At 57.2% G+C, this 115,343-nt stretch carries 105 protein-coding genes and 2 pseudogenes (1 of these 107 running past the window's edge); 65 read left to right on the plus strand and 42 right to left on the minus strand.

The features are described 5' to 3' along the window. The first annotated feature begins 352 nt into the window (after positions 1-352). On the plus strand, positions 353-1,651 hold the full coding sequence (locus tag SOM48_RS03700) for an MFS transporter (protein WP_320511463.1): 1,299 nt from the start codon (positions 353-355) through the stop codon (positions 1,649-1,651). Here the strand turns inward: SOM48_RS03700 and SOM48_RS03705 are convergent. From SOM48_RS03705 to trxC, 5 genes are all read right to left on the minus strand, one after another. Then, positions 1,648-1,971, minus strand: a complete 324-nt coding sequence (locus SOM48_RS03705; protein WP_128482334.1) for a YfiM family lipoprotein — start codon at positions 1,969-1,971, stop codon at positions 1,648-1,650. The two genes, SOM48_RS03700 and SOM48_RS03705, sit on opposite strands and share 4 nt — an antisense overlap. 47 nt (positions 1,972-2,018) lie before the next feature. Continuing rightward, positions 2,019-3,374: a CDP-diacylglycerol--serine O-phosphatidyltransferase gene (pssA, locus tag SOM48_RS03710; RefSeq protein WP_042714812.1), complete on the minus strand. Its 1,356-nt coding sequence runs from the start codon at positions 3,372-3,374 to the stop codon at positions 2,019-2,021. A gap of 113 nt (positions 3,375-3,487) precedes the next feature. Then, complete coding sequence (locus SOM48_RS03715) at positions 3,488-6,148, minus strand: bifunctional acetate--CoA ligase family protein/GNAT family N-acetyltransferase (RefSeq protein WP_320511464.1); 2,661 nt, start codon at positions 6,146-6,148, stop codon at positions 3,488-3,490. 32 nt (positions 6,149-6,180) lie between these two features. Beyond that, positions 6,181-6,879, minus strand: coding sequence for a tRNA-uridine aminocarboxypropyltransferase (locus SOM48_RS03720; RefSeq protein WP_128482336.1), 699 nt, complete (start codon positions 6,877-6,879; stop codon positions 6,181-6,183). A 69-nt stretch (positions 6,880-6,948) separates the two neighbouring features. Further along, the gene (gene trxC, locus SOM48_RS03725) at positions 6,949-7,368 is read right to left on the minus strand and encodes a thioredoxin TrxC (protein WP_054804439.1); all 420 of its coding nucleotides are present in this window, start codon (positions 7,366-7,368) and stop codon (positions 6,949-6,951) included. A gap of 204 nt (positions 7,369-7,572) precedes the next feature. On the opposite strand from trxC, the gene SOM48_RS03730 reads away from it, so the two are divergent. Beyond that, positions 7,573-8,667, plus strand: coding sequence for a tRNA/rRNA methyltransferase (locus tag SOM48_RS03730; RefSeq protein ID WP_042714816.1), 1,095 nt, complete (start codon positions 7,573-7,575; stop codon positions 8,665-8,667). A 248-nt stretch (positions 8,668-8,915) separates the two neighbouring features. On the opposite strand, the gene ung is transcribed toward SOM48_RS03730, so the two are convergent. Then, the gene (gene ung / locus SOM48_RS03735) at positions 8,916-9,605 is read right to left on the minus strand and encodes a uracil-DNA glycosylase (protein WP_320511465.1); all 690 of its coding nucleotides are present in this window, start codon (positions 9,603-9,605) and stop codon (positions 8,916-8,918) included. A gap of 315 nt (positions 9,606-9,920) precedes the next feature. On the opposite strand from ung, the gene grcA reads away from it, so the two are divergent. After that, complete coding sequence (gene grcA, locus SOM48_RS03740) at positions 9,921-10,304, plus strand: autonomous glycyl radical cofactor GrcA (RefSeq protein ID WP_023481164.1); 384 nt, start codon at positions 9,921-9,923, stop codon at positions 10,302-10,304. A gap of 42 nt (positions 10,305-10,346) precedes the next feature. Here the strand turns inward: grcA and srmB are convergent, their stop codons facing one another. Further along, entirely contained in the window at positions 10,347-11,681 is a 1,335-nt protein-coding gene (srmB, locus tag SOM48_RS03745) for an ATP-dependent RNA helicase SrmB (RefSeq protein WP_042716759.1), read from the minus strand. Positions 11,682-11,811: 130 nt separating this feature from the next. On the opposite strand from srmB, the gene trmN reads away from it, so the two are divergent. Then, positions 11,812-12,549 carry a tRNA(1)(Val) (adenine(37)-N(6))-methyltransferase TrmN gene (gene trmN / locus SOM48_RS03750; RefSeq protein WP_320511466.1) on the plus strand — a complete coding sequence of 246 codons (738 nt, stop codon included), beginning with the start codon at positions 11,812-11,814 and terminating at the stop codon, positions 12,547-12,549. Here the strand turns inward: trmN and nadB are convergent. Continuing rightward, positions 12,534-14,153 (minus strand): L-aspartate oxidase, encoded by a 1,620-nt coding sequence (gene nadB, locus SOM48_RS03755; RefSeq protein WP_128482339.1) that lies wholly within the window; start codon positions 14,151-14,153, stop codon positions 12,534-12,536. The two genes, trmN and nadB, sit on opposite strands and share 16 nt — an antisense overlap. 417 nt (positions 14,154-14,570) lie before the next feature. Between nadB and rpoE the strand changes: the two genes are divergently transcribed. The 11 genes from rpoE to acpS all read left to right on the plus strand — a co-directional run bounded on the left by rpoE (position 14,571) and on the right by acpS (position 23,883). Then, the gene (gene rpoE / locus SOM48_RS03760; protein ID WP_042716751.1) at positions 14,571-15,146 is read left to right on the plus strand and encodes an RNA polymerase sigma factor RpoE; all 576 of its coding nucleotides are present in this window, start codon (positions 14,571-14,573) and stop codon (positions 15,144-15,146) included. 31 nt (positions 15,147-15,177) lie between these two features. Further along, positions 15,178-15,828, plus strand: coding sequence for an anti-sigma-E factor RseA (rseA, locus tag SOM48_RS03765; RefSeq protein ID WP_320511467.1), 651 nt, complete (start codon positions 15,178-15,180; stop codon positions 15,826-15,828). Next, complete coding sequence (gene rseB, locus SOM48_RS03770) at positions 15,828-16,781, plus strand: sigma-E factor regulatory protein RseB (RefSeq protein WP_023481233.1); 954 nt, start codon at positions 15,828-15,830, stop codon at positions 16,779-16,781. The genes rseA and rseB overlap by 1 nt, the downstream gene beginning before the upstream one ends. Then, the gene (gene rseC / locus SOM48_RS03775; RefSeq protein WP_023481219.1) at positions 16,778-17,257 is read left to right on the plus strand and encodes a SoxR-reducing system protein RseC; all 480 of its coding nucleotides are present in this window, start codon (positions 16,778-16,780) and stop codon (positions 17,255-17,257) included. The genes rseB and rseC overlap by 4 nt, the downstream gene beginning before the upstream one ends. A gap of 144 nt (positions 17,258-17,401) precedes the next feature. Next, positions 17,402-19,201 carry a translation elongation factor 4 gene (gene lepA, locus SOM48_RS03780; protein ID WP_023481268.1) on the plus strand — a complete coding sequence of 600 codons (1,800 nt, stop codon included), beginning with the start codon at positions 17,402-17,404 and terminating at the stop codon, positions 19,199-19,201. A 15-nt stretch (positions 19,202-19,216) separates the two neighbouring features. Next, the gene (gene lepB, locus SOM48_RS03785) at positions 19,217-20,191 is read left to right on the plus strand and encodes a signal peptidase I (protein WP_023481224.1); all 975 of its coding nucleotides are present in this window, start codon (positions 19,217-19,219) and stop codon (positions 20,189-20,191) included. A 208-nt stretch (positions 20,192-20,399) separates the two neighbouring features. Next, complete coding sequence (rnc, locus tag SOM48_RS03790) at positions 20,400-21,080, plus strand: ribonuclease III (protein WP_076768826.1); 681 nt, start codon at positions 20,400-20,402, stop codon at positions 21,078-21,080. Further along, positions 21,077-21,988 (plus strand): GTPase Era, encoded by a 912-nt coding sequence (gene era / locus SOM48_RS03795; protein ID WP_054804444.1) that lies wholly within the window; start codon positions 21,077-21,079, stop codon positions 21,986-21,988. Before rnc ends, era begins: the two co-directional genes overlap by 4 nt. A 10-nt stretch (positions 21,989-21,998) precedes the next feature. Continuing rightward, on the plus strand, positions 21,999-22,706 hold the full coding sequence (gene recO / locus SOM48_RS03800; RefSeq protein WP_023481189.1) for a DNA repair protein RecO: 708 nt from the start codon (positions 21,999-22,001) through the stop codon (positions 22,704-22,706). 65 nt (positions 22,707-22,771) lie between these two features. Further along, positions 22,772-23,503 carry a pyridoxine 5'-phosphate synthase gene (gene pdxJ / locus SOM48_RS03805; protein WP_023481260.1) on the plus strand — a complete coding sequence of 244 codons (732 nt, stop codon included), beginning with the start codon at positions 22,772-22,774 and terminating at the stop codon, positions 23,501-23,503. Beyond that, positions 23,503-23,883, plus strand: coding sequence for a holo-ACP synthase (gene acpS, locus SOM48_RS03810; RefSeq protein WP_054804448.1), 381 nt, complete (start codon positions 23,503-23,505; stop codon positions 23,881-23,883). Before pdxJ ends, acpS begins: the two co-directional genes overlap by 1 nt. Here the strand turns inward: acpS and SOM48_RS03815 are convergent. The 3 genes from SOM48_RS03815 to SOM48_RS03825 form a co-directional block, all read right to left on the minus strand. After that, on the minus strand, positions 23,880-24,140 hold the full coding sequence (locus tag SOM48_RS03815) for a YfhL family 4Fe-4S dicluster ferredoxin (RefSeq protein ID WP_320511468.1): 261 nt from the start codon (positions 24,138-24,140) through the stop codon (positions 23,880-23,882). The genes acpS and SOM48_RS03815 overlap by 4 nt on opposite strands. A gap of 56 nt (positions 24,141-24,196) precedes the next feature. Beyond that, positions 24,197-25,045, minus strand: coding sequence for a MurR/RpiR family transcriptional regulator (locus tag SOM48_RS03820; RefSeq protein WP_023481181.1), 849 nt, complete (start codon positions 25,043-25,045; stop codon positions 24,197-24,199). Positions 25,046-25,180: 135 nt separating this feature from the next. After that, positions 25,181-26,437 (minus strand): MFS transporter, encoded by a 1,257-nt coding sequence (locus SOM48_RS03825; RefSeq protein ID WP_320511469.1) that lies wholly within the window; start codon positions 26,435-26,437, stop codon positions 25,181-25,183. A gap of 166 nt (positions 26,438-26,603) precedes the next feature. Here SOM48_RS03825 and yfhb point away from each other — a divergent pair, with 166 nt between their 5' ends. Beyond that, positions 26,604-27,239 (plus strand): phosphatidylglycerophosphatase C, encoded by a 636-nt coding sequence (gene yfhb, locus SOM48_RS03830; protein WP_034813854.1) that lies wholly within the window; start codon positions 26,604-26,606, stop codon positions 27,237-27,239. A 60-nt stretch (positions 27,240-27,299) separates the two neighbouring features. Beyond that, a complete protein-coding gene (tadA, locus tag SOM48_RS03835; protein ID WP_128482342.1) occupies positions 27,300-27,794 on the plus strand; it encodes a tRNA adenosine(34) deaminase TadA in 495 nt (164 codons plus the stop codon). Positions 27,795-28,147: 353 nt separating this feature from the next. On the opposite strand, the gene mltF is transcribed toward tadA, so the two are convergent. Beyond that, positions 28,148-29,698 (minus strand): membrane-bound lytic murein transglycosylase MltF, encoded by a 1,551-nt coding sequence (gene mltF, locus SOM48_RS03840; protein WP_320511471.1) that lies wholly within the window; start codon positions 29,696-29,698, stop codon positions 28,148-28,150. 328 nt (positions 29,699-30,026) lie between these two features. On the opposite strand from mltF, the gene purL reads away from it, so the two are divergent. From purL to glnB, 6 genes are all read left to right on the plus strand, one after another. After that, positions 30,027-33,857 (plus strand): phosphoribosylformylglycinamidine synthase, encoded by a 3,831-nt coding sequence (gene purL / locus SOM48_RS03845; RefSeq protein WP_414672788.1) that lies wholly within the window; start codon positions 30,027-30,029, stop codon positions 33,855-33,857. 69 nt (positions 33,858-33,926) lie between these two features. Further along, complete coding sequence (locus SOM48_RS03850; RefSeq protein ID WP_320511473.1) at positions 33,927-34,136, plus strand: hypothetical protein; 210 nt, start codon at positions 33,927-33,929, stop codon at positions 34,134-34,136. A gap of 263 nt (positions 34,137-34,399) precedes the next feature. Next, positions 34,400-35,836, plus strand: a complete 1,437-nt coding sequence (gene qseE / locus SOM48_RS03855) for a two component system sensor histidine kinase QseE/GlrK (RefSeq protein WP_320511475.1) — start codon at positions 34,400-34,402, stop codon at positions 35,834-35,836. Beyond that, on the plus strand, positions 35,833-36,567 hold the full coding sequence (qseG, locus tag SOM48_RS03860; RefSeq protein ID WP_289744993.1) for a two-component system QseEF-associated lipoprotein QseG: 735 nt from the start codon (positions 35,833-35,835) through the stop codon (positions 36,565-36,567). The genes qseE and qseG overlap by 4 nt, the downstream gene beginning before the upstream one ends. Next, entirely contained in the window at positions 36,564-37,901 is a 1,338-nt protein-coding gene (gene glrR / locus SOM48_RS03865) for a two-component system response regulator GlrR (protein WP_023481176.1), read from the plus strand. Before qseG ends, glrR begins: the two co-directional genes overlap by 4 nt. Positions 37,902-37,975: 74 nt before the next feature. Beyond that, positions 37,976-38,314 carry a nitrogen regulatory protein P-II gene (gene glnB / locus SOM48_RS03870; protein WP_320511476.1) on the plus strand — a complete coding sequence of 113 codons (339 nt, stop codon included), beginning with the start codon at positions 37,976-37,978 and terminating at the stop codon, positions 38,312-38,314. A gap of 37 nt (positions 38,315-38,351) precedes the next feature. On the opposite strand, the gene hmpA is transcribed toward glnB, so the two are convergent. Next, positions 38,352-39,542 (minus strand): NO-inducible flavohemoprotein, encoded by a 1,191-nt coding sequence (gene hmpA / locus SOM48_RS03875; protein WP_128482345.1) that lies wholly within the window; start codon positions 39,540-39,542, stop codon positions 38,352-38,354. A 316-nt stretch (positions 39,543-39,858) separates the two neighbouring features. Here hmpA and glyA point away from each other — a divergent pair, with 316 nt between their 5' ends. Next, entirely contained in the window at positions 39,859-41,112 is a 1,254-nt protein-coding gene (glyA, locus tag SOM48_RS03880) for a serine hydroxymethyltransferase (RefSeq protein WP_023481167.1), read from the plus strand. Positions 41,113-41,298: 186 nt separating this feature from the next. Further along, positions 41,299-42,453 carry a 3-phenylpropionate MFS transporter gene (locus SOM48_RS03885; protein WP_320511477.1) on the plus strand — a complete coding sequence of 385 codons (1,155 nt, stop codon included), beginning with the start codon at positions 41,299-41,301 and terminating at the stop codon, positions 42,451-42,453. Here SOM48_RS03885 and csiE read toward each other — a convergent pair. After that, positions 42,443-43,714, minus strand: a pseudogene (csiE, locus tag SOM48_RS03890) (stationary phase inducible protein CsiE); the annotation flags it as partial. The gene SOM48_RS03885 and the pseudogene csiE overlap by 11 nt on opposite strands. Positions 43,715-43,851: 137 nt before the next feature. Here csiE and SOM48_RS03895 point away from each other — a divergent pair. Both SOM48_RS03895 and SOM48_RS03900 read left to right on the plus strand, forming a co-directional pair. Further along, a complete protein-coding gene (locus SOM48_RS03895) occupies positions 43,852-44,490 on the plus strand; it encodes a DUF1007 family protein (RefSeq protein WP_320511478.1) in 639 nt (212 codons plus the stop codon). Next, a complete protein-coding gene (locus SOM48_RS03900; protein ID WP_313354719.1) occupies positions 44,481-45,461 on the plus strand; it encodes a nickel/cobalt transporter in 981 nt (326 codons plus the stop codon). The genes SOM48_RS03895 and SOM48_RS03900 overlap by 10 nt, the downstream gene beginning before the upstream one ends. 254 nt (positions 45,462-45,715) lie before the next feature. On the opposite strand, the gene suhB is transcribed toward SOM48_RS03900, so the two are convergent. Continuing rightward, on the minus strand, positions 45,716-46,519 hold the full coding sequence (gene suhB, locus SOM48_RS03905; RefSeq protein WP_054803483.1) for an inositol-1-monophosphatase: 804 nt from the start codon (positions 46,517-46,519) through the stop codon (positions 45,716-45,718). A 117-nt stretch (positions 46,520-46,636) separates the two neighbouring features. Here suhB and trmJ point away from each other — a divergent pair, with 117 nt between their 5' ends. From trmJ to SOM48_RS03965, 12 genes are all read left to right on the plus strand, one after another. Next, positions 46,637-47,368, plus strand: coding sequence for a tRNA (cytosine(32)/uridine(32)-2'-O)-methyltransferase TrmJ (gene trmJ / locus SOM48_RS03910; RefSeq protein ID WP_042711559.1), 732 nt, complete (start codon positions 46,637-46,639; stop codon positions 47,366-47,368). 176 nt (positions 47,369-47,544) lie between these two features. After that, on the plus strand, positions 47,545-48,036 hold the full coding sequence (iscR, locus tag SOM48_RS03915) for a Fe-S cluster assembly transcriptional regulator IscR (protein WP_054803485.1): 492 nt from the start codon (positions 47,545-47,547) through the stop codon (positions 48,034-48,036). Between the two features lie 119 nt (positions 48,037-48,155). Further along, entirely contained in the window at positions 48,156-49,370 is a 1,215-nt protein-coding gene (gene iscS / locus SOM48_RS03920; RefSeq protein ID WP_023481252.1) for a cysteine desulfurase, read from the plus strand. A gap of 30 nt (positions 49,371-49,400) precedes the next feature. Continuing rightward, positions 49,401-49,787, plus strand: coding sequence for a Fe-S cluster assembly scaffold IscU (gene iscU / locus SOM48_RS03925; protein ID WP_023481244.1), 387 nt, complete (start codon positions 49,401-49,403; stop codon positions 49,785-49,787). A 17-nt stretch (positions 49,788-49,804) separates the two neighbouring features. Further along, positions 49,805-50,128: an iron-sulfur cluster assembly protein IscA gene (gene iscA, locus SOM48_RS03930; protein ID WP_023481184.1), complete on the plus strand. Its 324-nt coding sequence runs from the start codon at positions 49,805-49,807 to the stop codon at positions 50,126-50,128. Between the two features lie 72 nt (positions 50,129-50,200). Continuing rightward, entirely contained in the window at positions 50,201-50,716 is a 516-nt protein-coding gene (gene hscB, locus SOM48_RS03935; RefSeq protein WP_054803486.1) for a co-chaperone HscB, read from the plus strand. Positions 50,717-50,733: 17 nt separating this feature from the next. After that, positions 50,734-52,584: a Fe-S protein assembly chaperone HscA gene (hscA, locus tag SOM48_RS03940; RefSeq protein ID WP_139965114.1), complete on the plus strand. Its 1,851-nt coding sequence runs from the start codon at positions 50,734-50,736 to the stop codon at positions 52,582-52,584. Position 52,585: 1 nt separating this feature from the next. After that, positions 52,586-52,921, plus strand: coding sequence for an ISC system 2Fe-2S type ferredoxin (gene fdx, locus SOM48_RS03945; RefSeq protein WP_023481163.1), 336 nt, complete (start codon positions 52,586-52,588; stop codon positions 52,919-52,921). A gap of 1 nt (position 52,922) precedes the next feature. Further along, positions 52,923-53,123, plus strand: a complete 201-nt coding sequence (iscX, locus tag SOM48_RS03950; RefSeq protein WP_023481246.1) for a Fe-S cluster assembly protein IscX — start codon at positions 52,923-52,925, stop codon at positions 53,121-53,123. A 99-nt stretch (positions 53,124-53,222) separates the two neighbouring features. Beyond that, positions 53,223-54,509 carry an aminopeptidase PepB gene (gene pepB / locus SOM48_RS03955; protein WP_076768820.1) on the plus strand — a complete coding sequence of 429 codons (1,287 nt, stop codon included), beginning with the start codon at positions 53,223-53,225 and terminating at the stop codon, positions 54,507-54,509. Between the two features lie 203 nt (positions 54,510-54,712). Then, a complete protein-coding gene (sseB, locus tag SOM48_RS03960) occupies positions 54,713-55,489 on the plus strand; it encodes an enhanced serine sensitivity protein SseB (RefSeq protein ID WP_128482351.1) in 777 nt (258 codons plus the stop codon). Between the two features lie 110 nt (positions 55,490-55,599). Further along, positions 55,600-57,597 carry a M48 family metallopeptidase gene (locus SOM48_RS03965; protein ID WP_320511479.1) on the plus strand — a complete coding sequence of 666 codons (1,998 nt, stop codon included), beginning with the start codon at positions 55,600-55,602 and terminating at the stop codon, positions 57,595-57,597. 400 nt (positions 57,598-57,997) lie between these two features. Here the strand turns inward: SOM48_RS03965 and SOM48_RS22655 are convergent. From SOM48_RS22655 to SOM48_RS03985, 5 genes and pseudogenes are all read right to left on the minus strand, one after another. Then, positions 57,998-58,108: pseudogene (locus tag SOM48_RS22655) on the minus strand (hypothetical protein); the annotation flags it as partial. Positions 58,109-58,120: 12 nt separating this feature from the next. Continuing rightward, positions 58,121-58,900 carry a MurR/RpiR family transcriptional regulator gene (locus SOM48_RS03970; protein WP_023481216.1) on the minus strand — a complete coding sequence of 260 codons (780 nt, stop codon included), beginning with the start codon at positions 58,898-58,900 and terminating at the stop codon, positions 58,121-58,123. After that, complete coding sequence (gene sseA, locus SOM48_RS03975; RefSeq protein WP_139965118.1) at positions 58,901-59,743, minus strand: 3-mercaptopyruvate sulfurtransferase; 843 nt, start codon at positions 59,741-59,743, stop codon at positions 58,901-58,903. 95 nt (positions 59,744-59,838) lie between these two features. Next, positions 59,839-61,200: a 6-phospho-alpha-glucosidase gene (locus SOM48_RS03980; RefSeq protein ID WP_320511480.1), complete on the minus strand. Its 1,362-nt coding sequence runs from the start codon at positions 61,198-61,200 to the stop codon at positions 59,839-59,841. A gap of 12 nt (positions 61,201-61,212) precedes the next feature. Beyond that, positions 61,213-62,757, minus strand: a complete 1,545-nt coding sequence (locus tag SOM48_RS03985; RefSeq protein WP_054803491.1) for a PTS transporter subunit EIIC — start codon at positions 62,755-62,757, stop codon at positions 61,213-61,215. A gap of 282 nt (positions 62,758-63,039) precedes the next feature. Here SOM48_RS03985 and SOM48_RS03990 point away from each other — a divergent pair, with 282 nt between their 5' ends. From SOM48_RS03990 to SOM48_RS04040, 11 genes are all read left to right on the plus strand, one after another. Beyond that, positions 63,040-68,004 (plus strand): alpha-2-macroglobulin family protein, encoded by a 4,965-nt coding sequence (locus SOM48_RS03990; RefSeq protein WP_320511481.1) that lies wholly within the window; start codon positions 63,040-63,042, stop codon positions 68,002-68,004. A gap of 1 nt (position 68,005) precedes the next feature. Beyond that, on the plus strand, positions 68,006-70,330 hold the full coding sequence (gene pbpC / locus SOM48_RS03995; protein WP_054803492.1) for a peptidoglycan glycosyltransferase PbpC: 2,325 nt from the start codon (positions 68,006-68,008) through the stop codon (positions 70,328-70,330). Positions 70,331-70,480: 150 nt separating this feature from the next. After that, positions 70,481-70,912: a nucleoside-diphosphate kinase gene (ndk, locus tag SOM48_RS04000; RefSeq protein WP_023481239.1), complete on the plus strand. Its 432-nt coding sequence runs from the start codon at positions 70,481-70,483 to the stop codon at positions 70,910-70,912. A 180-nt stretch (positions 70,913-71,092) separates the two neighbouring features. After that, positions 71,093-72,259 carry a dual-specificity RNA methyltransferase RlmN gene (gene rlmN, locus SOM48_RS04005; RefSeq protein ID WP_023481226.1) on the plus strand — a complete coding sequence of 389 codons (1,167 nt, stop codon included), beginning with the start codon at positions 71,093-71,095 and terminating at the stop codon, positions 72,257-72,259. A gap of 291 nt (positions 72,260-72,550) precedes the next feature. Next, complete coding sequence (gene rodZ, locus SOM48_RS04010; protein ID WP_320511482.1) at positions 72,551-73,522, plus strand: cytoskeleton protein RodZ; 972 nt, start codon at positions 72,551-72,553, stop codon at positions 73,520-73,522. A 26-nt stretch (positions 73,523-73,548) separates the two neighbouring features. After that, on the plus strand, positions 73,549-74,667 hold the full coding sequence (gene ispG, locus SOM48_RS04015; RefSeq protein WP_023481201.1) for a flavodoxin-dependent (E)-4-hydroxy-3-methylbut-2-enyl-diphosphate synthase: 1,119 nt from the start codon (positions 73,549-73,551) through the stop codon (positions 74,665-74,667). A 105-nt stretch (positions 74,668-74,772) separates the two neighbouring features. Then, a complete protein-coding gene (gene hisS, locus SOM48_RS04020; protein ID WP_320511483.1) occupies positions 74,773-76,047 on the plus strand; it encodes a histidine--tRNA ligase in 1,275 nt (424 codons plus the stop codon). A 36-nt stretch (positions 76,048-76,083) separates the two neighbouring features. Then, complete coding sequence (locus SOM48_RS04025) at positions 76,084-76,704, plus strand: YfgM family protein (RefSeq protein WP_128482360.1); 621 nt, start codon at positions 76,084-76,086, stop codon at positions 76,702-76,704. 10 nt (positions 76,705-76,714) lie between these two features. Then, positions 76,715-77,893 carry an outer membrane protein assembly factor BamB gene (bamB, locus tag SOM48_RS04030; RefSeq protein WP_042713913.1) on the plus strand — a complete coding sequence of 393 codons (1,179 nt, stop codon included), beginning with the start codon at positions 76,715-76,717 and terminating at the stop codon, positions 77,891-77,893. Between the two features lie 121 nt (positions 77,894-78,014). Then, a complete protein-coding gene (gene der / locus SOM48_RS04035) occupies positions 78,015-79,490 on the plus strand; it encodes a ribosome biogenesis GTPase Der (protein WP_023481267.1) in 1,476 nt (491 codons plus the stop codon). 86 nt (positions 79,491-79,576) lie between these two features. Continuing rightward, positions 79,577-79,792, plus strand: a complete 216-nt coding sequence (locus SOM48_RS04040) for a zinc ribbon domain-containing protein (RefSeq protein ID WP_076768816.1) — start codon at positions 79,577-79,579, stop codon at positions 79,790-79,792. Here SOM48_RS04040 and SOM48_RS04045 read toward each other — a convergent pair. From SOM48_RS04045 to xseA, 3 genes are all read right to left on the minus strand, one after another. After that, positions 79,789-80,130, minus strand: coding sequence for a protealysin inhibitor emfourin (locus SOM48_RS04045; RefSeq protein ID WP_042713916.1), 342 nt, complete (start codon positions 80,128-80,130; stop codon positions 79,789-79,791). The genes SOM48_RS04040 and SOM48_RS04045 overlap by 4 nt on opposite strands. Then, complete coding sequence (locus SOM48_RS04050) at positions 80,130-81,155, minus strand: M4 family metallopeptidase (RefSeq protein WP_023481193.1); 1,026 nt, start codon at positions 81,153-81,155, stop codon at positions 80,130-80,132. Before SOM48_RS04050 ends, SOM48_RS04045 begins: the two co-directional genes overlap by 1 nt. 69 nt (positions 81,156-81,224) lie before the next feature. Then, entirely contained in the window at positions 81,225-82,598 is a 1,374-nt protein-coding gene (gene xseA, locus SOM48_RS04055; RefSeq protein ID WP_320511484.1) for an exodeoxyribonuclease VII large subunit, read from the minus strand. Positions 82,599-82,756: 158 nt separating this feature from the next. Between xseA and guaB the strand changes: the two genes are divergently transcribed. Both guaB and guaA read left to right on the plus strand, forming a co-directional pair. After that, positions 82,757-84,223 (plus strand): IMP dehydrogenase, encoded by a 1,467-nt coding sequence (gene guaB / locus SOM48_RS04060; RefSeq protein ID WP_023481215.1) that lies wholly within the window; start codon positions 82,757-82,759, stop codon positions 84,221-84,223. A gap of 70 nt (positions 84,224-84,293) precedes the next feature. Then, positions 84,294-85,871, plus strand: a complete 1,578-nt coding sequence (guaA, locus tag SOM48_RS04065) for a glutamine-hydrolyzing GMP synthase (protein ID WP_279792799.1) — start codon at positions 84,294-84,296, stop codon at positions 85,869-85,871. Between the two features lie 243 nt (positions 85,872-86,114). On the opposite strand, the gene SOM48_RS04070 is transcribed toward guaA, so the two are convergent. The 4 genes from SOM48_RS04070 to SOM48_RS04085 form a co-directional block, all read right to left on the minus strand. Further along, positions 86,115-86,450, minus strand: a complete 336-nt coding sequence (locus tag SOM48_RS04070) for a hypothetical protein (RefSeq protein WP_076768814.1) — start codon at positions 86,448-86,450, stop codon at positions 86,115-86,117. A 1-nt stretch (position 86,451) separates the two neighbouring features. Then, positions 86,452-86,640: a hypothetical protein gene (locus tag SOM48_RS04075; RefSeq protein WP_320511485.1), complete on the minus strand. Its 189-nt coding sequence runs from the start codon at positions 86,638-86,640 to the stop codon at positions 86,452-86,454. A gap of 104 nt (positions 86,641-86,744) precedes the next feature. Beyond that, positions 86,745-87,359 carry an SMI1/KNR4 family protein gene (locus SOM48_RS04080; protein ID WP_139965125.1) on the minus strand — a complete coding sequence of 205 codons (615 nt, stop codon included), beginning with the start codon at positions 87,357-87,359 and terminating at the stop codon, positions 86,745-86,747. A 16-nt stretch (positions 87,360-87,375) separates the two neighbouring features. Beyond that, positions 87,376-87,945, minus strand: a complete 570-nt coding sequence (locus tag SOM48_RS04085) for a hypothetical protein (protein ID WP_320511486.1) — start codon at positions 87,943-87,945, stop codon at positions 87,376-87,378. A 179-nt stretch (positions 87,946-88,124) separates the two neighbouring features. Between SOM48_RS04085 and SOM48_RS04090 the strand changes: the two genes are divergently transcribed. The 3 genes from SOM48_RS04090 to SOM48_RS04100 all read left to right on the plus strand — a co-directional run bounded on the left by SOM48_RS04090 (position 88,125) and on the right by SOM48_RS04100 (position 91,067). Continuing rightward, positions 88,125-89,744, plus strand: a complete 1,620-nt coding sequence (locus tag SOM48_RS04090) for a hypothetical protein (RefSeq protein WP_128482369.1) — start codon at positions 88,125-88,127, stop codon at positions 89,742-89,744. A gap of 233 nt (positions 89,745-89,977) precedes the next feature. Next, positions 89,978-90,574 (plus strand): hypothetical protein, encoded by a 597-nt coding sequence (locus SOM48_RS04095; protein WP_320511487.1) that lies wholly within the window; start codon positions 89,978-89,980, stop codon positions 90,572-90,574. 97 nt (positions 90,575-90,671) lie between these two features. Next, on the plus strand, positions 90,672-91,067 hold the full coding sequence (locus SOM48_RS04100; RefSeq protein WP_320511488.1) for a VOC family protein: 396 nt from the start codon (positions 90,672-90,674) through the stop codon (positions 91,065-91,067). Between the two features lie 11 nt (positions 91,068-91,078). Here SOM48_RS04100 and iraP read toward each other — a convergent pair whose 3' ends face one another. Both iraP and SOM48_RS04110 read right to left on the minus strand, forming a co-directional pair. Then, positions 91,079-91,420 carry an anti-adapter protein IraP gene (gene iraP, locus SOM48_RS04105; RefSeq protein ID WP_054803501.1) on the minus strand — a complete coding sequence of 114 codons (342 nt, stop codon included), beginning with the start codon at positions 91,418-91,420 and terminating at the stop codon, positions 91,079-91,081. A 219-nt stretch (positions 91,421-91,639) separates the two neighbouring features. Next, positions 91,640-93,415, minus strand: a complete 1,776-nt coding sequence (locus SOM48_RS04110; protein ID WP_054803502.1) for an EAL domain-containing protein — start codon at positions 93,413-93,415, stop codon at positions 91,640-91,642. Between the two features lie 161 nt (positions 93,416-93,576). Here SOM48_RS04110 and SOM48_RS04115 point away from each other — a divergent pair, with 161 nt between their 5' ends. Next, positions 93,577-93,783, plus strand: a complete 207-nt coding sequence (locus tag SOM48_RS04115; RefSeq protein ID WP_320511489.1) for a hypothetical protein — start codon at positions 93,577-93,579, stop codon at positions 93,781-93,783. 97 nt (positions 93,784-93,880) lie between these two features. Here the strand turns inward: SOM48_RS04115 and SOM48_RS04120 are convergent, their stop codons facing one another. From SOM48_RS04120 to SOM48_RS04130, 3 genes are all read right to left on the minus strand, one after another. After that, positions 93,881-95,245, minus strand: coding sequence for a methyl-accepting chemotaxis protein (locus tag SOM48_RS04120; RefSeq protein ID WP_320511490.1), 1,365 nt, complete (start codon positions 95,243-95,245; stop codon positions 93,881-93,883). Positions 95,246-95,646: 401 nt separating this feature from the next. Beyond that, entirely contained in the window at positions 95,647-96,951 is a 1,305-nt protein-coding gene (locus SOM48_RS04125) for a methyl-accepting chemotaxis protein (RefSeq protein WP_414672789.1), read from the minus strand. A 240-nt stretch (positions 96,952-97,191) separates the two neighbouring features. Further along, positions 97,192-97,758 (minus strand): DUF4142 domain-containing protein, encoded by a 567-nt coding sequence (locus tag SOM48_RS04130; protein WP_054803503.1) that lies wholly within the window; start codon positions 97,756-97,758, stop codon positions 97,192-97,194. A gap of 346 nt (positions 97,759-98,104) precedes the next feature. On the opposite strand from SOM48_RS04130, the gene SOM48_RS04135 reads away from it, so the two are divergent. The 3 genes from SOM48_RS04135 to psrA all read left to right on the plus strand — a co-directional run bounded on the left by SOM48_RS04135 (position 98,105) and on the right by psrA (position 100,708). Then, entirely contained in the window at positions 98,105-99,184 is a 1,080-nt protein-coding gene (locus SOM48_RS04135; protein ID WP_076768810.1) for a mechanosensitive ion channel family protein, read from the plus strand. Between the two features lie 151 nt (positions 99,185-99,335). After that, positions 99,336-99,701, plus strand: coding sequence for a DUF1304 domain-containing protein (locus tag SOM48_RS04140; RefSeq protein ID WP_054803504.1), 366 nt, complete (start codon positions 99,336-99,338; stop codon positions 99,699-99,701). Positions 99,702-99,784: 83 nt separating this feature from the next. After that, positions 99,785-100,708 carry an L-proline-binding transcription factor PsrA gene (gene psrA / locus SOM48_RS04145; RefSeq protein WP_023481259.1) on the plus strand — a complete coding sequence of 308 codons (924 nt, stop codon included), beginning with the start codon at positions 99,785-99,787 and terminating at the stop codon, positions 100,706-100,708. Here the strand turns inward: psrA and SOM48_RS04150 are convergent. After that, positions 100,659-101,453, minus strand: coding sequence for a substrate-binding domain-containing protein (locus SOM48_RS04150; protein WP_054803505.1), 795 nt, complete (start codon positions 101,451-101,453; stop codon positions 100,659-100,661). The genes psrA and SOM48_RS04150 overlap by 50 nt on opposite strands. Before the next feature lie 12 nt (positions 101,454-101,465). Continuing rightward, positions 101,466-102,749 carry an MFS transporter gene (gene tcuC, locus SOM48_RS04155; protein WP_034813838.1) on the minus strand — a complete coding sequence of 428 codons (1,284 nt, stop codon included), beginning with the start codon at positions 102,747-102,749 and terminating at the stop codon, positions 101,466-101,468. A gap of 373 nt (positions 102,750-103,122) precedes the next feature. Between tcuC and SOM48_RS04160 the strand changes: the two genes are divergently transcribed. Further along, the gene (locus SOM48_RS04160; RefSeq protein WP_320511492.1) at positions 103,123-103,725 is read left to right on the plus strand and encodes a hypothetical protein; all 603 of its coding nucleotides are present in this window, start codon (positions 103,123-103,125) and stop codon (positions 103,723-103,725) included. 32 nt (positions 103,726-103,757) lie between these two features. Here the strand turns inward: SOM48_RS04160 and SOM48_RS04165 are convergent, their stop codons facing one another. From SOM48_RS04165 to SOM48_RS04175, 3 genes are read right to left on the minus strand one after another with little or no spacing between them, the layout of a single operon-like run. After that, on the minus strand, positions 103,758-104,306 hold the full coding sequence (locus SOM48_RS04165; RefSeq protein ID WP_320511493.1) for a GNAT family N-acetyltransferase: 549 nt from the start codon (positions 104,304-104,306) through the stop codon (positions 103,758-103,760). A gap of 9 nt (positions 104,307-104,315) precedes the next feature. Continuing rightward, positions 104,316-104,771, minus strand: a complete 456-nt coding sequence (locus SOM48_RS04170) for a GNAT family N-acetyltransferase (RefSeq protein ID WP_320511494.1) — start codon at positions 104,769-104,771, stop codon at positions 104,316-104,318. A 7-nt stretch (positions 104,772-104,778) separates the two neighbouring features. Then, positions 104,779-105,210 carry a GNAT family N-acetyltransferase gene (locus tag SOM48_RS04175; protein ID WP_128482379.1) on the minus strand — a complete coding sequence of 144 codons (432 nt, stop codon included), beginning with the start codon at positions 105,208-105,210 and terminating at the stop codon, positions 104,779-104,781. 301 nt (positions 105,211-105,511) lie between these two features. Between SOM48_RS04175 and SOM48_RS04180 the strand changes: the two genes are divergently transcribed. Further along, positions 105,512-106,411: an ATP-grasp fold amidoligase family protein gene (locus SOM48_RS04180; protein WP_128482380.1), complete on the plus strand. Its 900-nt coding sequence runs from the start codon at positions 105,512-105,514 to the stop codon at positions 106,409-106,411. Here the strand turns inward: SOM48_RS04180 and SOM48_RS04185 are convergent. Together SOM48_RS04185 and SOM48_RS04190 are read right to left on the minus strand one after the other, a co-directional pair. Further along, complete coding sequence (locus SOM48_RS04185) at positions 106,408-107,481, minus strand: ATP-binding protein (protein WP_320511495.1); 1,074 nt, start codon at positions 107,479-107,481, stop codon at positions 106,408-106,410. The two genes, SOM48_RS04180 and SOM48_RS04185, sit on opposite strands and share 4 nt — an antisense overlap. Continuing rightward, the gene (locus tag SOM48_RS04190) at positions 107,478-108,182 is read right to left on the minus strand and encodes a response regulator (protein ID WP_054803511.1); all 705 of its coding nucleotides are present in this window, start codon (positions 108,180-108,182) and stop codon (positions 107,478-107,480) included. Before SOM48_RS04190 ends, SOM48_RS04185 begins: the two co-directional genes overlap by 4 nt. A 321-nt stretch (positions 108,183-108,503) precedes the next feature. On the opposite strand from SOM48_RS04190, the gene SOM48_RS04195 reads away from it, so the two are divergent. The 3 genes from SOM48_RS04195 (at position 108,504) to SOM48_RS04205 (ending at position 113,155) form a co-directional block, all read left to right on the plus strand. Beyond that, positions 108,504-108,893 (plus strand): transporter, encoded by a 390-nt coding sequence (locus SOM48_RS04195; RefSeq protein WP_320511496.1) that lies wholly within the window; start codon positions 108,504-108,506, stop codon positions 108,891-108,893. 149 nt (positions 108,894-109,042) lie between these two features. Beyond that, a complete protein-coding gene (locus tag SOM48_RS04200; RefSeq protein ID WP_320511497.1) occupies positions 109,043-112,141 on the plus strand; it encodes a multidrug efflux RND transporter permease subunit in 3,099 nt (1,032 codons plus the stop codon). Positions 112,142-112,264: 123 nt separating this feature from the next. Further along, positions 112,265-113,155, plus strand: coding sequence for an oxidoreductase (locus SOM48_RS04205; RefSeq protein ID WP_320511498.1), 891 nt, complete (start codon positions 112,265-112,267; stop codon positions 113,153-113,155). Positions 113,156-113,160: 5 nt separating this feature from the next. Here the strand turns inward: SOM48_RS04205 and SOM48_RS04210 are convergent, their stop codons facing one another. Next, positions 113,161-113,952 (minus strand): MBL fold metallo-hydrolase, encoded by a 792-nt coding sequence (locus tag SOM48_RS04210; RefSeq protein ID WP_320511662.1) that lies wholly within the window; start codon positions 113,950-113,952, stop codon positions 113,161-113,163. An 82-nt stretch (positions 113,953-114,034) separates the two neighbouring features. Beyond that, positions 114,035-114,436 carry a RidA family protein gene (locus SOM48_RS04215; protein ID WP_320511499.1) on the minus strand — a complete coding sequence of 134 codons (402 nt, stop codon included), beginning with the start codon at positions 114,434-114,436 and terminating at the stop codon, positions 114,035-114,037. Between the two features lie 141 nt (positions 114,437-114,577). Between SOM48_RS04215 and SOM48_RS04220 the strand changes: the two genes are divergently transcribed. After that, positions 114,578-115,183: a TetR/AcrR family transcriptional regulator gene (locus tag SOM48_RS04220; RefSeq protein ID WP_279793169.1), complete on the plus strand. Its 606-nt coding sequence runs from the start codon at positions 114,578-114,580 to the stop codon at positions 115,181-115,183. A 48-nt stretch (positions 115,184-115,231) separates the two neighbouring features. Here SOM48_RS04220 and SOM48_RS04225 read toward each other — a convergent pair whose 3' ends face one another. Then, on the minus strand, positions 115,232-115,343 hold the 3' portion of the coding sequence (locus SOM48_RS04225; protein WP_071789562.1) for a YfgG family protein. Its footprint extends 80 nt past the window's final position; the window shows 112 of its 192 coding nt (coding positions 81-192); the start codon falls outside the window, past its right edge; it ends in the stop codon at positions 115,232-115,234.

The following is a 115,343-nucleotide window of genomic DNA, read 5'->3' on the forward strand; positions in this document are numbered from 1 at the left end:
CGCCGATGGTAGTGTGGGGTCTCCCCATGCGAGAGTAGGGAACTGCCAGGCATCAAATAAAGCCGAAAGCCTCATGCGAAAGCATGAGGCTTTTTGCTATTCTTTTTCCACGCTAGCCTGCCTTGCTGGAAAAGATCATTTAACCTCAACACGTACAATCCTGCTGCCGTTACCAGGCATGACAAACGTACCCGCCGGGTCATAATCTTAATTACTAACCTACCTAAGTCGAAATGGGATCTTCATCACCTTTTAACCATAACAAACATGTAACATCTCCCTCTTTTGTCCACATTGAGCAGGGACGTTCGCTCTAAAAATAATACCTATTGTAAGCAGGAGTTACATACGAATGGCTGAAAACAGCATGAAAAATAGAGAATCTCTCACCAGCAGCGATACGCGTCGCCGGGTATGGGCCATCGTTGGCGCCTCATCGGGTAACCTGGTAGAGTGGTTCGATTTTTACGTCTACTCTTTTTGCTCCCTCTATTTTGCGCACATCTTTTTCCCGCAAGGTAACCCCACTACTCAACTGCTTCAGACTGCCGGTGTTTTTGCCGCAGGTTTCCTGATGCGCCCCATCGGCGGGTGGTTATTTGGTCGTATTGCCGATCGTCATGGGCGTAAAAGATCGATGCTGATCTCGGTCTGCATGATGTGTTTAGGCTCGTTAGTGATCGCGTGCTTACCGGGGTATGAAACCATCGGTACCTGGGCTCCGGCATTACTGCTATTGGCACGTCTCTTCCAGGGGCTGTCGGTCGGCGGGGAGTATGGTACAAGTGCGACCTATATGAGCGAAGTGGCAGTTGAGGGACGCAAAGGGTTTTATGCCTCATTCCAGTATGTCACCCTGATCGGCGGACAATTGCTGGCATTGCTGGTTGTGGTGATCCTACAGCAAGTGATGGAAGACTCAGAACTCAGGGCCTGGGGATGGCGTATACCTTTCGCGCTGGGCGCAGCGCTGGCCATTGTCGCGCTCTGGCTACGTCGCCAATTGGATGAAACCTCCCAGCAGGAAGTGCGATCCCTGAAAGAAGCTGGCTCTATGAAAGGGCTGTGGCGCAACCGCAAAGCATTTTTGATGGTGCTTGGCTTTACCGCGGGCGGCTCGCTCACCTTCTACACCTTTACCACCTATATGCAGAAATACCTGGTCAATACTGCCGGTATGCATGCGAATGTTGCCAGTGTCATCATGACCGCGGCGCTATTCCTCTTTATGGTGATCCAGCCGGTTATCGGTGCGTTATCCGATCGCATCGGGCGGCGCACCTCCATGCTGCTGTTTGGCGGGCTGGCGACCGTTTGTACGGTGCCAATCCTCACGGCGCTGCACAGCGTAACTTCACCCTATGCCGCTTTCGCACTCGTCATGCTGGCGCTGGTAATCGCCAGTTTCTACACCTCAATCAGTGGGATATTAAAAGCGGAGATGTTCCCGGCGCAGGTGCGTGCCCTGGGCGTTGGCTTATCTTACGCCGTGGCGAATGCCGTGTTTGGCGGATCGGCTGAATACGTGGCGCTGTCGTTAAAATCAATCGGTTTCGAAACGGCTTTCTTCTGGTACGTCACCGCAATGGGCGCAGTGGCATTTCTGGTATCGCTGACGCTGCACCGCAAAGGGAAGGGCATACGCCTTTAATGTTCAGCCAGCTGCCACACGGCATAGCCCGTTGTGGCACCGGCGACATCCCAGGCGAAATCTTTCCAGCTCCAGCCGCTCCCCGCCGGGCGGCTGTCCCACAACTCCTTCGACGCACCAAGACTTACTGAAAACATCACACCGATAAGGGCGCTGCGATCGCGGCTGATACCCTGATGCTGCGCATACTCATTGCCTGCGGCAGAGAGCATGGCCGAGGCCAGAAAGTGCTGCGCTTTATCCTGGCCGCTCCAGCTATCGTTCGCCATGTGGCTGCAGCCGGTTAATAAAAGGGTGCTTAACAGATAAGCTTTGTTCATACGCAGAGACCTGAAAAAAAGCCCCGTCATAAGACAGGGCTTCAATATTAGAGGATCCGGCTGATCAGTTTATCGATACGGATACGGCGCAAGCGACGAATAAGCTTACGCACTTTCACCGGGTACTCGGCGATGCTTTGCAGATCGCGATAGTGGTTCACCACTGTCGTATGGGTGCGGATAAGTTCCAGCTCTTTATCGCGCTGCGCCGCCAGCTGCTGTTTCGGATCGTGGATCAACACCGCGTTTTCCAGATCCAGACGCCAGGCGCGCGGGTTGAGATTATTACCCGTCAGCAACATCCACTCATCGTCGACCCACATCCCTTTCAGGTGATAACTGTTATCGCCATCTTTCCACAGGCGAACCACAAGCTGGTCGGTATTAACGTAGTACTGCAGGCGGCTCAGGAAGCGGCGCAGGTTAATCTCATAAAGATAGGGCAGCGCGCCGATGATTTTGAACGGCTCATCTTCCGGGATAAAAAAGTCATTCGCCGTTTTATCGCCAACGATAATCTCCACCTTTTTCCCATCGCGCAGCAGCTGAATAATGTTGCGAACCAGCACTGCTGGCAGGTTGAAGTATGGAGTACAGATAGTCAGTTTCTGTTCCGCACACGGCATCAGATGAAAGATGGTTTTATTCAGCAGGCTCGATTTTCCGAGGCCAACCAGCGGCGTAACCGCCAGCTCATCATTACTGGCGTTGCCCTCAAAATGGAACGAGGCATCGCGCAACGCCTGGCGGAACTGGCGAATATCATTTTTAATTTCCGGGCTTTTTGGCCGCGCTGGATCGTCAAGACGATTAACACCGCGCCCGTGAATCAGGTTTGACTCCAGCCAGCCGCGCATCACTTCCGCCATCTGCGGATTGCGGATCAGCTGATAGCGGTCATAGCGGTATTTATCATGCTGATGGAGGTAAACATCATTGAGGCTCGCGCCGCTGTAAAGCACCGCGTCATCGATAATAAAGCCTTTGAAATGGAGAACGCCGAGAGCTTCGCGCGTATTGACCGGCACGCCATAAACAGGAACATCAACGCCTGGATTCTCCTGCGCTAAACGGCAGTACCAGTCAGCGTTAGTGTTCGACGCCGCCGCACCAATGCGGCCACGCTGGGCGCGATGCCAGTCAACCAGCACGCGCACGTCCAGCTCCGGACGCTGACGTTTTGCTTCATACAGCGCGTTCATCACGCCTTTGCCGCCATCGTCCTGTTCCAGATACAGAGCGATGATATAGATTTGGCGCGTCGCGCTCGCTATCCGGGCAAGCAACGTCTCCCTGAAATCGGCCGGTGAGTAGAAGAACTCTACCTCATCAACTGACTGAGAAAGCTTGGGGAGTTGGGCAAGGTGTTGTTGATGTTTATTACGCTTAAATTTTGACAACATCACAGTGCGTTTCTTCTCTGTTTATTGAAGGGTCTTCTGTACCATGCAGACGACATAAGCGGGCAATAATAACACCGTGTCCACTAAAGTGGTCAACATTTCCAGTACCTTACTCAGGATTGCGCCGTCTGTGCCAGAGGAAGCGAAAGCCCTACAATCCCGTCTTCCATCTGGATATCGACATCAAATCCCAGTTTACGCGCCAGCGTTACCATACCGCGATTGTTGGGCATAGTAATACCATTCAAACGCTTAAGTCCGTGATCCCGGGTATAGGCAATAAGTTTTTCCAGCAGACGCCGCCCAAGCCCAAGACCTTTTAAATCAGAACGCACTAACACGGAAAATTCGGCATCCACGTTATCCGGGTCGGATATCGCACGGGTTACGCCGAGGATCTCTTCACCCTGCTCCGTGCGGCGTACTGCGACAAATGCCATTTCCCGATCGTAGTCGATTTGCGTCATATTCGCTAAATCATCATGGGTAAATTCGTTGATCTCGCTAAAGTAACGGTAATAGAGATCCTCTTTTGTTACCTGCGAGATAAATTGCTGCAGCAGAGGCTCATCTTCCGGAAGGATCGGACGGAACAGGCAGTGCTCGCCGTTTTTCATCGTCACCTGCTCTTCGAGATATTGCGGGTAGGGGCGGATCGCCAGCCGCGCTTCGCCATTTTCGCTGGCTGCCGCTAACGTCATTGAGACATCCAGCGCCGTAAATTCGCTACCGGACGCCAGAAGAGGGTGAATATCGAGCCGCGCGATCTCCGGGCAATCAATAATCAGATTGGAGACCTGCACCAGAAACTGGCTTAGCCCGGCAATATCCAGCGAGCGCAAGGCGCTGCGGCCACGGATCTTTTTACGCTTAATTGCCTGAATCACCAGATAGCGGGCGAGGTTCATATTGAGCGGCGGTAATGCCACCGCAGCCTGATCCTCAGCACGCCACTCGACGCCGCCTTCGCCGAGCATAATCAGCGGGCCAAACACCGGATCGTGCTCTACCACCACCCGCAACTCCTGCGCGCCTGCGCGGTTCGCCATGCTCTGCACCTGCAAACCCTGAATACGCGCCTGCGGCCAGTTGAGCTTAACGCGCTCAATAATGGCATCCGCCGCCTGCTGCACCTCTTTGGCGGTACGCAGATAGAGCATCACCCCCTGCACCTCAGATTTATGCGGAATATCGGGCGAGCGCAGCTTCAGCGCGACGGGGTAGCCAATCTGCTCAGCAATATGTACCGCTTCGGCACTGTCGCCCGCAATCCAGGTTGGCAGCGTTTGCAGCCCCCAGGCGCGCAAAATTGGCTGCACTTCATGGGTGTCGAGCGTCGTTGCGCCCTCGGCCAGTGCCTGTTGCAGCAGTTTCCGCGCATCGGCGGTGTCCGCCGTCAGGCGTTGGGAGAGCGCCGGGGTTTCACGCAGCTGCTTCTGGTTACGGCGATACTCAACCATATGCATAAAGGCGGTAATGGTCCCTTCCGGTGTACGGTAAGTCGGCAGACCCGCTTCGCTAAAGAGCCGACGCGCCTCCTGCGACGAGAACTCGCCACACCAGTTAGTCAGCACGGTGACATATTTGCCGCGTGGATGTTTTTTCAACACATCGATCAATGACAGCGCGCTTTCGCTGCCCGGTGCCGCGGCGCTCGGCGCGTGGATCACCATCAGCGCATCATAATCGTGGCTGTCGAGCAGGATGTTGAGCGCGGCGGCGTAGCGTTCGCTACTGGCATCATCGCGCAGATCGAGCGGGTTACCGGCGGCGACAGACTCCGGCAGTACAGCAGAGAGTTGCGCCAGCGTCTCTTCGCTTAGCGTCGCCAGCTTGCCATTGCGTAACCAGAGCTGATCCAGCGCCAGCGCTGCGGGTGCCGCACCGTTGCTGATGATCATTAGCCGCTCGCCGCGCAGCGGGCGCATATGGCTTAGCGTCTCAACGGCGGAGAAGAGTTCATGGGTATCCTGTACGCGCAGTAAACCGGCGCGCTGGATTGCCGCGTCCCAGGCGGGATCGAGCCCTGAATGGGCATGCAGCAAGCGCTGCGCTTCGGGGCTGCGGCCGCTCTTGATCACCAGGATCGGTTTATTGCGCGACGCGCTGCGGGCGGCGGAGACAAAACGGCGCGCATCGCTGAGATGTTCAAGGTAGAGCAGGATGGCGCTGGTCTTGCTGTCGCGGGCCAGGAAATCGAGCAGCTCATCAACGTCGATATCCAGGCTGTCGCCAAGCGCAATAAAGTAGGAGAAACCCATCTCGCGCTGCTGCGCCCAGTCAAGAATGGTATTAGAGACGGCAGCAGACTGGGAAATAAACGCCAGCTTGCCGCGCGTAATCGGCACCGGTGAGAAACTGGCGTTCAGACCCTGCCACGGCGCGAGCAGCCCTAAGCTGTTTGGCCCGAGCAGGCGCATCTGATAGCGGCCTGCGCAGGCGAGTAATTCAGCATGCTGTTCCGGCGGGGCAGAGAGAATAATGCAGGTTTTACACCCTTTTTCGCCAAGCGCCTCCAGCAGCGCCAGATTGCGTTTCGCATGGGTGCAGAGCACCGCGAGATCGGGGGTAAAGGGGAGGCTGGCGATATCTGGCCAGGCGAGCACGCCCTGCACAGCTTTGTAGGCGGGCGTGACCGGCAGCACCGGCCCGGCAAAGCCGCCGGCGAGAAGATTGCGCATCATCAGAAAACCGGCGCGATCCGGTTTCATGGATGCGCCAATAACCGCAATCGAACGGGGACGTAATAACGCTTCCAACCCTCGCTGGCTCATACCGGTCTCCACAAATAAGTGACCCGATGATTTTAAACGCTTTCTTCCGCTTTTGCTGTGACGGTGGACGAATGATGCGGTTTCCCGGCCAGATAGCGCTCACGAAACAGCGTGAAATGATCGCCCAACGCCTGTGCCGCGGCGTTATCACCGGCCAGATCGAGCAGGGCAATGGCCACTTCCGCCGTGCAGTATTGATCCTCGGCGTGCGCTTCCCGCAGGCGATAGGCCGAAACCCGCGACAGATCGACGGAGATAATCGGCAGGGCATCAAGATAGGGGCTTTTGCGGAACATCTTGCGCGCTTCGGTCCAGGTACCGTCGAGCATAATAAACAACGGCGGTTTTCCTGCGGGCGGCGCGCTCAGTACTTGTCGTTCACTGCCAGCATAAGAAGCGGGGAACACCACCATCGGTTGATAGGTATCGCTGGTGCATAAATCGATGAGCTCCTGCGGCGGTTCGGTGCGCGACCACTGAAACGCCAGCGTATCAGGCAGCACATCGGCAATTAAACGCCCGGTATTGCTCGGCTTCATCGGCTCGGTATCGAACATTACCAGGCAGAAGCGGCTGGCGGCAGCGGTTGGCTTTAAGGTGTCGCACAGGCAGTTACGCAGCGGCAGCAGACAGCGCTGACAGCGACGGATGCGATTACCGCGCGCAAGAAAAGGGCGGGTCGAGCGGGCAAGGCGCTCAGCGCGGAGTTTGAGAACGGCGTTATCAGTCATGGCGGTCGCACAGGAAAAACGCCATTGTCGCAGAGGTAAAAACGGGGCACAAGATGCGCCCCGACAGGATCAAAGCGATTCGTTCAGCCAGCTGTCGAACGGGGCTTTCGGTACCGCGCCGCTCAGCATGTCCACCACTTCGCCATTTTTGAACAGCATGATGGTCGGAATGCTGCGAATGCGAAAACGCGCGCTCAGTTCACGCTCTGCTTCGGTGTTCACTTTCACAAAGCGTACCTGGCCACTGCGCTCTTCCGCCACATCTTCAAAGATCGGCGCAAAGCTACGGCATGGGCCGCACCACGGCGCCCAGAAATCGACGACCACCGGCAGATCGTCTTTCAGGAGTTTATCGAGCGTGTCGCCGGTGGCGTTGATCACGTCGCCGTCGAACAGCTCGTGCCCGCAACGCCCACATTTCGCTGTATCTTGCATGCGTTCTTGTGGGATACGGTTCAACGCCTGGCAGCTTGCACATACGGTATTCATAACTAACCTCAGGGAAGCGGTGGTACACAGCGGCATGATGCCGTTATGTTTCTACAATGTTACGTATTATTGATGTACAGGTTTTAAACAACAACGTGGTTTATTCAATGAGTACAATAGTCGCTGGCTTTTGAATGAATTAATGGCGAAGCGTCGGCACATCAGGTAATCTGCGCGCTTCGCGCAGCGCTGGTGGAGAAAAGCATGAACGATGAGTTAAAGAACAAGAGCGGCAAGGTCAAAGTGATGTATGTCCGCAGTGATGATGATTCCGATAAACGAGGTCATAACCCGCGTACCGGGAAAGGGCCTGCACGTACCGGAAACGCTTCCCGCAATGACAGAAGTCGCCCGGGCCGTGACGACAAAGGTCGTTCTGCACGTGATGACAGAGGTGGTCGTCCGCAACGCGATGAGAGAAGTCGCGCACCGCGTGATGATTACAGCGCGCGGGGTGATTCACCGTGGCGCACCGTGTCACGCGCACCCGGTGAGGAAACGCCGGAGAAGCCGGACCACGGCGGTATTAGCGGTAAAAGCTATATCGATCCTGAAGTATTGCGCCGTCAGCGCGCAGAAGAGACGCGCGTGTATGGCGAAAACGCCTGCCAGGCGCTGTTCAGCAGCCGCCCGGATTGCATCGTGCGCGCCTGGTTTGTGCAGAGCGTCACGCCGCGCTTTAAAGAAGCGCTGCGCTGGATGGCGGCCAACCGCAAAGCGTATCACGTGGTCGATGAGCAGGAGCTGGCAAAAGCGTCCGGCACCGAGCACCACGGCGGCGTCTGCTTCCTGATCAAAAAACGTAACGGTCTGAGCGTTGAGAAGTGGGTGGCGAGCGCAGGCGAAGAAGATTGCGTACTGGCGCTGGAAGATGTGGGTAACCCGCACAACCTCGGCGCGATTATGCGTAGCTGCGCGCACTTTGGCGTGAAAGGTGTGGTGTTGCAGGATGCGGGCGTGATCGAATCCGGCGCTGCGGTACGCACCGCAGAGGGCGGGGCGGAACACGTTCAGGCGATCACAGGCGAAAGCTTTGTTGGCGCGCTGGAAGCATTCCGTCAGGCGGGTTACGCGCTGGTGACAACATCCAGCCATAACGGCACGCCGCTGTTCAAAGCCGAACTGCCGAAGAAGATGGTGCTGGTGTTAGGCCAGGAGCGTGATGGTATTTCCGATGAAACGCTGTCGCGCGCCGATCTGAGCGTCTCCATTGAAGGCACCGGCAACGTTGAAAGCCTCAACGTTTCGGTCGCAACCGGCGTATTGCTCGCCGAGTGGTGGCGTCAGAACAAGGCGTAAAGTATCAAGGTCGGGCGGCGCGTGCGTCTACCCGACCTTACCTGCAGCACTTCTGTAAGCCGGATAAGGCAACGCCGCTATCCGGCATATTTCCCGCATATCCTGTTCGCGTTCCGCTGGCTATTTCGTAGGCTGGATAAGGCAACGCCGCCATCCGGCACATCACCCGCATACCCTGTTCGCGTTCCGCTGGCTGTTTCGTAGGCCGGATAAGGCAACGCCGCCATCCGGCACATCACCCGCATACCCTATTCGCTTTCCGCCGGCAGTTCCGGTATCCAATTAATCGGCTTTTCGCCATGCTGCTCCAGCCACTCATTCGCCAGCACAAAATGGTTACAGCCAAAAAAGCCCCGATGAGCCGAAAGCGGCGACGGGTGCGGCGCGGTCAGCACATGATGGCGTTTCCTGTCGATAATCGCCCCCTTCTTCTGCGCATGCGAGCCCCACAGTAAAAAGACTACGCCTTCACGATGCTCATTAATCAGGCCGATCACTTTATCGGTAAAGGTTTCCCAGCCGAGGCTGGCGTGGGAATGCGCCTGCCCGGCGCGCACGGTAAGCACCGTATTAAGCAGCAACACGCCCTGACGCGCCCAGCTCTCAAGATAACCATGAGTAGGGCGGGTAAAGCCCGGCACGGTTTTCTCTAACTCTTTGTACATATTCAATAAAGAGGGTGGAACGGCGACGCCGGGCCGCACGGAAAAGGCCAGCCCATGCGCCTGGCCGGGGCCATGATAGGGATCCTGCCCCAGGATCACGACTTTCACATCGCCAAGCTCGGTAAAACGAAAGGCGTTGAAGACATCTTTCTGCGGCGGATAGATCGTCGCGCCGGACTGGCGTTCAGCGGCCACGGTATTCAGGGTGTTCACAAAGTAGGGCTGCTGTTTCTCTTCTGCCAGTACGTCATGCCATGTCAATGAAGTCGTCATCCCGATCTCCTGCAAAGTTGGTTTGCCGTAGCTTAACTGCTTCTTTCTCCAGAACAAAATCAGCCGCTCTCAAAAGCGCACACCTCCTAAAAAATAGTTGAAAATTTACGTAAATTTTTAGTGCACCTGAGAAGCATAAATTGATATAAAACAAGAACAAACCCTAATAGCCATTTTTGCTGTATGGTTTTTATTGACTAAAATCAAAGAATGGCCCGGTACAGGCTGGTATACAGACAAACAGATAACAATGGTTTTACCAATTGGCCGGTATACGTCCGGTCAATCACCTAATCTGCCTAAGGGAGGCTATTTATGATTACGGGTATCCAGATTACAAAAGCGGCTAATGACGATCTGTTGAACTCATTCTGGCTGCTTGATAGTGAAAAGGGCGAAGCACGCTGCGTCTGCGCGAAAGCTGGTTTCGCTGAAGATGATGTTGTTGCAGTAAGCAAACTGGGCGATATCGAATACCGCGAAATTCCGATGGAAGTACAGCCGGAAGTACGCGTTGAAGGGGGCCAGCATCTGAACGTTAACGTGCTGCGTCGTGAAACGCTGATGGACGCCGTTGAGCATCCGGAAAAATACCCGCAGCTGACGATTCGTGTTTCCGGTTACGCTGTGCGTTTCAACTCGCTGACACCGGAACAGCAGCGCGACGTTATTGCTCGTACCTTTACTGAAAGCCTGTAATCGCAGGCACTCATAAAAACGCCGGGTCTCCCCGGCGTTTTTTTACTTTTCGCTCTTCTGCTGTTCGCTGCCCGCCGTGCTCGGCTTGCGGCGCTTACCAATATTCTTGGTATCGCGATGGCGCTGCTTAACGCGCGGCTTCTCTTTATCTTTCTCTTTTTTCTTCTCATCGCGCTTCGCTAAGGCTTTTTTCGACGGTTTGCCGTTCAGTTTTTCACTTGGCGGACGGCTTGTCGGGCGCAGCTCATCAATGACGCGCGCTTTCAGCGGCTCTTCAACGTAACGGCCAACTTTGCCCAGCAGCAGGTGATCGTGCGCTTCAACCAGTGAAATGGCGATGCCCTTACGTCCCGCGCGACCAGTACGGCCGATACGGTGCAGGTAAGTATCACCGCTGCGCGGCATATCGAAGTTAATTACGTGGCTGACATCGGGAATATCAATCCCGCGCGCGGCAACGTCGGTTGCGACCAGCACATTGACGCGGCCTTCGGTCAGGCGCTTGATCGCTTCGTTACGCTTGATCTGTACCATCTCGCCTTCGAGATAGCAGTTGTTAATGCCCGCTTCACGCAGCCAGGTCGCCAGCTCATGCACACGCTCGCGCTTACGTACAAAGACGATGGTACGGGTGGCGTCCGGCTGTTTCAGCAGGTGCACCAGCAGCGCGGTTTTGTGCTGCACATCATCGGCACGGTAGTACCACTGATGAATTTTTTTACGCTCGCGGGTCGATGGCGTGGCAGAGACCTCAACCGGCTCTTCCAGCAGGCGCTCGGCAAAATCTTTGATCGCATCGCCTTCCAGCGTGGCGGAGAAGAGCATGGTCTGCTTGCGCCAGCGCGTTTCAGCAGCAATGGTCTCGATATCCTGCGCGAAGCCCATGTCCAGCATGCGGTCCGCTTCATCAAGGATCAGCGTCTCGACCGCGCGGCAGTCGAAGTTCTCTTCTTTTATATACTGCAGCAGGCGGCCGGTGGTGGCGACCACGATATCCTGGTTTTCGCTGAACACTTCGGCGTGGTTCATATACGCCACGCCGCCGGTAATGGTGGCGATATCAAGATGAGTGTTTGCCGCCAGTTCACGCGCGTGGTCGGCAACCTGCATCGCCAGTTCACGGGTTGGTGTCAGGATCAGGATACGCGGCGGGCCGGATTTCTTACGCGGAAAGTCCAGAAGGTGTTGCAACGCCGGCAGCAAGAAGGCTGCGGTTTTACCTGTCCCGGTGGGCGCGGAACCGAGGACATCACGCCCTTCAAGCGCAGGCGGAATGACAGCAGCCTGGATAGCGGTTGGGCGTGTAAAGCCTTTATTCTGGAGCGCGTCCAGAAGGCTGTCGTCAAGTTCGAGTTCGGAAAAAGTCGTTACAGTCATGTTCTACCTCTGTGTGGGGCGCTGATTATAGACGTTACGGCTGCAATCTTCATCTGTTGTCTGCTTATCACTTTTCTGACGCTACGCTTTCCCCTATGCTACAGCGGTTTTCCGTTTTGAGGTTGTAAAGATGTCCCAGCCAAAGGCTCAGCTTCGCCGCGATGGCTTCACGTTTAAATCATTTTTCGTCGCGCATGACCGCTGTGCCATGAAAGTCGGTACCGATGGTGTGATGCTAGGCGCCTGGGCACCGGTCTCCCGCGCCCGTCATATTCTTGATATTGGTAGCGGCAGCGGCTTACTGGCGCTAATGCTGGCGCAGCGTACCGCAGATGATGTAACCCTCGATGCGGTTGAGCTTGATGAGCAGGCGGCAGGGCAGGCGCAGGAGAACGTGCAGGCTTCTCCTTGGGCCGATCGCATTCGCGTCCATTGCGCCGATATTCTCGCCTGGAGCCAGCAGAACACCGCGCGTTTTGATCTCATCGTCAGTAATCCGCCCTACTTTGAAGAGGGCGTTAAGTGCGCCACGCCTGAGCGCGACCGCGCGCGCTACACCACTACCCTCGATCACCAGACGCTGCTGGAGATCGCCGCGACGCTTATCACCGAAGAGGGGTTTTTCTGTGTGGTACTGCCGGTTGAAACCTGCGAAGGCTTTAGTGAGAAAGCGCGACAGCTCGGCTGGCATTTGCGTCTGCGTACCGATGTCGCGGAGACAGAAGGGCGCCTGCCGCACCGCGTGCTGCTGGCCTTCTCGCCGCGACAGGGCGAGCTGTTTGCCGACAGGCTGGTGATCCGCGGCGCGGATCAGCGCTATTCAGAAAGCTATAGCGCGCTGACCCAGACCTTCTATCTCTTTATGTAACTTTGCGGCGAGAGCACCGTTGGCCCGGATTCCGGCAGCTGATGCGGGTAATCCAGCGTGTAGTGCAGGCCTCGGCTCTCTTTGCGCATCATTGCGCAGCGCACAATCAGCTCCGCCACCTGTACCAGGTTGCGCACTTCAAGCAGGTTATTTGACACGCGGAAGTGCGCGTAATACTCGTCAATTTCCTGCTGCAACAAGTTAATGCGGCGCAACGCCCGCTCAAGGCGTTTGGTGGTCCGCACAATCCCGACGTAATCCCACATAAATAGGCGCAGCTCATGCCAGTTATGTTGCAGGATTACCCGCTCGTCGGCATCGTCGACACGGCTCTCATCCCACGCCGGTAACGCAGGCACGTTTTCGATGTCCGGCATACGGTGCGCAATATCTTCAGCGGCCGACCAGCCATAGACCAGACACTCCAGCAGTGAATTAGAGGCCATGCGATTAGCGCCATGCAGCCCGCTATAGCTCACTTCGCCAACCGCATAGAGACCATCAACATCGGTACGGCCGCAATCGTCAATCATCACCCCGCCACAAGTGTAGTGTGCCGCTGGTACAATCGGCACCGGCTCTTTAGTCAGATCGATACCGAGGCCAAGCAGTTTCTCGTAAATCATCGGGAAGTGGTGGCGCACAAACTCAGGCGGTTTGTGGCTGATATCCAGGTACATGCACTCGACGCCGAGGCGTTTCATTTCATGGTCGATGGCGCGCGCCACCACATCACGCGGAGCGAGTTCGCCGCGCGGGTCGAAGTCGGGCATAAAACGCGTGCCGTCCGGGCGTTTCAGATGCGCGCCTTCGCCGCGTAACGCTTCCGTCAGCAGGAAATTGCGCGCCTGCGGGTGAAACAGTGCGGTGGGGTGAAACTGATTAAACTCCAGATTCGCCACCCGGCAACCCGCGCGCCAGGCCATGGCGATACCATCGCCGGAGGCGATATCGGGATTGGTAGTGTACTGATAGACCTTTGATGCGCCGCCGGTGGCCAGCACCACCGCTTTTGCGCGACAGGTCTCAACCTGCTCTTTATTACGATTCCACACCCATGCGCCAACTATCCGGCGCGCACCGGGCAGGCCAATCTTGTCGGAGATAATCAAGTCAACCGCATTGGTGCGCTCAAGCAGGCGAATATTGGGGTGGCTCATCGCCTGGCTCACCAGCGTGTTCTCCACCGCTTTGCCAGTGGCATCAGCGGCATGAAGGATCCGGCGATGGCTGTGCCCGCCTTCGCGGGTAAGGTGATAGCTGGCATCGCCGCTTTCACTCAGCTCGGTATCAAACATCACGCCCTGATCGATAAGCCACTGCACGCAGTGACGCGCATGGCTGGCGACAAACTCCGCCGCATGGCGATCGACAATACCGGCACCGGCAATCAGGGTATCTTCGACATGAGAGGCGATGCTGTCAGTTTTATCAAACACCGCCGCAATACCGCCCTGAGCGTAGAGTGTTGACCCTTCGCTGACCGGCCCTTTGCTTAAAACGATAACGGAATGGTGCTCAGCCAGACGTAACGCAACGGAGAGGCCCGCCGCACCGCTGCCAATCACCAGCACATCACAGGAGAGTTCTGGAGTTGTTTGCATAGTGTGTTTAATTTACTAAACAAGTGTTGCCCGAGAATAGCACCACCCGCACAGCAAATGCACATTTTTTTGTTTTGTGTATTAAGCACTAAACATGGTGGGTCTCACAGCCTGGAGAGAGAGGATAAAATCTAAGAAAAGGCTGTTTGTTTACTAAGGTGTATTAAGGATGAAAAAAAAGCATTAGTGCGGTAATCTCTGGCGATCTTAAGGTCTTTTCTTTGAGAACAGGGTGCAGTTGGTCGGCAGACTTATAATGAGTGATAACGAAAGTTCTGCGTAACTCTGCACAAAAACAAAGGCGTGACGGAACTTTCTTACCGGTCTGCTCTCTAATTGGCTGCTTGCTCATAATGCAGTTTTGGAGTGGCGTTCTGGCTACGCGTGGAAATGGGTTTTGGGGAGACTTTACCTCGGATGAGCGAGCAGTTAACGGATCAGATTCTTGTTGAAAGGGTCCAGAAGGGAGATCAGAAAGCCTTTAACTTACTGGTGGTGCGCTATCAGCATAAAGTGGCGAGTCTGGTCTCTCGTTATGTCCCTTCAGGCGATGTGCCTGACGTAGCACAAGAGTCCTTTATTAAAGCCTATCGCGCGCTTGATTCTTTCAGGGGTGATAGCGCTTTTTATACCTGGCTCTACCGTATTGCTGTGAATACAGCGAAAAATTACCTGGTTGCTCAGGGGCGCAGGCCGCCATCCAGCGATGTGGATGCGAATGAAGCGGAAAACTTCGAAAGCGGCGGCGCGCTGAAAGAAATTTCGAACCCTGAGAACTTAATGTTGTCAGAAGAACTGCGACAAATCGTTTTCCGCACTATTGAGTCTCTCCCGGAAGATTTACGTATGGCAATTACGTTACGGGAGCTGGATGGCCTAAGCTATGAAGAGATAGCGGTCATCATGGATTGCCCGGTGGGTACAGTTCGTTCTCGTATCTTCCGTGCGCGGGAAGCCATTGATAATAAAGTTCAACCGCTTATCAGGCGTTGACGATAGCGGGATACTGGAAAAGGTATTAGGCATGCAGAAAGAAAAACTTTCCGCTTTAATGGATGGTGAGACCCTGGATAACGAACTGCTCAGTGAGCTGTCCCGTGATCCAGAAATGCAGCGAACCTGGGCGAGTTACCACCTCATCCGTGATTCAATGCGTGGTGATACTGCCGACCTGCTGCATTTCGATATCTCCGATCGGGTTATGGCCGCGATTGAGAGTGACGCCGTGCAGCCTGCGACGCCGCTTATCCCTGAAGCGCAGCCGGCACCACAGCAGTGGCAGAAGATGCCGTTCTGGCACAAAGTACGTCCGTGGGCGAGCCAGCTCACCCAGATGGGCGTTGCGGCATGCGTATCGTTAGCTGTCATTGTTGGCGTTCAGCACTATAATGGCCAGGCTGAATCTACCCAGCAGCCCGAAGCGCCAGTGTTTAACACACTGCCGATGATGGGCAAAGCCAGCCCGGTGAGCCTGGGTGTTCCGGCTGATGCGACGGCAAGTGCCGGTCAGCAGCAGCAGGTTCAGGAACAGCGTCGTCGCATCAATGCGATGCTGCAGGATTACGAACTGCAACGCCGCCTGCACGCTGAGCAGCTTCAGTTGGAACAGGCGCAGACTCAGCAGGCCGCTGTCCAGGTGCCAGGAAATCAAACCTTAGGAACGCAATCGCAGTAATGAAGCAACTTTGGTGTGCCCTCTCTTTTGTGGCTGCTGGTCTACTTTGCTCAACTAACGCCTCGGCTGATGTTTCATCCGGGGCGTTGTTACAGCAGATGAATGTAGCGAGCCAGTCTCTTAATTACGAACTCTCCTTTATCAGCATCAACAAACAGGGTGTCGAATCGCTGCGCTATCGCCATGCGCGTCTCGACAACCAGGCGCTTGCGCAGCTGCTGCAGATGGATGGCCCGCGCCGCGAAGTGGTGCAGCGCGGCAATGAGATCAGCTACTTCGAGCCAGGCCTTGAGCCCTTCACGCTCAACGGTAACTACATCGTCGATTCGCTGCCGTCGCTGGTCTATACCGACTTCAAACGTCTTTCGCCATACTACGACTTTATCTCCGTCGGGCGCACACGCATTGCCGACAGGCTGTGTGAAGTGATCCGCGTCGTGGCGCGTGACGGTACGCGCTACAGCTACATTGTCTGGATGGACGAAGAGAGCCGGCTGCCGATGCGCGTCGATCTGCTCGATCGCGATGGCGAAACCCTTGAGCAGTTCCGCGTGATTGCGTTTAACGTCAACGGCCAGGTAAGCGACAGCATGCAAACGCTGGCGAAAGCGAGCCTGCCGCCGCTGCTCTCGGTGCCGACGGGCGACAAAGTGAACTTTAACTGGGTGCCGTCATGGCTGCCGCAGGGTTTCACCGAAGTTGCCAGCAGCCGCCGTCAGCTGCCGACCGTCGATGTGCCCGTCGAATCACGCCTCTACTCCGATGGATTGTTCAGCTTCTCGGTTAACATCAACCGTGCGAACCAGAACAGCAGTGATCAGATGCTGCGCACCGGTCGACGCACTGTCAGCACTACCGTGCGTGACAACGCCGAAATTACTATCGTGGGCGAGTTGCCGCCGCAAACGGCAAAACGCATTGCGGATAACGTCAAATTCAGGGCTGCGCAATGATTAAAGAGTGGGCAACCGTCGTCTCCTGGCAGCATGGCCAGGCGCTGGTCGAGTGTGACGTGAAAGCCTCATGCAGCAGCTGCGCCTCGCGTGCTGGCTGCGGCAGCCGCGTACTCAACAAGCTTGGCCCGCAAACTACGCACACCATCGCTGTACCCTGCGCTGAGCCGCTGGAGCCTGGGCAGAAAGTGGAGCTGGGTATTGCGGAGAGCAGCCTGCTTGGCTCTGCAGTATTAGTCTATATGACGCCTCTGCTTGGCCTGTTTGTAATGGGCGCGCTGTTCCAGACGCTGTTTGGCAACGATATGGCGGCGTTTAGCGGCGCCGTGCTGGGCGGTATCGGCGGTTTTCTGCTGGCGCGTGGTCTCTCGCCAAAGCTTGCCACCCGTAGCGAATGGCAGCCAATAATCCTTAGCGTCGGCCTGCCGCCGAACCTTATTCGCGTCGATGACGCATCCGCTGAAAGCCGCCCCTGATCCTGCCTGTTACCGCTTACAAAGTGTGGGCGGTTTGAGCATTTCCCCGCGTTGTGGTTGTAGTGTAGAATGCGGCGTTTCAGTACATTGACGTCAGGCGCGAACAGGCCTCTTAGTTACTCGTAAGGCATAAAATCTCACTCTATGAAGAATATTCGTAACTTTTCGATCATCGCTCACATCGACCACGGTAAATCGACGCTGTCTGACCGTATTATTCAGATTTGCGGTGGTCTCTCCGATCGCGAAATGGCAGCCCAGGTGCTGGACTCCATGGATCTCGAGCGCGAACGCGGCATTACCATTAAAGCCCAGAGCGTGACGCTGGATTACAAAGCCACCGATGGCGAAACCTATCAGCTGAACTTTATCGACACCCCGGGCCACGTTGACTTCTCCTACGAAGTTTCCCGCTCGCTGGCCGCCTGTGAAGGTGCGCTGCTGGTGGTTGACGCAGGCCAGGGCGTGGAAGCGCAGACGCTGGCGAACTGCTACACCGCGATGGAGATGGATCTGGAAGTGGTGCCGGTCTTGAACAAAATCGACCTGCCGGCGGCCGATCCTGAGCGCGTGGCGGAAGAGATTGAAGATATCGTCGGCATCGACGCCACCGATGCGGTGCGCTGCTCGGCGAAAACCGGCGTTGGCGTACCGGATGTTCTTGAGCGCCTGGTGCGCGACATTCCGCCGCCGGAAGGCGATCCTGACGCTCCGCTGCAGGCGCTGATCATCGACTCCTGGTTCGATAACTACCTCGGCGTGGTCTCGCTGGTGCGTATCAAAAACGGCACCATGCGCAAAGGCGACAAAATCAAAGTGATGAGCACCGGCCAGGTTTATAACGCTGACCGTCTCGGCATCTTCACGCCGAAGCAGATCGACCGTACCGAACTGAAGTGCGGCGAAGTAGGCTGGTTAGTCTGCGCCATCAAAGACATTCTCGGCGCGCCGGTAGGGGATACCCTGACCGCTGCCCGCAACCCGGCAGACAAAGCGCTGCCCGGCTTTAAAAAGGTGAAACCGCAGGTTTACGCCGGTCTCTTCCCGGTCAGCTCCGATGACTACGAGAACTTCCGTGACGCCCTCGGCAAGCTGAGCCTTAACGATGCCTCCCTGTTCTACGAACCGGAAAGCTCCACCGCGCTCGGCTTCGGTTTCCGCTGCGGCTTCCTCGGCCTGCTGCATATGGAGATCATCCAGGAGCGTCTGGAGCGTGAATACGATCTTGACCTCATCACCACGGCACCAACAGTTGTGTATGAAGTGCAGACCACCAACAAAGAGGTGATCTACGTCGACAGCCCTTCCAAGCTGCCGCCGCTGAACAACATCGAAGAGCTGCGCGAGCCGATCGCCGAGTGTCATATGCTGCTGCCGCAGGAGTTCCTCGGTAACGTCATCACCCTCTGCATCGAGAAACGCGGTGTGCAGACCAACATGGTTTACCACGGTAAACAGGTGGCGCTGACCTACGAAATCCCGATGGCAGAAGTGGTGCTCGACTTCTTCGACCGCCTGAAGTCCACCTCGCGCGGCTACGCCTCGCTGGATTACAACTTCAAACGCTTCCAGGCCTCCAACATGGTGCGTGTTGACGTGCTGATCAACGGCGATCGCGTCGATGCGCTGGCGCTGATCACCCACAACGATAACGCGCCGTATCGCGGTCGCGAGCTGGTCGAGAAGATGAAAGAGCTGATCCCGCGTCAGCAGTTTGATATCGCGATTCAGGCGGCGATTGGCAACCACATCATTGCCCGCTCAACCGTGAAACAGCTGCGTAAAAACGTGCTGGCGAAGTGCTATGGCGGTGACGTCAGCCGTAAGAAGAAGCTGTTGCAGAAACAGAAAGACGGTAAGAAACGCATGAAGCAGGTTGGTAACGTTGAGCTGCCGCAGGAAGCGTTCCTCGCCATTCTCCATGTTGGCAAAGAGAGCAAATAACCTAAAGGAGTTGGCATGGCGAACATGTTTGCCCTGATCCTGGTGATCGCGACGCTGGTGACAGGTTTTTTATGGTGCCTGGATAAGTTTATTTTTGCACCGAAACGCCGGGAGCGTCAGGCCGCTGCGCAGGCAGCGACGGGCGATGCGCTTGATGCGAAGACGCTGAAAAAAGTTGGCCCGAAACCGGGCTGGCTGGAGACGGGGGCTTCGGTTTTCCCGGTGCTGGCGATTGTGCTGGTGGTGCGTTCATTTATCTATGAACCCTTCCAGATCCCGTCAGGCTCGATGATGCCAACGCTTTTGATCGGCGATTTTATTCTGGTGGAGAAGTTTGCCTACGGCATTAAAGATCCTATCTACCAGAAAACGCTGATCGAAACCGGTCATCCGAAACGTGGCGACATCGCGGTGTTTAAATATCCGGACGATCCACGCCTCGATTACATCAAGCGCGTGGTCGGCCTGCCGGGCGATAAAGTGAGCTACGATCCGGTGACGAAACAGGTTACCGTGCAGCCAAATTGCAGTTCCGGCCAGGCGTGCGGCAATGCGCTGCCTGTCACCTACAGCAATGTGGAAGAGAGCGATTTTGTGCAGACCTTTGGCCGTCGTAACGGCGGCGAAGCGAGCAGCGGCTTCTTCCAGATGGCGAAAGGGCAGAGCATGGCAGACGGCGTGCGTCTCACCGAGCGTAAAGAGACGCTGGGCGACGTCACGCACCGTATTCTCAACGTGCCCATCGCGCAGGATCAGCTCGGTATTTACTACCGTCAGCAGAACCAGCCGCTGGCCACCTGGATTGTGCCGCCGGGTCACTACTTCATGATGGGTGACAACCGCGATAACAGCGCAGACAGCCGCTACTGGGGCTTTGTGCCGGAAGCGAATCTGGTTGGCCGCGCGACGGCAATCTGGATGAGTTTCGAGAAACAGGAAGGTGAATGGCCGACAGGCGTGCGCCTGAATCGTATCGGCGGAATTCATTGATTCAGCGGGGCGTAATTATTCTTGTTGCGCCCCGAATTATTTCCAGGATTATTCCCTTCTTACTAACGACATCCCTCCTCGTTGCGTATAGAATATTCCCCCGAAGTTTAAGGCTGGCCCTCCGGGTGCCACAGCACACGAAACCGCGTTGGTTCTTCAGGTCGGTTTCGTGTGCTGCATTGTTGACGCATTTATTTATTGGTAACGCATGAACCCCATCGTAATTAATCGGCTTCAGCGGAAGCTGGGCTACACTTTTCAACATCACGATCTGTTGCAGCAGGCTTTAACTCACCGCAGCGCCAGTAGCAAACATAACGAGCGTCTCGAATTTCTCGGCGACTCGATTTTAAGTTTTGTGATCGCCAATGCCCTCTATCACCGTTTTCCACGCGTGGATGAAGGGGATATGAGCCGCATGCGCGCGACGCTGGTACGCGGCAATACGCTGGCGGAAATCGCCCGCGAATTTGAGCTGGGCGAGTGCCTGCGCCTCGGGCCGGGTGAGTTGAAAAGCGGCGGCTTTCGCCGTGAATCGATTTTAGCGGATACCGTAGAGGCATTGATCGGCGGCGTGTTCCTGGATAGCGACATCCAGACCGTTGAGCAATTGATCCTCAGCTGGTATCAGACGCGCCTCGACGAAATCAGTCCTGGCGATAAACAAAAAGATCCGAAAACGCGCCTGCAGGAGTTCTTGCAGGGTCGCCATCTGCCGCTGCCCTCCTATCTGGTGGTGCAGGTGCGTGGCGAAGCGCACGATCAGGAATTTACTATCCACTGCCAGGTCAGCGGCCTGAGCGAACCGGTGGTTGGCACGGGTTCCAGCCGTCGCAAGGCGGAGCAGGCTGCCGCCGAACAGGCGCTGAAAAAACTGGAGTTGGAATGAGCACTGAAACTGAAAACACCTACTGCGGATTTATCGCCATCGTTGGACGTCCCAACGTCGGCAAATCCACACTGCTGAATAAGCTGCTCGGGCAGAAGATCTCGATCACCTCCCGTAAAGCGCAAACCACGCGCCACCGTATCGTCGGCATCCATACCGAAGGGGCTTATCAGGCGGTCTACGTCGATACCCCGGGTCTGCATATGGAAGAGAAGCGCGCCATCAACCGTCTGATGAACAAAGCGGCCAGCAGTTCTATCGGCGACGTTGAGCTGGTGATCTTCGTCGTTGAAGGCACCCGCTGGACGGCGGATGACGAAATGGTGTTGAACAAGCTGCGTGATGCCCGTGCACCGGTGATCCTTGCGGTGAACAAAGTCGACAACGTGCAGGAGAAGGCGGATCTGCTGCCGCACCTGCAGTTCCTGGCAAGCCAGATGAACTTCCTCGACATCGTGCCGCTCTCTGCGGAAACCGGCATGAACGTTGATACCATCGCCAGCGTCGTGCGCAAGCATCTGCCAGAAGCGATTCACCACTTCCCGGAAGATTACGTCACTGACCGCTCGCAGCGCTTTATGGCCTCTGAAATCATCCGCGAAAAGCTGATGCGTTTCCTTGGCGCAGAGCTGCCGTACTCGGTCACCGTAGAGATCGAGCGCTTTATTACCAATGAGCGCGGCGGGTATGACATCAACGGCCTGATCCTCGTTGAGCGCGAAGGGCAGAAGAAGATGGTGATTGGCAACAAAGGCGCCAAAATCAAAACCATCGGCATCGAAGCCCGTAAAGATATGGAAGAGATGTTTGAAGCCAAAGTTCACCTTGAACTGTGGGTCAAAGTGAAATCGGGCTGGGCCGATGACGAGCGCGCGCTGCGCAGTCTCGGTTATGTCGACGATCTCTGAGTAACACCGGATGGAGGGATGGCAGCGTGCCTTCGTTCTTCATAGCCGTCCCTGGAGCGAAACCAGCTTAATGCTGGACGTCTTCACGGAAGAGTCCGGTCGTGTGCGCCTGGTTGCTAAAGGCGCACGCTCCAAACGTTCCAACCTCAAAGGCGCTTTGCAGCCCTTTACCCCTCTGCTGGTGCGCTTTGGCGGGCGCGGTGAAGTCAAAACCCTGCGCAGTGCCGAAGCGGTCTCGCTGGCGCTGCCGTTAAGCGGCATCACCCTCTACAGCGGTCTCTACGTCAATGAACTCATCTCCCGCGTGCTGGAGCATGAAACGCGGTTCTCCGAACTCTTTTTTGATTATCTGCACTGTATCCAGGCGCTGGCCGGCGTAAGTGGTTCGCCGGAGCCGGTGCTGCGCCGCTTTGAGCTGGCGCTGCTTGGCCATCTCGGTTACGGCGTCGATTTTCTGCACTGTGCGGGCAGCGGCGAGGCGGTGGAAGATGGCATGACCTATCGCTACCGCGAAGAGAAGGGCTTTATCGCCAGCGTCGTGGTCGACAACACCACCTTCACCGGGCGACACTTACGCGCGCTCTCCGAGCGGGAGTTTCCGGACAGCGACACGTTGCGTGCCGCAAAGCGCTTTACCCGCATCGCCCTGAAGCCGTATCTTGGAGGCAAGCCGCTCAAAAGCCGGGAGTTATTTCGGCAGTTTGTGCCTAAGCGCTAGCGGCAGGATCACAGACCAGGCGGGGCGAAGACCGCGCCGGAAATTTTGCGAAACTGAGGATTGTCATGGCTGAATTACTGTTGGGCGTAAACATCGATCACATTGCCACTCTGCGCAACGCGCGCGGCACCGCTTACCCGGATCCGGTGCAGGCGGCGTTTATCGCCGAGCAGGCAGGTGCCGATGGTATTACCGTCCATCTGCGTGAAGATCGTCGCCATATTACCGACAGAGATGTGCGTATTCTGCGCCAGACGCTGCACACGCGCATGAACCTTGAAATGGCTGTTACCGACGAGATGCTGGCGATTGCCTGCGAAACGAAGCCGCACTTCTGCTGTCTGGTGCCGGAAAAGCGCCAGGAAGTGACCACTGAAGGCGGGCTGGATGTGGCCGGTCAGCGCGACAAAATGCGCGATGCCTGCCAGCGCCTGGCACAAGCGGGTATTCTGGTGTCGCTGTTTATCGATGCCGATAACGCGCAGATCCAGGCCGCGGCGGAAGTGGGCGCACCCTATATTGAAATCCACACCGGCTGTTACGCTGATGCTGAAAACGAGGCCGCGCAGGCGAAAGAGCTGGAGCGCATCGCCAACGCCGCGACCTATGCCGCCAGCCTCGGGCTGAAAGTAAATGCTGGTCACGGCCTGACTTACCACAACGTTAAAGCGATCGCCGCGCTGCCAGAGATGCACGAGCTGAATATTGGGCACGCAATTATTGGCCGTGCGGTGATGAGTGGTCTGAAAGAGGCGGTGGCGGAGATGAAACGTTTGATGCTGGAAGCGCGCGCATAATGGCTATCTTAGGACTGGGCACCGATATCGTTGAGATCGCACGCATTGAAGCGGTGGTCGCCCGCAGCGGCGATCGGCTGGCGAAGCGCGTGCTCAGCCCTAATGAGTGGGCGCTCTACGAGGCGCACCAGCAGCCGGTGCGCTTTCTCGCCAAACGCTTTGCGGTGAAAGAGGCGGCGGCAAAGGCGCTCGGCACCGGCATTCGCAACGGCCTCGCATTCAATCAATTCGAAGTGTTCAATGATGAGCTTGGGAAACCGAGCCTGCGCCTGTGGGGTGAAGCTGAGCAGCTGGCAGAGCGGATGGGCGTGCGTTCTGTGCACGTCACGCTGGCGGATGAACGCCACTACGCTTGTGCGACGGTGATTATCGAGAGTTAGATTTTGTCAGAGTGATGCAGTAGCACGAATTTATCCCACAGCTGCTCTTCGCTCTCTTGATGTGCCGGATCTTTCAGGATGGTATTGGGGATCGGGCACACTTTCTGGCAGGTCGGCGTATCGTAATGGCCCGCGCACTCGGTGCAGCGGTCGCTGTTAATCTCATAAATGCTCTCGCCGAGCGAAATCGCCTCATTCGGGCACTCCGGCTCGCACATATCGCAGTTGATGCATTTTTTGGTAATTAACAGCGCCATCAGGAAATTCTCAGAAACAACACAAACAGGGCGGGCATTATACGATGATTGCCTGCTCAAACCAGTTTTTTTACCAGCTCCTCGCTGTGGCGAATACGCTCCGGGGCATGCTCAAGATCCTGCTGAACAAGCGCCATAAAGAGCAGATCCGTCAGCATCATCTGGGCACTGGTGGAGGAGATGGCCGCGCTGCGCGTTGCCTGCTCTTCCGCAATGGTGTAGAGCGAATGGGTCGCGCGCTGCTGTAATGCATTGGGGGTAAAACCGGTGATCGCGAGGATCTTTGCTCCCACGCGTAACGCTTCGTCAGCCGCCAGATTGATCTCACGCCGTTCGCCCGAGTAGGAGACCGGCAGCAGCAGATCGCCCGGCTCCAGCGCCTGCACCGCCGCCAGCAGCGCGTGCATATCCTGTTCGACAATGGCGTTCAGGCCAATCTTCATCAGTTTCCAGCCAAAATTGCGCGCCACCAGGCCCGACGCGCCGATACCGGTCAGCACAATGCGCCGCGATTCGCGCAGCAGGCGCACGCTCTCCAGCAGCTTCTCTTCGCTGTTCACATCCAGCGAGGCGTGCATCGCGCTCTGGTACTCTTTAATCAGCTTCTCGCCGACCACGCGCAGGGCGTCATCGCCGCGAATTTTATTATGCACCGGTACAGAGTAGGGGTTGGGGTTGCTGGCCAGCGCTTCGCTGATCGCCAGCTTCATTGCCGGGAAGCCTTTGAACTCCATCTTCTGCGCGAATTTCACCACGCTCGACTGGCTGACACCCGCTTCCGCCGCCAGCTGCTGCGAGCTTAAATGGCGGGCGCGATCGGGGTTTTCGAGCAGAAATTCCGCCAGCTTTTTATCACTCTGCGCAAGGCCGGGATAGCGCTGGCGAATGCGGATCAAACAGTTCATACGATCTCCGGGGTGTTCACGTAACTCACTGCCTGGTGTATTACGCGGATGAATTAACTATTCCATCCATGGGCGGTGATTATGAATTAAAAATTCTGGCAGCACAAAGTTTCTCCGTGCGGGGTTTGATAGCGATCAACTGGAGAGGCCAGAGCCACTCGCTTTCACCTGTGGCGCGCTCTCAAGACGGCGGATTGCGGGCACCAGACCCGCGCCAATACAGGCGAGGATCACCCCCAGCGCCGAGGTGGTTAACACCGTTTCGCTGCCAAAATGCATCGCCAGCGGCCCGGCTGCCAGTTCGCCCACCGGAATGGCAATAAACGATCCCATCGCATCCCAGGCGTAGACCCGCGCCAGCTTCTCCGCCGGGATGTGCGTTTGCAGCGACTGCGCCCACGCCACGCCGAAAAGGCCGAAGACGATCCCGGCGCAAAAGAATGCCGCCATCAGCCAGTGTGCCGGTGCCGCCTGGCCGAGCAGCCAGGTAGGCACGGCGCAGAACGCCATCAGCACCACGCCGATAAAGAGATCGCGTTTAGGCCGCCAGCGCAGCGCCAGGAACGAGCCGACAATCAGACCTATACTCTGCGCGGCGATAATCAGCCCCCACTGGGTTCGCCCAAAAGCGCTGTCGGCAATCACCGGGCCGAGCACCATCACAATTCCGCTGAAAGCGGCGTTAATCAGGGTGAACTGCACCACCACCGACCAGACCCAGGGACGGCTGGCGAACTCTTTCCAGCCGTCGCGCAGATCCTGCAGGATATTGCTGGTAGCCTCTGCTGCCTTAATGGTACCGACGCGAATCGCGTAATAGAGCGGTGCCGAGGCGGCAAAGCCGAGCGCATCAATGGCCAGCCCCCAGCCGGGGCCGACCGCACTGGTCAGGATCCCGCCGAGCGAGGCACCGATGACCGTCCCGCTGTAAATCCCAAGCTGCAGCAGTGCGTTCGCTTCGCGCCGCAGGTGAACGGGCACGGTTTGCGGTACCAGCGCCGAGGAGGCGGGAAGGGCAATGCCCGCCGCCGCGCCATTCAGCGTGCCAAGCAGGGCGAGCAACATGACGCTGGCTGAGCCATCAAGCACCAGCCAGGCGACCGCCCCCTGTGAGAGGGCGGCGACAAGAGAGGAGAGCACCATCACGCGGCTACGGGAGTAGCGATCCGCCAGCACGCCGCCAATCAATAAAAACGCGACGTTAAACAGCGAGCGTGCCGCCACTACAAGGCCAAGATCGGCCGCCGAGCCGCCAATATCAAGCACCGCGAAAGCCAGCGCGATCGGCGCGATACCGTTGCCCAGCACGGTAAGCAGGCGGGCGGAAAAGAGGTAGCGAAAGGCTGGGATCTGTAAGGCGCGTCGCGGCGTTGTGCGGGGTGCTGGAGTCATTGTCACCTGTATTAAGTAGGGGAGAAAACGTGTGGCGCGTATTATTGCAGGTATTGATAACAGGCTGTTACCGGAAAAGTGAGGATCTATCTGTTAGGCTAGTTGTAGTGTAATCGCCAAACGGAGCGTCCCGGCGATGGAGCGTTAACCCACAGAGGAATATCTTTTGGCTACCAGTGAACGCCGCGTTGTATTTTTTGACCTTGATGGAACATTACATCAGCAGGATATGTTCGGCACCTTTTTGCGGTATCTGCTGCGACATCATCCGCTCAATGCGCTGCTTGTGCTGCCGCTGTTACCGGTGATTGGTGCCGGGCTGCTGATAAAGGGCCGCGCCGCGCGCTGGCCGATGAGCCTGCTGTTATGGGGCTGCACCTTTGGTCACAGCGAGCGCCATCTCAACGCCCTGCAGCAGAAATTCGCCGACTGGTTTCGCGGGCACGTCACGGCCTTTCCGGTGGTGCAGACGCGGTTAACCAACTATCTGGCCGCCTCGGATGCGGATATCTGGCTCATCACCGGCTCGCCGCAGTCGCTGGTTGAGCAGGTCTATTTCGACACGCCCTGGCTGCCGCGCGTCAATGTCATCGCCAGCCAGATGACCCGCGGCTACGGCGGTTGGGTGCTGACTCTGCGCTGCCTCGGGCATGAGAAAGTCGCGCAATTAGAGCGCAAAATCGGTACGCCGCTGCGTCTCTACAGCGGCTACAGCGACAGTAAACAGGACAACCCGTTGCTCTACTTCTGCCAGCACCGCTGGCGCGTTACGCGCCGTGGCGAACTGCAACAGCTTGAGTAGTGTCGAACGTATTAGGGGTGTGTATAATGCGCCCCGCCTGAATTACTGGAGTTTATACCTTTGTCCAATCCCGAACTGACTCACGAACACTGGATGCGTTATGCGCTGACGCTGGCGAAGCGCGCCTGGGAAGAGGGCGAAGTGCCCGTGGGCGCGGTGCTGGTGCATAACAACCAGGTGATTGGCGAAGGGTGGAACCGCCCAATTGGCCGTCACGATCCCACCGCGCACGCGGAGATTATGGCGCTGCGCCAGGGCGGGCTGGTGCTGCAAAACTACCGGCTGATCGACACCACGCTCTATGTCACGCTGGAGCCCTGCGTGATGTGCGCGGGCGCAATGGTACATAGCCGCATCGGGCAACTGGTGTTTGGCGCGCGGGATGCGAAAACCGGCGCGGCAGGGTCATTGATGGATGTGCTTCACCATCCGGGGATGAATCACCGGATCGAGTTTACCGAAGGCGTGCTGCGCGATGAGTGCGCCGCGATGTTAAGCGATTTCTTCCGCCAGCGTCGGCTGGAGAAGAAAGCCCTGAAAACCGGCAACGCCTGATCAGCTCTTGGGGGCGATTGCCTCTGTAGGCCGGATAAGCGCAGCGCCATCCGGCGGGCAGTGCCTGATGGCGGCTCCGCCTTATCAGGCCTACAGAAGTGGTTACAGTTGCTCGGGGTTTTGTAGGCCGGATAAGCGCAGCGCCATCCGGCGGGCAGTGCCTGATGGCGGCTCCGCCTTATCAGGCCTACAGAAGTGGTTACAGTTGGTCGGGGTTTTGTAGGCCGGATAAGCGCAGCGCCATCCGGCGGGCAGTGCCTGATGGCGGCTCCGCCTTATCAGGCCTACAGGAGCGGTTACAGTGGGTCGGGATTTTGTAGGCCGGATAAGCGCAGCGCCATCCGGCAACTTAATCAGCGGTTAACCTTCAGTTGCAGCGTATCCTGCGGTAAAACCGAATGGTGGCCAAACGCCTCGTCGACGGTCAGCGCGCTGAAGGGCAACACGCCATAGGTCGGCTGATCAAGCTCGGCGCTCGACACCGCCGGGTAGCTCTGCGCCAGCTTGAGCGTTGTGGCGAGCTCTTTCTCTTTCTCCAGCAGATACCCCACCAGGCTAATCTCATATTTGCGGATATTTTCCACGTAGGCATACGCCTGATACCCGCGGGCATAGCCGTAGCGTAATTTGCTGTAGTAGGCCTTCTGGCTTAACAGCGGCAGGCGTTGTTTTACGTCGGCCCAGCTATCCGGATTGCCTTTGGTCTTCACCGTCAGCGCGCGGGCATCAAGCATATGCGCATAACCCATGTTGTAGGCCGCCAGCGCATACCAGATCTTCTCATCCTGCGGCACGCTATCCGGCACTTTGCTCATCATATCCTGCAAGTAGCGCGCGCCGCCGCTGATGCTCTGCTCGGCATCGGTTCTGTCGCTGAGCCCCAGGCTCTGCGCCGTATTGCGGGTCAACATCATCAACCCGCGCACGCCCGTCGGCGAGGTGGCCTGCGTGTCCCAATGGGACTCCTGATAGGAAATTGCCGCTAACAGCTTCCAGTCGATCTGCTGCGCATACTTCTCAAACAGCGGCTGTAACTCTGGCAGCACGCTATCAACGGCGCGTAAAAAGGCGCGGGTATCAACATAATCAAAGCCATCGCCATGCCCGAGATACTTCTCTTCGAGCCTCGCGAGGATCCCCTCGCCATTAATGGTGTTGAAGAAGTCGAGCATCGCCGCCGAGAGCGTATTGTCGTCGTCGCGCTTGCTAAACCAGGTGACGGGTTGTTCATCAGAGATATCGAGCGCCACCGCCAGCTCCGGGTGAACGCGCTGGAAGAGGCTGATCGCCACCGAATCGGCGACGGTATAACTCAGTTTGCCGTCGACCACTTGCTGAAGCAGGGAGGTAGTGCCGAGTTTTTCATCCACCTTCCAGCTGAGATTGGGGTACTTCTTCTCTTTTATCTCGCGCAGATCGTCCAGCGCGACATGACCGGGGGCAATGGTCAACTGGCTCTCATTCACTTCCGCCAGCGTACGCGGGCGATAGCTGCCGACGCGATAGACAAGTTGTTGAGAAACGGAGTAGTAGACTGGCCCGGTCTGGTAGCTTTTGACGCGCTCATTGTTATAGACCAGCCCGGCGGCGAGCATATCGGCGTTGTCGTGATCGAGGTCGTCAAACAGCTGGCTGATGTTCTGGCGTACGGTGATTTTAAGTTTCACGCCGAGGTAGTCGGCAAACTGTTGCGCCAGTTCGTAATCGAGGCCGTAATTTTTGCCGTTGATAGAGGTGTAAGTAAGCGGCGTCGAAATGGTACTGACGCGCAGCTCCCCGCGCGCCTGGATAGCCGCGATGCGGTTATCGGCTTTGCCAAACCAGGGGACTGATGGCCACAGCGCCGCTGCCAGCAGCAGGGTGACAATGCCGATGAGCAGATAATTAATCTGAAATCTTTTCAAGGAGTTAATTCTCTGCGCCGTACTTTGCCTCAAAAGGTTTTCGCAATCACAGCAAGGGGATTGCTGCTGATTTAGCGGCATTCTGCGTAACTAAACGGCAGTTGGCAACAAATTACAGCATTCGGCCACAGCTATTGCTAAAAATCGCCGCCGTTTTTTATTTCCACGCAAACGGTTTCGTCGGGCGTCAGGATTCTCTATAATGACGCCCGTTTTCCCTGGTGCACACTTTAAGCGTCCCCGACGCTTCGTAATCGAAGACGAGAGACTTATGATGGAAATTCTGCGTGGTTCGCCTGCCCTGTCCGCATTCCGTATTAACAAACTGCTGGCGCGGTTTCAGGCCACCAACCTGCCGGTGAGCAATATTTATGCCGAATATACTCACTTTGCCGACCTCAACGCGGCGCTCACCGAAGAAGAGTACGCCCGGCTCCAGCGCCTGCTGAAATATGGCCCAAGCCTTAGCAGCCACACCCCAACCGGAAAATTACTGCTCGTCACTCCTCGTCCCGGCACCATCTCTCCCTGGTCATCCAAAGCTACCGACATCGCCCACAACTGCGGTCTGGAAAAGATCAACCGCCTTGAGCGCGGCGTGGCGTACTACGTTGAAGCCGCCAGCCTGACCGACGCCCAGTGGCAAGAGGTGGCTGCGCAGCTGCATGACCGCATGATGGAGAGCGTATTTAACGCTGAAGCGGACGCCGCGCGCCTGTTTGAACACCACCAGCCCGCGCCGGTACAGAGCGTGGATCTGCTGGGCGAAGGCCGTCAGGCGCTGATCGATGCCAACCTGCGTCTCGGGCTGGCGCTGGCGGAAGATGAGATCGATTACCTGCACGACGCCTTTACGCGCCTGGGGCGCAACCCGAACGATATCGAACTCTATATGTTCGCCCAGGCGAACTCGGAGCACTGCCGTCACAAAATCTTCAACGCCGACTGGGTGATTGACGGGCAGCCGCAGCCGAAGTCGCTGTTCAAAATGATTAAAAACACCTTCGAGAAAACGCCGGACTTTGTGCTCTCTGCCTACAAAGATAACGCGGCAGTGATGGAAGGTTCCGCGGTTGGTCGTTTTTATGCCGATCGCGCTGAAGGTCGCTACGATTTCCACCAGGAGCCGACCCATATTTTGATGAAGGTGGAGACGCACAACCACCCGACCGCTATTTCACCATGGCCGGGCGCGGCAACCGGCTCCGGCGGTGAGATCCGCGATGAGGGCGCGACCGGGCGCGGCGCGAAGCCGAAAGCGGGCCTTGTCGGCTTTTCCGTCTCCAACCTGCGTATTCCCGGCTTCGAGCAGCCGTGGGAAGAGGATTTCGGCAAGCCGGAGCGCATCGTTACCGCGCTCGATATCATGACCGACGGCCCGCTGGGCGGCGCGGCATTCAACAACGAATTTGGCCGTCCGGCGCTGAATGGCTACTTCCGTACCTATGAAGAGAAGGTCAACAGCCACAACGGCGAAGAGCTGCGCGGCTACCACAAGCCGATCATGCTGGCAGGCGGGATCGGCAACATCCGTGAAGATCATGTGCAGAAGGGCGAGATCGTGGTTGGCGCCAAGCTGATCGTACTCGGCGGCCCGGCGATGAATATCGGCCTGGGCGGCGGCGCGGCCTCGTCAATGGCATCCGGTCAGTCCGATGCCGATCTCGACTTCGCCTCGGTGCAGCGCGATAACCCGGAGATGGAGCGTCGTTGCCAGGAGGTGATTGACCGCTGCTGGCAGCTGGGCGAAGCCAACCCGATCCTCTTTATTCACGATGTCGGCGCGGGCGGTCTCTCAAACGCCATGCCGGAGCTGGTGAGCGATGGCGGTCGCGGCGGCCGCTTTGAGCTGCGCGATATTCTGAGCGACGAACCGGGCATGAGCCCGCTGGAGATCTGGTGTAACGAATCCCAGGAGCGCTATGTGCTGGCGGTGGCGGCGGATCAGCTGCCGCTGTTCGACGAACTCTGCCGCCGCGAGCGCGCACCCTACGCGGTGATTGGCGACGCGACCGAAGAGCAGCACTTAACGCTGAACGACAGCCACTTCGACAACCAGCCAATCGATATGCCGCTGGATGTGCTACTTGGCAAGACGCCGAAGATGACGCGCGATGTGGCGACGCGCCAGGCGACCGGCGACAGCTTCAACACTCACGGTATTACCGTGGCTGACGCGGTAAACCGCGTGCTGCACCTGCCGACCGTGGCGGAGAAAACTTTTCTTGTCACCATCGGCGACCGTACGGTCACCGGCATGGTGGCGCGCGATCAGATGGTCGGCCCGTGGCAGATCCCGGTTGCCAACTGCGCGGTGACCACCGCCAGCCTGGACAGCTACTACGGTGAAGCGATGGCGCTCGGTGAACGCGCTCCGGTGGCGCTGCTCGACTTTGCCGCCTCGGCGCGGCTGGCGGTCGGCGAAGCGCTGACCAACATCGCGGCGACGCACATCGGCGATATCAAACGTATCAAACTCTCCGCCAACTGGATGGCCGCGGCTGGTCACCCGGGTGAAGACGCCGGTCTCTATGCGGCGGTGAAAGCGGTGGGCGAAGAGCTGTGTCCGGCGCTCGGTCTGACCATTCCGGTGGGTAAAGACTCGATGTCGATGAAGACCCGCTGGCAGGAGGGGAGCGAGCAGCGCGAAATGACGTCGCCGCTGTCGCTGGTGATCACCGCCTTTGCCCGCGTTGAAGATGTGCGCCACACCGTGACGCCGCAGCTTTCAACCGACGACAATGCCCTGCTGTTAATCGATCTCGGCAAGGGCAGCAACGCCCTTGGCGCAACGGCGCTGGCGCAGGTCTACCGCCAGCTGGGCGACAAACCTGCGGATGTGCGTAACGTCGAACAGCTGAAAGGCTTCTATGACGCGATTCAGGCGCTGGTGGCAGAGAGAAAACTGCTGGCCTACCACGACCGCTCCGACGGCGGCCTGCTGGTGACGCTGGCAGAGATGGCCTTTACCGGCCACTGCGGCGTGAATGTCGATATCGCCGCGCTGGGCAACGATCGTCTGGCGGCGCTGTTTAATGAAGAGCTGGGCGCGGTGATTCAGGTGCGCGCAGCCGACCGCGAGGCGGTTGAGAGCGTGCTGGCGGCCTACGGTTTAAGCGATGTTGTGCACTATCTTGGCCGTGCGGTCGAAGGCGATCGCTTTGTGATTGAAGCGGACGGGCAGCCGGTGTTCAGTGAAAGCCGCACCACGCTGCGTATGTGGTGGGCGGAAACCACCTGGCAGATGCAGCGCCTGCGCGATAACCCGGAGTGCGCGGATCAGGAGCACGAGGCGAAAGCCAACGACAACGATCCGGGCCTCAACGTCAAACTGACGTTTGATATCAATGACGATATCGCGGCACCGTTTATTGCCACCGGCGCGCGGCCGAAAGTGGCCGTGCTGCGTGAGCAGGGCGTTAACTCCCACGTTGAGATGGCGGCGGCGTTCCACCGCGCCGGGTTTGACGCAGTTGATGTCCACATGAGCGATCTGCTGGCCGGGCGCAGCGGGCTGGAGAATGTCCACGCGCTGGTCGCCTGCGGCGGCTTCTCTTATGGCGACGTGCTGGGCGCGGGCGAAGGCTGGGCGAAATCGATCCTCTTTAATGAGCGCGTACGCGACGAGTTCGAAACCTTCTTCCACCGTCCGCAAACCCTGGCGCTGGGTGTCTGTAACGGCTGCCAGATGATGTCGAACCTGCGTGAGTTGATTCCGGGCAGCGAACTGTGGCCGCGCTTTGTGCGTAACCACTCCGATCGCTTCGAGGCGCGTTTCAGCCTGGTGGAAGTGATGCAGAGCCCATCGCTGCTGCTCAATGGCATGGTCGGTTCGCATATGCCTATCGCCGTATCGCACGGTGAAGGGCGTGTCGAAGTGCGTGATGCTGCCCATCTGGCACAGCTTGAAAGCAAAGGGCTGGTGGCGCTGCGCTATGTCGACAACAGCGGCAGCGTGACCGAGCGCTACCCGGCAAACCCGAACGGCTCGCCGAACGGTATCACCGCGGTGACCAGCGAAAGCGGGCGCGTCACCATTATGATGCCGCACCCGGAGCGTGTTTTCCGTACCGTTGCCAACTCCTGGCACCCGGAAAACTGGGGCGAAGACAGCCCGTGGATGCGTATCTTCCGCAACGCGCGCAAGCAGCTCGGCTAAGCTCGTAAAGCAGTAAAACAGGCCCTCTTCCTTAACCGGGAAGGGGGCTTTTTTGATCAGGCGCTAAAAGTGTCGGCTTTTCCCGACATCAGAGGATTATCACTGTCTCTAAAAGGAGACATTTATCTGTTTGATTTTAATGGTGATAATTTATGGGCTGATGGAGTGTTGCTAAATAGCGACAGAGCGATGAAATGTTGCGCACTTCACAAAAGCCGAAATAATAATAAATATGATGATAATCAATGGATTAAAATAATGCGTGGCAACCTGGCATAATACGTGCATAATTATAGCCAGTGGCTCATTCACCCTCTTATGTCAGCCCCTTCGGGACGCGCTACATAAACCTTCGAATGACGCACTTAAAGGTGCCTGCCGTCCACCTGCTGATAATTGCGTAGCTTTATCAGACCTCGGGCGAAACGTCGAGTTAGGCACCGCCTAATTACATAACAAAGCCGGGCTTTTGCCCGGCTTTGTTGTTCTTTACCCCGTCACTCAGCTAGCATCTCTGTACCTTATCCTGCGAGAGTACTGCCTTGAAACGCTGGCCCGCTTTTCCCCGCTCCTTACGCCAACTGGTTATGATGGCGTTTCTGCTTATTTTACTGCCGCTGCTGGTGTTAGCCTGGCAAGCCTGGCAGAGCCTCAATGCGCTCAGTGCCCAGGCCCTGCTGACCAACCGCACGACGCTGATTGACGCCCGCCGCAGTGAAGCGATGACCAACGCCGCGCTGGAGATGGAGCGCAGCTACCGCCAGTACTGCGTGCTGGATGACGCTACCCTTGAGCGGGTCTACCAGAATCAGCGCAAGCGGTACAGCGAGATGCTGGAGGCACATGCCGGTGTTTTACCCGATGACAGACTCTACCAGGCGCTGCGCCAGGATCTGAACGATCTCGCCCAGTTGCAGTGCGCCAACAGCGGCCCGTCACCTGCCGCCTCTGCGCAGCTGGAGACGTTTGCGGCGGCGAATACGGAGATGGTGCAGTCGACCCGCGCCGTGGTCTTCTCGCGCGGGCAGCAGCTCCAGCTGGAGATCGCCGAGCGCGGTCAGTTCTTCGGCTGGCAGGCGTTGGTACTCTTTTTAGTCAGCCTGGTGCTGATGCTGCTCTTTACCCGCATGATTATCGGCCCGGTTAAAGGCATTGAGCGGATGATTAACCGGCTGGGGGAGGGGCGGCCTCTGGCGCAAAGCGTGGTGTTTAGCGGCCCGCGCGAGCTGCGCTACGTCGGCGAGCGTATTATCTGGCTGAGCGAACGGCTGGCGTGGCTTGAGTCGCAGCGCCACCAGTTTTTACGCCATATCTCCCATGAGCTGAAAACGCCGCTCGCCAGCATGCGTGAAGGGACCGAACTGCTTGCCGACCAGGTGGTCGGGCCGCTTTCGCCGGAGCAGAAAGAGGTGGTTGAGATCCTCGATGCCAGCAGCCGTAACCTGCAAAAATTGATTGAGCAACTGCTTGATTACAACCGCAAGCTGGCCGGCGGCTCCGTCGAGCTGGAAGCAGTGGAGCTGGCACCGCTGGTGGAGATGGTGCTCTCCGCGCACAGCCTGCCAGCGCGAGCTAAAATGATGCATACCGAAATCGCGCTCGATGCGACGACCTGCCAGGCAGAGCCGATGCTGCTGATGAGCGTGCTGGATAATCTTTACTCCAACGCGGTGCACTATGGGGCTGAATCCGGTACCATTCGTCTCCACAGTTATAGTACCGGCGCACGGTTGCGCATTGACGTAGCGAATACCGGCACCCCAATCCCAGAGGCGGAGCGCGAGATGATTTTTGAGCCCTTCTTTCAGGGAAGCCACCAACGCAAAGGCGCGGTGAAAGGCAGCGGGCTGGGGTTGAGCATCGCCAGAGACTGTATCCGCAGAATGCAGGGTGAACTGCATCTGGTGACGGACAGCAAGGACGATGTCTGTTTCCGTATTGAGCTACCGCTTGTCGCGCCGGAAAAATCAACGCAATGAATATAAATCTGGTGAGTATGTCGCATCTCTTTTCCCGCGTGGTCAACGCGATGACACAGCAATCGGGCTGGCTGCGCGCGCTTCCTTGCCTGCTGCTGGCAGGCTGCGTGACGCAAACGCCGCCAAGCGCCATTCATGACAATAAAAAACCGCAGCTTCCCGATCGCCAACTGGCCGACTTTTTATTAACGGAATGCAACGATATCTGGACACTGTCGGGGCAGAGTGTCGACAGCAACCCGCTGTTCTGGCTGCGCGGCATGGATTGCGCACAGCGCTTGTCGCCCGCAGCGGCGCGTGCGGAAGCGCGTGCATGGTCCGATAACACCTGGCAGGCGACATTGCGCCGCGGTATTTTGCTCTCGAATGCCAAAATTACCCCCCTTGAGCGCCGTGACTATACCGATCGTCTCGATGCCTTAAGCCCGTCGATCCCGGCGCAGGTGCGCCCGCTGTTTGAGCTCTGGCGCGATGGCGAAAAAGCACAGTTGCAGTTAGCCGAAGAGCGCAGCCGCTACACGAAATTGCAGCAGTCCGCCGACAGCGAGCTCGACAAACTGCGTGCCCAGCAGCAATCCCTGCATGAACAGCTTGATACCACCACCCGCAAGCTGGAAAACCTTACCGACATTGAACGGCGTCTCTCCATTCGCAAACCGGCGCCTGCCGATATGCCGGACAGCGCGCATCCGGCGAAAAGCGATACCGATCAGCAGGAGGCGAAACCATGACCAATCGCAAACCGGCGCATCTGTTGCTGGTGGATGACGATCCGGGCCTGCTGAAGCTGCTCGGGCTGCGCCTGACCAGCGAAGGCTACAGCATTGTTACCGCCGAAAGCGGGCAGGAGGGGTTACGCATTCTCGCGCGTGAGAAGGTCGATCTGGTGATAAGCGACCTGCGCATGGATGAGATGGATGGCATGCAGCTCTTCGCCGAGATCCAGCGCCTGCAGCCGGGCATGCCGGTAATTATTCTCACCGCGCACGGCTCGATCCCCGATGCCGTTGCCGCCACGCAGCAGGGCGTCTTCAGCTTTCTCACCAAGCCGGTGGATAAAGACGCGCTCTACAAGGCAATCGATGATGCGCTGGAGCACAGCGGCTCCGCCAGCGACGATCAGTGGCGTGAAACCATTGTCACCCGCAGCCCACTGATGTTGCGCCTGCTTGAACAGGCGCGGATGGTGGCGCAGTCCGACGTCAGCGTGCTGATTAACGGCCAGAGCGGCACCGGTAAAGAGGTGCTGGCGCAGGCGATCCACAACGCCAGCCCGCGCAGTAAAAACGCCTTTATCGCCATCAACTGCGGCGCGCTGCCGGAGCAGCTGCTGGAATCGGAACTCTTCGGTCACGCGCGCGGGGCTTTTACCGGCGCGGTAAGCAGCCGGGAAGGGCTGTTCCAGGCGGCAGAGGGCGGGACACTGTTTCTTGATGAGATTGGCGATATGCCGATCCCGTTACAGGTCAAACTGCTGCGCGTGTTACAGGAGCGCAAGGTGCGCCCGCTCGGCAGCAACCGCGATATCGATATCAATGTGCGCATTATTTCAGCGACGCACCGCGATCTGCCAAAAGCGATGGCGCGCGGCGAGTTTCGTGAAGATCTCTACTATCGCCTGAACGTGGTCAGCCTGAAGATCCCGGCGCTGGCGGAGCGCGCGGAGGATATTCCGCTGCTTGCCAACCACCTGCTGCGCCAGTCTGCGGATCGCCATAAGCCGTTTGTGCGCGCCTTCTCCACCGATGCGATGAAGCGGCTGATGACTGCCAGCTGGCCCGGTAACGTGCGCCAACTGGTGAACGTGATTGAGCAGTGTGTAGCGCTCACCTCGTCGCCGGTGATCAGCGATGCGCTGGTCGAGCAGGCGCTGGAAGGGGAGAACACTGCGCTGCCGACCTTTGTTGAAGCGCGTAACCAGTTTGAACTCAACTACCTGCGCAAGCTGCTGCAAATCACCAAAGGCAACGTGACGCACGCCGCGCGGATGGCGGGGCGCAACCGCACCGAGTTTTACAAACTCCTCTCCCGCCATGAACTGGATGCCAATGACTTTAAAGAGTAAAGGCGAAATGATTATGGTACTGTGAGCAACCGATTACGATGCAGCAGACTGGCAAGAGCGTGTAAGGAACGACCATGAAAAAGATTGATGCGATTATTAAACCTTTCAAACTGGATGATGTGCGTGAAGCGCTGGCTGAAGTCGGCATCACCGGGATGACGGTAACGGAAGTGAAGGGTTTTGGTCGCCAGAAAGGCCACACCGAACTCTACCGTGGCGCAGAGTATATGGTGGATTTTCTGCCGAAGGTGAAGATTGAGATCGTGGTGGGCGACGACATTGTCGATACCTGCGTCGATACCATTATCCGTACCGCGCAGACCAGTAAAATCGGCGACGGCAAAATCTTCGTCTTTGACGTTGCGCGCGTAGTGCGTATTCGTACCGGCGAAGAAGACGACGCCGCCATCTGATCTTTCGCCCTCACCGCGCACGGTGAGGGCATCCTGCTTACAGCACCTTGTGCGGGCCGAAGCACTCATAGTGAATGCGATCGCGCTCAACGCCAAGCGTAACCAGCTGTTGTGCCGCAAACTGCATAAACGCCACCGGTCCGCAGAGATAAAACTGCATCTCCCCGTCACTTACTCGATCTTTCATCTCGGTAAGCGCCATCAGCCCGGTGCTGTTAAACAACCCGGCCTGCTCATCCGCCGCATTTGGCTGACGATACCAGACATGTTGATAAAAGTGCGGCAGGTTCGCGCCCAGTTCGCTTACCTCATCGGTAAAGGCATGCACCTCGCCGTTTTCCGCCGCATGGAACCAGTTAACCTGCGCGCGGTGATGTCTGTAGGTTAGATGGTGCAGCATCGCCAGCATCGGCGTCTGACCCACGCCTGCGGAGATGAGCGATACCGGCGTTTGCGGGCTGACATCGAGGAAGAAATCACCGGCTGGTGCGGCAAGATAAACAACATCGCCAGGCTTCGCTTTATCGTGCAGCCAGTTTGAGACCTGGCCGCCCGCTTCACGCTTCACCGCAATTCGGTAGCTTTTGCCGTTCGGCTCGCGGGTGAGAGAGTACTGGCGGATCTCCTGATGGGGAAACCCTTCCGGCTTCAGCCACACGGCAAGGTACTGACCCGGCCGGTAATCGGCGATCGGCTGGCCGTCGACCGGCTCAAACTCAAAACTGGTGATCAGCGCGCTGCGCGGCACTCTCTCTACCAGGCGGAACGCGCGCGTCCCCTCCCAGCCGCCCTTTTTATCGGCGTGCTCGCGGTAAATCTCCGCTTCACGATTGATAAATACACCCGCCAGCACGCCGTAAGCTTTGCCCCACGCGTCCAGCACCTCTTGCCCCGGCTGGAACATCTCATCAATGGTCGCCAGCAGATGTTCGCCTACGATGTCATATTGCTGCGGTTGGATCTGGAAGCTGGTGTGCTTCTGGGCGATTTTTTCCACCGCTGGCAGCAGGGCGGGGAGATTGTCGATATTCGCAGCGTAGGCGGCAATGGCATTGAACAGCGCTTCACGCTGATCGCCATTGCGCTGGTTGCTCATGTTGAAGATCTCTTTCAACTCGGGGTTGTGCTGAAACATCCGATCGTAGAAGTGAGCGGTCAGTTTCGGGCCGGTAGCGGCGAGCAACGGGAGGGTGGATTTAACGGTGGCGATGGTCTGAGCGTCGAGCATGATGGCTTCCTTCTAAACGTGCATTTTTAAAGTTGTATTTTATATGCATCTTATAACCGCCAGCCTAAGATTGTAAAGGGCGCAATGAAAGAGGGGTTATCTAACATGAAGAAGTTGCATCACAAAGCTGAAAAGAAATCCCTTTCCCGACCGAAGCCCGTTGTTGCTCAAAGCCTTGTGTGACGGGCAGCCAATCGTTTGCGCAAAAACCTTTGTCAAGACCTGTTCTCAGAATTTTAATCAGTTATACTGTCAGCCGTTCCCGAATTCGGGCCCTCATTGAGAGTTGTTTTGTTAGCTGAGTCAGGAGATGCGGATGTTAAAGCGTGAAATGAACATTGCCGATTATGATGCCGAATTGTGGCAGGCTATGGAGCAGGAGAAAGTACGTCAGGAAGAGCACATTGAACTGATCGCCTCCGAAAACTACACCAGCCCGCGCGTTATGCAGGCGCAGGGATCTCAGCTGACGAACAAATATGCCGAGGGGTACCCGGGCAAGCGTTACTACGGCGGCTGTGAATATGTCGATATCGTTGAACAGCTGGCGATTGACCGCGCGAAAGAGCTGTTTGGCGCCGATTACGCCAACGTTCAGCCGCACTCTGGCTCACAGGCTAACTTCGCCGTCTACACCACGCTGCTGGAGCCGGGCGATACCGTTCTCGGTATGAACCTGGCGCACGGCGGCCACCTGACTCACGGCTCCCCGGTTAACTTCTCCGGCAAACTCTACAACATCGTCCCTTACGGCATCGATGAAACGGGCCACATTGATTACAACGAACTCAATGAGCAGGCGCAAAAACATAAGCCGAAAATGATCATCGGCGGCTTCTCTGCTTACTCCGGCGTGGTTGACTGGGCCAAAATGCGCGAAATCGCCGACAGCATCGGCGCGTACCTGTTTGTCGATATGGCACACGTTGCCGGTCTGATTGCCGCAGGCGTCTACCCGAACCCGGTTCCGCATGCTCACGTTGTTACCACTACTACCCACAAAACCCTGGCGGGTCCGCGCGGCGGCCTGATCCTGGCGAAGGGCGGCAGTGAAGAGCTGTACAAAAAACTGAACTCTGCCGTCTTCCCTGGCGGCCAGGGCGGCCCGCTGATGCACGTTATCGCCGGTAAAGCGGTGGCGCTGAAAGAGGCGATGGAGCCGGAGTTCAAAACCTACCAGCAGCAGGTTGCGAAAAACGCCAAAGCGATGGTGGAAGTGTTCCTTGCACGCGGCTACAACGTCGTTTCCGGCGGTACCGATAACCACCTGTTCCTGCTGGATCTGGTTGATAAAAACCTGACCGGTAAAGAAGCGGACGCCGCGCTGGGCCGTGCCAACATTACGGTTAACAAAAACAGCGTGCCGAACGATCCGAAGAGCCCGTTTGTGACCTCCGGTATCCGCGTCGGTACGCCGGCTGTGACCCGTCGCGGCTTCAAAGAAGCGGAAGTCAAAGAGCTGGCAGGCTGGATGTGTGACGTGCTGGACAGCATCAACGACGAAGCAGTAATCGAGCGCACCAAACAGAAAGTGCTGGATATCTGCGCCCGTTTCCCGGTTTACGCATAAGATTCCAAAATCAAACAAGCCCGCTTCCTGTGAAGCGGGCTTTTTTTTGCCTGCTCGCCAGTGCTGCATTCCGCCCGGCGCGTTTTAATGTTGCAAAACCTGCGCTTAGGCAAATTTGTTACCTGATTGTTGCTTGCCAGGCCTGGCGTTTGCCGCCAGACTAACGCTTCGATTCAGGAGGAAATCATGGTTCTGCAGTCAACGCGCTGGCTGGCGCTCGCTTATTTCACCTACTTTTTCAGTTACGGCATCTTCTTACCCTTCTGGGGCGTCTGGCTCAAAGGCGTCGGGTTAACCCCCGAAATCATCGGTATGCTGCTTGGCGCCGGTCTCGTCGCCCGTTTTCTCGGTAGCCTGTTGATTGCCCCGCGCGTAAGCGACCCCTCCCGATTAATCACCGCCCTGCGCGTGCTGGCGCTGGCTACGCTTATCTTTGCGATGGCCTTTTACGCCGGAAGCCATGTCGCCTGGCTGGCGGTGGTGATTGTCGGCTTTAACCTCTTCTTCTCGCCGCTGGTGCCGCTGACAGATGCGCTGGCGGGCACGTGGCAAAAACAGTTTCCGATGGATTATGGCCGCGTCAGGGTGTGGGGATCGATCGCCTTTGTGATTGGCTCGGCGCTGACCGGCAAACTGGTAAGCCTTTACGACTACCGGGCGATTCTGGTGATGCTGTCGATCGGTACCGCCTCAATGCTGCTCGGCATGCTGCTGCGCCCGTCGATTATGCCACAGGGTGAAAACCGCCAGCAGGAGGGTGCAGGCTGGCCCGCCTGGCGCACCTTGATTGTGCAGAACTGGCGCTTTCTCGCCTGCGTTTCGTTGTTACAGGGCGCGCACGCCGCATATTACGGCTTCAGCGCGATTTACTGGCAGTCGGTGGGCTACTCCGCCTCAACGGTGGGCTATTTGTGGTCACTGGGCGTGGTGGCGGAAGTGGTGATTTTTACGCTCAGCAATCTTCTTTTCCGCCGCTTCAGCGCGCGCGATCTGCTGCTGCTCTCGGCGGTGTGCGGTCTGGTTCGCTGGAGTCTGATGGGCTGGACCATTGCGCTGCCGTGGCTGGTTGTCGCGCAGATCCTGCACTGCGGCACCTTCACGGTGTGTCACCTGGCGGCCATGCGTTACATCTCCGCCCGGCAGGGCAGTGAGGTGATCCGGTTACAGGCGGTCTACTCCGCCGTGGCGATGGGCGGAAGTATTGCCCTGATGACGATGATCGCCGGTTTCCTCTTCGAACATCTGCATCAGGGGCTGTTCTTTATTATGGCGTTGCTGGCATTGCCAGCGCTGGTCCTGCGTCCAACGGTCGCCGCGCAGAAGGGGAGCCCTCAAGCATAATGCGAATATGCTCCTGCTGCTGGTCGCTCAGCAGCCCGTCGGTGTGGATCAGCGGTGCAGAAAAGAGCGGTAGCGGCGTGGTGTAAGGGGTGATGATAAGCGTCACATCTTTTGGCGCACCCTCTTCGCGGAAGCTCTCCAGCGGCAAGTAACGAATGGTGAGCGGCAGCAGCGTTAACTCGCGCAGCTGCTGCTCAATCTCCTGCTCTCTGGCGCTATCGTCGCCGGTAATCAGCACCAGCTGCTTCTCATGCAGATCGCTCTCCTGCATCAGCCAGGCACCGAAAATCACCGCCACCAGACCCGCTTCCTCATCGCTAAAGCGCAGCCCATACTCCCTCTCCAGCCCCTCTAACGCCGTGCGCGTGGTGCGCATCAGGCGCGGGTAGAGCTGATTAATCTCCGCCGGCAATGCGTTATCGATACCAATGCCAAACAAACTGCGATCCAGCGCCTGGGCAAGGTGGATATAGAGCTGATTGGTCAGCCCCTGCTCGTCGCTGAAATGCATGCCGGAGAGCTGGTGGAAGTGGGCAATCATCTGGCTGATGGCCAGGCGCAGGCGGTGATCCTGCTGATGATCGTCCTGACTGGGATCGGGTGTACGCACCAGCATAAACAGCAGGGTTAAAAAGAGGTGCTCATTCTCATGAGCCGTAGCGGCAACGCGGCGCTGCCAGTGGCGGACAATATCCTGCGCCACCAGATACTCGGCACGCATCTGCGCCCACGCCTGCTGAACCGGGTTAAATTCCGGCGAGTGGCCGCTATGATGCTGCAACAGGCAGTACTGCAAATAGAGACCCAAAAACTGGCGATCGCGACACTCAAACGAGCGTTTAAGGCGGCGCGAACAGAGGTTGATCAACGCATGCAGATTAATATCGTCATAGAGTGTGCGCGCAATGCCCTGTTGTTTAAGCGCCGTTTTTAAAGCGGGCGTAAAGTGTTCAGTAATAAATTCCGGGCAGAGGCGCAGGGCGCGGCGCAGCCAGTGGAGCAGGCACAGGCGCTGATCGAGCGGCGTGCCTTCGATGCGGTAACCGCCATCACCGTAGGGAACGATGGAAAGCCGGTGGTAAAGTTGGATCTCGCTTTGCGTCTCCGCGATATCCTGCAGGGCTACGGTATCATCCACGCCATTAATGGCGCTGATGTTTTTCATGGTGATACCTTGTCCCGGCAGGGCAAGCAGCAGTAGCACCTGGCAGCGACGCTGCGGGCTGGAGAGCACAGATGGTGGGGTCAGCGTCATGGTCATCTGTCAGGGTCCAGTTAGGGTTGGAAAAAGGGCTATTTGATAAGCGTAGTTAAAGGTATCTTGAGCGACAGCGCAGCCGCCGCATTTTCGACCAGGAATGCCGGGGAGCATCACAGAATTTTTCACGTGAGGAAGAGATGCAATTAGTTAAACAGTGGGTATTGGGGCTTTTTCTCGCGCTTTTATCGTTTTCTCTTATGGCGCACCCGCACAGCTTTATCGTGATGAAGACGCAACTGGTTAGCGAAAACGGTCAGTTTACCGGCCTGAAAATGCGCTGGACGATGGATGAGATCACCTCCGCAGACCTGCTCTATGACGCCGGTAATGCAAAGCCAGGCGAAGAGATCTGGAAAAAGCTGGCGGCGGAAGTGATGGCAAACGTGCTCGGCCAGCACTACTTCACCGAAGTGTGGCATAACGGGCAGAAGGTGAAGTTCCTCAACCGCCCGAGCGAGTATGGCCTCTCGCGTGAGGCGCACCAGGCGGTGCTGACCTTTGTGCTGCCGCTGGCGGAGCCGCAGCCGCTGAAGGGGCAGAAATACACCTTCTCGACCTTCGATCCCACCTATTACGTGGATATGCGCTACGACAAAGAGAGCGATGTCACGCTGCCCGCGCCGCTGCAATCGAGCTGTAAAACGACGCTACATACACCGAAACCCGGCGAAGAGGTGCTGAGTTACGCGCAGTCGCTGGATAAGACCGACGCCCCGGAGGAGGATATGGAACTGGGTAAACAGTTTGCTCAAACGGTGACGCTGCTATGTCAGTAATCAGCCAACAGATGGCGCGCAAACGGCGCGTACTGCAGTGGTGGCCGCTGCTGCTGTTTATGGTGGTTGCCGTGTTCGGCGCACTCTGGCTCTGGCAGGCGTGGCCGCAGGTGGTGATGAGAAGCGCGCTCTGGCAGCGCGAAGTGAATATACAGATGAGCACGCTGCTGAAAGCGGTGGCTGAAAATCCGGCCAAAGCGGGCGGCACGCTGCTGCTGTTCAGCTTTGTCTATGGCGTGCTGCATGCGCTGGGGCCAGGGCATGGCAAAGTGGTGATCACCACCTGGCTTGCGACCCATCCCTCAAAATTAAAACCCGCTATTGGCCTGACGTTGGCATCGTCTCTGCTACAGGGGCTGGTGGCGATTTTACTGGTGGTTGTGGTGCTGAGCCTGCTGGCGCTGCCCGCCCGGCAGTTGCACCTTAGCGGTTACTGGCTGGAGAAGGGGAGTTATCTGCTGGTCGGCGTGCTGGGGCTGCTGCTCTGCTGGCGTGCGCTGAAACGCCTGCGTCAGCTGCTACAAGCGCCCAAGTTTCGCGCGTTCACGCCGCATCATGTTCATCACGATAATTGCGGATGCGGTCATCAGCATCTGCCAACGCAGTCGCAGTTGCAGAACGGCGGCGACTGGCGCGCACGGCTGGTGATTGTCTTATCGATGGGGATGCGGCCCTGTTCCGGCGCCATTATGGTGCTGCTGTTCAGTAAAGTGATTGGCGTCTTCGCCTGGGGCGTGGCCTCTGCGCTGGCGATGGCTGCCGGAACCTCGCTGACCATCAGCGGGCTGGCGTTGCTGGTACACGGTTTTCGCCAGTTGGCGGTGAAGTTAAGCGGTAAGCGTGCGCCGGTGCTGTGGCGGCAGATTGGCTGGACGACATTAGCGTTAGCGGGTGGCGTGGTGCTGGTGAGTGCAGCGGTGGTGATGTGGATGAGCGCGCTCCCACCGGGCGGCGGATTACGCCCCTTTTAATCGAGGACGGATACGAAGTGCGGCATTTGTTGCCGGATGGCGGCGAAAACGCCTTATCCGGCCTACGTGTGGCGGGGTGCGGCTTTTGTTGCCGGATGCGGCGAAAACGCCTTATCCGGCCTACGTGTGGCGGGGTGCGGCTTGTGTTGCCGGATGTCGGCGAAAATGCCTTATCCGGCCTGATGGGCCTGCTTTTGTAGGCCTGATAAGCGCAGCGCCATCAGGCAATTCACAAAACCCGGCCAGCGAGAGGATTAACGCTTCAGCGCGTCGCTCAGCTCTTCACGCATATTTGCCAGCATCGCTTTTACCACGCGCGGGTTACCGGCGACGAGGTTACCGGTCAGCATGTAGTTATGACCGCCGGTGAAATCGCACACCAGACCGCCTGCTTCGCGAACCAGCAGTTCACCTGCGGCGAAATCCCACGGCTTCAGGCCAATTTCAAAAAAGCCATCAACGCGACCGGCGGCAACATAGGCCAGATCCAGCGCGGCAGAACCGGTGCGGCGGAAGTCTGCGCATTCGGTAAAGAGTTTGCCAATGATGTTGATGTAAGTAGTTGCGTGCTGCTTCGCCTTGAACGGGAAGCCGGTCGCCAGAATGGTGCCGTCCAGATCGCGAGCGGTGCTGCCGCGCAGGCGGTAACCGTTGAGCTGTGCGCCCTGGCCACGAGTTGCAGTGAAGAGTTCGTTACGCATCGGATCGTAAACGACCGCAACTTCAGTGCGACCTTTAATACGAACGGCGATAGATACCGCGAAGTGCGGCAGGCGTTTAATGAAGTTAGTGGTGCCATCCAGAGGATCGATAACCCATTGTACATCCGGGTCTGTGCCTTCGTGCTCGCCACTCTCTTCGGTGATGATGGTGTGTTGCGGGTAAGATTTGCGGATGGTGTCGATAATTACCGCTTCAGCAGCTTTATCAACGTTGGTCACGAAATCATTGCTGCCTTTCTGGCTGGTCTCTACGGTGTCAGGTGTTTCGTAGTTTTTGGCAATTAAATTACCCGCCTTGCGCGCAGCACGCACGGCGATATTCAGCATCGGATGCATCGATATCTCTCACTGGATGTTAAAGAACGGAAAACGGCGCGTATCATACCAGCCAATTCGAATTATGTCTCAGCTTTATGATAGTATCCGGCAATATTCTTTAGCCGTAGAAAACCTATGCTGCAAAATATTCGTATTGTCTTAGTTGAAACCTCCCATACCGGCAACATGGGCTCCGTTGCCCGTGCCATGAAAACCATGGGCTTAACCAATCTCTGGCTGGTTAACCCGCTGGTCAAACCCGATTCGCAAGCCATCGCGTTGGCCGCAGGTGCCAGCGATGTGATTGGCAATGCACAGATCGTCGATACCTTAGATGAAGCCTTAGCCGGTTGTAGCCTGGTGGTTGGCACCAGCGCACGTTCACGCACGCTGCCGTGGCCAATGCTCGATCCGCGCGAATGCGGTCTAAAGAGCATCGGTGAAGCGGAACATGCACCGGTAGCACTGGTGTTTGGCCGCGAGCGCGTCGGTCTTACCAATGAAGAGTTGCAGAAGTGCCACTATCACGTCGCGATTGCCGCCAACCCGGAGTACAGCTCGCTGAACCTGGCGATGGCAGTGCAGGTGATCGCCTATGAAGTGCGCATGGCGTGGCTGGCTAAGCAGGAGAGCGATGCGCCGACCGCAGAGCAGGAAGAGACGCCTTACCCGCTGGTCGACGATCTCGAGCGCTTCTACGGTCACCTGGAGCAGACGCTGCTCTCTACCGGTTTTATCCGTGAAAGCCACCCCGGCCAGGTGATGAATAAACTGCGTCGCCTCTTCACGCGTGCCCGGCCGGAGAGCCAGGAATTGAACATTCTGCGCGGCATTCTGGCGTCAATTGAGCAGAAGCAAAAAGGGTAATTCAGGCAACAAACCCTGTCCTGGCGGGCGGTTAAGCGAAGCGGTGAATACTTGACTAAAACAGTCAACTAAATAGTTGACCATTTTAGTCAGGAATGTCAGACTTGCGTCTGCTATGCAACGTTAACATTTTAATAATAAACCCCGGGCAGGGGCGAGTTTGAGGCTTGTAAGACATGAGACTGACATCTAAAGGGCGTTATGCCGTGACCGCAATGCTGGACGTTGCGCTCAACTCCGAATCGGGCCCGGTGCCGTTGGCTGATATTTCCGAGCGTCAGGGAATTTCCCTCTCCTACCTGGAGCAGCTCTTTTCCCGCCTGCGTAAAAATGGCCTGGTTTCCAGCGTACGTGGTCCCGGCGGTGGTTATCTGCTGGGCAAAGATGCGAACAGCATCGCCGTCGGCGAAGTGATTAGCGCCGTTGACGAATCTGTCGATGCGACCCGTTGCCAGGGTAAAGGTGGCTGCCAGGGCGGCGATAAGTGCCTGACCCACGCGCTGTGGCGCGATCTGAGCGATCGCCTGACCGGTTTCCTGAACAACATCACCCTCGGTGAGCTGGTGAATAATCAGGAAATCCTCGACGTCTCCGACCGTCAGCACAGCAACGAATCCCATCGTAACACCCGTGGCAAGGACGCAATCGACGTTAAGCTGCGCGCATAATAATTAAACTGAATTCAGAATCGGGCCAGGGCATCGTCTGATGCCCTGTTAACACGGTCGTACATCCAGCCGGTTGCCTGATTCCTTGCATTAGAGCGATGTACGGAGTTTAAAGAGCAATGAAATTACCGATCTATCTCGATTACTCCGCAACCACGCCGGTGGATCCGCGTGTTGCCGAGAAAATGATGCAGTTTCTCACCCTGGACGGGACCTTTGGTAACCCTGCTTCCCGTTCGCACCGTTTCGGCTGGCAGGCTGAAGAGGCGGTAGATATCGCCCGCAACCAGATTGCTGAACTGGTTGGCGCTGACCCGCGCGAAATCGTCTTCACCTCCGGTGCAACCGAATCCGACAACCTGGCGATTAAAGGCGCTGCCAATTTCTACCAGAAAAAAGGCAAGCACATCATCACCAGCAAAACCGAACACAAAGCCGTGCTGGACACCTGTCGCCAGCTTGAGCGCGAAGGGTTTGAAGTGACTTACCTCGCCCCGCAGCGTAACGGCATTATCGATCTGAAAGAACTCGAAGCGGCGATGCGTGACGACACCATCATCGTCTCTATCATGCACGTGAATAACGAAATCGGCGTGGTGCAGGATATCGCGGCTATCGGCGAAATGTGCCGTGCGCGCGGCATTATCTACCACGTTGACGCCACCCAGAGCGTCGGCAAACTGCCGATCGATCTGAGCCAGCTGAAAGTCGATCTGATGTCCTTCTCCGGCCACAAAATCTACGGCCCGAAAGGTATCGGCGCACTCTACGTACAGCGTAAACCGCGTATCCGTATCGAAGCGCAGATGCACGGCGGCGGTCACGAGCGCGGCATGCGTTCCGGCACTCTGCCTGTTCACCAGATCGTAGGCATGGGCGAAGCTTACCGTATCGCGAAAGAAGAGATGGAGAGCGAAATGGCGCGTCTGCGCGTGCTGCGCAACCGTCTGTGGAACGGCATCAACGATATCGAAGAAGTCTACCTGAACGGCGATCTTGAGCACGGCGCACCGAACATCCTCAACGTCAGCTTTAACTACGTTGAAGGCGAGTCGCTGATCATGGCGCTGAAAGATCTGGCTGTCTCTTCTGGTTCAGCCTGTACCTCTGCAAGCCTGGAACCGTCCTACGTGCTGCGCGCGTTGGGCATGAATGATGAACTGGCGCACAGCTCCATCCGTTTCTCTTTAGGGCGTTTCACCACTGAAGAAGAGATTGACTACACCATCGAGCTGGTCCGCAAATCCATCGGCCGTCTGCGCGATCTCTCTCCGTTGTGGGAGATGTTCAAGCAGGGCGTGGATCTCGAATCCATCGAATGGGCTCATCATTAATTTTAGGTTGCGCAAACAGGAGAATAAAAAATGGCTTATAGCGAAAAAGTAATCGATCACTACGAAAACCCGCGCAACGTTGGCTCGTTCGACAACGGCGACAACAGCATCGGCAGCGGCATGGTTGGCGCACCGGCGTGTGGCGACGTAATGAAACTGCAGATTAAAGTTAACGATAAAGGCATTATCGAAGACGCGCGTTTCAAAACTTACGGCTGTGGCTCTGCCATCGCGTCCAGCTCGCTGGTCACCGAGTGGGTGAAGGGCAAGTCTCTGGACGAAGCGCAGGCGATCAAGAACACCGATATCGCCGAAGAGCTGGAACTGCCGCCGGTTAAAATCCACTGCTCTATCCTGGCAGAAGATGCGATTAAAGCCGCGATTGCGGATTACAAAAGTAAACAAGACGCGAAATAAGGCAGGAGGTTGTTGTCATGTCCATTAGCCTCAGCGACAGTGCCGCCGCGCGAGTAAATGCCTTTCTGGCCAACCGTGGTAAAGGGTTTGGCCTGCGCCTGGGGGTGAGAACCTCCGGTTGTTCTGGTATGGCTTACGTGCTGGAATTTGTCGACGCACCGAACGATGAAGATACGGTGTTCGAAGACAAAGGCGTGAAGGTAGTGGTTGACGGCAAAAGCCTGCAGTTCCTCGACGGCACTCAGCTGGACTTCGTAAAAGAAGGCCTCAACGAAGGGTTTAAGTTCACCAACCCGAACGTGAAAGATGAGTGCGGTTGCGGCGAAAGCTTCCACGTCTAATCGCCTCTGACGATGACCCCACCGCAGTCGCCTGCGCGTGGGGTTTGTTACGATTGCATACCCGGAATTGTTATGGATTACTTCACCCTCTTTGGGTTGCCGGCCCAGTACCCACTCGACACCCAGGCGCTGGCCACGCGTTTCCAGGATCTGCAACGGCAGTTCCACCCCGATCGCTTTGCCAGCCAGCCGCAGTCTGAGCAACTGGCCGCCGTACAGCACTCCGCGACCATCAACCAGGCATGGCAAACCCTGCGCAATCCGCTGACGCGCGCAGAATATCTGCTCTCGCTGCACGGCTTCGATCTGGCCTCGGAACAGCACACTGTGCGCGACACCGCTTTCCTGATGGAACAGCTGGAGCTGCGCGAAGAGCTGGATGAGATTGCCCAGGCTGAAGACGCCGCCCGTCTGGAAGCTTTTCAGGCGCGCATCAAAGGCATGTATGACGCCCGTCACCAGCAGATGGTTGAACAACTTGATGCACAAGCGTGGGAGACGGCGGCGGATACCGTGCGTAAACTACGTTTTCTCGATAAACTGCGCAGCTCAACAGAACAACTCGAAGAAAAACTGCTCGGTTTTTAAATTTCTGGAAGCACATCATGGCCTTATTACAAATCAGTGAACCGGGTCTGAGCGCCGCACCGCACCAGCGTCGGCTGGCGGCAGGCATCGACCTCGGGACCACCAACTCGCTGGTGGCGACGGTACGTAGCGGCCAGGCGGAAACGCTGGCCGACAGCGCCGGGCGCCATCTGCTCCCCTCTGTCGTCCACTATCAGGCCGAAAGCCACGTGGTTGGCTTTGATGCGCGCAACAACGCTGCGCTCGATTCGGTCAACACCATCAGCTCGGTAAAACGCCTGATGGGCCGCAGCCTTGCCGATATCCAGGCGCGTTATCCGCACCTGCCGTGGCAATTCCAGGCGAGCGAAAACGGCCTGCCGATGATTGTCACCCGCGCCGGTCTGGTTAACCCGATCCGCGTCTCTGCCGATATCCTCAAAGCCCTTGCTGCCCGCGCGCAAGAATCGCTGGCTGGCGAGCTGGATGGCGTAGTGATCACCGTGCCTGCCTATTTCGATGACGCTCAGCGCCAGGGCACCAAAGACGCCGCGCGTCTGGCGGGCCTGCACGTGCTGCGCCTGCTGAACGAACCGACGGCGGCGGCGATCGCCTACGGTCTCGACTCCGGTAAAGAGGGCGTCATTGCCGTCTACGATCTCGGCGGCGGCACCTTTGATATCTCGATCCTGCGCCTGAGCCGCGGGGTGTTTGAAGTGCTGGCCACCGGCGGCGATTCCGCTCTCGGCGGCGACGATTTCGACCACCTGCTGGCGGACTTTATCTGCGAGCAGGCGGGCATCTCCGAACGCAGCGACGCCCGCCAGCAGCGCGAACTGCTGGATGCGGCGATTGCCGCCAAAATCGCCCTGAGCGATGCCGACCGCGTGGCGGTCAATGTGGCGGGCTGGCAGGGTGAAATCACCCGTGAACAGTTCGACGCATTAATCGCGCCGCTGGTAAAACGCACGCTGCTCTCCTGCCGCCGCGCCCTGAAAGATGCAGGCGTCGACGCTGACGAGGTGCTGGAAGTGGTAATGGTCGGCGGTTCGACCCGCGTGCCGCTGGTGCGCGAACGCGTGGGCGAGTTTTTTGGCCGCACGCCGCTGACCTCCATCGACCCGGATAAAGTGGTCGCCATTGGCGCGGCTATCCAGGCTGATATTCTGGTCGGCAACAAGCCGGACAGCGAAATGCTGCTGCTGGATGTCATCCCGCTGTCGTTAGGGCTGGAGACCATGGGTGGCCTGGTCGAGAAGGTGATCCCGCGTAACACCACCATTCCGGTGGCGCGCGCGCAGGAGTTCACCACCTTCAAAGATGGGCAGACCGCGATGTCGATCCACGTGATGCAGGGCGAGCGTGAACTGGTGAGCGACTGCCGCTCGCTGGCGCGTTTCTCTCTGCGCGGCATCCCGGCAATGCCGGCGGGCGGGGCGCATATTCGCGTCACCTTCCAGGTGGATGCCGATGGCCTGCTGAGCGTCACGGCGATGGAAAAATCGACCGGCGTGGAAGCCTCCATCCAGGTGAAACCCTCCTACGGGCTGACCGACGGCGAAATCGCCGACATGATTAAAGACTCCATGAGTTTCGCCGAGCAGGACGTGAAAGCGCGCATGCTGGCGGAGCAGAAAGTGGAAGCCGCGCGCGTGCTGGAGAGTGTCACCAGCGCGATCGCCGCGGACGCCGCGCTGCTAAGCGCCGCAGAGCGGGCGGAGATCGACGAGGCAGTCGCGCAGTTGCGCGCGGTTGCCGAAACCGATGATACCGACGCCATCGAACACGCCATTAAAAATGTAGATAAACAAACCCAGGAATTCGCCGCGCGTCGTATGGACCAGTCCGTACGCAGCGCATTAAAAGGCCATTCCGTCGACGAGGTTTAATATGCCTAAAATTGTTTTTCTGCCTCATCAGGACCTCTGTCCGGATGGCGCAGTTCTGGAAGCAAAGAGCGGTGAAACGATTCTGGATGTCGCTCTGCGCGGCGGCATTGAGATTGAACACGCCTGTGAAAAATCCTGCGCCTGCACCACTTGCCACTGCGTGGTGCGTGAAGGGTTTGACTCGCTGCCGGAAAGCAGCGAAGACGAAGATGACATGCTGGATAAAGCCTGGGGTCTGGAGCCGGAGAGCCGTTTAGGCTGCCAGGCACGCATCACCGATGAAGATCTGGTGGTCGAGATCCCGCGTTACACCATCAACCACGCGCGGGAGCACTAAGATGGGGCTGAAGTGGACTGACAGCCGTGAAATCGGCGAAGCGCTGTATGACAGCCGCCCGGACGTTGACCCGACCACCGTACGTTTCACCGATATGCATCAGTGGATCTGCGAGCTGGAAGAGTTTGATGACGATCCGGCTGCATCGAATGAAAAAATTCTTGAAGCGATTCTGCTAGTCTGGTTAGACGAAGCAGCATAATCATCAAACGGGCTGCCTTCGGGTGGCCCGTTTTTATGGACACAACCGTTGGCCGGAGAAGGCGTCTGCCCTCCGGCGATTGTGAAAAGGATAAAAAGAATGACAGAAGCTATGAAAGTCACCCTCACCACGCAGCCCGCTGATGCGCGCTGGGGTGAAAAAGCAGCCTACAGCATCAACAACGACGGCATCGCACTGCACTTAACCGGCAAAGACGATCTCGGCCTTATTCAGCGTGCGGCGCGCAAAATCGACGGCCTCGGCATCAAACATGTCGCCCTGAGCGGCGAAGGGTGGGATGCGGATCGCAGCTGGGCGTTCTGGTCTGGCTATAAAGGGCCAAAAGGGACGCGTAAAGTCGAGTGGGCGCAGCTTGATGAAGCTCAGCAGAAAGAGCTGGATAGCCGCCTGAAGGTTATCGACTGGGTGCGCGATACCATCAATGCCTCGGCGGAAGAGGTCGGGCCGGAGCAACTGGCGCAGCGCGCGGTCGATCTGCTCTTCAGCGTTGGCGGCGACAATGTGTCTTACCGCATTACCAAAGGCGAAGATCTGCGCGAGCAGAATTACATGGGGCTGCATACCGTAGGGCGTGGCTCCGAGCGTCCGCCGGTGCTGCTGGCGCTTGATTACAACCCGACCGGTAATCCGGATGCGCCGGTCTACGCCGCGCTGGTGGGCAAAGGCATCACCTTTGATACCGGCGGTTACAGCCTGAAGCAGAGCGCGTTTATGGATTCGATGAAATCCGATATGGGCGGTGCGGCGCTGGTGACCGGTGCGCTGGCGTTTGCCATCAACCGTGGTCTGAACAAGCGCGTTAAGCTGTGGCTCTGCTGCGCTGACAATATGGTCAGCGGCAATGCGTTTAAGCTGGGCGATATTATTCACTACCGCAATGGTAAAAAAGTTGAGGTGATGAACACCGACGCGGAAGGGCGTCTGGTGCTGGCAGATGGCCTGATTGACGCCTCTGCGCAAAAACCGCAGCTGATTATCGATGCCGCGACGCTGACCGGTGCAGCGAAAACTGCGCTGGGCAATGATTACCATGCGCTGTTCAGCTTTGATGACGCGCTGGCGGGCCGCCTGCTTAACAGTGCAGCGGCGGAAAACGAGCCGTTCTGGCGTCTGCCGCTGGCAGAGTTCCACCGTCACCAGTTGCCGTCCAACTTTGCCGAGCTGAACAACACCGCCAGCGCGGCCTTCCCGGCAGGGGCGAGCACCGCCGCCGGTTTCCTCTCGCACTTTGTGGAAAACTATCAGCAGGGCTGGCTGCATATCGACTGCTCGGCAACCTACCGTAAATCGGCGGTTGAGCAGTGGGCCGCCGGTGCGACAGGGTTGGGTGTGCGCACCGTTGCCAATCTGTTGACCGCCGAGTAAGCGTTGTGCCTGATGGCGCTTACGCTTATCAGGCCTACAAAAGCGACCCGTACGCCGGATAAGGCAACGACGCCATCCGGCAATAAAGCGCCTCGTAGCCACAGGTTGCGCCCGTAAACGTAGGCCGGATAAGGCGTTTCGCCGCCATCCGGCAATGCGCAAAACCCGGGCGCAATGACGCACGAAAACGAACCAGAGATCCTATGTCCGAAACGAAAAACGAATTAGAAACCCTGCTTGAGCAGGCGGCGACCGAACCCGCTTACCGTCCGGCCTTTTTCCGCACGCTGCTCGACTCTACCGTCTGGGTGCCAGGCAATGCCGCAGAAGGCGAAGCGGTGGTGGAAGAGAGCGCGCTCGATATTCAGCACTGGGAAAAAGATGACGGCACCTCGGTGATCCCCTTTTTCACCTCCCTTACAGCACTGCAACAGGCGATCGACGACGAGCAGGCCTTTGTGGTGATGCCCGCGCGCACGCTGTTTGAAATGACGCTCGGCGAAACCCTGTTCCTTAACGCTAAACTTCCGACCGGGAAAGAGTTCACCCCGCGTGAAATCAGCCATCTGGTTGGTGAAGAGGGCAGCCCGCTCAGCCAGCAAGAGGTGCTTGAAGGCGGTACCGCGCTGCTGCTCTCGGAAGTTGCCGAGCCGCCCGCACAGATGGTCGACTCCCTGACCACGCTGTTCAAAAGCATTAAAACCGTCAAACGCGCCTTTATCTGCTCCATTAAAGAGCAGGCCGACGCGCAGGCAAACCTGTTAATTGGCATTGAGGCCGAAGGCGATATCGAAGAGATCATCCATGCCGCGGGCAGCGTGGCGACCGATACGCTGCCGGGCGATGAGCCAGTTGATATCTGCCAGGTCGCCGAAGGCGAGAAGGGCATCAGCCACTTTATGCTGGCGCACATCACGCCGTTCTACGAGCGCCGCTGGGGCAGCTTCCTGCGCGATTTCAAAACCAACCGCATTATCTAAAGTCTCAGGCGGTACGGCCCCGTACCGCTTACCCCCCTAAATTCGTGGGGAATGTATTCAGCCCATCCCTGTGGTAGGGTGCGCTTTTACGTTTCTTTACGGTTAAGGTTATGGACAGAAAAACTCTGCTCTACTGCTTCGGCGTGCCCCTCTTATTGCTTGTTTATGCCTGCTGGCAAAACATTCGCATCGATGATGGCTATGTCTACCAGGTCACGCGATATGGCACCGTCGGGCACAGCGCGGCGGCCGATCTGCTGCGCCACTTTCTGTCGAAAGCCGGTATCTTTCTGTCACTGATGGCGCTGCTTGCCAGCACCAGCGCGGTGGCGCTCTGTTTCTACAGCGTGCGCAGGGCACGCATCTCTGCCGATCACCTGATTGTCGCCTTTAACCTCTGTCGTAAACTGCTGCCTTTTATCATGGTTAGCGTGATGTCCTGCATCGGTTTTGCGCTGATCGCGGTCTTCTTGTATGAAATCTGCTGGCTCTACACCCTGGGGCCAGCGAGCGCGTTAAACATCAAGCTGGTGCTCTTCATCCTGCTGGTGATTGGCTCCCTGCTGATTATGGTGTTGAAGAGCCTCTTCCTGCTGAAAAAATGTTTCACCCTGTTTGAGCCGCAGGATATGGAGGTGCATGGCACCGCCGTGCGCGAAAACGATGCGCCGGAACTCTGGCGCTGGGTCAGGGAGCTTGCGCAGCGCGGGCAGGCGATCGTGCCGGATAATATTGTGGTGGGCCTGTTCGAAGGCTTCTATGTCACCGCAAGCCCGGTGCAAATCGAGAAGGGCGAACGGCTTACCGGCAACACGCTCTACTTCCCGCTCAGCTATGCGGCGTTTATGAATAAAGAGGAGGTGGCAGCGGTCATCGGTCACGAACTGGGGCACTTCTCCGGTAATGACACCCTCTATACGCTGCACTTTGCCGGGCTTTACGCCGGGATGGAGAACAGCCTCAACTACTTCTATCGTGATGTTGGCGGCAGCGGCTGGCTGGAGCGCCTGGCGTTGAACCCGACCATCCATCTTGGCATGTGGTTTTTCCGCCAGTTCCACGAAACGGTGAGTGGCTGGAGCCGCGTGCGTGAACTTGCAGCGGATGCCGCAGGAGCGCGCACCAGTTCATCGATGGCGCTTGCCGCGTCGCTGCTGCGTTTCTCCGCCCTCAATGAGCGTTTCCAGGGGCCGATGGAGCAGTTCTTCCAGCGCAAACTGGCGACTGACGATCTGGTGCATAGCCTCTTTACTGAACTGCGCAGCGGCGACCGCTTCGATCTCTCCGCATCACTGGAAGAGGCGCTGGCGCACCCGACCGACAGCCATCCGCCAACCCGTGCGCGTATTGAACAGCTTAAAGTTCCGCTGGATGATGCACTGATGGCGCAAGCGTCGCGCCCGGTCGAGGAGGCAGATTATCTCTGGATGCGTAGCCTGTTTCGCGATGCTTCTGCGCTCTCTAAGGCGCTGACCAGCGGCATGGCCAGCGAAGTTGACGCCCATTACGAGGCTTATCAGTCTGAGCTTAAGGATCTTGCTTCCCGCGCCACCGATACGCTGGTGGTCTCCCTGCGGAAGAAAAATTTGTGGATCTTCGTTGGGCTGACGGTGCTCTGTGCGGCGGCCGCAGTGATGGTGTTCACGCTGAGCATTCAGTGGAACTCTTCGGCCAACAGCCCGATGGATATGATCACCTTCGGCCTTGTGGCCGGTTCACTGCTCTTTGCGCTGGCAAGCTGGACGATGTACACCCGCGTGCGCCAGCCGCTCTTTACGTTGACGGCGCAGGGGATTGAGAGCTACCAGCTCAGCACGCCGTTTATGCTCGACGCGATCGAGAATATTGGCATTCGCAGCATTAACGATTGGGTGTTTATCGATCTTTTCTGGCGCGAAGGTTATCAGCCACCGAAGCTGCTTGTCAGCCGGCTGGTGCGCAACTTCATTTTTGAGCCGAAAAACCGCAAAGTGGTGCTGAGCCTGCCCGGCGGCCTGTTGAAAGGCGAGCAGCGCGAGAAGTTGTCCATCGAGGAGTTTTACGTCGCGCTCAATGAATACGCGGAAAGCGCATGGGCACGCCGGGAGTTGTCGAAACATTCGGCGTGATATTACCGAGGGCAATTCACGGTTTCGGCGCCGTGTGAATGCCGGATGGCGGCGTAAACGCCTTATCCGGCCTACGGTTTCGGTGCCGTGTTTATGCCGGGTGGCGGCATTAATGCCTTATCCGGCCTACGTTTTTGGTGCCGTGTTAATGCCGGATGGCGGCATAAATGCCTTATCCGGCCTACGTTTTTGGTGCCGTGTTAATGCCAGATGGCGGCGTAAACGCCTTATCCGGCCTACGGTTCGGTGCCGGGTTAATGCCGGATGGCGGCATAAATGCCTTATCCGGCCTACGTTTTTGGTGCCGTGTTAATGCCGGATGGCGGCATAAATGCCTTATCCGGCCTACGTTTTTGGTACCGTGTGAATGCCGGATGGCGGCGTAAATGCCTTATCCGGCCTACGTTTTTGGTGCCGTGTTAATGCCGGATGGCGGCGTAAACGCCTTATCCGGCCCAGGGATCGCATGGGCTGCCTTTGTAGGCCTGATAAGCGCAGCGCCATCAGGCATTTTTCCGCACAGCTACCCGGCCTGCGTTGCTTCCAGCAGCAGCAGATCCATCAGCAGCACCAGATTGGACTCAAACGAGGTGATCCCCGCCGCTTCGGCGGCGAAATGCACCGCCTCGTCGTAAAGGGCGAAATGGACATCCGCCAGCGCCGCCAGCGAATTGGCCGACGCGCGGGTAAAGGCCACCACCGTCATTCCCACCGTTCGCGCAATCCGCGCCTTATCCAGCACCTGCTCGGTCTCGCCGCTGCGCGAAACGGCAATAAACACCTGATAACGCGCGGCGTTGCTGAGAAAGATATTGCGGCTGTCGCCAGGGCCGGAGATAAACGCCGTCTTGCCCAGCACCTGTAACTTTTTGGTCAGGTACTCGGCAAACAGATAGGAGAACCCCGCGCCGTAGAGAAAAAAGCTCTCCCGCTCGCGCAGCAGGCTGGCAAACTGCCGCCGTTTCTCCTCGGTCACCCACTGAAAGGTGTGCTGATAATTGACCATAAACTGCTGGAACAGAGCGGGCAGCTCACCGACGCCGTCATGGTGCTGCTCCGCCAGGTGCGGCGTATCGGCCAGCAACTGCTTGCAGTGCCAGATAAACTCGCTAAAACCGCTAAACCCCAGCTTCTGACAGAGGCGAATAATCGTCGCTGTCGAAACATAAGTCGCCTGCGCCAGCGCGCGCACGGTAATGTTGCCCACCAGCAGCGGGTGCTCCGTAAGATGAGCCAGCACGCGGTATTCAGCGCGGGAGAGTGACTCCCCGCGCGTCAGCAAAGGCGCAAGTCGGTTATCCATCTACGCGCTTTCGACAGGCAGATCGTCGCGCGCGCCCCATTCACTCCACGAGCCGTCATAGAGCGTTGCCGTATTGACGCCGAGCGTCTCCAGCGCCAGCAGCACCACTGTGGCGGTCACGCCGGAGCCGCAGCTGGCGATAATCGGCTTATGCAGATCGACGCCCTGGCGCTGGAAAATGCGCAGCAGTTCATCGGTAGTTTTCAGCTCACCATCCGCCACCAGATCGACCCATGGTACATTCAGCGCGCCGGGAATATGGCCACGCTTCAGGCCAGGGCGCGGCTCGTCCACTTCGCCACTGAAACGCGGCGCCGGGCGGGCATCGACCAGCTGCGCGGTGCCTTCGTGGCTCGCCAGCAGCACATCGGTCACTTTTTTCACTACGGAAGGATCGAAATTGGCGGTGAAATCAGACTCCGGCAGCGCAACATCGCCCTGCTGTAACGGCAGGGCATCACGCTGCCAGCCCGCCAGACCACCAGCGAGAATGGAGACCTTCTCAACGCCAACCTTGCGCAGCATCCACCAGGCACGCGGCGCGGAGAAGAGGTTACCTTCGTCATACACCACCAGGTGTTTATCCTGGCAGACGCCTAACTCGCGCATGGCGACGGCAAACGTCTCCGGGCGAGAGAGCATATGGGGCAGGGGAGAAGTGTGATCGGAGAGGGCTTCAATATCAAAAAAGACCGCACCGGGCAGGTGTCCGGCGCGGTACTCCGCTTTCATATCGCGATGCTCCTGGCCAACCGGCGCCATTCTGGCGTCAATTAGCTGGATTTCAGGGTCATCGCTGTGCTCTATCAGCCAGTCGGCCGCGACAAAAAAAGAGGTGGACATGGTGCCTCCGGGTCATCAACAGTTAACTGAATTGTTAACGTTTTTTCACTACCCGACAAGCTACCATCTCTCGCGTCGCGAGCCACCTCGGAAAATTACACCGCTTTGCCGTTTTCCCAGGCTTTTTGCAGCGCTGGCCAGTAATCCTGGTTGGCGGTAATCATCTCATCGAGGATCGCCTTCGCATGCTGCATGGTTGGCACGGTGCGGTTAAGGGTAAAGGCCTGCAATGCCTTCTCGTAGCTCCCCTCCATCGTCGCTTCCACCAGCAGCTGTTCCGAGGCCAGCTGCTGCATCAACAGCGTCTGGTGGAACAGCGGCACTGCGCCCATGCGTACCGGCTCCGGCCCGTTACTGGTGATGTAAGCCGGCACTTCCACCATCGCGTCGTAAGGCAGGTTGGCAATCGCGCCCTTGTTTTCAACAATCACCAGGTGACGCTGGCGCAAGTTGAAGGCCAGCGAGCAGGCGACATCGACAATAAACGCCCCGTGAACGCCGACGTGGAATGCATCAGGCAGAATGCCGGTCTGCTTATACTCAGCCGCCGCAGCGAAGAGTTTTTTCTCGCGTCCGTCCATCACCTCATTGGCACGGGTGTAGTTGGGATCCTGATGATCAACTATCTCGTTCGGCATCAGGTAGTACTGTAAATAGGGGTTCGGCAGATATTCCGGGAAGTGATCCATAATCGGCTTAATGTTGCGCCAGGTTTTCACCCATGACGGATCGGCGTGCTGCGGATCGGTCTGGGCGGCATCTTCCGTCAGCAGGCCAAAGCGCGCGACGTGCTCGCGCAGGGCGGGGAGGCGATCTTCGCCATCGACGCGCACCTGGGTAAACCAGCCGAAGTGGTTCAGGCCAAAATAGTCGACCTCAAGCTGGTGGCGATCGACCCCAAGGATCGCGCCCATATTACGCATCGCCGCCACCGGCATATCGCAAATATTGAGCACCCGCGCGTGCGGGCGCAGACGACGCACCCCTTCAGCGACAATCGCTGCCGGGTTGGAGTAGTTAACGATCCAGGCTTTTTTATCCGCGTAGCGCTCGACCAGGTCGATCAGCTCGACCATCGGCAAAATGGTGCGCAGGCCGTAGGCCAGCCCGCCTGGTCCGCAGGTCTCCTGGCCGACCACGCCGTGGCGCAGCGGGATCTTCTCATCCTGCTCGCGCATCTTGTACTGGCCAACGCGCATCTGGGCGAAGACAAAGTGCGCACCGCGAAAGGCAGTTTCGGCATTATTGGTGACGGTAAATTTGATGCTATTGCTGTGATCGCGAATCACCTTCTCGACCACCGGCGCAATGGTGTTCTGCCGCTCGGCATCAATGTCATAGAGACGAATTTCCGCCAGCGGGAAATCCTCCAGCCGCACCATCAGGCTTTTGACGATGCCCGGCGTATACGTGCTGCCACCGCCGGCAATGGATAAGATAAACGGGGGTTTAACCATTTCTGGACTCCTTCAGAGAAACATCTCAACAGCTTCTCGCATTTTTTTGACATGCAGCCCGTAGACCACCTGAACGTTATTACCTTGTTTAATCACGCCTTTCGCGCCGGTAGCTTTCAGCTGCGGCTCATTGATAGCCGCCACATCTTTCACCGTTACGCGCAGACGGGTGTAGCAGTTGTCCACCACCTCGATATTTTCGCGCCCGCCGAGGCCATTAATAATCGCCTCGCCCACTGCGTCGTTATTCCCCTTCGCCTGGTACTCCTGCTTGCTGTAGAGGCGCGTCTCTTCGCTCTCCTCCTCGCGTCCCGGCGTTTTCATGTTGAAGCGCAAAATAAGGAAGCGGAAGGTGACGAAGTAGAGGGCGAACATAATCAGCCCGACCAGCAGATACATCGGCCAGTTGGACTTTTCGGTGCCGAGCGGCAGGTTGTAGAGAATGAAGTCGATAATGCCGTTCGCGCCGATGGCATGAACGCCGAAGAGCGAGAAGAGCATCATGCCGATGCCGGTCAGCACCGCATGCACCACGAACAGCAGCGGGGCGATAAAGAGGAAAGAGAACTCAATCGGCTCGGTGACGCCAACCAGCAGCGAGGTGAGCGCGGCGGGGATCAAAATCGCTTTTGCTGCGGCTTTGCGCTCCGGTTTCGCCGTCACATACATCGCCAGCGCCGCTGCGGGCAGGCCAAACATCTTGCTGATGCCGCGCGCATCCCACACCACGGTGCTGCTCAGTTTGGTCACACCTGGGCAGGCCATTTCGGCAAAGTAGATGTTGCGCGCGCCCTGATAGCTGCTGCCGCACACTTCAGCCGTGCCGCCGAGTTCGGTATACAAAAACGGCGTATAGACCAGATGATGCAGCCCGGTCGGCACCAGAATACGCTCCAGGAAACCGTACACCGCCACGCCAAACGGGCCTGCGCCTTTAATCGCCAGCGCCAGCGCGCTGATGCCGTGCTGGGCGAAGGGCCACAGTTCGCTCATCACCACGCCGAGCACCATCGAGACCGGCAACATAATGATGGCGACAAAGCAGTGCCCGGAGTAGATCGCCATCGCGCCGGAAAACTGCACGCGGGAGTAGCGGTCGTAGAGATAGCCCGATAGCGCACCGGTGAGGATCCCGGCGAAAACGCCCATCTCCAGCACCTGCACGCCCAGCACCATCCCCTGGCCTGCGGCTTTCATCTGATCGGCCGGTGCCAGCGCGCCCTGCAATTGCAGCGTCACGTTCATGGCATTAATGAAAACGATAAAGGTCACCAGACCAATCAGCGCGGCATAGCCTTTATCACGCGAGGCCAGCCCGACCGGGATCCCGACGGCAAACACCAGCGCAAGGTTGGCGAGCACCGAAACGGCGGATTTGGCGATCAACTGACCCGTATGCTGAATAAGAGGGTGACCAAGAAAGGGAAGGTATTCGGCCAGATTGCCATTGCCGAAGATATTACCGAAGGCAATAAACAGGCCAACGATCGGCAAAATGAGCACCGGGCCAAAAAGGGACTTACCAAAATTTTGTAGGGCATTCACGGCTCTGGACATAGTGTTCTCGCTTATTAGCACCGCGTAGTAAGGGACACAGACCGCATAACGTTAGCAGCCGGTCGGGTGTTGTCGCTATCTATCTTATTGTTTTAAAAACAAATGACGCGCAACGTAACATGTTACGTCACGGGGTGTGATCGGCCTAACATCACGGGCGTCGCGCAAAAAATGCGCTTTGCGAGATGCTTTCCAGAATCCATCAGATATTTTGTATTTCTAACCGTTGCGAATGATAATGACGACGCCTCTCACAACGGGTCAATCACTCAGGGATACAGAATGAAACCGCTACGTTACGCGGCGCTGACTTTCGCGCTCCTCACCGCCTTCACGCTTGCAGGCTGTGACAATAACGATAAACCGAAGAGCGCCAGCGCGCCTGAACCCGCGTCCGCCTCATCCGCCGCGCAAACGCCTGCGGCATCAGCCATGCCGGATAAAGCCAAACGCGATGAACTTGCCGCGCGTAGCGAAGGCAAGCCCTTAAACTTGCTGGATGCGTCCGAAGTGCAGCTCGACGGCAGCGCCACGCTGGTGCTGACCTTCTCGGTGCCGCTCGATCCGGATCAGAATTTTGCCCAGGTGGTGCATCTGGTCGATAAGAAGAGCGGCAAAGTCGATGGTGCCTGGGAACTGGCACCGAACCTGAAAGAGCTGCGCCTGCGCCATCTTGAGCCGAACCGCGAACTGCTGGTGTCGGTGGAGAGCGGGCTGGTAGCGCTTAATAAAGCCACCTTCGGCAAGAGCTTCGAGAAATCGATCACCACCCAGGATATTCAACCCAGCGTTGGCTTCGCCAGCCGTGGCTCGCTGCTGCCGGGCAAAGTGGTTGAAGGGCTGCCAGTGATGGCGCTCAACGTCGAAAATGTCGACATCAACTTTTACCGCGTGAAGCCGGAATCGCTGGCCTCATTCATTAGCCAGTGGGAGTACCGCAGTTCGCTCTCCAACTGGGAGTCCGATACGCTGCTGAAGATGGCGGATCTGGTCTATACCGGGCGCTTCGACCTCAACCCGGCGCGCAACACCCGCGAAAAGCTGATGCTGCCGCTGAGCAGCATCAAACCGCTGCAACAGGCGGGCGTCTATATCGCTGTGATGAACCAGGCGGGGCACTACAATTACAGCAATGCCGCGACGCTCTTCACGCTCAGCAACATTGGCCTCTCTGCGCACCGTTACCATAACCGCCTGGATATCTTCACCCAGGGGCTGGAAAGCGGCGCGGCGCTCGGCGGTATCGACGTGATGCTGCTCAATGAGAAGGGGCAGAGCCTGGCGCAGGCGAAGACCGACAGCGATGGCCACGCCACCTTAAGCACCGATAAAGAGGGCGCGTTGCTGCTGGCGCGTAAAGAGGGCGAAACCACGCTGCTCGACCTTAACCTCCCGGCGCTGGATCTCGCTGAGTTCGCCATTACCGGCGAGCCAGGCTACAGCAAACAGTTCTTTATGTTTGGCCCGCGCGATCTCTATCGCCCTGGCGAAACGGTGATCCTCAACGGCCTGCTGCGCGACAGCGACGGCAAGCCGATTGCCGCACAGCCGGTCAAGCTGGAAGTGGTAAAACCGGACGGCCAGGTGGTTCGCTCGGTGGTGAGCCAGCCGCAGAACGGCCTTTATCACTTCACTTATGCGCTGGACGCCAGCGCGCAGACCGGCATGTGGCATGTTCGCGCCAATACCGGCGACAACCTGTCGCGCGAGTGGAGCTTCCACGTCGAAGACTTTATGCCGGAGCGCATGGCGCTGAATGTTACGCCGCAGCCGACGCCGCTGGCACCCGCCGCTGACGTGGTGTTTAGCATTGAAGGCCACTATCTCTACGGCGCGCCTGCCAGCGGCAACGCCCTGCAGGGTCAGCTGTTCCTGCGCCCGCTGCGTGAAGCAGTTGCCGCACTGCCGGGCTTCCAGTTTGGCGATATTGCGGAAGAGAACCTGAGCCGTAGCCTCGATGAAACCCATCTGACTCTTGATGATGAAGGCAAAGGCGAAGTGACCACGCCGAGCCAGTGGCAGGATTCACACTCGCCGCTGGAAGTGATTCTGCAGGCCAGCCTGCTGGAGTCGGGCGGCCGTCCGGTGACCCGCCGCGCGGAGCAGGCAATCTGGCCTGCGCCCGCTCTGCCGGGTATTCGCCCGCAGTTCGCCTCAAAAGCGGTCTATGACTACCGCACCGACACCACCGTCAATCAGCCGATTGTCGATGAGGGCGGTAACGCCGCGTTCGATATTGTCTATGCCGACGCGCAGGGCAACAAAAAAGCAGTCAGCGACCTGCAGGTGCGCCTGATCCGCGAGCGCCGCGACTACTTCTGGAACTGGTCGGAAAACGATGGCTGGCAGTCGCAGTTCAACCAGAAAGATCTGGTAGAAGGCGAGCAGAGCCTGACGCTGAAGGCCGATGAGACCGGCAAAGTGACCTTCCCGGTGGACTGGGGCTCCTATCGTCTGGAGGTCAAAGGCCCGGATGAGACCGTCAGCAGCGTGCGTTTCTGGGCCGGCTACAGCTGGCAGGATAACAGCGACGGCGCCGGTGCGGCACGCCCGGATCGCGTCACCATGAAGCTCGATAAACCCTCTTACAAAGCGGGCGATACCGTTAAGCTGCACGTCACCGCACCTGCCGCCGGTAAAGGCTATGCGATGATCGAGTCCAGCGAAGGTCCGCTCTGGTGGCAGGAGATTGATGTCCCGGCTGACGGGCTGGATCTCTCGATCCCGGTCGATCAGAAGTGGCAGCGCCACGATCTCTATATCAGCACGCTGGTGGTGCGCCCTGGCGATAAGTCGAAATCCGCCACGCCAAAACGCGCGGTCGGTCTGCTGCATCTGCCGATGGGCGATGAGAACCGCCGCCTGGAGATTGCCCTCGACGCTCCGCAAAAAATGCGTCCTAACCAGCCGCTGAAGGTCAAAGTCAAAGCCTCGATGAAAGATGGCGCGACGCCGAAACAGGTTAACGTGCTGCTCTCCGCTGTCGACAGCGGGGTGCTGAACATCACTGATTACGTGACGCCGGATCCGTGGCAGGCCTTCTTCGGCCAGAAACGCTATGGTGCCGATATCTATGATATCTACGGCCAGGTGATTGAAGGCCAGGGGCGTCTTGCGGCGCTGCGCTTCGGCGGTGACGGCGATGAGCTAAACCGCGGCGGCAAACCGCCGGTTAACCACGTCACCATTATTGCCCAGCAGGCGCAGCCGGTGACGCTGGATGAAAACGGCGAAGGCACCGTAACGATGCCGATTGGCGACTTCAATGGTGAGCTGCGCGTCATGGCGCAGGCCTGGACGGCAGACGATTTTGGCAGCAGCGAAAGCAAAGTGGTAGTCGCCGCCCCGGTGATTGCCGAGCTGAACACGCCGCGCTTCCTTGGCAGCGGTGACACCTCTCGCCTGACGCTGGATCTCAGCAACCTGACGGACAAGCCGCAAACCCTGAATGTCGATCTGACGGCAAGCGGTCTGCTCTCACTTGAAGGTGCCGCCACCCAGAGCGTGACGCTTGGGGCCGGTAAACGCACCACGCTCTTTATTCCGGTGCGCGCGCTGGACGGCTTCGGCGACGGCGAAATTGCCGCGCAAATCAGCGGCCTCGCGCTGCCGGGCGAAACCTTCGCGCCGCAGCAGAAGCAGTGGAAGATTGGCGTACGCCCGCCTTTCGCCGCGCAGACTATCAACACCGGTGCGATGCTCAATCCGGGCGAAAGCTGGCAGGTACCGGGCCAGCATCTGGCGGGCATCTCACCTGCCACGCTGCAGGGTCGCTTACTGCTGAGCGGCAAACCGCCGCTCAATATCGCCCGTTATATTCAGGAGCTGCGCGCTTACCCGTACGGCTGCCTGGAGCAGACCGCCAGCGGGCTCTTCCCGTCGCTCTACACCAATGCCGCACAGCTTAAAGCGCTGGGCATCAAAGGCGAGAGCGATGAGCAGCGCCGCGCGGCGGTGGATATCGGCATCTCCCGCCTGCTGCAGATGCAGCGTGACGACGGCGGCTTCTCCCTGTGGGATAAGAGCGGCTCGGAAGAGTACTGGCTGACCGCCTACGTGACCGATTTCCTCGTCAGCGCCTCGGCGCAGGGTTACAGCGTTCCGGCTGAAGCGCTGAACAACGCCAACAACCGCTTGCTGCGCTACCTGCAGGATCCGGCGACAATGGCGGTGCGCTACAGCGACGATCTGCCAGCGACCAAGTTTGCCGTGCAGAGCTACGCCGGGCTGGTGCTGGCACGTCAGCAGAAAGCGCCGCTGGGTGCGCTGCGTGAAATCTGGCAGCGCCACGAGCAGGCGAAAGCGGGGCTGCCGTTAATGCAGCTTGGCGTTGCGCTGAAGCTGATGGGCGATGCCCAGCGCGGCGATCAGGCTATCGCACTGGCGCTGAAAACTGATCGCATTGCGGAAAACCGCTGGCTGGCGGATTACGGCAGCAACCTGCGTGATAACGCGCTGATGCTGGAGCTGCTGGAGGACAACAAGCTGCTGCCGGATGCGCAGGCGCACCTGCTGGCTACGCTCTCCGAGCAGGCTTACAGCCAGCGCTGGCTCTCAACCCAGGAGAGCAACGCGCTGTTTATGGCAGGCCGCAATCTGCAAAACAGCACCGGTAACTGGCAGGCGCAAACCTCGCTTGATACCGCGATGCTGGCCGGTAACACCGCGCAGAGCCGTAACCTTGAGGCGGATCAGCTTGGTGCACTGCAAGTGACTAACAGCGGCACCACACCGCTGTGGCTGCGTCTCGATACTACAGGCTACCCAGAGCAGGCTCCGGCGCCTTCGGGCAAAGTTCTGCATATCGAGCGCAATGTGCTCGGCACCGACGGGCGCAGCAAGCCGCTCTCTTCCCTGAAGAGCGGTGAGCTGGTGCTGGTGTGGCTGGAAGTGACGGCCAGCCAGAACGTTCCGGACGCGCTGGTGGTCGATCTGCTGCCTGCGGGTCTGGAGCTGGAAAACCAGAACCTGGCCAGCAGCAGTGCCAGCCTGCAGCAGAGCGGTAGCGAAGTGCAGGAGCTGCTCAACCGCATGCAGCAGGCCGATATTCAGCATATGGAGTTCCGTGACGATCGCTTTGTCGCCGCCGTACCGGTGAGCGAAGGGCAGCCTGTCACGCTGGTCTATCTGGCGCGTGCAGTGACGCCTGGCACCTACCAGGTTCCGGCTCCGCAGGTGGAATCAATGTATGTTCCGCAGTGGCGGGCAACCGGCGCGGCCAGCGGCCCGTTGATCATCACGCCATAACGTGAAGATCGTCTCTCTGATACGCACCCGCTGGCGCTGGCTGGCGGGTGTGCCTCTTCTCTTCGTGCTGCTGATTATCGCCGCCGATAAAATCTGGCCACTGCCCCTGAACGAGGTGTCACCCGCGCGGGTGGTCGTGGCCGAAGATGGCACGCCGCTATGGCGTTTTGCTGATGCCGACGGTATCTGGCGCTATCCGGTCACTATTGAAGAGGTCTCACCGCGCTATTTACAGGCGCTTATCCAGTATGAAGATCGCTGGTTCTGGGACCATCCCGGCGTTAACCCCTTCTCTATTGCGCGCGCGGCCTGGCAGGATCTGCGCTACGGGCGCGTGGTTTCCGGCGGCAGTACGCTCACCATGCAAGTGGCGCGTCTGCTTGATCCGCATCCGCGCACCTTTGGCGGCAAAGTTCGCCAGTTGTGGCGGGCGATGCAGCTGGAGTGGCATCTCTCCAAGCGCGACATTTTGACCATTTACCTCAACCGCGCGCCCTTTGGCGGCACGTTGCAGGGGGTGGGTGCGGCGAGCTGGGCCTATCTCGGCAAACCGCCCTCAAAGCTGAGCTATGCGGAAGCGGCACTGCTCGCCGTGCTGCCACAAGCGCCGAGCCGTTTACGCCCGGACCGCTGGCCGCAACGGGCGCAGGCGGCGCGCGATAAAGTGCTGGATCGCATGGTGACGCAGCAGGTGTGGCCGGTGGCGCAGGTGAAAGAGTCGCGCGAAGAGCCGGTGTGGTTAGCACCACGGCAGATGCCGCAGTTGGCACCGCTCTTTGCCCGCCGGATGCTGGGCGCCAACAAAAAGCTGAAGGTGACCACCACGCTGGACGCCAGCCTGCAACGACAGCTGGAGGAGCTGGCGCTGAGCGTCAAATCCCGGTTGCCGATGCGCAGTTCGCTGGCGATCATCGTGGTCGACCATACGGATATGAAAGTGCGCGGCTGGGTGGGGTCGGTGGATATTAACGACGACAGCCGTTTCAGCCATGTCGATATGGTCAGCGCCGTGCGCTCGCCGGGATCGGTGCTGAAACCCTTTATCTACGGCCTGGCGCTGGACGAAGGGCTGATCCACCCCGCATCGCTGTTGCAGGATGTGCCGCGGCGCGTCGGCGATTATCGCCCCGGTAACTTTGACAGCGGTTTTCATGGCCCGGTGAGCATGAACGAGGCGCTGGTACGCTCGCTCAATCTGCCTGCGGTTCAGGTGCTGGAGGCTTACGGGCCGAAAAAGTTTGCCGGTAATCTGCGTAATATCGGGCTGCCGCTAATGCTGCCCGCCGGTGCGGAGCCAAACCTGTCGCTGATCCTTGGCGGCGCGGGTGCGCGGCTGGAGGATATCGCTGCCGCCTACAGCGCTTTTGCCCGTGAAGGTAAAGCGGGCAAGTTAAGGCTGACGCCCGATGAGCCGCTGGCTGAACGCCGCCTAATGTCGCCGGGCGCGGCGTGGATTATCCGCCGAATCCTGGCGAATGAAGCGCAGCCGGTGCCGGACAGCGCGCTGCCGCAGGTAGTGCCGCTGGCATGGAAAACCGGCACCAGCTACGGCTATCGCGATGCCTGGGCCATCGGCCTCAATTCCCGGTATGTGATCGGTATCTGGACCGGCCGCCCGGACGGCACGCCGGTTGCCGGGCAGTTTGGTTTTGCCAGCGCCGTGCCGCTACTCAACCAGGTGAACAATCTGCTGCAACCGCGCTCTGCGCTGGATCAGGCGCGCTTACCACGCGACCCGCGCCCGGCGTCGGTGAGTAGCGGGGTGATCTGCTGGCCGGGCGGGCAGAGCCTGCCTGCCGGAGACAGCAACTGCCGCCGCCGCCTTGCCACCTGGTTACTTGATGGCAGCCAGCCGCCGACGCTGTTAATGCCGGAGCAGGAAGGGCTGCACGGCATCAGTTTTCCGCTGTGGCTGAACCATCAGGGGCGGCGCGTGGCGGCGGATTGTCCGGATGCGCAGCAGAAAAACTGGATCGTCTGGCCGCTGCCGCTTGAGCCGTGGCTGCCGCCCGGCGAGCGTCGCGCCGCGCGCTTACCGCCTGCGGACCGCATTTGCCCGCCGCGGGATGAGAACGCCCCGCCGCCGCTGTTGTTAAATGGCGTGCGCGAAGGGGCGGTGATTAAGCGCGTACCCGGCCAGGATTTTGCGATTCTTCCTCTGCAAAGCAGCGGCGGGGAAGGGGGGCGCTGGTGGTTTTTGAACGGTGAACCGTTGACGGCGCGCGGTACTCTATTGAGCCTGAAGCTCGATAAAGCCGGCGACTATCAACTAGTGGTAATGGATGAGGCGGGACAGGTCGCCGCGGTGCAGTTTACGGTGCAATAGGGTGAGAAAGGGCGCATTCAGGTGTTGGTGTTGCTCAAACTCGTCTTATTTTAAAAAAATGTTACCTTAATCCATAGGCAAGACCGGTGTTGCTCTTTATAATCCGCGCCACACCTATTCAGGGCAACAGAACAACTTACTGAGGTAATCATGGCTATTGAACGTACTTTTTCCATCATCAAACCGAACGCGGTGGCAAAAAACGTTATTGGTAACATCTTCTCTCGCTTTGAAGCGGCAGGTTTTAAAATCGTTGGAACCAAAATGCTGCACCTGACCGTTGAGCAGGCGCGCGGCTTCTACGCTGAGCACGAAGGTCGCCCGTTCTTTGATGGCCTGGTTGAGTTCATGACCTCCGGCCCGATCGTGGTTTCCGTACTGGAAGGCGAAAACGCCGTTCAGCGTCACCGCGATCTGCTGGGCGCAACCAACCCGGACAACGCACTGGCCGGTACTCTGCGCGCAGATTACGCAGACAGCTTCACCGAGAACGGCACCCACGGTTCCGACTCCGTTGAATCTGCCGCTCGCGAAATCGCTTACTTCTTCGCTGAAGGCGAAGTTTGCCCGCGCACCCGTTAATTTCCGGTTAACTGTGTAAAGAGATTTACACTTTAATTGGTAAATGCCGCGTCCAGGCGTGGTATCTGTGCGACAGAATTTGTACAATGTTGCGCCCCAGGATGAGCTGAAGCTTGCCTGGGGCGCTTCTTTTTAACCCTCCACGGGCCACAACGTGTAATAACGAGGCCGGAATAAAATATGTCTGAACAAATTGCCATGTCTGAGAGCGACGCTCTCACGGTTCCAAACAAAGATGCAAAAATTAACCTGCTGGATCTCAACCGTCAGCAGATGCGTGAGTTTTTCAAAAACTTAGGCGAAAAACCGTTTCGCGCCGATCAGGTGATGAAGTGGATGTATCACTACTGCTGCGACGACTTTGATGAGATGACCGACATCAACAAAGTGCTGCGCGGCAAGTTAAAAGAGGTTGCGGAGATCCGCGCCCCTGAAGTCGTCGAGGAGCAACGCTCTTCTGATGGCACCATCAAATGGGCTATCGCCGTCGGCGATCAGCGCGTTGAAACCGTCTATATCCCGGAAGAAGATCGCGCGACGCTCTGCGTCTCCTCCCAGGTCGGTTGTGCGCTGGAGTGTAAATTCTGCTCCACGGCGCAGCAGGGCTTCAACCGCAACCTGCGTGTATCGGAAATTATCGGCCAGGTGTGGCGCGCCGCGAAAATCATCGGTGCTGCCCGTGTGACCGGCAACCGCCCGATCACCAACGTGGTGATGATGGGCATGGGCGAACCGCTGCTGAACCTCACCAACGTGGTGCCAGCGATGGAGATCATGCTGGATGACTTCGGCTTTGGTCTCTCCAAACGCCGCGTGACGCTCTCGACCTCCGGCGTTGTGCCGGCGCTCGACAAGCTCGGCGATATGATTGACGTTGCGCTGGCGATCTCGCTGCATGCGCCGAATGACGCCATTCGCGACGAAATTGTACCGATCAACAAAAAGTACAATATCGAAACCTTCCTCGGGTCGGTGCGCCGTTACCTGGAGAAGTCCAACGCCAACCAGGGCCGCGTGACCATTGAGTATGTGATGCTGGATCACGTCAATGACGGCACTGAACACGCCCATGAGCTGGCCGAGCTGCTGAAAGATACGCCGTGCAAGATCAACCTGATCCCGTGGAACCCCTTCCCGGGCGCGCCGTATGGCCGCAGCTCCAACAGCCGTATTGACCGTTTCTGCAAGGTACTGATGAGCTACGGTTTCACCACCATTGTGCGTAAAACCCGTGGCGACGATATCGATGCCGCCTGCGGTCAGCTGGCGGGCGAGGTGATCGACCGTACCAAGCGCACCATGCGTAAACGCCTGCAGGGCGAGCCGATCGCGGTTAAAGCCGTGTAAGCGTGACTGCGGCGCGAAGTTGGTGCCGCAGGTTTGGAATATGTTGAATATTTGGCCTGCTTATATAGAGGCCGTTAATAATTACGGTGCGTTTCCTCTTACTTTGAGGCAGTATGTAATGCTGGAACAACGGCTTAGCAAATAGTGCTGAAAGCCGTCCTGTTATCACGAACCTGACAGTCTTATACTGTGGGTCTACGTTTAACTGACCCGGATTTTTCGCGGCGTGTGTAGGTTATGCGGTTACGCGCGCCTGTGTGTTTACTTTTCACGTACCAGTAGTTGTAGCGAATGAATACTGAAGCCACTCAAGACCAAAACGAAGCACAATCCACGGGCGTTCGTCTGCGCAATGCTCGTGAGCAACTTGGACTCAGCCAGCAAGCGGTTGCCGAACGCTTGTGCCTGAAGGTCTCCACGGTACGCGATATCGAAGAGGACAGGTCGCCTGCCGATCTGGCATCCACCTTTGTGCGCGGTTATATCCGCTCCTATGCTCGCCTGGTACACATTCCAGAAGAAGAGCTGCTGCCGATTCTTGAGAAACAAGCGCCGATCCGCGCGGCAAAAGTCGCACCGATGCAGGGCTTTGCGCTGGGTAAACCGCGCAAAAAACGCGACGGCTGGCTGATGAGCGTCACCTGGCTGGTGCTGTTTGTGGTCGTCGGCCTGACGGGCGCCTGGTGGTGGCAAAACCACAAAGCGCAGCAGGAAGAGATCAGCACCATGGCCGATCAATCCTCCGCCGAGCTTAATGCCAGCAACGGCCAGAGCGTGCCGCTGGATAACCAGGCTGCCTCAACCCCGGTTGAAACCCCGGCCCCGACCAACAGCACGCAGGCGCCTGCAACCAGCTCACCTGCCACGACCGCTAACCAGAACAGCGTGGTTCCGCCTTCGCAGGCGAACGTTGAACCTTCTTCCCAGCAGCCTGCTGCTACCGCCAATAACGCCTCTCAGCTGCCAACCGATCAGGCGGGCGTAGCGGGCGCATCTGCCGACGCGAACGCGCTGGTAATGAACTTTAATGCCGACTGCTGGCTGGAAGTGAGCGACGCGACCGGTAAAAAACTCTTTAGCGGTATGCAGCGTAAAGATGCCACGCTGAATCTCACCGGCCAGGCGCCCTATAAACTGAAAATTGGCGCGCCGTCGGCTGTCCAGATCCAGTTCCAGGGGAAACCTGTCGATCTGAGTCGTTTTATCAGAACTAACCAGGTTGCGCGTCTGACCCTCAATGCCGAACAATCAGCAGCACAGTAACAGACGGGCAACGCGGGAGATCATTCATGCATAACCAGTCGCCGATCCAACGGCGGAAATCAAAACGGATTTATGTTGGTAATGTGCCGATCGGCGATGGGGCTCCCATCGCCGTGCAGTCTATGACAAACACCCGCACCACGGATGTTGAAGCAACGGTCAACCAAATCAAAGCATTAGAGCGCGTCGGCGCAGACATCGTGCGTGTCTCGGTACCGACAATGGACGCGGCAGAAGCGTTCAGGCTTATCAAACAGCAGGTGAGTGTCCCGCTGGTGGCGGACATCCACTTTGACTATCGCATCGCGTTGAAAGTCGCCGAATACGGCGTAGATTGCTTGCGTATTAACCCCGGCAATATCGGTAACGAAGAGCGTATTCGCAGCGTTGTCGACTGCGCGCGCGATAAAAACATCCCAATCCGCATCGGCGTCAACGCCGGTTCGCTGGAAAAAGATCTGCAAGAGAAGTATGGCGAGCCGACGCCGCAGGCGCTGCTCGAATCGGCCATGCGCCATGTGGATCATCTCGATCGTCTCAACTTCGACCAGTTCAAAGTGAGCGTGAAAGCCTCTGACGTGTTCCTTGCCGTTGAGTCCTATCGTCTGCTGGCGAAGCAGATCGATCAGCCGCTGCATCTTGGGATCACCGAAGCGGGCGGCGCGCGCGCAGGCTCGGTGAAATCGGCGATTGGCTTAGGCCTGCTGCTCTCGGAAGGGATTGGCGATACGCTGCGTATTTCGCTGGCGGCGGATCCGGTTGAAGAGATTAAAGTCGGTTTCGATATCCTCAAATCCCTGCGCATCCGCGCTCGCGGCATTAACTTCATCGCCTGCCCGACCTGCTCCCGTCAGGAGTTTGACGTGATTGGTACGGTCAATGCGCTGGAGCAGCGGCTGGAAGATATCATCACCCCGATGGATGTTTCGATTATCGGCTGCGTGGTGAACGGGCCGGGCGAAGCGCTGGTCTCGACCCTGGGCGTGACCGGCGGGAATAAGAAAAGCGGCCTGTATGAAGATGGCGTACGTAAAGATCGCCTCGATAACGGCGATATGATCAGCCAGCTTGAGGCGCGTATTCGTGCGAAAGCCGCGATGCTGGATGAAACGCGCCGTATCGACGTCATGCAGGTAGAAAAATAAGGGTGCCGCCAAGGCTGGCATCCCGTGTATCATGAGCCCGCCCGGCGCGACCGCTTTTGTCGCCGCCCTGAGGGTTCATTTTTTGTATTAATAAAGAGAATAAACGTGGCAAAAAATATTCAAGCCATTCGCGGCATGAACGATTATCTGCCTGGCGAGACCGCCATCTGGCAGCGCATTGAAAGCAGCCTGAAGAACGTGCTCGGCAGCTACGGTTACAGTGAAATCCGTTTGCCGATTGTAGAGCAGACCCCGTTATTCAAACGCGCGATCGGCGAAGTGACCGACGTGGTTGAAAAAGAGATGTATACCTTCGACGACCGTAACGGCGACAGCCTGACGCTGCGTCCGGAAGGTACCGCGGGCTGCGTACGCGCCGGCATCGAACATGGTCTTCTGTACAATCAGGAACAGCGCTTGTGGTACGTCGGGCCGATGTTCCGCTACGAGCGTCCGCAGAAAGGGCGCTACCGTCAGTTCCATCAGCTGGGTGTGGAAGTGTTTGGCCTGCAGGGGCCGGATATCGACGCCGAGCTGATTATGCTCACCGCGCGCTGGTGGCGCGAGCTGGGTATCGCTTCTCACGTTGCGCTTGAGCTTAACTCCATCGGCTCGCTGGAGGCCCGCGCGACCTATCGCGACGCGCTGGTGGCGTTCCTGGAGCAGCATAAAGATAAGCTCGACGAAGATTGCCTGCGCCGCATGTACAGCAACCCGCTGCGCGTGCTGGACACCAAAAACCCGGATATTCAGGCGCTGCTGAACGATGCGCCGAAGCTGGGCGATTATCTTGATGACGACTCACGCGAGCACTTTGCCGGCCTCTGCGCTTCCCTTGACGCCGCGGGCATCGCTTACACCGTCAACCAGCGCCTGGTGCGCGGTCTCGATTACTACAACCGCACCGTGTTTGAGTGGGTGACCAGCAGTCTCGGCGCGCAGGGCACCGTCTGCGCCGGTGGCCGTTACGATGGCCTGGTTGAGCAACTCGGCGGTCGCGCAACGCCAGCGGTTGGCTTCGCGATGGGTCTTGAGCGACTTGTTTTGTTGGTTCAGGCAGTTAATCCGGAATTTAAAGCCGAATCCGTTGTCGATATTTACCTGGTGGCCTCTGGCGCTAACACGCAATCCGCAGCGATGCTGCTGGGTGAGCAGGTGCGCGATGCGCTGCCTGGCGTGCGGCTGATGATGAACCACGGCGGCGGCAACTTTAAGAAGCAGTTTGCCCGGGCAGATAAGTGGGGCGCTCGCGTCGCGCTGGTGCTCGGCGAGTCTGAAATTGCCGACGGGAATGTTGTGGTGAAGGATTTACGCTCTGGTGAGCAGAGTACGGTAACGCAGGATAGCGTTGCGGCGCATTTGCGCACACTACTGGGCTAATCTCCCCGGTGATTTATCGTTAAGGAGAAGGACTGCGTGGAAATTTACGAAAACGAAAACGACCAGGTAGACGCGATTAAGCGCTTCTTTGCCGACAATGGCAAAGCGCTGGCCGTTGGGGTAGTACTGGGTATCGGCGCGCTGGTGGGCTGGCGTTTCTGGAACAGCCATCAGGCGGACAATGCGCGCGAGATCTCGCAGGCGTATGAGAGCGCGGTAAGCGCGCTGCAGGCCGGCAAACAGGACTCCTATGCCGCAGCGGAAAAATTCGCTGCTGATAACAAAAACAGCTACGGTGCGCTGGCCTCCCTTGAGCTGGCACAGCGTTACGTTGAGAAGAACGATCTGCAAAAAGCCGCTGCACAGCTGCAGCAGGGCCTGGCCGCGACCGACGATGAGAATCTGAAGTCGATGATCAATGTCCGTCTGGCGCGCATTCAGGTACAACTGAAGCAGCAGGACGCGGCGCTGAAAACGCTGGATGCCGTGAAAGGCGAAAGCTGGTCAGCCATCGTTGCGGATCTGCGCGGCGAAGCGTTGCTGAGCAAAGGCGATAAAAAAGGTGCGCGCACCGCATGGGAAAACGGCATTAAAAACAATGCTTCTCCTGCGCTGAGTGAAATGATGCAGATGAAAATTAATAATTTGTCCATCTAAGAGGGACCCGATGCAATTGCGTAAATTACTACTGCCAGGGCTGCTTTCCGTCACGTTATTGAGCGGCTGTTCCCTCTTCAACAGCGAAGAAGATGTTGTCAAAATGTCGCCGCTGCCGGTGGTTGAAAACCAGTTCACGCCGACAACGTCGTGGAGCACTTCCGTCGGTAACGGTATCGGCAAGTACTACTCCACCTTGCACCCGGCCTTTGCCGATGGCGTGGTTTACGCCGCCGATCGTCATGGCGTGGTGAAAGCGCTCAGCATTGATGATGGCCGTGAAATCTGGTCGGTAAACCTGGCTGAGAAAGATGGCTGGTTCTCCACCCGCGCCGCGCTGCTCTCCGGCGGTGTGACCGTTTCCGGCGGTAAAGTCTACATCGGTACCGAGCAGGCGCAGGTGTATGCGCTTAACGCCAGCGATGGTTCCGTGGCCTGGAAAACCGGCGTGGTGGGTGAAGCCCTCTCTCGCCCGGTAGTCAGCGATGGTCTGGTGCTGATTCACACCAGCAACGGTCAGTTGCAGGCGCTGAACGAAGCGGATGGCGCGGTGAAATGGACCGTGAACCTCGATATGCCGTCGCTCTCCCTGCGCGGTGAATCTGCGCCGACCACCGCGTTTGGCGCTGCCATTGTCGGCGGTGATAACGGACGCGTCAGCGCCGTGCTGATGCAGCAGGGCCAGTTGATCTGGCAGCAGCGCATCTCCCAGGCGAATGGCCCGACCGAAATCGATCGCCTTAGCGACGTCGATACCACGCCGGTAGTGGTAAATGGTGTGGTTTACGCGCTGGCGTATAACGGTAATATGACGGCGCTGGATCTGCGCAGCGGCCAGATCATGTGGAAACGCGATCTTGGCTCGGTAAGCGATTTTGTGATTGATGGCAACCGTATCTACATCATCGATCAGAACGATCGCGTGCTGGCCCTGAGCACCGACGGCGGCGTGACGCTGTGGACGCAGAGCGATCTGCTGCACCGCAACCTGACCTCTCCGGCGCTCTATAATGGTTATATTGTGACCGGCGATAGCGAAGGCTATCTCCACTGGATTAACGTCGAAGATGGTCGTTTTGTTGCCCAGCAGAAAGTCGATAGTTCCGGCTTCCTGACCGAGCCGGTCGTGGCTGGCGGCAAACTGCTTATCCAGGCGAAAGACGGCACGCTGTACGCCCTCACGCGCTAAGCGCGCTGAGAGTGTCGTATCTGAAAGACGGCTCCTGTTGCAGGAGCCGTTTTCCTGTTTTTAAAACGCCGCGTAAATCGTGACGTTTTGCTAATGAATTTTCTGCAATGAGGCTTTAAACATGGTACCTGTGGTCGCGCTTGTCGGGCGCCCTAACGTTGGGAAATCCACGCTATTCAACCGTCTTACTCGCACCCGTGATGCGCTTGTAGCGGATTTTCCGGGTCTGACTCGTGACCGTAAGTACGGTCGTGCTGAAGTAGAAGGCCGCGAATTTATCTGTATCGATACCGGCGGTATCGATGGCACCGAAGATGGCGTTGAAACGCGTATGGCGGAGCAGTCGCTGCTGGCGATTGAAGAAGCTGACGTCGTGCTGTTTATGGTCGATGCCCGCGCCGGGCTGATGCCAGCCGATATCGCTATCGCCAAGCATCTGCGCTCGCGCGAGAAGGCCACCTTCCTCGTCGCCAACAAAACTGATGGCCTCGACCCGGATCAGGCGGTTTCTGATTTCTACTCCCTCGGTCTTGGCGAAATTCACGCCATTGCCGCTTCACACGGACGCGGCGTCACCAGCCTGCTTGAGCATGTGCTGATGCCGTGGATGGACGAGCTGAACCCGCCGGAAGAGGTGGATGAAGAGGCTGAGTACTGGGCGAAGTTTGAAGCTGCTGCGAACGGCGAAGCCGAAGAGCCGGAAGACGATTTCAACCCGCAGGATCTGCCGATTAAGCTGGCGATTGTCGGGCGTCCGAACGTCGGTAAGTCAACGCTCACTAACCGCATTCTCGGTGAAGACCGCGTCGTGGTGTACGACATGCCGGGCACCACCCGCGACAGCATCTACATTCCGATGCAGCGCGATGAGCGCGAATATGTCCTGATCGACACCGCGGGCGTGCGTAAGCGCGGCAAAATTACCGACGTGGTCGAGAAGTTCTCGGTTATCAAAACCCTGCAGGCGATTGAAGACGCCAACGTGGTGATGCTGGTGATTGATGCCCGCGAAGGCATCTCCGATCAGGATCTCTCCCTGCTGGGCTTTATCCTGAACAGCGGCCGCTCGCTGGTGATTGTCGTCAACAAGTGGGACGGCCTGAGCCAGGAAGTGAGAGAGCAGGTGAAAGAGACGCTCGATTACCGCCTCGGCTTTATCGACTTTGCGCGCGTGCACTTTATCTCTGCCCTGCACGGCAGCGGCGTCGGTAACCTGTTCGAATCCGTACGTGAAGCCTATGACAGCTCCACCCGTCGCGTCAGCACCGCGCTGCTGACCCGCATCATGAACATGGCGGCAGAAGATCACCAGCCGCCGCTGGTGCGTGGCCGTCGCGTGAAGCTGAAATACGCCCACGCCGGTGGCTACAACCCGCCGATTGTGGTGATCCATGGCAACCAGGTGAAAGACCTGCCGGACTCCTACAAGCGCTACCTGATGAACTACTTCCGCAAATCGCTGGAAGTGATGGGTACTCCGATTCGTATCCAGTTCAAAGAGGGCGAGAACCCGTTTGCCGACAAGCGCAACACATTGACGCCGAACCAGTTACGTAAGCGTAAGCGCCTGATCAAGCACCTTAAGAAAGGTAAGTAACCGTTCACTTCACCCGCCGCTGGCGGGTGTTTTGTTTTTGAGGGTGTATCATTAGGTCAATCTGAAACGATTGTGAGGAGCGCCTTATGCAACTGAACTGCCCGACTTGCCACGGTGAACTGGAACTCGCCGGAACCATGGCGCACTGCGCCACGTGCGATAAAGATATGGAGGTGAACGCCGCCTGCCCGGAGTGCCACCAGCCGCTTGAAGTGTTAAAAGCCTGTGGCGCGGTGGACTACTTCTGCCAGCACGGCCACGGGCTGATTTCCAAAAAACGTGTCGAATTCACCCTGCGCTAAGGCTTGCAGATACAGCCTTCGCCTTCGCGCCACAGCTCAACGAACGACGGCGGCGCTTTGCTCTCCGGGATCAGCAGCAGCATATCCGTCTGCCGCGTGGTCCAGGTGATCTGCAGGCGATAAAAGCGCTGGTCGCCGCGCCCCGGTGAGTCAGCCTGACCGGGAGGCTGCGCCAGCGGTAATGCCTGGTGCAGGATCTCAATCAGCCGCTGACGCTGCTCGTCCGTCAACTGGGCGATAACAATCCGCCTTCGCCCGGCGAGCATCGGGATATAAGCCACGCCACCCTCACGGGCCAGCTCGACAACCGCATCGTCGGTCAGTTCGGGTTCGTTCATTATAAGACTCCGACATCTTTCCACGCCTGTTCGATGGCCGCCGCCACCGCTTTACCGGAACGTTTTTCGCCATGATGAATGGTCAGTTTAGCGAAGGCAGCGAAATCGGCGTTTTGGGCCAGCTGGCGATCGCACACCGTATCGTACCAGGCATAGCCCGCTTTTTCCCACGCATAACCGCCAATCTCCGTGGCCGCAAGATAAAAGGCGCGGTTCGGAATACCGGAGTTAAGGTGCACGCCGCCGTTATCTTCGCGGGTTTTAATAAAGTCCTTCATGTGCGCGGGCTGCGGATCTTTGCCGAGCAGCGGATCGTTGTAGGCGGTGCCCGGCTCGGACATTGAGCGCAGCCCTTTGCCGTTGATCCCTTCGGCTAACAGCCCTTCGCCGATAATCCAGTCCGCCTGCTCTGCGGTTTGCTTGAGGTGGTACTGCTTGACCAGCGAGCCGAAGACATCCGACAGGGACTCGTTCAGCGCGCCCGATTGTTCAAAGTAGATCAGCGCCGCTTCCGACTCTGTCACACCGTGGCTTAGCTCATGCGCCACCACATCAATGGCGATAGTGAAACGGTTAAAGATTTCACCGTCGCCATCGCCAAACACCATCTGCTGACCATTCCAGAAGGCGTTCTGATACTCCTGGCCGTAATGTACCGTGCCGCTCAGCACCAGGCCCTTATTATCCAGCGAGTTACGTTTCCACTCCTTCCAGAAAAAGTCGTGGGTGACGCCAAGGTAGTCATAGGCTTCATCGACGGCGACATCGCCATTGGAAGGCTGGCCTTCATAACGCACCTGCTTACCCGGCAGGCTCTCTTTGTTATGCGCGTCGTAGATATCGCGCACCAGTTCGCCCGGCGAGTTCGCCTGCGGAGCGCTCGGTTTACCGTGGCTGTGGGCCATCAGCGTCTGGACATGCATCAGGGTTTGTTTCGCGCAGCGCTTCTGGACTTCAGAGCCCTGGTCAATGATGCGGCGGAGAATGTAGGGGGGAATAACGGTGTGCGGGAAGCGAGTGGTCATGTTGATCTCCTTGATAAAATCAAAAGAACAACAAAAGTATAGGTCGCTTCACCGCACTAAGAGTTTTAACTACGGAGTTTTTCGTTTTCTCGGTTGTTTCACCGGTGTGACAATGCGCACTTCGCTCTCGACCCAGCCATCATTCAGGCGGGTGGTGAGCGTATCGCCCGCTTTCACCTGCTTAGTCTGTTTCAGTACTTTCCCGTCGGTGGCGGTAGTGACGCTGTAGCCGCGCGCCAGCGTCGCCAGCGGGCTGACGGCTTCCAGATGGGTGAGGGCGGTGCCGAAGCGCTCGCGCGTGCTGCCGAGACGATCGCGAATCGACTGGCTCAGGCGATACTCAAGCTGCTGCACCCGCGTTTGCGCCCGGTGAATGCGCGGTTGCGGATTGTGATGATTAAGCCGTTGCACTACGCGCTGCTGGCGCGTATTCGCGCGCTTAAGCTGCATATCCAGCGCGTTGTGCATGCGCTGCTGCAAGCGGTCGAGCACCGTCTGCTGACGCGCGAGGCGCAGCTGCGGGTGCTGCTGTTGCAGACGGTGATGAAGCTGGGCAAAGCGGCGGTTGCGCCCTGCCAGATAGTAATCCATCCCCATCTCCAGACGCTGCTGCATCGCCTGCACCTGGCGCAGCAGTTCAAGCTGGTTACGGCTGACAATCTCTGCCGCCGCCGAAGGGGTTGGCGCGCGCAGGTCGGCGACGAAATCGGCGATGGTGACATCCGTTTCATGGCCGACGGCACTGACTACCGGAATACGGCTGGCAAAAATGGCGCGCGCGACGCGTTCGTCGTTGAAGCTCCAGAGATCTTCCAGCGAACCACCGCCGCGCCCGACAATCAGCACATCACACTCGTCACGGCTGTTAGCAAGGGCAATGGCGCGCACAATTTGCGCCGGAGCATCTTCGCCCTGTACGGCGGTCGGGTAGATCACCACGGGGAGAGACGGATCGCGGCGTTTCAACACATGCAAAATATCGTGCAGCGCGGCGCCGGTTTTCGAGGTGATCACCCCAACGCAGTGCGCCGGTGAGGGCAGGGGATGTTTAAACTGCTGATCGAACAGCCCTTCCGCCGCCAGTTTCGCTTTCAGCTGCTCATACTTCTGCTGTAACAGCCCTTCACCCGCCGGTTGCATGCTCTCGACGATGATTTGGTATTCACCGCGCGGCTCATACATCGTGATGTTGGCGCGCACCAGCACCTGCTGCCCATGCTGTGGGCGGAAGGTGACGCGGCGGTTGCTGTTGCGGAACATCGCACAGCGCACCTGGGCGGTGTCATCTTTTAAGGTGAAGTACCAGTGACCGGAAGCGGGCTGGGTAAAGTTGGAGATTTCGCCGCTGATCCACACCTGGCCCAGCTCGCGTTCCAGTAGCGATCGCACCGTCTGGTTAAGGCGGCTGACGGTATAAATGGAGGGAGTTTGCAATGAGGACATGTGAGCCAGATCAAATTCTAAATCAGCAAGTTATTCGGTCGATAGTAGCCTGATGTCACCCGATTACAAGTATTTTTCCAAAAAAGTGTAGATGCAATCGGTTACGCTCTGTATAATGCCACGGCAATATTTAACCACCCAGGTCAGAGATATTGCCCATGCTACGTATCGCTAAAGAAGCTTTGACGTTTGACGACGTCCTCCTCGTTCCCGCCCACTCCACTGTTCTGCCGAATACCGCCGATTTAAGCACTCAGCTGACGAAGACCATTCGCCTGAACATTCCTATGCTCTCTGCGGCAATGGACACCGTAACGGAAGCGCGTCTGGCGATCGCCCTCGCACAGGAAGGCGGCATTGGCTTTATTCACAAAAACATGTCTATCGAGCGCCAGGCGGATGAAGTACGCCGCGTGAAGAAACATGAGTCTGGCGTGGTAAAAGAGCCGCAGACCGTGCTGCCGACTACTACTCTTCGCGAAGTGAAAGAGCTGACCGAGCGCAACGGCTTCGCTGGCTACCCGGTAGTGAACGAAGAGAACGAACTGGTTGGCATCATCACCGGTCGTGACGTGCGTTTTGTTACCGACCTCAACCAGCCGGTCAGCGTCTATATGACGCCGAAAGAGCGCCTGGTAACGGTACGTGAAGGTGAAGCGCGCGAAGTGGTCTTCGCCAAAATGCATGAAAAGCGCGTCGAAAAAGCGCTGGTGGTGGATGACAGCTTCCACCTGCTCGGCATGATCACCGTGAAAGACTTCCAGAAAGCAGAACGTAAACCGAACGCCTGTAAAGATGAGCAGGGTCGTCTGCGCGTTGGCGCAGCGGTCGGCGCGGGCGCGGGCAACGAAGAGCGCGTTGATGCGCTGGTTGCCGCCGGTGTTGACGTGCTGCTGATTGACTCCTCCCATGGCCACTCTGAAGGCGTGTTGCAGCGTATTCGCGAAACGCGCGCCAAATACCCGGATCTGCAAATCATCGGCGGTAACGTTGCGACTGGCGCAGGCGCTCGCGCGCTGGCTGAAGCTGGCGTCAGCGCGGTGAAAGTGGGTATCGGTCCCGGCTCTATTTGTACGACCCGTATTGTTACCGGTGTGGGTGTTCCGCAGATCACGGCCGTTTCCGACGCGGTTGAAGCGCTGGAAGGGATGGACATCCCGGTTATCGCCGATGGCGGCATCCGCTTCTCTGGCGATATCGCTAAAGCGATCGCCGCTGGCGCAAGCGCGGTAATGGTTGGCTCCATGCTGGCAGGTACCGAAGAGTCTCCGGGCGAAATCGAACTCTACCAGGGCCGCTCTTACAAATCCTATCGCGGGATGGGCTCGCTGGGCGCGATGTCCAAAGGCTCCTCCGATCGCTACTTCCAGACCGACAACGCCGCCGACAAACTGGTGCCGGAAGGTATCGAAGGCCGCGTGGCCTACAAAGGCCGCCTGAAAGAGATTATTCACCAGCAGATGGGCGGCCTGCGTTCCTGTATGGGTCTGACCGGCTGTGGTACCATCGACGCCCTGCGTACCAAAGCGGAGTTCGTGCGCATCAGCGGCGCGGGCATCCAGGAGAGCCACGTTCACGACGTGACCATCACCAAGGAATCCCCGAACTACCGCATGGGTTCTTAATGCAATTCGCGCCCGGTTTTTGCCGGGCGTTGACTTTTCAATCTCGCTCTTTGCCTCGGAACTAACGTCAATGACGGACAATATTCATAAACATCGCATTCTTATCCTCGATTTTGGCTCGCAATATACTCAGTTAGTCGCACGCCGCGTGCGTGAACTCGGCGTCTACTGCGAACTGTGGGCGTGGGATGTCACTGAAGCGCAGATCCGCGACTTCAACCCCAGCGGCATCATCCTCTCCGGCGGCCCGGAAAGCACCACCGAAGAGAACAGCCCGCGCGCGCCGCAGTACGTTTTCGACGCCGGTGTGCCGGTGCTCGGCGTCTGCTATGGCATGCAGACCATGGCGATGCAGCTTGGCGGCCACGTTGAAGGCTCTAACGAGCGTGAATTTGGTTACGCGCAGGTTGAAGTGCAGACCGAAAGCGCGCTGATCCGTGGCATTGAAGATGCCCTGACTGCAGACGGCAAAGCGCTACTGGATGTGTGGATGAGCCACGGCGATAAAGTGACGGCGATCCCGTCCGGCTTTGTTACCGTTGCCAGCACTGAAACCTGCCCGTTCGCCATTATGGCTAACGAAGAGAAGCGTTTCTACGGCGTGCAGTTCCACCCGGAAGTGACGCACACCCGCCAGGGGCTGCGTATGCTGGAGCGCTTTGTGCGCGATATCTGCGAGTGCGAAGCACTGTGGACACCTGCAAAAATCATCGATGACGCCGTTGAGCGCATCCGCCAGCAGGTCGGCAACGATAAAGTGATCCTCGGCCTTTCCGGCGGCGTGGACTCCTCCGTCACCGCCATGCTGCTGCACCGCGCGATTGGCAAAAACCTGACCTGCGTCTTCGTCGACAACGGCCTGCTGCGCCTGAACGAAGCCGAGCAGGTGCTGGATATGTTCGGCGACCACTTTGGTCTGAACATTGTTCACGTTCCGGCAGAAGAGCGCTTCCTCGGCGCGCTGGCGGGCGAGAACGATCCGGAAGCGAAACGTAAAATCATCGGCCGCGTCTTTGTGGAAGTGTTCGATGAAGAAGCGCTGAAGCTGGAAGATGTGAAGTGGCTGGCACAGGGCACCATCTACCCGGACGTGATTGAATCCGCAGCCTCTGCGACCGGTAAAGCGCACGTTATCAAGTCTCACCATAACGTTGGCGGCCTGCCGAAAGAGATGAAGATGGGTCTGGTTGAGCCGCTGAAAGAGCTGTTCAAAGATGAAGTGCGTAAAATCGGCCTCGAACTCGGCCTGCCGTACGACATGCTGTACCGCCATCCGTTCCCGGGGCCGGGCCTCGGCGTTCGCGTACTCGGCGAAGTGAAGAAAGAGTACTGCGACCTGCTGCGCCGCGCGGACCATATCTTTATCGAAGAGCTGCGCAAAGCCGATCTCTACAACAAAGTAAGCCAGGCGTTCACCGTCTTCCTGCCCGTGCGTTCCGTTGGCGTGATGGGCGATGGCCGTAAGTATGACTGGGTTGTCTCCCTGCGCGCGGTCGAAACCATCGACTTTATGACCGCCCACTGGGCGCACCTGCCGTATGACTTCCTGGGCCGCGTCTCCAACCGCATTATCAACGAAGTGAACGGTATTTCCCGTGTCGTATATGACATCAGCGGGAAGCCGCCGGCTACGATTGAGTGGGAATGATCGGACAGCTTTTCCTGAATTCTCCTGAGATCTAAATTAAATTTAACCCACTGTTTTTACAGTGGGTTTCTTTTTGCATATAACTGAGTTAGTCAATGCTATCGCGCATTTTTAACGGTATATATGACGGTATCAGATCCATATTTGTAGCTCTCTTGAAACTGGCGACGCCCGTCACACCGATTTCAATAGTCCACTTCATGTTCAGGAACTGCGACTATTTAGAAGCTTGTAATAGCAGGCTTACTCTATTTTGATTTTTTTAGGAGCGATTGCAGATAGTGAAATCATAAACCCTGTTAATGCGGCAATGATTAACGGGAAAATAAAGGCGTCGGATGTTCTGAGCGGGTTTTTAATATCAAACAGGATAACAATAAAAAAAGCGCTGGTTGCAAAGGTTGAGGATGAATAAACCTCATTCATTTTGAACTGGAGTTTATCAAGCGAGAAGGGCGGAGTCTCTTTGCATAGGGCATCCCAGATGAGATGCACTGCGAGGTAACCTGTACACAGGATGAAATAAAAGCGGGTTAACTCCTGTGTATTCTGCGGTGCAAGCCAGTCAAAAAAGTGCATTTTAGTGAGCAGACTTCCTTGCCGCATAGAGCGCAGGGAGCGCTACCGCACCTGCTAAAGCAAAACTGTATGCGATACCTGCCGTAACGGTGAAAGCTGGAATCAGGAATGACAGGCCGCCGGGAAGGGCAAATCCTAAACCTGCACCACCGATGATCGCTTTCAGCAGCGTAATCACATTGATTTCCATACTTCCTCCCATATCCCCAAAGGCTGCATTATCTGTGGGGGGATTTTAGGGAGCTGCCTGTAATCTGTACAGAATTATTTCCAGCTAATACGAGGCCGCTTCCATTAATACATCCACTTCTCCACCACCTCATCCCCGAGCCGTTCGCGCAGCAGTTCCTCATTCTCCTCCTCGCCGTGGGCTTCGAGCAGGCATTTGAACATCAGTGCGTCGAGATACTGCCCGGCATCGCGGAATATCTGCGTCAGCATCGGCGAAGTGTCGTGGTCGAAATACCACACTTCGCCGGTTTCGCGGTGAAAGCACCACAAATTACCGTTGCCAAGATAGTCGCCAAAGGCGATCAGGTTGTTAACCAGCTCCCACTGCGGGTCATCCTGCGGTACATCTTCAAGAATGTCGCTAATGCCAGGATAGGCCGCCAGCAGTGGTTCGATAGCGGCGTATTTTGCAGGCGTCACGCTGCACAGTGTTTCGGCGAGGTTCAGTTCACCAATCTGCTGATGATAGGTGCGCAGCACCGGCGGCAGCGGGCAGCCGATGCGCTGCTCAAGGTCAGCAAGCTCCGCGTCGCTGGCGGGCGTTGAGGGCGCAGGATTATCCCACTGGTCGCGCCAGGCGTGCACACAGTCGCGCCACCAGGCAAGGCGGGCATGCTCATCGGTAAACTCCGGCCAGACCAGCGGCGGAAGCGGGCGGTTATCGCTCTCATTACTCATTGTTGGGCGCTCTCAATTAATAGCTCTGGCTGTCGACGCTAAAAAGATAGTTGATATCAAGGTCGGCTGCGGGCTTTGCATCGTCGTTTTTCTCCAGCACAAACTCAAATGCTGGCTGATAGTCATCCTCGCGGAACACTTCGCCCGCAAGGATCTCCACCGAGTAAGTGCCGTTTTCGAGCGCGATATGCGGGCGGTTCGGCGCTTCATAGCGCTGCAATAACGCGCTGATACTTTTATCGTTAAAGTCGTCGAGAATGCGCCAGGTAAAGAGCTGCACCTGCCCATGCTCGACGCGCAGCGTGTAACCTGGGCGGCGGTGCTGGAGATTGTTTTCCGCTTTCAGCAGCTCCGGTGTCTCGGGCGGCAGGGTGAAAATAATGGTGTAGGGGTAGTTTTCAACGCCCGTCATCGGGATCAGCACACCTTCGAGCACCGCCTTATCGCCGCTCTCATTACGGGTAAATTCCGTTGCCAGGTCGTCAGCGAGCTCGTTGTCATCTTTGAACTTTTTCAGCAGGCGGATATCGGCAAGCAGAAAGTAGTTCACCAGATCGTTCAGTACTTCATTGCATTCATAGCGCACGCGTTACCCCAGGATTTATCTCGTTGTAGAGGGATTGTTACTGCTCCGAAAGGTACGATCACCTACTTGATCAGGGGGGCAACGCTGTGCGGCAGGGGCATAATCAGCTATAAACAGGCATAAGGTCGGCGTTTTGCGCATCCGGCGAACATCAGGAATTCAATACAAGGAATATGAGTATGCAGCGATGGTTAGCAAAACTCCTCGGTAAACAAGAGGCAGCAGAGCAAGGCGCACCTTTCCCGCTTCCCTGGCCGGGCGACAGACAGAGCATCTACCACTTTCTCTCCCCTTATGCAGACGGCAGCGCGCCGTTGCCGGAGCAGGCGCAAACCCTGCCGGATGAAGATACCCTTGAGGGCGAGTTGCGCTGGGTGGCGGGCGGCATGGATGGTGCATTCGGTCACCATGGCGGCGGCGCAGACGCAGAAGAGGCGGCAGATGAGATTATCAGCGCATTAAGCGCCGTGCTGCGCAAACCCTCCCCGGCCAATATGAACACCTTCTATGCGCTGCTGAAAGCGCGCCCGCCACTTGATTACATCGATATTCTGACCGACAAATTACCGGAAGCGCCGTCGCTGTCGCCGCAGCAGGTTCACGACCTGATGGTGTGGCTGGCGACCAACAGCCCGGATCGCAACGCGGTCAAATGCGCCATTGCACTGCTGGCCTTTTTCCCCTCCGACGAGAACCGGGCGCTGGTGACGACCCTCGGTCTGCATGAGGAGTTTACGCTTTTTACCGCCGTCGCCCTGCGCAACATGCTGCCGGAAGAGGCATTTGATGCAACGCTGACGGCGCTGGCGAAACGCGTAACTGGCTGGGGGCGTATTCAGCTTATCGAGCGCCTGCCGGATGAGGTCTCGCCCGCCACACGAGAGTGGCTGCTGCGCGAGGGCTACTCCAATTCGGTGATGGATGAGTACACCGCCTGGGACTGCGCCACCAAAGGGCGCTTGCTGGCCGCGCTTTCGGTCGACGCGGTGGATGATGGCGTGCTGACCGGCGCGGGCGATATTCTCGCGGCGCTGATTGCCGGCGGCCCGGCGCGCGATATCCATGACTACCCTGAGGGCGCGCAGGCCTGTCACCGCTATCTCACGCTGCTTCGCCGCAGTCAAAACGACGATCTGCGCAACTTGCTCAACACCAGCGCCATCGGCGCGTTTGCCGGTGATGAAGATAACAACTGGGAGACGCTGCAGGCGGAAGGCTGGAGCGATGAGATCCGCCAGCAGATTGCGGAGGATGTAGAGGCGATTGTCGCGCAGGAAAAGTGGCTGACGCGCGTGCAGCAGGATCTCACCGCCTGCGATAACGGCGATTTTTACCTCGCCTTGCGCGCGGCGAAGCTGTTAGGCATCGACACCTGGGAGCAGGTTTTTGCCCGCCAGCAAACGGTGCCCAATGAAGCGAACTGGTATGAACTAATGCAGACCGAAAGCCCGCAACGCATGGAGCGCATTCTGCAACTCGCTGAGCAGCAGCTTGATCTTGCGGCCATTGCCAGCGGGCCAGATACGCTGATGGGTCTCGGCGCTGAGTATCGCCAGCACGGCGCGCTCGATTTTATCCTCCAGGATCTCAACCGTTTTCCCGGTATGGGTTGGTCGCTGATTAAAACCGGTCTGCGCAGCCCAGTGGTGCGTAACCGTCTGATGGCGCTCAACGCGCTGGAGGGCTGGCCTGAGGAGCAGCTCCCGGCAGAGCTGCACGGCATGCTGGAAACCGCCTTCCACGCGGAGCCGGATGATAACGTGCGGGCGCGGTTAGAGAAGATGCTGGCTGAAGAGTAATCCATACGTGATGCACGAAAAAGCTCGCCGCCCGGCGGGCTTTTTTATGGGTAGCTGCCTGCGTTTTTATATTCCGCGTTTGCTGATATTAATTCTTTGATTAGGGTGATTAATAAAACGCTAATAATTCAATTATGATAAATACCTTATTAGAAACAGGGATATATTTTTTACATTATGCAAACTCTTTGCTTTTATAACTAATCAGAAAACCGCATCTCATGGGAGTAAATATGGAAGTATCATCGATCGCCAGTGCCATTAAGTTATTAGTGCCTGTATTACCATTTCTGAAAAAAGTACTTATCTTTGAAACGTTCTTTTCCCTTTCCAGTGAGAAGAAAGCAGAAGCGGTGGACTATTTAAAAACGTGCGTTGAGGAGAGCGATGCGTTAGACGCTTATCAACAGGAGTTGAAGCTATTAGAGTATAAAATGTGTCGATATCATTTCTTAAGTGATTGTGTGATAAGGTTTTACTTGCGTGATCGTAAAAAACATATTGGTTTTTGCAAGACTGTATTCAACGCAAAGAATTTTTACGATTACTCTGACGAGAAATTGGAGATCAAGAAAAATATAATTTGGTTTCCTGTTTTTATGCTTTTGATCGGTTTGATGGCAGTTGTGGGTTTCTACTTTTCATTAAGTATTGAAGGCCTTGGGTTGGGGAAATGGCTATATGTCGGCGGCTGCGCAGTCGTTGCTGCTCAATACATTATTTACTCTTCGTGGATGCTGCTAAGTTATTTGCATCTTGTGCGCTATGCCAAAAAATTTAATCTATTTATTTTGCTTAATTGCGTAAGAAGAGAGCTCGCAAGAATATAATCTCTATGCGAAAGTACTTAGGCTCTTACCGACAAATCGACCCGCGAATTCTGTGTAGGCTAAAGACTATTAACCAACCCTATAACAGGAGCGCGGAATGTTTTCTCATATGAGAATTGCCAGGCCGGTGACCAACCTTGAGCAGGCTTATCAGCAGTACAGCAAAGGATTAGGGCTGAAGCGTATTGCGGACTTCAGCGATCATGAAGGCTTCAGCGGCGTGATGTTAGGCCGGGAAGGATTGGGCTGGCATATGGAATTAACCCTCTGCCACCATCATCCGGTGCAGCCTTCGCAGACGGACGAAGATTTGCTGGTGCTCTACTACCCCGAGAAAGCGGAGTGGGAGGCGGCCTGCGCAACGATGCTGGATGCCGGATTTGTTGCGGTGGCCTCGTTTAACCCCTACTGGGATCGTAACGGGCGCACCTTTGCCGATGCCGACGGCTACCGGGTGGTGATACAGAACCAGGCGTGGGTAAACGCCGGGTAAAAAGCGGCAAGTTAGCTCTGCCCGGGTTGATCGGTTGTCAGGTCACCACCTGTAACGACGGTGGGGATCTCATCCGACTCTTTGCTGACGGCGCGCGTTAATTCGACCTGCTCATGAAATTTCACCAGCAGCAGCTCGGCGTCGGATTGCAGCGCGGCGTCGGGCGTCTCCAGCACGGAGTTAATCGACTTATTAATGCTTGCCACCATTTCATCCAGCCCGCCGCCTTTGCCGACGGTCAGCGTCAGGGCGGCAACGACCAGCGACTGCGCCTCGATTTGGGCGGTCAGCTCTTTCATTTGCGCGTCCATCCTGGACATTTTTATTAGCATACTCAGTATGACGTTTTTCATGGACTACCCATTTGAAGACATTATTTCAGACGAATATTACTCCGGGATGCAATGAATTCAATCACACTATTTGTGAATACGCGATCTTGTATACATTAAATGTATATATGTATTACGAAGCGGCGGCGACATAATCCTAACTAATTGATAATTATATTTTCTTTGGCGTTCCGCCGCCTGGCGAAGATCTGTGTGAGCAAACGGCAAATTGTTGCTATATCAGGTACGGATCTTCCACTCCAGCCAGCTGCTCATCTCCTGGGCCGGAAGCGGGCGGGCATAGAGATAACCCTGCGCCTGGTCGCAGCCATACTTTTGCAGGGTTGCACCGGTCTGCGCATTCTCCACCCCTTCCGCCAGCACGACATAATCCAGCTCTTTCAGCATGCCGATAATACTGCGGGCGATAATGCGCGAGGCGGTATCTTCCGACAGTTTAGAGATCAGGCTCTGATCCAGTTTGATGATGTCGATCGGCATACGGCGCAGGTAGCTGATGTTGCTGTAGCCGGTGCCGAAATCATCGAGCGAAATAGGGAAGCCGCGCAGTTTCAGCATCTCCAGGCCTTTCAACGCTGCCGCACTCTCAATGATGCGTTCAGTTTCCAGACACTCAATGCCGAGCAGGCTGGTGGGGAGGCGGGCGCGGATCATGCGCGCTTCGAGGCTGTCGGCAAAGCCGGGCGCGGAGATATCCTGAATGCTGACGTTGACGGAGACCGGCAGTGCAAGCCCGAGCGCATGCCAGCTTGCCAGTTGGGTAATCACATTGGCGATAACCCAGCCTGTCAGATCCTGTAGCAGACCGGCCTGCTCAGCAAAGGGAATAAACATCCCTGGCGAGAGTTCGCCTTTTTGCGGATGCCGCCAGCGGATCAGCGCTTCAATGCCAACCGGCGCGTCGGTTTGCAGACACATTTTCGGTTGGTAGACGAGATAAAGCCCTGACAGTTTGCCATCGATGGCCTGCGCCAGCTCCTCCATCAGCACCGGCATGGCCGCGGCATCCTCATCAATGATGGTTTCCGGCAGCTGGAAGGTGTTCTGGCGGATGCGCTCATGCAGGGCATGCACTGCTTTATTGAGTACCTCTCTGGCGGAGAGATCGCCGGGGATAAAGGTTTTGCCCGCGGTATGGACGCGGAATTCGACGGTGATGCCCGGCTCCAGCTCGGCGCTGACTCCCTGCAAGCGATTGGCGATGGCGCAGGCCGAAATATTGTCCGACGCACGCGTCAGCAGGGCAAAGCGGCCCGTCGCTACCATATAGAGTTTGCCGCACTTCAGCGGGCGCAGGCGCAGAGGCAGCATAATTGCCATATCGCGCAGCAGGTTTTCAACCGGGGCCATGCCGCGGGTGCGCGCCAGTTCGAAAGCGCGGGGCATGTCGATACAGTCAATCAGAATCAGGTTGCGCTCGGCGGTATCGTTCGCCGCGTTCAGCAACTGGATATCGCGCAGCAGATGCAGCTTGTTCGGCAGCCCGGTAATGGCATCCGTCAGGCCGGCGTAGTGCCAGGCTTCCAGAAACGACATCGCCAGCTCGCCCAGCAGCCGCAGCGTATCAATCTGCTCTTTGGTTACGGTATGAGGATTGGTATCCACCACGCAGAGCGTGCCGAGCGTAATGCCATCGCGGGTGGTCAGCGGCACGCCCGCATAGAAGCGAATAAAAGGGCTGGCAACGGTCAGCGGGTGCGTGACAAAGCGGGCGTCCTGCAAAGTGTCCGGCACGATAAATGGATTACCGCTGTCGACGGCATAGCGGCAAAAGGAGTTAACCCGCGACGAGGTCTCCAGCTGGAAGTTGATCGCGGCCCGCACATACTGATTCTCATCATCAAGCACGGAAATAAAGCTGCCGGGTATTTTTAACATTCTGGCGGCGAGCTGGGTAATTTTACGCAGCACATCATCGCGGCTGTCATCCGGGTTCAGCAGGGCCTGTAACGCCAGAAAATGGCGCTCTTTGTCGCCGCCGATATTAAGTAACATTGTTGCCTCCCAACCGGCTGTGGACGGTGGGTAAAAAAAGAGATAAAGGGTGCTGAACACGCTTTTTAGTTGTTACAGCGGAATGGAAGCATACCGGCAGGCAACGTCAGCCCAATGCAAATATGATTTGTATTGATATTAGCAGTAACGGAGCGCAACTGATGCCTGTAAAAGGTGCGGTCTCACATTTATTTCACAATTTAATTTACGCCATTAGCGCCCGCCAGCCGGGGAAAAGAGCATCAGGTGGAAGTGAATGGAAAGATCTCATAACAACACCATTAATAAATAAGAAGAATATTTCAGTTGCCCAAAAAGAGAGAAAAAAAACGGGCAGCCGCGACATCGGCACTGCCCGTTATAAATAAGACGAAGAGGATAAAAGACGTCTGCTTTTTTATTACTACCTCCGGTGACTTCTCCGGTGCGTAGCCTCGTCCCGTGTAACACGTTGCTTCAGGAAACTCAGCTCACCGTGAGCGGCAGCGTAAAGTGCTGCACCACGCCGCGCAGGGTTTCCGTTCTGCCATTAAGGTTGCTGGCTGACGCCGTAATCTGATGTACCAGCGCCGCGTTCTGCTGAGTCACGCGATCCAGCTCGGCAACTGCGTGAGTCACCTGCGAGATGCCTTTACTCTGCTCATCAGAAGCGAGGGCGATTTCGCCAATCAGCGCATTGACGCTGGCGACATTGCCTTTCACTTCGCTCATCGCCTCACCGGCATCTTCCGCCACATCTTTGCCCTCATGAACCGAGGTAATCGCGGATTTGATCAGCGACTCAATTTCACGCGCCGCCGCCGCACTGCGCTGGGCGAGGGAGCGTACTTCTGTTGCTACCACGGCGAAACCGCGGCCCTGCTCGCCGGCACGCGCCGCTTCAACAGCGGCATTCAATGCAAGGATATTGGTCTGGAAAGCAATGCTGTTGATGGTGGAGGTGAACTGGCGGATCTGCTCGGAGCCATCGGCAATGCGGTTCATGGTGCTGGCCAGTGTCTCCACCAGGTTGCTGGCTTTCTCGGTAGTGTGTGCGGTCATCACCGACAGATCGCGAACCTGACGCGCATTATCAGCGTTGTGGCTGACCGTTGAGGTCAACTCCTCCATGCTGGATGCCGCCTGTTCAAGGGCTGCCGCCTGCTGGGTTGTACGGTTTGCCAGATCGCTGTTACCGGCGGCAATCTCACGTGCTTCACGGTGCAGCGCATCGCTGTTCTCGCTGATCGCGCTCACGGTCGTCAGCAGGCTGTTCTGCATCTCACGCACCAGCGGGATCATCTGACCGACGCAGTTACGGCCAATATCCTGTGGCTGGTAAGTTAAATCACCCTGCGCAATCAGGCGGAAATGGGCGCGGATATCGCCAACCGGCTTCACCAGATGGATAACCAGATAGCAGTCGCAAAACAGCACCAGCCCGGCGGCGGCCAGCAGGGCAACAATCAGTACGATATCGAGTTGAGTGCGATCGGCGGCAATCTGCGCGCTAATGTTATGAGACTTACGGGTTAACGCCGCCAGATGCTCGCTGGCCAGCATTTTCCAGGCGCTGGCGGAGCCGGATAACGCCTCTGTGGCCCACTCCGTGCCCGGCGGGATTTCATTTATCAAGGCCGCTTTTTCGGCTGCGCTTCCCTGTTGCAACACCTGCGTGGCGTGGGAGAGGAAGATCGCCTGCTGGGTCAGCGCTGTGCTCTCGTCAGCCTGTCTGTTCATATCGCGCACGGCAAAGGCCGCATAGCCGCCGGTGGCGGTAATCAGTGCCAGCGCTGTCAGGAGGATCCATAACACGACGCGGCGGATAGTGTAGTTTTTCAATGTGTTCATAGTCGCGCCCTGTTTGATAGCGGTGGCCAAAAGTGTTGTTGTTACGTTATATAAATAGCGCGTTAACTAATTACGCGCGATTTTATTGAGTGAATTGTGGCAGGATTTTTACGGAAAGATAGTGGGAGAGATGTAAATAATTTCGCGACGAAACAGTCGGCGTGAGGCGGGGCGGCTAAGTTCAGGCGTAACGGCTTGTTTAATCGAGGAAATCGCTATTCACCGCAGGCTTTAATTGATTGTTCCTTGCGTATCAATAGGTGTGCACAGGGGTTAAAAAGGGGGCAAAGAGGCAGTAAAGAGCGGAGAGGGGGCTTACGGCAGCAAGCTGCGTGCTCGACCCTCTCCTGATCTGGACGGGAAATTTAGGTTATGGCGTGGCGTATTTCTGTTTGTTGAAGTCAGTCAGCTTTGACGGAAAGGGCGACATCTTTCACCGCGGCCTCAACCCCGGCTGCATTTTTCTGGATGCTGGCAATTACTTCGCCCGCTTCACGCATCAGCGTCACACCTTCGCGGGTGCTCATCAGGTTATTTTCGATGCCGTTCAGCACCTCTTTGGCGAGCTGATTATTGCTGGCTACAACCCGCTCGATCTCTTCCGTCGCGCTGCTGACGCTCGCTGCAAGAGTCCGCACTTCTGCGGCCACCACGGCAAAACTGCGTCCGGATGCGCCCGCTCGCGCAGCTTCAATCGCGGCGTTCAGTGCAATCAATCTTGTCTGCATGGCAAAGCTGCGGATGGTCTCAACCATCCCGTCGATGCTGTCAGACTGATCGTTGAGCCGCGAGACATCGCTGGAGACCGTGCTCATTCTCTGGGCAATGGTGTCAATCATGCGGATGCTGTTTTCGATAACCGTCGCGCCGTTCTGCGCGCTGCCACGAGTTTGCACCGCCATATCCCATGCGTGGACAGCCGCCTCCTGCTCCCGCTGGTTGCGCAGCACATCTGCCGTGACATCGGTAGCGAATTTCACAATCTTATAGAGCTGCCCGTCGCTGTTAAACACAGGGTTATAGGTTGCCCGCAGCCATAAAGGCTCGCCCCGGCGGTTCAGGCGTGGAAACTGACCGGAAAAGAACTCGCCCTGATTCAGCCTCTCCCAGAACTGGCGGTATTCGTCACTTTTATACAGTGTCTCAGAGCAGAAAAGACGGTGATGCTTGCCGATCACTTCATCGCGTTTATAGCCAGTGGTGCTCAGGAAGTTGTCATTCGCTTCCAGCACCACCCCTTCCGGGCTGAAGGCGATGATGGCCATCGAGCGACCGATGGCATTAACGATCGCCTCCTTCTCAAGCGCAACATGAATACGCTCAGAAATATCGGCCGCAATTTTGATCACTCTGGTCACCGCGCCGTGACGGTTGGTGACGGGGATATAGCTGGCCTCGAGCCATACAGGGCGATTGCCCTTGGCCAGGCGCAGATATTTGCCGCTAAAGCTTTCGCCGCGCGAAAGGCGTTGCCAGAACTGCGCGTACTCCGCTGAGTTCACCAGCGACGGCGGGCAGAAAATGCGGTGGTGCTGGCCGATGATCTCATCCGCGCGATAACCCATCGCGGAGAGAAACTGCGGGCTGGCGCTATGGATGATCCCTTCCGGACTGAATTCAATGACAGGTTTATTCTGGCAAAGTGCGTTATAAGAGGCGGATGAACGCAGGCGGCTCAGGGAAAAAAGGTGTTTAAGGAAAGGCATACGCATCAGATTTACCGGATCGAGTAGGAATTGATCTGGTTATCGGCAATCTCGTCAGCAGCATTATGTATTGGTGTGATAGTTGCAGGATATTATTTAATCACTGGTTAACCCTGAGCGAAGCAGGGTAGATGACCTGAAGGGCCGCGCCACGGCGTCTGGCAGCGGCGCGGCCCCGGTCTGTAACACGTCAAACCTGCGTCATTCTGCTTGCAGGCTCGTGTACTTTTTTACGCTTTGTTACTTACTTGCAGACATCTGCTCGGCAGACTTGAGGTGCTGCTCAACCACCGGGGTATGGGCATCGGCCAGCGTTTTCACGTCCGGATCTTTAATCTCTTTAGCGTCGCTCTGCAGTTTATCGAGCACCATTTTGTGATCTTTGGTGCCGGCATTTTCCATATAGAGCTTGTCAAACTTGTCGCCGCTCTCTTTTTCAAGCTTGGCAGCCATCGTTTTATGCTTGGCGTCCGGCTCGGTCGGCAGTTCAACGCCTTTTTGCTTAGCGACGGCCTGAACTTTGGTCAGCGCTGCGCCATGGTCATCGACCATCTTCTGCGCATAGGCTTTCACTTCGCTGCTTTTGGCTTTTTCCAGCGCGATTTTCGCGGCGGCGACCTCATTGATATTGGCCTGTGCCATATCCTTCAGTGCTTTTTCATCGCCGGAGCTGAGTTTGGTGCTGGTTGCGGTCGCGCTACTCTGCGCGGCGCTCGCCGGAGTCTGGGCTTGCACGCCAACCGTGGTGAACATCGCGACGGCGGCTGATACGGCCAGCAGTCCTTTTAACGTTTTACTCTTTTGCATGTTGTTCTCCTGATGGTCATGGGTACAGGTTTTATGAATTCTGTAATCGTCAGCAGCCTCGTAGGTAAATGACAACTGCAGTGGTCAGTATAGTGGATACGCATTTTTTACAAGCTTTATACGTTAGAGTTCTTAATATATCGGGCTAACTTGAGGGCGCATCATCCCTGAAAATCGTTATCAGAATTGCCTGATATTGTTATCAACGGATAAGGCTGTTTTCATATTTTTCATATAATAAGGCGCGGGAATCAGGCAATCTGCGGGTTATCTGCAAGGGAAGGTTTACCGATCCGTTTAACCGTACTGACAACGCAGGGGTGTTGGCAGAATATAAGGGGAAAGCATGCCTTTTTTATTTGGTGAGTTATCTGGCGCTCCGGCATGGGTGCCTGCGGTATTGCTCGTCACGCTCTCGCTCGCGATCGGTTTTCTCGCGAGATTTACACTGCTGCAATTTATCCGTTACTGGCAGAGCCGGGACAGAAAGCTCTTTAAATCACTTGAGAAACACCTGCGCGGATCGATGTTTCTTTTCATCCCGCTGCTGTTAATCCGCGTCGGTGTGAATTATGTCCACATCCAGCCTGAATCGCTGGGGTTTATTACAACGACAATAAATATATTTATTATTTTGTCATTCTGCTCGGTCCTGATCCGCTTAATTAACGTGGCTCAGGATATGCTTTTTATCCGCTATGACATTAATATTTCGAACAATCTTCGTGCGCGCAAAATCCGCACGCAGATAATGTACGTGAAGAAAGTCGCTATCGTTATCCTCGTGACGCTCTGCCTCTCCCTGATTTTGCTCAGCTTCCCGGGCGTGCGAAAATTCGGTACCACGATTCTGGCCGGTGCCGGTGTTGCCGGTATTATCATCGGTTTTGCTTTGCAAAAATCGCTGGTCAATCTCTTTGCCGGTATTCAGATTGCCTTTACGCAGCCTATTAAAATTGATGATGCGGTGGTGGTGGAAAAAGAGTGGGGCTGGATTGAGGAGATTAACCTGACCTATGTGGTAGTGCGTCTGTGGGATCTGCGTCGGCTGGTGCTGCCGATCACCTACTTCACCGAAAATCCGTTCCAGAACTGGACGCGTAATAATGCACAAATTTTAGGCTCGGTTTTTCTTTACGTTGATTACTCGATGCCTTTAGAGCCTCTTCGCCAGCATTTTGAAAAAGTGCTCAGTGAAACCAAGCTCTGGGATCAGCAAACGCAGGTGCTGCAGGTGACCGATACCACGGAAAAAACCATGACCATCAGGATGTTGATGACGGCACAGAACTCGCCAACGGCCTTCGATTTACGCTGTTACGTGCGGGAAAAAATGATTGAGTTTATTCAGGAAAATTATCCGCACGGCCTGCCGCAGGTAAGGGCAACGCTGACCGCGCCTGCGGCTTCCGAAAACGAGTTATAGTCTTGCCGGGCGCAACGTGCAGTGGCAATAATCTGGCTGCACGTCCGCGCTTCGCTTTATTACTACTCCGCCTCTCTTGTGCCAGCGGCAAAGTTAACGAAAAATGGGTTAAGCTGTTTCTTAACCCGCACACTGATTTCTGAGGCTTGTTATGCCAGCAAATATCCTGATTGCGCTTGTCGCCGTTATTCACCTCTATATTCTTGTGCTCGAAATGTTTCTCTGGAATACGGCAACAGGCCGCAAGGCGTTTAACCTTACTGCTGATTTTGCCCGTGATAGCCGGGTGATGGCCGCCAACCAGGGGCTCTATAACGGCTTTTTAGCCGCCGGTTTGCTGTGGGGGTTATGGCTTGGCGATAGCGGCTTCCAGGTTAAAACTTTCTTCCTCGTCTGCGTGCTGGTCGCGGGAATTTTTGGTGCGATCACCGCCAGTAGAAAAATCCTTTATGTGCAGGCGCTTCCGGCGCTGGTTGCGCTAATCGTACTGTGGATGATGCGCAGCCCGGTGTTGTAACATTGTTAAAAAGTTGATCTTGTCTGCCGGGCGGTTATGCTCTTATCCCTCAGTTGACCACCCGAGAAGGATCGCCTGTCATCATGCCCGTGAATTTCGATCTCAACGACCTCTATGCTTTCCGCGCCCTGGTGGAATATGGCAATTTTCGCCTTGCCGCCGAGTCAATCTGCCTGTCGCAGTCAGCATTGAGCCGCCGCATAGAGAAGCTTGAGAACGCGCTGGGCATTAAGTTGTTCGACAGAACCACGCGCCGGGTTGCGCTGACCCTCTACGGGCAGACCTTCGCCGAGCGTTCTGAACAGCTGTTGATGAATGTGGAAGCGGTGTTAGCCGATATCGATAAAGTGAGCCAGGATCGCGTCGGCGTGGTGACGGTCGCAGCCGTACCTTCTGCCGCGTGCTACTTCATGCCTGATGTGATCCGCACCTTTAAAGCGCGCTTTCCCCGGGTGCGCGTGAAGTTGATTGATAGCAGCGCGGGTAACGTGATCGACACCGTTGCCAGCGGCCAGGCCGACTTCGGCATCTGTTTTGCCGGTAGCCTGCTGGCAGATATCGAGTTTCGCCCGCTGGTGGTGGATACCTATGTCGCGGCCTGCCGCCACGATCACCCGATTGCCAGCAAGAAGAGCCTCACCTGGCGCGAGTTTTACCAGTATGACTATATCGGGCTGGATAAAACCTCTGGCAACCGCAATTTGATTGACCAGATGCTGGGGCACATCACGCCTGAGCGCCCGAGCATCTGTGAAACCCGCCATGTCACCACCATGATTGGCATGGTGGAAGCGGGGGTGGGTATTGCGGCGATACCGGCAATGTCGATGCCGGCGTCAGCCCATTCGGTGCTGACGCATCTGCCGCTGACCGACCCGGTAGTCAAACGCACGCTGGGGCTGATCCGCCGCAGCGGGCGCGTGCAGTCCTATATTGCCGCCGAACTGGAGAAACTCATCACTGAGCAGTATCACGCGGTGCCGCCGCAACGGAGTGCATCCCGGTAAGGTGGATGGTCGATTGCGCCTCAGGGGCGGAGAGGAACGCCAGCAGCGCTTTGCCCTCCTGCGCATGTTGCGCTTTCGCCGTCACCGCCCCGGCAAAACGGGTGATGTACTGAAGATCGGCCGGCAGTTCGCCCACAAACGTCACGCCATGCTCTGGCAGCAGTTCGCTCACCTGCTGGAAGCCGACGGCGTAATGGCCTTTTGCCACTTCGCCAGCGACCGGGATGCGCTCCACTTTGTGCGCCTTCTGCGCCACCGCCTCGTCGATACCGAGTTTCTTGAATAACTGGCTGCTGATGTAAACACCGCTGGCGCTGTCCGAATAGGCAATCGATTTGGCTTTCAGCAACGTCGCGCGCAGCTCCTCGTTCGTTTTGATCGCGGGAACCGCGTCACCCTCTTTCACCACCATCCCAATCGGTGAGTCCGCCAGCTCGACGCGGGAGCCGGGCGCAATCCATCCCTCTTTTGAGAGTTTTGTCAGCGCGTCGCCGACCATAATCACCACATCCGCTGCTTCGCCACGCGCCAGCCGGGCGGGGATCGCCTGCGGCGTTTTGCCCATCGACGGCCCGGCAACCACCACAATGGTATCGCCGGTTTTCGCTTCAAATTGTGGGATCAGCTTCTGTAACGCCGGTTTAAAGCCGCCGGAAATCATCACCGTGATCTCTTTCGCCGTAGCGCCCAGGCTAAGCGTGCAGAGCAGCAGCGTGGCGAACAGGGAACGCAACATTCTCTTCATTATCGTCTCTCCTTAACGTGCGGTTTGCAGGGTTAAGCTGCTGCGGCGGTACATATAGAGCGTGGCGAGCAGGGCGCAGATGGCTGCAAAACTCATCCAGTAGCCGGGGGAGGCTTTATCGCCGGAGTACTCAATCAGCGCGGTGGAGATCACCGGCGTAAAGCCGCCGAATACCGCGGTTGCCAGGCTGTAGGCCAGCGAGAAACCGGCGACACGCACTTCGGTGGGCATAATCTCTGTCAATGCCGGGATCATCGCGCCGTTATAGAGGCCATAGATAAACGACAGCCACAGCAGCACCGTCAGCATCATGGTAAAGGTCGGGTTCTGCGCCAGCAGGCTGAGGGCCGGGTAGGAGGTGAACAGCGCCAGCAGTGTCATGGTCACCAGCACCGCTTTGCGGCCAAAGCGATCGGACAACGCCCCGCCAATCGGCAGCCAGATAAAGTTAGAGATAGCGACCAGCAGCGTGACCAGCAGGCTGTCTGAAGCGCTGAGCATCAGCACTTTTTTGCCGAAGGTCGGCGCGTAAACGGTGATGAGGTAAAAGGCGGTGGTAGTCATTGCCACCATTAACATTCCGGCGATCACTACCGGCCAGTTCGCCAGCAGTGTTGTAAACACTTCGCGCATCGCCAGCTTTTTATGGCGAGCGTTAAACTCCTGGGTCTCTTCCAGCTTGCGGCGCAGGATAAAGATGAACGGCACAATCAGGCAGCCAAACAGGAACGGCAACCGCCAGCCCCAGTCGCGGATCGCTGACTCTTCCAGCACGGCGTTAAGGGCGAAGCCCATCGCGGCGGCGACCATAATGGCGACCTGCTGGCTACCGGACTGCCAGCTGGTGTAAAACCCTTTGCGCCCCGGCGTGGCGATCTCAGCCAGGTAAACGGAGACCCCGCCCAGCTCGGCCCCGGCGGAGAAACCTTGCAGTAAGCGCCCACTCAGCACCAGCAGCGGCGCCCAGATACCGATGGTCTGGTAAGAGGGGATCAGCACGATCAGAAAGGTGCCTGCCGCCATGATCGACAGCGTGACGATAAGCCCTTTACGGCGGCCCACTTTATCGATGTAGGCCCCAAGCACAATGGCACCGATAGGGCGCATTAAAAAGCCCGCGCCAAAGACCGCGAAGGTCATCATCAGCGAGGCGAACTCGCTGCTGGCCGGGAAAAAATTATGCGCAATATAGGTGGCATAAAAGCCAAAGAGAAAGAAGTCAAACTGCTCGAGAAAGTTGCCTGAGGTAACGCGCAGTATCGCGCTGGTTCGTGCCATAGGGGTCAATGTTTGCATGTCATCTCCAGTTATACAGTGACGCTTGTAACGCGCCTCTCTGAAGAGTGGATCAGGAAAAGTAGCTGAATAAGCGCATTAAACTCATCGGCTGATGCGTGACGCGCATTAATCGCCGTTAACATTTACCCTGAATCAATTGCAACATGCTATTAACATGATTCCGCGCTTCAGTTGCTCTGTTTGCCAGGGCGAAAATTGACCTCTCTATTCTGTGACGAGGCGCATAAACGCACTACTGCGGAAAAACCTATCAACCCTGGTAGGGCGATGCGGTTGCCATCTCCTCACGCGCTGCTATCTTAATGCCCATCGACATTGGACGTAATGTAAGGCGCTCAATGGCTTACTTTTTCAGGAACAGGAGTTCAGGATGTTTAAGCGTTTAAGCGCGGTTGTTTTTGTGTCGTTGCTGGGTGCCTCTGCGGTTCAGGCGGAAGAGTTGCGTGCCGTCGATGTGACAAAGTTTGACGTTGCCGGGGTGAAAACCGGCATGGATTACGATGAGGCGGTCAAGGCTATTACTACACACTTCAACGTGCCCGCCTCTGCGCTGGAGGTGGATAAATACCCGCAAGACAACCCGGTCACCGGTAATAAGCAGCCGAAATTTGTCGGGTATGAAAAAGAGGGTGTGAAACTGCAGGTCTATTTCGAAGGCCGCGTTCCGGTGGATGCGCAACATCCGCTGGCGGCGTCAATGATCACTTACGAGCTGCCGTGGTCGACTGCCAACAAAGAGGCGATGGAAAAAGCGGCGGTCGAGAAGTATGGCCCGGCATCAAATGCTCCTTATTCGACGCCGATGGTATGGTGCAAAGAGCCTGGCAAACAGGCCGGGATGGCGTGCTCTTCCACTACGCAACAAGCCGTGCTGAAACTCTCCAACACCTCTCTTGAACTGGACGATCCTGTCTGGAGAGAGGCGCGTATCAAATTTATGGACAGCAAACAGACCCGCACGCCGGGGTTCTGATGTGAAGCGAGGTGGCAGATCCACCTCGCGTTTCAGGCTGAGGGAGGGGAGGCGGTTTTCTGCCACTCCTCCCTGCTCAGGGTGTAGAGCAGGCTCGGCGGCGCATTCTCAATATCCGCAATTTCGCGGGCAAACTTCAGTCCCGCTTTCTCCAGCACCTTGCGCGACGCCAGATGGTTAGCGCGCACTACGCCGCAAATCTCCCCCATGTTCAGCGTCTCAAAACCATATCTCACCGCGTAGAGCGATAATTCGCTCGCCAGCCCCTTGCCCCATGCGCTGGTGGCAAAGCGATAACCTAAATTATTCATCGGGATATCGGCAAAGCTGCGCAGGCTCAGGCCACCAAAACCGATGATCTTTTCAGGCGCGTCGCGCAGCGCGATCGCCCAACTGCCAAAGCCGTGCTCTGCCCAGTGCGCCAGCCAGCGATCCAGCACCGTTTTCGTGTATGCAATATCGGGATAGGGCCCCGCCGGGTTGAAGGTGTTGGTCGCCGGATCGCCATAAATCGCGAACAGATCGCCGAGATCCTCCTGCGCAACGGGGCGCAGGAGTAAGCGTGAGGTATAAAGGGTCAAGGCGACCTCCTAATGATTGGCTAACGATTTAGAGAGAACAATTAAGCCCTGATGCTCTTTAAAGCCATTACGCGTGTAGAAATCATCTGAGGCATACCCTTTTTGCGTGTTGAGGATTATCGCATTCAGCCCTTCATCAAGGCAGCGCGCCTCGATAAAACTCATCAGCTGGGTTCCGATTCCCTTTCTTTGATACTCCGGATCGATAAAGAACTCATCAAGGTAATACTCCATGCCGCCGGGCCACGGTTTTTTAAAGCCGATGCTCACCGCGATGACTTCATCGCCATATTTGGCGATATAGCCGCGGAAATAGTTATTGCCCAAATGCGCCTGAATAAACTCGACGATTGGCTGCGGCGACGGCCAGCTCTCATTCCACGGCGCTTGCTGATAGGTGCGACAGTAGAGTTGCGCGCAGGATGTGATATGCGACTCATCCAGTTCCTGCAACGCAATATCCATTTTTGCCTCAGCGCGGTTCATTCAGGTTTAACTTAATCAGGTAGTGGCGCTGCATCCCCTCTTCGGGAAAGTCCGGCAGGCTTAATTTCAGTTCGTAACCCTGTTTAAGGTAAAAGGGCAGCGCCTGAAAACTGACGGTATCCACCTGTGCGTGTCGGCAGCCCATGCGCTGTGCTTGCTCCTCTGCCGTGCGGATAAGCGTGCTGCCAAGCCTGGCGCCTCGCGCTTCTTCACTGACCCATAAAAAATCGATGCACAGCCATAACCCTTTTTGCGTACCGATTAACCCACCGATCATCGCGCCCGCCTCATTACGGCTGTAGATGCCAACCTGGCCCCAGCCAGAGCCATCAATAAACTGCTGGTTATAGCGCCGTAAGCCGCTCAGCAGCTCCTCTTTGTCCTGCTCCGTTACCTGGCTGGCGATCTCAATGGCCATGTTTTTCCCTTATCATTTTTAGTTATCTGGAGATGATTTTTATCATCAATGGGATGGATATGTGCTTGCCCTTCGAGAGTAAAGAACTTTCCTTCTCCCTTCAAACACCCCGCGCCGCCAATTCTGGTAGCCCGGTTTGTGCTTGCAGCGATAGAGAATTTATTACCGGAAAAAAGAGAAGGGCTGAATTATTTAAAACGGCGCGAAAGGTCGTTCATTGACCTCCATTTTCCCTCCATAATTCGCGCAATATCGCGCAATAAAACCTGTTCAAAATCTTCATTGTTCTCAGGAGGGGGCAATGAACAAACTCGACTATTTCCGTAAATACATCTCTTATTTAGCGAAAAAAATGACTGCCTGCGCCGTGGCGGACAGCCATTTTCATGCCAGCAGGCTAAAAAGAATTTCCGGACGCGAACACGATTTGCGCCACCCGGTGACGCTCAGCGAAAAGATCTGCCACCGCATGCTGTATGATCGAAACCCGCTCTACACCCTGCTGGCGGATAAGCTGGCGGTGCGTGACTATGTCCATGCCCGCACCGATCAATTACGCGTCGTGCCGCTGTTGGGGGTTTATCACAAAGTCAGCGATATCGATTTCAATAGCCTGCCGCAGCGCTTTGTACTGAAGTGTAATCACGACAGCGGCAGCGCGGTGGTCTGTCTTGATAAGGATGAACTTAACCTTGGCGCCGCCATTAATAAGCTGTCGCTGGCGCTGAAAAAGAATATGTATTACGCCACCCGCGAGTGGCAGTACAAAGATATTGCGCCCGTTATTTTGTGCGAGAAATATATCGACGTCTTTACCCGAGGCAATAAAAACCAGACGCCAGAGATGCTGCGCCTCCACTGCTTCCACGGTGTCGCCGAGGTAATTGAGGCAGATTTTACCGATGAAGAGGGGAATGGTTATATCAACGTCTATAACCGCGCATGGCAGTTACAGCCCTACCAGATGGAGTATCCCAATACGCCTGGTGCGATCCCCGAACCTGACTTATTGCCGCGAGCGATCGGCGCGTCGGAACGGTTAGCCAAAGGGATCGATTACTGCCGCATCGATCTGATGCCGGCGGAGGAGGTGATCTATTTTAGTGAAATCACCCTCAGCCCGCGCCGGGGAAAACTGAAGATCGTCCCGGCCGAGTGGGATGCCCGGCTGGGTGAGATGTGGCGGCTGAATTTAACTTAGCGCGTTGTGAATAATGGCCAGCTCAGCCTGAACAGCGAATGGCGGTTGGCCGTCAGGGTGTAGGTCACATCGCCGCCGTGGGCAAGCATGATCGCTTTCACTACCGACAAGCCCAGCCCGCAACCTTCCGGGTGCGCCTCGCGCGCCTCGGCTCCGCGCTGAAAAGGCTGAAACAGGAATTTATGCAGCCCTTCAGGGATGCCAGGGCCGTGATCCTGCACCAGCACGTAGACCTCTTTATCGGTGACGCCATTTTTTATCACCACGGTTTTCGAGGTGGCATATTTGATGGCGTTATCGAACAACACCGTCAGGCACTGAATAATGCGTAGCGGATCGCATACGCATGCCTGCGGGCGCAGCTCTGCGATCACGTTGACGTGATGCCGCGCGAACTCCAGCGAGAAGGCATCAATCGCGCTCTGTAGCGTCGACTTTAAATCGACCTTCTCAAGGGTTAAAGAAAATTGCGCCGCGCCCGAAGAACTGACTACCCGCATATCCTCAATCAGGTTGGTTAACCCTTCGGTCTGCTTAAGCAGGTTGGCAAAAAGCGCCGGATCGGCGTCGAATACGCCATCGACCAGCCCTTGCAGCCTGCCACGCAGGATCGTCACCGGCGTGCGCAGTTCGTGGGCAATCGCCGCATTCCATGATTTCCGCTGCGCCTCAAGGGTTTGCAGTTTTTCCGCCATAGTATTGAAGTCATTAACGAGGTTATTGACCTCGCCAAGGTGCGAACTGGAGCAGGCGGCGCGCGCGCCGAGATCGCCCTCGGCAATGCGCCGCAGGCTGGTGGCGACAGAGGTTAAAGGGCGCAGGATTTTTGATGACAGCCTGACGGCGAAAAAGAGCGAGATGGCGAGCGACAGCAGGGTGACCATCAGGATCCACGCCCAGTCGACAACCGTCATCTGATCTTCATTGCCAATCTCCGCGCCGCCGGGAATGTAGTCGATCAGAAAGGCATAAAAGAGATAAGAGCCGATGATGGCGATGGCAATCACGATCAGCGTCAGCGAAATCATAAACCACAGGATCTGCCGATCTAATGTCTGCTGGCGGCTCATTTCATCTGCCCCAGACGGTAGCCCATGCCGCGAATGCTCTCCGGCATCCCTTTCAGGCCGCACTGCTCCAGCTTTTTGCGCAGCTTACTCATATGGCTATCCACCGTGCGATCCAGCGTATCGCCCTCCGGCAGGCAGGCATTGAGCAGCTCTTCGCGGGAGCAGACTTTGCGCGGGTTCTTCGCCAGGTGTGCCAGCAGCTTAAATTCGGTGGTGGTTAGCAGCGGGGTGACCGTTTCACCATCAACATGCACCTCGACATAAAACTCCTCGGGATAGACCGTGACATGCTGGGTGCGAATCGGTTTATCGCAAGGCGGCACGCCACCCGCTTTGGTGCGGCGCAGCACCGCTTCGATTCGCGCCACCACTTCCGACGGGTTGAAAGGCTTCACCACGTAATCATCCGCGCCGAGCCGCAGCCCCATCAATTTATCAATGTCCTGATCCAGCGCGGTGACCATGATGACCGGTACCGTGCTCTCTTTACGCACCGCGCTCAGAACGCTCCAGCCATCATGAATGGGCAACTGAATATCGAGCAAAACCAGATCGGGTTTATGCAGATAGCAAAGGCTAATCGCCTGCTCGCCGTCGGCCGCGCGCAGCGTACGCATACCGGCGCGATGGATGTAGCTTTGCAGAATATCGGCGATTTCATCATCATCTTCAGCAACCAGAATAAGGTGCTTATTGTCCATCTTCTCTCCCGCTACCGTTGACGATGTCAGTGCGTATTAATGTCGTTCTTTCTGAATGAAACACGGTGGTGTCCTGCCAGCAATTTGCCACAGTCAGACCAGACCCGACGGCAAAAGTTGCATGCAGTAATGCGCTCTTTCTTAACCCCTCATTACGGCTTCCACACAGACTCCACATTCACGTTAAAAAATGTACACGCAGCGGGATAACAATCGTCGCTCACTGTTCTGCCATTGGTGCAAACAGCCGATGTGTGCTGCCTCACGTGCATGTTAAATATCCCGGCTGCCGGGTAGCGTTTATTCATCAGGAATGAAGCAATGATGAAACTGGATATAAAACCCAGGGCTGAGAATTTTCCCTCGCTGGTTGTTTTTCTGCTGGTCTGCTGGAGCCTGCTCTATATATGGCTGCTGTTAATACACCACATTGGTGAGAAAGTCGCGCTGACGCTGCTCGCCTCGCCGTTGCTCTATATCAACCTCTGCGCCTGTACGTTTTTATTGGCGGTGCAGCAGAAAAGCGGCGTATTACAGGAGTTAGCCCTTATCTTTCTGATCATCGCCTCACTCTTTATTAGCCTGATCGTTATCTTTAATGCCTTACGCTATCGCGTGCCGACGATTTACGATCTCACTTTCTATTATGAGTGCTTTCTGACCGTCTTTTTTGGTGTGACGCCGCTCTTTCTGTTCGTCCGGCGATTCTGATCTTATCCCGCTCTCCACACAGGCTCCATCAACCATGCATTAAGACTAAACAGATAAACCTTACGATTATTGATTAACCAGGCGCAGAAAATGGCGAGTCATAATCATGCCCGCGCCTGATCCTCTGGACAACATGACAAAATAAAACCATGCCGCACTTTTTTATTGCACGCCCCGTTTTTGCCTGGGTTATTGCGCTATTTATTATCCTCGGCGGGCTGCTCGCTATTCCAAAGCTGCCCGTATCACAATATCCGGCGGTGGCACCGCCAGGGGTGATTATTTCCGTCACCTTTCCCGGTGCGACGCCGGAGATGATGAACACCTCGGTTATTTCGCTGATTGAGCGTGAGATCTCCGGCGTAGATAACATTCTCTATTTTGAGGCCACCAGCGATACCAGCGGCACGGCGTCGATTACCGTCACCTTCAAACCGGGCACCGATGTAAAGCTTGCGCAGATCGATCTGCAAAACCAGATCAAAATTGTTGAGCCACGTCTGCCGCAGGTAGTGCGGCAAAACGGCATCAGCGTCGATGCGGCAGAGACCGGCTTTTTGATGATGGTCGGGCTGAAATCGACGAACGGCAAGTATCAGGAGGCGGATCTCAGCGACTACTTTGCTCGCAATGTGACCGATGAGTTGCGCCGTCTTCCCGGCGTCGGCAAGGTGCAGCTTTTTGGCGGCGAGAAGGCGATGCGTATCTGGCTCGATCCGCTCAAGATGCACAGCTATCAGCTCTCAGTCAGCGATGTCACCACGGCGATTGCGCAGCAAAACGTGCTGGTCTCACCGGGACGCGTGGGAGACGAGCCTGCGCTAGCGGGGCAGCGCGTGACCTATCCGCTGACGGTTAAAGGCCAGCTCTCCTCCATTGAGGAGTTTCGCAATATTACGCTGAAGTCGAATACCACCGGCGCGCGTTTGCGGCTGGCGGATATCGCACGCGTCGAGAGCGGTTTGCAGAGCTACGCCTTTGGTATCCGCGAGAATGGCGTGCCGGCAACGGCTGCGGCGATCCAGCTCTCTACCGGGGCGAATGCCATTAATACCGCAGCGGCGGTGCATCAGCGTCTGGCGGAGCTGAAAAGCGTGCTGCCGGAAGGGATGGTCTTCACGGTACCTTTTGATACTGCGCCTTTCGTCAAACTCTCCATCTACAAAGTGGTGCAGACCTTTATTGAAGCGATGGTGCTGGTGTTCCTGGTGATGCTGCTCTTCCTGCATAAAGTGCGCTGTACGCTGATCCCGGCGATTGTCGCGCCTATCGCGCTACTCGGCACTTTTACCGTGATGCTGCTAAGCGGGTACTCCATCAATATCCTCACCATGTTTGGCATGGTGCTGGCGATTGGCATTATCGTCGATGACGCGATTGTGGTGGTTGAGAACGTCGAGCGCTTGATGGAGGAGCAGCGGATGACACCAGCAGATGCTACCCGGCAGGCGATGCACGAAATCACCCCGGCGATTATCGGTATCACGCTGGTGCTGACAGCGGTGTTTATCCCGATGGGCTTCGCCAGTGGCTCTGTTGGCCTGATCTACCGGCAATTCGCCATTGCGATGGCGGTATCGATCCTCTTTTCCGCCTTCCTGGCGCTCACCCTGACGCCTGCGCTCTGCGCAACGGTGCTGAAACCGCACACGGGCGCTGCACGCGGATTCTCCGCCCGCTTTAACCGCGCCTTTAACGGGCTGTCAGCGCGTTATGAATCCGGGCTTTTATGGGTGTTGATGCGCAGCGGCCGCATGCTGCTGATCTACGCCGCGCTCTGCATCGCGCTGTTTGCTGGTCTGGTGGCGCTGCCATCCTCCTTTTTACCCGAGGAGGATCAGGGCTACTTTATGTCCGCCATTCAGCTTCCCTCGGACGCCACCATGCAGCGCACCACGGAAGTAGTGGAGCAGTTTGAGCAGGCGCTCGTCGATCGCCAGGCCATTGACAGCAACCTGATGATCCTCGGTTTTGGCTTTTCAGGCTCCGGGCAGAACTCGGCGATGGCCTTTACCACCTTAAAAGGGTGGCAGGAGCGCCACGGCGCAACGGCGCAGAGTGAGGCCGATCTTATCCAGCAAAAAATGGAGTCCGTGCCGGGCGCGACGACCATGAGCCTGCTGCCGCCTGCTATCTCCGATATGGGCACCTCATCCGGGTTTACCTTTTATATTCAGGATCGGGCAGGGAAGGGGTATAGCGCGCTGAAACAGGCGGCGGAAACGCTGGTGGAGAAGGCGAATGAAAGCGGTGCGCTCTCTGATGTCTATATCGACGGTTTGCCGCAGGGCACCTCCATCTCGCTGACCATCGACCGTGAGAAAGCCGAGGCGATGGGCGTCTCGTTTGAAGAGATCAACCAGGCGATCTCCGTCGCCTCCGGCTCGAATTACGTTAATGACTACACGCAGAACGGTCGCTTACAGCAGGTGATTGTGCAGGCCGATGCCGCATACAGGATGCAGCCAGAGACGCTGCTCAACATCCCGCTGAAAAACAGAAGCGGTGAGATGGTTTTACTCTCAAGCGTGGTCAGCGCGACGTGGACCCAGTCGCCGCAGCAGCTCAACCGCTATCAGGGCTACCCGGCAATACGCATTACCGGCAGCGCCGCGCCGGGGCATTCAAGCGGCACCGGGATGGCGACTATGGAGCAGCTGGCGCGCGAACTGCCAGAGGGGTTTGGCGGCGAGTGGGCGGGCAGTTCGTTACAGGAAAAAGCCTCCGCCGCACAATTGCCGGGGCTGATTGCGCTGTCGGTGCTGGTGGTGTTTCTGGTGCTTGCCGCGCTGTATGAGAGCTGGTCGATCCCCTTTGCGGTGATGCTGGTGGTGCCGCTGGGGCTTATCGGTGCGCTTATCGCCGTGATCGTCGCCGGTATGAGTAATGATGTCTTTTTCAAAGTCGGGCTGATTACCTTGATTGGCCTGTCGGCGAAAAACGCCATTCTGATTATTGAGTTTGCCCGCCAGCTGCGTTTGCAGGGCAAAAGCACCCTCGAGGCGACGCTGATAGCATCGCGGCAGCGGCTGCGCCCCATTTTGATGACTTCGCTCGCCTTTACGCTCGGCGTGGTGCCGTTGATGATTGCCAGCGGCGCCAGCGCCAGTACGCAGCATGCGATTGGCACCGGGGTGTTTGGCGGCATGATCAGCGCCACCGTGCTGTCGCTATTTTTTGTGCCGGTCTTTTTCGTTGTCATCATGCGGATTTGCGAGTGGGCTACGCGGCGGGCAAAAGAGGCGTGAGACGAAATCGGCTGTCTTTCGTTCCGCAACGGGCTTATGGTGTTATGCAGGCGAAAACAGGCTTATGCGTCAATCTCGCCTGATGGGCACTGATAACCGATGATCACAGCAGGAGAACGTTTGATGTCTGAAAATCTTACGATTGCGCTGATTGGCCCGGGCGCGATTGGCACCACCATTGCCGCCGCGCTGCATGAAGTTGATCGCGCGCCGCTGCTCTGCGGGCGCACCGCCCATTCGCAGTTAACGCTGCGCCACGATGAGGGTGAGATTGTCGTCCCCGGCCCGGTTCTCACCGAGCCAGCGGCGATCCAGCAGCCGGTCGATTTACTGTTTGTGGCGGTGAAAACCACCCAGGTTGCCGAGAGCGCGGGCTGGCTCGCCGCGCTGTGCGATGAAAACACGGTGGTGTGCGCGCTGCAAAACGGTGTGGAGCAGAAAGCGCAACTCGCGCCGCTGGTCAATGGCGCGACGGTGCTCCCTTCCGTGGTCTGGTTTCCGGCGCAGCGCGAGCCGGATGCCTCTGTCTGGCTGCGGGCGAAACCGCGCCTGACCCTGCCGGATGTGCCGCAGGCACAGCGGGTGGTTGAGGCGTTAAGCGGCACGCGCTGCGCGGTCGACCTCTCTGCGGATTTTCTCTCTATCGCCTGGCGCAAGCTGTTGCAGAACGCGGCGGCCGGGCTGATGGTGCTGGCCAATCGCCGTGCCGGCATGTTTTCCCGCGACGATATTACCCAGCTGGCGCTGGCCTATTTACGGGAGTGCCTGGCCGTTGCGCGCGCCGAAGGGGCAGTGCTGAACGATGATGTGCCGCAGGAGATTGTCGGCAACTTCCAGCGCGCGCCTGCCGATCTGGGCACCTCTATTCTGGCCGACCGCCAGGCGAACCGCCCGCTGGAGTGGGATATCCGCAACGGCGTGATCCAGCGGCTCGGCCATGCGCACGGCATGGCGGTGCCCATCAGCGATGTGCTGGTGCCGTTGCTGGCGGCGGCCAGCGAAGGACCAGGCTGAGCCCATTAGCGCAGACAGGCCAGATACTTCTCGCCGGAACGCCGCACGATCGCTGCGGCGTTGTGCATAATCTCCCGGCCTTCAAATGCGCCGTAGAGCTGGGTGAAGTTTATCGCGCTCAGGCGGCGCAGCATGTCGCTCACCGTGTCTGCCGACAGCGGCAGCATATTCGGGTAGCTCCACATAAACGAGACCGCGTCATTGCCCGGCGCGACCTGCACAATATCTCCCGACAGCACAATACCCTCATCCCGCGCCCAGTAGAGCACCGCGCCGCCGGGAAAGTGGCCGCCGAGACGCATCACGCTCACGTCGCGGGTCAACTGAAGCGTATCACCCTCCCATAAATTCAGATAAGGCGTGTCGCGCATGATCCACTCGCGATCGCTGGCGTGAAGATAGATCGGTGCATCAAACTCGGCGGCCCACTCCTGCATGGTGGTGTAGTAGTGCGGGTGAGAGATGGCAATCGTTTTCAGCCCGCCCAGCGCGGCAATCAGCGTTTTTGTCGCCGCGTCGAGGGTGGCGATGCAGTCCCATAAAATATTCCCCTCCGGGGTTCTCACCAAAAAGGCGCGCTGGCCGATGGCAAAATCCGGCACCGTTTGCAGGCTGAAGAGATCCGCCTCGTGCTGCGCCCACTTATTGGTATGGGAAGCCAGCAGCTCGGCAGGATCGACCCACTGTTGCCCGCCGGGCGGCACAAACTGCCGCTCATCAACACAGATTTTGCACTGCTGCGGGTGTTTGCCTGCGGTCTCATACGAGGTGCCGCAGGCCCGGCATAAGGTCATCATCATCACTTCTCCGTTGTGCAGTAAGGACAGGATCAGCCTGGCACATCACGCCGCAGCGGTGTGGTGGTTCGTGCGTTGCGCGCTACGGCTGCGCGTCGGGAATGCGGGCAATCACTTTGATTTCAAAGTCAAAACCCGCCAGCCAGTTGACGCCCACTGCCGTCCAGTTGGGGTAGGGCGGTTGCGGGAAAATCGCCTGTTTCACCTGCATGATGGCCGGGAACTGCGCTTCCGGGTCGGTATGGAAGGTGGTGACATCGATAAGATCGTCAAAGGTACAGCCAGCAGCGGCAAGGGTTGCGCTGAGGTTCGCAAAGGCAAGCTCAACCTGGCGGGCAAAATCGGGCTCCGGCGTGCCATCTTCCCGGCTGCCGACCTGGCCGGAGACAAAGAGCAGATCGCCGGAGCGGATGGCGGCGGAGTAGCCGTGCGCTTCATAAAGCGCATGACGGTTGGCAGGGAAAACAGCTTCGCGACGGATCATCGTGGTTCCTTTTGGCAATGTAGTTGGGACGAGTGCGCGGCGCAGGGAAAAGGTTTAATATACGCCACGTATATGAAATTAATATCACATACGCGACGTATGTCAAATGAGATACACGGCGTATGTGAAAAGGAGAGGATGATGGCCGGTAAACGCCGCAGTGAAACGATGGAAGAGAACCGCGCGAAATTGCTGGCGGCAGCGCGACGAGCCTTTGCCGAAAAAGGCTTTGCCGCCGCTTCGATGGATGAGCTAACCGCCAGCGTCGGCCTGACGCGCGGCGCGCTGTATCACAATTTTGGCGATAAAAAAGGGCTGCTGGCTGCCGTGGTTGCCGAGATCGATGGTGAGATGGCGCAGCGGGCGAAGGCCGAGGCCGCGAAAGCCGGCGACGCATGGCAGCAACTGTTAGCCGAAGGCATTACCTACATTAAAATGGCGCTGGATGAAGAGGTGCGGCGCATTGTTCTGCTTGATGGCCCGGCGTTTCTCGGCGATCCGGCTCAGTGGCCAAGCCAGAATAGCTGCCTCGAAGCCACGCGCCAGACGGTGATCACCATGATTGAAAGGGGGGAACTCAAGCCGGTTGATGCCGACGCCGCCGCGCGCCTGCTAAACGGTGCGGCGTTAAATGCCGCCCTGTGGGTCGCTGCCAGCGACGAGCCAGAGCAGGCGTTACCAAAGATGATTGACGCCTTTATCGCGCTGGCGAGTGGCTTGCGCACTACTCCTGACGAGGGAAAATAAGCGTGCGTAACTCCACGCGACAGCGTGCAGGCAAAAAAACGGAAATCGTTAACGTTGGGCGGTGGGGTCGATAGTCTGGCTAACAGGTTGTAACTGGCTTTTTTCCTGATGATGATACCAGGCGCCAACAGAGGAATAGACAAAACGGCCGAAGAAGAAG

Origin of the sequence: Kosakonia sp. CFBP8986, assembly GCF_034044935.1 — a bacterium.
In the GTDB taxonomy this organism is placed as follows: domain Bacteria; phylum Pseudomonadota; class Gammaproteobacteria; order Enterobacterales; family Enterobacteriaceae; genus Kosakonia; species Kosakonia cowanii.

Bases quoted from the DNA above. Each gene is read 5' to 3' on its own strand.
- SOM48_RS03700 (WP_320511463.1), top strand. From the start codon at position 353: ATGGCTGAAAACAGCATGAAAAATAGAGAATCTCTCACCAGCAGCGAT.
- SOM48_RS03705 (WP_128482334.1), bottom strand. From the start codon at position 1,971: ATGAACAAAGCTTATCTGTTAAGCACCCTTTTATTAACCGGCTGCAGC.
- pssA (WP_042714812.1), bottom strand. From the start codon at position 3,374: ATGTTGTCAAAATTTAAGCGTAATAAACATCAACAACACCTTGCCCAA.
- SOM48_RS03715 (WP_320511464.1), bottom strand. From the start codon at position 6,148: ATGAGCCAGCGAGGGTTGGAAGCGTTATTACGTCCCCGTTCGATTGCG.
- SOM48_RS03720 (WP_128482336.1), bottom strand. From the start codon at position 6,879: ATGACTGATAACGCCGTTCTCAAACTCCGCGCTGAGCGCCTTGCCCGC.
- trxC (WP_054804439.1), bottom strand. From the start codon at position 7,368: ATGAATACCGTATGTGCAAGCTGCCAGGCGTTGAACCGTATCCCACAA.
- SOM48_RS03730 (WP_042714816.1), top strand. From the start codon at position 7,573: ATGAACGATGAGTTAAAGAACAAGAGCGGCAAGGTCAAAGTGATGTAT.
- ung (WP_320511465.1), bottom strand. From the start codon at position 9,605: ATGACGACTTCATTGACATGGCATGACGTACTGGCAGAAGAGAAACAG.
- grcA (WP_023481164.1), top strand. From the start codon at position 9,921: ATGATTACGGGTATCCAGATTACAAAAGCGGCTAATGACGATCTGTTG.
- srmB (WP_042716759.1), bottom strand. From the start codon at position 11,681: ATGACTGTAACGACTTTTTCCGAACTCGAACTTGACGACAGCCTTCTG.
- trmN (WP_320511466.1), top strand. From the start codon at position 11,812: ATGTCCCAGCCAAAGGCTCAGCTTCGCCGCGATGGCTTCACGTTTAAA.
- nadB (WP_128482339.1), bottom strand. From the start codon at position 14,153: ATGCAAACAACTCCAGAACTCTCCTGTGATGTGCTGGTGATTGGCAGC.
- rpoE (WP_042716751.1), top strand. From the start codon at position 14,571: ATGAGCGAGCAGTTAACGGATCAGATTCTTGTTGAAAGGGTCCAGAAG.
- rseA (WP_320511467.1), top strand. From the start codon at position 15,178: ATGCAGAAAGAAAAACTTTCCGCTTTAATGGATGGTGAGACCCTGGAT.
- rseB (WP_023481233.1), top strand. From the start codon at position 15,828: ATGAAGCAACTTTGGTGTGCCCTCTCTTTTGTGGCTGCTGGTCTACTT.
- rseC (WP_023481219.1), top strand. From the start codon at position 16,778: ATGATTAAAGAGTGGGCAACCGTCGTCTCCTGGCAGCATGGCCAGGCG.
- lepA (WP_023481268.1), top strand. From the start codon at position 17,402: ATGAAGAATATTCGTAACTTTTCGATCATCGCTCACATCGACCACGGT.
- lepB (WP_023481224.1), top strand. From the start codon at position 19,217: ATGGCGAACATGTTTGCCCTGATCCTGGTGATCGCGACGCTGGTGACA.
- rnc (WP_076768826.1), top strand. From the start codon at position 20,400: ATGAACCCCATCGTAATTAATCGGCTTCAGCGGAAGCTGGGCTACACT.
- era (WP_054804444.1), top strand. From the start codon at position 21,077: ATGAGCACTGAAACTGAAAACACCTACTGCGGATTTATCGCCATCGTT.
- recO (WP_023481189.1), top strand. From the start codon at position 21,999: ATGGAGGGATGGCAGCGTGCCTTCGTTCTTCATAGCCGTCCCTGGAGC.
- pdxJ (WP_023481260.1), top strand. From the start codon at position 22,772: ATGGCTGAATTACTGTTGGGCGTAAACATCGATCACATTGCCACTCTG.
- acpS (WP_054804448.1), top strand. From the start codon at position 23,503: ATGGCTATCTTAGGACTGGGCACCGATATCGTTGAGATCGCACGCATT.
- SOM48_RS03815 (WP_320511468.1), bottom strand. From the start codon at position 24,140: ATGGCGCTGTTAATTACCAAAAAATGCATCAACTGCGATATGTGCGAG.
- SOM48_RS03820 (WP_023481181.1), bottom strand. From the start codon at position 25,045: ATGAACTGTTTGATCCGCATTCGCCAGCGCTATCCCGGCCTTGCGCAG.
- SOM48_RS03825 (WP_320511469.1), bottom strand. From the start codon at position 26,437: ATGACTCCAGCACCCCGCACAACGCCGCGACGCGCCTTACAGATCCCA.
- qseG (WP_289744993.1), top strand. From the start codon at position 35,833: ATGAATATAAATCTGGTGAGTATGTCGCATCTCTTTTCCCGCGTGGTC.
- glrR (WP_023481176.1), top strand. From the start codon at position 36,564: ATGACCAATCGCAAACCGGCGCATCTGTTGCTGGTGGATGACGATCCG.
- glnB (WP_320511476.1), top strand. From the start codon at position 37,976: ATGAAAAAGATTGATGCGATTATTAAACCTTTCAAACTGGATGATGTG.
- hmpA (WP_128482345.1), bottom strand. From the start codon at position 39,542: ATGCTCGACGCTCAGACCATCGCCACCGTTAAATCCACCCTCCCGTTG.
- glyA (WP_023481167.1), top strand. From the start codon at position 39,859: ATGTTAAAGCGTGAAATGAACATTGCCGATTATGATGCCGAATTGTGG.
- SOM48_RS03885 (WP_320511477.1), top strand. From the start codon at position 41,299: ATGGTTCTGCAGTCAACGCGCTGGCTGGCGCTCGCTTATTTCACCTAC.
- SOM48_RS03895 (WP_320511478.1), top strand. From the start codon at position 43,852: ATGCAATTAGTTAAACAGTGGGTATTGGGGCTTTTTCTCGCGCTTTTA.
- SOM48_RS03900 (WP_313354719.1), top strand. From the start codon at position 44,481: ATGTCAGTAATCAGCCAACAGATGGCGCGCAAACGGCGCGTACTGCAG.
- suhB (WP_054803483.1), bottom strand. From the start codon at position 46,519: ATGCATCCGATGCTGAATATCGCCGTGCGTGCTGCGCGCAAGGCGGGT.
- trmJ (WP_042711559.1), top strand. From the start codon at position 46,637: ATGCTGCAAAATATTCGTATTGTCTTAGTTGAAACCTCCCATACCGGC.
- iscR (WP_054803485.1), top strand. From the start codon at position 47,545: ATGAGACTGACATCTAAAGGGCGTTATGCCGTGACCGCAATGCTGGAC.
- iscS (WP_023481252.1), top strand. From the start codon at position 48,156: ATGAAATTACCGATCTATCTCGATTACTCCGCAACCACGCCGGTGGAT.
- iscU (WP_023481244.1), top strand. From the start codon at position 49,401: ATGGCTTATAGCGAAAAAGTAATCGATCACTACGAAAACCCGCGCAAC.
- iscA (WP_023481184.1), top strand. From the start codon at position 49,805: ATGTCCATTAGCCTCAGCGACAGTGCCGCCGCGCGAGTAAATGCCTTT.
- hscB (WP_054803486.1), top strand. From the start codon at position 50,201: ATGGATTACTTCACCCTCTTTGGGTTGCCGGCCCAGTACCCACTCGAC.
- hscA (WP_139965114.1), top strand. From the start codon at position 50,734: ATGGCCTTATTACAAATCAGTGAACCGGGTCTGAGCGCCGCACCGCAC.
- fdx (WP_023481163.1), top strand. From the start codon at position 52,586: ATGCCTAAAATTGTTTTTCTGCCTCATCAGGACCTCTGTCCGGATGGC.
- iscX (WP_023481246.1), top strand. From the start codon at position 52,923: ATGGGGCTGAAGTGGACTGACAGCCGTGAAATCGGCGAAGCGCTGTAT.
- pepB (WP_076768820.1), top strand. From the start codon at position 53,223: ATGACAGAAGCTATGAAAGTCACCCTCACCACGCAGCCCGCTGATGCG.
- sseB (WP_128482351.1), top strand. From the start codon at position 54,713: ATGTCCGAAACGAAAAACGAATTAGAAACCCTGCTTGAGCAGGCGGCG.
- SOM48_RS03965 (WP_320511479.1), top strand. From the start codon at position 55,600: ATGGACAGAAAAACTCTGCTCTACTGCTTCGGCGTGCCCCTCTTATTG.
- SOM48_RS03970 (WP_023481216.1), bottom strand. From the start codon at position 58,900: ATGGATAACCGACTTGCGCCTTTGCTGACGCGCGGGGAGTCACTCTCC.
- sseA (WP_139965118.1), bottom strand. From the start codon at position 59,743: ATGTCCACCTCTTTTTTTGTCGCGGCCGACTGGCTGATAGAGCACAGC.
- SOM48_RS03980 (WP_320511480.1), bottom strand. From the start codon at position 61,200: ATGGTTAAACCCCCGTTTATCTTATCCATTGCCGGCGGTGGCAGCACG.
- SOM48_RS03985 (WP_054803491.1), bottom strand. From the start codon at position 62,757: ATGTCCAGAGCCGTGAATGCCCTACAAAATTTTGGTAAGTCCCTTTTT.
- SOM48_RS03990 (WP_320511481.1), top strand. From the start codon at position 63,040: ATGAAACCGCTACGTTACGCGGCGCTGACTTTCGCGCTCCTCACCGCC.
- ndk (WP_023481239.1), top strand. From the start codon at position 70,481: ATGGCTATTGAACGTACTTTTTCCATCATCAAACCGAACGCGGTGGCA.
- rlmN (WP_023481226.1), top strand. From the start codon at position 71,093: ATGTCTGAACAAATTGCCATGTCTGAGAGCGACGCTCTCACGGTTCCA.
- rodZ (WP_320511482.1), top strand. From the start codon at position 72,551: ATGAATACTGAAGCCACTCAAGACCAAAACGAAGCACAATCCACGGGC.
- ispG (WP_023481201.1), top strand. From the start codon at position 73,549: ATGCATAACCAGTCGCCGATCCAACGGCGGAAATCAAAACGGATTTAT.
- bamB (WP_042713913.1), top strand. From the start codon at position 76,715: ATGCAATTGCGTAAATTACTACTGCCAGGGCTGCTTTCCGTCACGTTA.
- der (WP_023481267.1), top strand. From the start codon at position 78,015: ATGGTACCTGTGGTCGCGCTTGTCGGGCGCCCTAACGTTGGGAAATCC.
- SOM48_RS04040 (WP_076768816.1), top strand. From the start codon at position 79,577: ATGCAACTGAACTGCCCGACTTGCCACGGTGAACTGGAACTCGCCGGA.
- SOM48_RS04045 (WP_042713916.1), bottom strand. From the start codon at position 80,130: ATGAACGAACCCGAACTGACCGACGATGCGGTTGTCGAGCTGGCCCGT.
- SOM48_RS04050 (WP_023481193.1), bottom strand. From the start codon at position 81,155: ATGACCACTCGCTTCCCGCACACCGTTATTCCCCCCTACATTCTCCGC.
- xseA (WP_320511484.1), bottom strand. From the start codon at position 82,598: ATGTCCTCATTGCAAACTCCCTCCATTTATACCGTCAGCCGCCTTAAC.
- guaB (WP_023481215.1), top strand. From the start codon at position 82,757: ATGCTACGTATCGCTAAAGAAGCTTTGACGTTTGACGACGTCCTCCTC.
- guaA (WP_279792799.1), top strand. From the start codon at position 84,294: ATGACGGACAATATTCATAAACATCGCATTCTTATCCTCGATTTTGGC.
- SOM48_RS04070 (WP_076768814.1), bottom strand. From the start codon at position 86,450: ATGCACTTTTTTGACTGGCTTGCACCGCAGAATACACAGGAGTTAACC.
- SOM48_RS04075 (WP_320511485.1), bottom strand. From the start codon at position 86,640: ATGGAAATCAATGTGATTACGCTGCTGAAAGCGATCATCGGTGGTGCA.
- SOM48_RS04080 (WP_139965125.1), bottom strand. From the start codon at position 87,359: ATGAGTAATGAGAGCGATAACCGCCCGCTTCCGCCGCTGGTCTGGCCG.
- SOM48_RS04090 (WP_128482369.1), top strand. From the start codon at position 88,125: ATGCAGCGATGGTTAGCAAAACTCCTCGGTAAACAAGAGGCAGCAGAG.
- SOM48_RS04095 (WP_320511487.1), top strand. From the start codon at position 89,978: ATGGAAGTATCATCGATCGCCAGTGCCATTAAGTTATTAGTGCCTGTA.
- SOM48_RS04100 (WP_320511488.1), top strand. From the start codon at position 90,672: ATGTTTTCTCATATGAGAATTGCCAGGCCGGTGACCAACCTTGAGCAG.
- iraP (WP_054803501.1), bottom strand. From the start codon at position 91,420: ATGAAAAACGTCATACTGAGTATGCTAATAAAAATGTCCAGGATGGAC.
- SOM48_RS04110 (WP_054803502.1), bottom strand. From the start codon at position 93,415: ATGTTACTTAATATCGGCGGCGACAAAGAGCGCCATTTTCTGGCGTTA.
- SOM48_RS04115 (WP_320511489.1), top strand. From the start codon at position 93,577: ATGCCTGTAAAAGGTGCGGTCTCACATTTATTTCACAATTTAATTTAC.
- SOM48_RS04120 (WP_320511490.1), bottom strand. From the start codon at position 95,245: ATGAACACATTGAAAAACTACACTATCCGCCGCGTCGTGTTATGGATC.
- SOM48_RS04125 (WP_414672789.1), bottom strand. From the start codon at position 96,951: ATGCCTTTCCTTAAACACCTTTTTTCCCTGAGCCGCCTGCGTTCATCC.
- SOM48_RS04130 (WP_054803503.1), bottom strand. From the start codon at position 97,758: ATGCAAAAGAGTAAAACGTTAAAAGGACTGCTGGCCGTATCAGCCGCC.
- SOM48_RS04135 (WP_076768810.1), top strand. From the start codon at position 98,105: ATGCCTTTTTTATTTGGTGAGTTATCTGGCGCTCCGGCATGGGTGCCT.
- SOM48_RS04140 (WP_054803504.1), top strand. From the start codon at position 99,336: ATGCCAGCAAATATCCTGATTGCGCTTGTCGCCGTTATTCACCTCTAT.
- psrA (WP_023481259.1), top strand. From the start codon at position 99,785: ATGCCCGTGAATTTCGATCTCAACGACCTCTATGCTTTCCGCGCCCTG.
- SOM48_RS04150 (WP_054803505.1), bottom strand. From the start codon at position 101,453: ATGAAGAGAATGTTGCGTTCCCTGTTCGCCACGCTGCTGCTCTGCACG.
- tcuC (WP_034813838.1), bottom strand. From the start codon at position 102,749: ATGCAAACATTGACCCCTATGGCACGAACCAGCGCGATACTGCGCGTT.
- SOM48_RS04160 (WP_320511492.1), top strand. From the start codon at position 103,123: ATGTTTAAGCGTTTAAGCGCGGTTGTTTTTGTGTCGTTGCTGGGTGCC.
- SOM48_RS04170 (WP_320511494.1), bottom strand. From the start codon at position 104,771: ATGGATATTGCGTTGCAGGAACTGGATGAGTCGCATATCACATCCTGC.
- SOM48_RS04175 (WP_128482379.1), bottom strand. From the start codon at position 105,210: ATGGCCATTGAGATCGCCAGCCAGGTAACGGAGCAGGACAAAGAGGAG.
- SOM48_RS04180 (WP_128482380.1), top strand. From the start codon at position 105,512: ATGAACAAACTCGACTATTTCCGTAAATACATCTCTTATTTAGCGAAA.
- SOM48_RS04185 (WP_320511495.1), bottom strand. From the start codon at position 107,481: ATGAGCCGCCAGCAGACATTAGATCGGCAGATCCTGTGGTTTATGATT.
- SOM48_RS04190 (WP_054803511.1), bottom strand. From the start codon at position 108,182: ATGGACAATAAGCACCTTATTCTGGTTGCTGAAGATGATGATGAAATC.
- SOM48_RS04195 (WP_320511496.1), top strand. From the start codon at position 108,504: ATGATGAAACTGGATATAAAACCCAGGGCTGAGAATTTTCCCTCGCTG.
- SOM48_RS04200 (WP_320511497.1), top strand. From the start codon at position 109,043: ATGCCGCACTTTTTTATTGCACGCCCCGTTTTTGCCTGGGTTATTGCG.
- SOM48_RS04205 (WP_320511498.1), top strand. From the start codon at position 112,265: ATGTCTGAAAATCTTACGATTGCGCTGATTGGCCCGGGCGCGATTGGC.
- SOM48_RS04210 (WP_320511662.1), bottom strand. From the start codon at position 113,952: ATGATGACCTTATGCCGGGCCTGCGGCACCTCGTATGAGACCGCAGGC.
- SOM48_RS04215 (WP_320511499.1), bottom strand. From the start codon at position 114,436: ATGATCCGTCGCGAAGCTGTTTTCCCTGCCAACCGTCATGCGCTTTAT.
- SOM48_RS04220 (WP_279793169.1), top strand. From the start codon at position 114,578: ATGGCCGGTAAACGCCGCAGTGAAACGATGGAAGAGAACCGCGCGAAA.